The organism is Aeromonas sp. FDAARGOS 1408, assembly GCF_019048665.1.
Classification (GTDB): Bacteria; Pseudomonadota; Gammaproteobacteria; order Enterobacterales; family Aeromonadaceae; genus Aeromonas; species Aeromonas dhakensis.
Genome location: NZ_CP077394.1, coordinates 2049286 through 2164628, shown reverse-complemented (window position 1 = coordinate 2164628; position 115343 = coordinate 2049286). Strand labels below are relative to the sequence as shown.

Annotated in this window: 91 protein-coding genes, 4 tRNA genes and 2 pseudogenes (2 of these 97 only partly in view); 45 read left to right on the top strand and 52 right to left on the bottom strand. The window is 62.5% G+C overall.

What is annotated here, in order from left to right:
* The 4 genes and pseudogenes from I6L38_RS10000 to I6L38_RS09985 form a co-directional block, all read left to right on the top strand.
* On the top strand, positions 1–346 hold the final stretch of the coding sequence (locus tag I6L38_RS10000) for a LutB/LldF family L-lactate oxidation iron-sulfur protein (protein WP_216989512.1). The gene continues 1091 nt to the left of window position 1, outside the view; 346 of the gene's 1437 nt are visible here — the last part of the coding sequence; its start codon lies off the left edge, out of view; it ends in the stop codon at positions 344–346.
* A gap of 1 nt (position 347) precedes the next feature.
* Positions 348–992: an LUD domain-containing protein gene (locus I6L38_RS09995; protein ID WP_216989511.1), complete on the top strand. Its 645-nt coding sequence runs from the start codon at positions 348–350 to the stop codon at positions 990–992.
* Positions 992–3799 (top strand): FAD-binding and (Fe-S)-binding domain-containing protein, encoded by a 2808-nt coding sequence (locus I6L38_RS09990; RefSeq protein WP_216989510.1) that lies wholly within the window; start codon positions 992–994, stop codon positions 3797–3799. The genes I6L38_RS09995 and I6L38_RS09990 overlap by 1 nt, the downstream gene beginning before the upstream one ends.
* Before the next feature lie 171 nt (positions 3800–3970).
* Positions 3971–4298: pseudogene (locus I6L38_RS09985) on the top strand (alpha/beta hydrolase); the annotation flags it as partial.
* Between the two features lie 362 nt (positions 4299–4660).
* Here I6L38_RS09985 and I6L38_RS09980 read toward each other — a convergent pair.
* The 4 genes from I6L38_RS09980 to I6L38_RS09965 all read right to left on the bottom strand — a co-directional run bounded on the left by I6L38_RS09980 (position 4661) and on the right by I6L38_RS09965 (position 10715).
* Complete coding sequence (locus tag I6L38_RS09980) at positions 4661–6049, bottom strand: hypothetical protein (RefSeq protein WP_216989509.1); 1389 nt, start codon at positions 6047–6049, stop codon at positions 4661–4663.
* Positions 6050–6339: 290 nt separating this feature from the next.
* Positions 6340–7380 (bottom strand): lipocalin-like domain-containing protein, encoded by a 1041-nt coding sequence (locus I6L38_RS09975; protein WP_010633692.1) that lies wholly within the window; start codon positions 7378–7380, stop codon positions 6340–6342.
* A gap of 185 nt (positions 7381–7565) precedes the next feature.
* Positions 7566–10013, bottom strand: a complete 2448-nt coding sequence (locus I6L38_RS09970; RefSeq protein ID WP_010633693.1) for an FtsX-like permease family protein — start codon at positions 10011–10013, stop codon at positions 7566–7568.
* A 21-nt stretch (positions 10014–10034) separates the two neighbouring features.
* The gene (locus I6L38_RS09965; RefSeq protein ID WP_216989508.1) at positions 10035–10715 is read right to left on the bottom strand and encodes an ABC transporter ATP-binding protein; all 681 of its coding nucleotides are present in this window, start codon (positions 10713–10715) and stop codon (positions 10035–10037) included.
* A 175-nt stretch (positions 10716–10890) separates the two neighbouring features.
* Here I6L38_RS09965 and I6L38_RS09960 point away from each other — a divergent pair, with 175 nt between their 5' ends.
* From I6L38_RS09960 to I6L38_RS09950, 3 genes are all read left to right on the top strand, one after another.
* Positions 10891–11358: a DUF4357 domain-containing protein gene (locus I6L38_RS09960; RefSeq protein ID WP_005302024.1), complete on the top strand. Its 468-nt coding sequence runs from the start codon at positions 10891–10893 to the stop codon at positions 11356–11358.
* A 154-nt stretch (positions 11359–11512) separates the two neighbouring features.
* The gene (nhaD, locus tag I6L38_RS09955; RefSeq protein ID WP_216989507.1) at positions 11513–12940 is read left to right on the top strand and encodes a sodium:proton antiporter NhaD; all 1428 of its coding nucleotides are present in this window, start codon (positions 11513–11515) and stop codon (positions 12938–12940) included.
* 27 nt (positions 12941–12967) lie between these two features.
* Positions 12968–13534 carry a pyridoxamine 5'-phosphate oxidase family protein gene (locus I6L38_RS09950; RefSeq protein ID WP_216989506.1) on the top strand — a complete coding sequence of 189 codons (567 nt, stop codon included), beginning with the start codon at positions 12968–12970 and terminating at the stop codon, positions 13532–13534.
* A gap of 73 nt (positions 13535–13607) precedes the next feature.
* Here I6L38_RS09950 and I6L38_RS09945 read toward each other — a convergent pair whose 3' ends face one another.
* The 12 genes from I6L38_RS09945 to I6L38_RS09890 form a co-directional block, all read right to left on the bottom strand.
* Positions 13608–14798 (bottom strand): Bcr/CflA family multidrug efflux MFS transporter, encoded by a 1191-nt coding sequence (locus tag I6L38_RS09945; protein ID WP_005302014.1) that lies wholly within the window; start codon positions 14796–14798, stop codon positions 13608–13610.
* A 51-nt stretch (positions 14799–14849) separates the two neighbouring features.
* Positions 14850–16133, bottom strand: coding sequence for a hypothetical protein (locus I6L38_RS09940; protein WP_216989505.1), 1284 nt, complete (start codon positions 16131–16133; stop codon positions 14850–14852).
* A gap of 187 nt (positions 16134–16320) precedes the next feature.
* A complete protein-coding gene (locus I6L38_RS09935) occupies positions 16321–16881 on the bottom strand; it encodes a hypothetical protein (RefSeq protein ID WP_043169463.1) in 561 nt (186 codons plus the stop codon).
* Between the two features lie 147 nt (positions 16882–17028).
* Entirely contained in the window at positions 17029–18453 is a 1425-nt protein-coding gene (locus tag I6L38_RS09930) for an FAD-dependent oxidoreductase (protein WP_216989504.1), read from the bottom strand.
* A gap of 95 nt (positions 18454–18548) precedes the next feature.
* Positions 18549–19367, bottom strand: coding sequence for an FTR1 family protein (locus I6L38_RS09925; protein WP_005302005.1), 819 nt, complete (start codon positions 19365–19367; stop codon positions 18549–18551).
* Positions 19367–22336 carry a YncE family protein gene (locus I6L38_RS09920; protein WP_216989503.1) on the bottom strand — a complete coding sequence of 990 codons (2970 nt, stop codon included), beginning with the start codon at positions 22334–22336 and terminating at the stop codon, positions 19367–19369. Before I6L38_RS09920 ends, I6L38_RS09925 begins: the two co-directional genes overlap by 1 nt.
* Positions 22337–22340: 4 nt before the next feature.
* The gene (locus I6L38_RS09915; RefSeq protein ID WP_216989502.1) at positions 22341–22790 is read right to left on the bottom strand and encodes a hypothetical protein; all 450 of its coding nucleotides are present in this window, start codon (positions 22788–22790) and stop codon (positions 22341–22343) included.
* A 117-nt stretch (positions 22791–22907) separates the two neighbouring features.
* Positions 22908–23393: a YqhA family protein gene (locus I6L38_RS09910; RefSeq protein ID WP_005301997.1), complete on the bottom strand. Its 486-nt coding sequence runs from the start codon at positions 23391–23393 to the stop codon at positions 22908–22910.
* Between the two features lie 87 nt (positions 23394–23480).
* Complete coding sequence (locus I6L38_RS09905; RefSeq protein ID WP_025201551.1) at positions 23481–24473, bottom strand: DUF2955 domain-containing protein; 993 nt, start codon at positions 24471–24473, stop codon at positions 23481–23483.
* Positions 24473–25579 (bottom strand): HlyD family secretion protein, encoded by a 1107-nt coding sequence (locus I6L38_RS09900; RefSeq protein WP_025201552.1) that lies wholly within the window; start codon positions 25577–25579, stop codon positions 24473–24475. Before I6L38_RS09900 ends, I6L38_RS09905 begins: the two co-directional genes overlap by 1 nt.
* Before the next feature lie 225 nt (positions 25580–25804).
* Positions 25805–25880 (bottom strand) — tRNA-Asn (locus I6L38_RS09895).
* A gap of 2 nt (positions 25881–25882) precedes the next feature.
* Positions 25883–25958: transfer RNA gene (locus I6L38_RS09890), tRNA-Asn, on the bottom strand.
* 494 nt (positions 25959–26452) lie between these two features.
* On the opposite strand from I6L38_RS09890, the gene dauA reads away from it, so the two are divergent.
* Both dauA and I6L38_RS09880 read left to right on the top strand, forming a co-directional pair.
* Entirely contained in the window at positions 26453–28249 is a 1797-nt protein-coding gene (dauA, locus tag I6L38_RS09885) for a C4-dicarboxylic acid transporter DauA (protein ID WP_193556027.1), read from the top strand.
* A gap of 272 nt (positions 28250–28521) precedes the next feature.
* Positions 28522–28609 (top strand) — tRNA-Ser (locus I6L38_RS09880).
* Positions 28610–28774: 165 nt separating this feature from the next.
* Here the strand turns inward: I6L38_RS09880 and I6L38_RS09875 are convergent.
* Together I6L38_RS09875 and I6L38_RS22720 are read right to left on the bottom strand one after the other, a co-directional pair.
* Positions 28775–29188 carry a TetR family transcriptional regulator C-terminal domain-containing protein gene (locus I6L38_RS09875; RefSeq protein ID WP_230599211.1) on the bottom strand — a complete coding sequence of 138 codons (414 nt, stop codon included), beginning with the start codon at positions 29186–29188 and terminating at the stop codon, positions 28775–28777.
* A gap of 3 nt (positions 29189–29191) precedes the next feature.
* Positions 29192–29383 (bottom strand): annotated as a pseudogene (locus I6L38_RS22720) (TetR family transcriptional regulator); the annotation flags it as partial.
* Between the two features lie 52 nt (positions 29384–29435).
* On the opposite strand from I6L38_RS22720, the gene I6L38_RS09870 reads away from it, so the two are divergent.
* Positions 29436–30287 (top strand): alpha/beta fold hydrolase, encoded by an 852-nt coding sequence (locus tag I6L38_RS09870; RefSeq protein ID WP_010633704.1) that lies wholly within the window; start codon positions 29436–29438, stop codon positions 30285–30287.
* A gap of 132 nt (positions 30288–30419) precedes the next feature.
* Here I6L38_RS09870 and alr read toward each other — a convergent pair whose 3' ends face one another.
* Positions 30420–31532: an alanine racemase gene (gene alr / locus I6L38_RS09865; RefSeq protein ID WP_216989501.1), complete on the bottom strand. Its 1113-nt coding sequence runs from the start codon at positions 31530–31532 to the stop codon at positions 30420–30422.
* A gap of 1050 nt (positions 31533–32582) precedes the next feature.
* Between alr and hybO the strand changes: the two genes are divergently transcribed.
* The 11 genes from hybO to I6L38_RS09810 all read left to right on the top strand — a co-directional run bounded on the left by hybO (position 32583) and on the right by I6L38_RS09810 (position 43649).
* On the top strand, positions 32583–33716 hold the full coding sequence (gene hybO / locus I6L38_RS09860; RefSeq protein WP_216989500.1) for a hydrogenase 2 small subunit: 1134 nt from the start codon (positions 32583–32585) through the stop codon (positions 33714–33716).
* 2 nt (positions 33717–33718) lie between these two features.
* The gene (hybA, locus tag I6L38_RS09855) at positions 33719–34744 is read left to right on the top strand and encodes a hydrogenase 2 operon protein HybA (protein WP_216989499.1); all 1026 of its coding nucleotides are present in this window, start codon (positions 33719–33721) and stop codon (positions 34742–34744) included.
* Positions 34737–35924, top strand: coding sequence for a Ni/Fe-hydrogenase cytochrome b subunit (hybB, locus tag I6L38_RS09850; protein WP_216989498.1), 1188 nt, complete (start codon positions 34737–34739; stop codon positions 35922–35924). Before hybA ends, hybB begins: the two co-directional genes overlap by 8 nt.
* Positions 35921–37624 carry a hydrogenase 2 large subunit gene (gene hybC / locus I6L38_RS09845; RefSeq protein WP_216989497.1) on the top strand — a complete coding sequence of 568 codons (1704 nt, stop codon included), beginning with the start codon at positions 35921–35923 and terminating at the stop codon, positions 37622–37624. The genes hybB and hybC overlap by 4 nt, the downstream gene beginning before the upstream one ends.
* Positions 37624–38154, top strand: a complete 531-nt coding sequence (locus tag I6L38_RS09840) for a HyaD/HybD family hydrogenase maturation endopeptidase (RefSeq protein WP_126881654.1) — start codon at positions 37624–37626, stop codon at positions 38152–38154. Before hybC ends, I6L38_RS09840 begins: the two co-directional genes overlap by 1 nt.
* Complete coding sequence (gene hybE / locus I6L38_RS09835; RefSeq protein WP_126881655.1) at positions 38136–38696, top strand: hydrogenase-2 assembly chaperone; 561 nt, start codon at positions 38136–38138, stop codon at positions 38694–38696. Before I6L38_RS09840 ends, hybE begins: the two co-directional genes overlap by 19 nt.
* A gap of 107 nt (positions 38697–38803) precedes the next feature.
* Positions 38804–40435, top strand: coding sequence for an ABC transporter substrate-binding protein (locus I6L38_RS09830; RefSeq protein WP_216989496.1), 1632 nt, complete (start codon positions 38804–38806; stop codon positions 40433–40435).
* Positions 40436–40446: 11 nt separating this feature from the next.
* A complete protein-coding gene (locus tag I6L38_RS09825; RefSeq protein WP_185450588.1) occupies positions 40447–41424 on the top strand; it encodes an ABC transporter permease in 978 nt (325 codons plus the stop codon).
* Complete coding sequence (locus I6L38_RS09820; protein WP_124249902.1) at positions 41414–42226, top strand: ABC transporter permease; 813 nt, start codon at positions 41414–41416, stop codon at positions 42224–42226. The genes I6L38_RS09825 and I6L38_RS09820 overlap by 11 nt, the downstream gene beginning before the upstream one ends.
* Complete coding sequence (locus I6L38_RS09815) at positions 42220–43008, top strand: ATP-binding cassette domain-containing protein (RefSeq protein ID WP_201882767.1); 789 nt, start codon at positions 42220–42222, stop codon at positions 43006–43008. The genes I6L38_RS09820 and I6L38_RS09815 overlap by 7 nt, the downstream gene beginning before the upstream one ends.
* A complete protein-coding gene (locus I6L38_RS09810; RefSeq protein WP_201882764.1) occupies positions 43008–43649 on the top strand; it encodes an ATP-binding cassette domain-containing protein in 642 nt (213 codons plus the stop codon). Before I6L38_RS09815 ends, I6L38_RS09810 begins: the two co-directional genes overlap by 1 nt.
* 371 nt (positions 43650–44020) lie before the next feature.
* Here I6L38_RS09810 and hypB read toward each other — a convergent pair whose 3' ends face one another.
* Entirely contained in the window at positions 44021–44896 is an 876-nt protein-coding gene (gene hypB / locus I6L38_RS09805; RefSeq protein WP_254204201.1) for a hydrogenase nickel incorporation protein HypB, read from the bottom strand.
* Here hypB and I6L38_RS22625 point away from each other — a divergent pair.
* Positions 44780–45151 carry a hypothetical protein gene (locus tag I6L38_RS22625; protein ID WP_226013896.1) on the top strand — a complete coding sequence of 124 codons (372 nt, stop codon included), beginning with the start codon at positions 44780–44782 and terminating at the stop codon, positions 45149–45151. The two genes, hypB and I6L38_RS22625, sit on opposite strands and share 117 nt — an antisense overlap.
* On the opposite strand, the gene hypA is transcribed toward I6L38_RS22625, so the two are convergent.
* The 19 genes from hypA to I6L38_RS09710 all read right to left on the bottom strand — a co-directional run bounded on the left by hypA (position 45129) and on the right by I6L38_RS09710 (position 66667).
* Positions 45129–45470 carry a hydrogenase maturation nickel metallochaperone HypA gene (gene hypA / locus I6L38_RS09800; protein WP_201882755.1) on the bottom strand — a complete coding sequence of 114 codons (342 nt, stop codon included), beginning with the start codon at positions 45468–45470 and terminating at the stop codon, positions 45129–45131. The two genes, I6L38_RS22625 and hypA, sit on opposite strands and share 23 nt — an antisense overlap.
* Before the next feature lie 69 nt (positions 45471–45539).
* Complete coding sequence (gene hypE / locus I6L38_RS09795; RefSeq protein ID WP_201882749.1) at positions 45540–46544, bottom strand: hydrogenase expression/formation protein HypE; 1005 nt, start codon at positions 46542–46544, stop codon at positions 45540–45542.
* Positions 46541–47659: a hydrogenase formation protein HypD gene (gene hypD / locus I6L38_RS09790; protein ID WP_201882748.1), complete on the bottom strand. Its 1119-nt coding sequence runs from the start codon at positions 47657–47659 to the stop codon at positions 46541–46543. The genes hypE and hypD overlap by 4 nt, the downstream gene beginning before the upstream one ends.
* Entirely contained in the window at positions 47653–47904 is a 252-nt protein-coding gene (locus tag I6L38_RS09785; protein ID WP_025201567.1) for a HypC/HybG/HupF family hydrogenase formation chaperone, read from the bottom strand. Before I6L38_RS09785 ends, hypD begins: the two co-directional genes overlap by 7 nt.
* 5 nt (positions 47905–47909) lie before the next feature.
* The gene (hypF, locus tag I6L38_RS09780; RefSeq protein ID WP_201882746.1) at positions 47910–50348 is read right to left on the bottom strand and encodes a carbamoyltransferase HypF; all 2439 of its coding nucleotides are present in this window, start codon (positions 50346–50348) and stop codon (positions 47910–47912) included.
* A complete protein-coding gene (gene selB, locus I6L38_RS09775) occupies positions 50345–52228 on the bottom strand; it encodes a selenocysteine-specific translation elongation factor (protein WP_216989494.1) in 1884 nt (627 codons plus the stop codon). Before selB ends, hypF begins: the two co-directional genes overlap by 4 nt.
* Before the next feature lie 4 nt (positions 52229–52232).
* Positions 52233–53669 (bottom strand): L-seryl-tRNA(Sec) selenium transferase, encoded by a 1437-nt coding sequence (gene selA, locus I6L38_RS09770; protein WP_216989493.1) that lies wholly within the window; start codon positions 53667–53669, stop codon positions 52233–52235.
* Between the two features lie 268 nt (positions 53670–53937).
* Positions 53938–54029: transfer RNA gene (locus tag I6L38_RS09765), tRNA-Sec, on the bottom strand.
* Between the two features lie 193 nt (positions 54030–54222).
* Positions 54223–54732, bottom strand: a complete 510-nt coding sequence (hycI, locus tag I6L38_RS09760; RefSeq protein ID WP_216989492.1) for a hydrogenase maturation peptidase HycI — start codon at positions 54730–54732, stop codon at positions 54223–54225.
* Positions 54732–55145, bottom strand: coding sequence for a formate hydrogenlyase maturation HycH family protein (locus tag I6L38_RS09755; RefSeq protein WP_151286377.1), 414 nt, complete (start codon positions 55143–55145; stop codon positions 54732–54734). Before I6L38_RS09755 ends, hycI begins: the two co-directional genes overlap by 1 nt.
* Positions 55138–55953, bottom strand: a complete 816-nt coding sequence (locus tag I6L38_RS09750) for an NADH-quinone oxidoreductase subunit B family protein (RefSeq protein ID WP_005301886.1) — start codon at positions 55951–55953, stop codon at positions 55138–55140. Before I6L38_RS09750 ends, I6L38_RS09755 begins: the two co-directional genes overlap by 8 nt.
* Positions 55953–56519 carry a formate hydrogenlyase complex iron-sulfur subunit gene (locus I6L38_RS09745; protein ID WP_201882738.1) on the bottom strand — a complete coding sequence of 189 codons (567 nt, stop codon included), beginning with the start codon at positions 56517–56519 and terminating at the stop codon, positions 55953–55955. The genes I6L38_RS09750 and I6L38_RS09745 overlap by 1 nt, the downstream gene beginning before the upstream one ends.
* Before the next feature lie 9 nt (positions 56520–56528).
* Positions 56529–58247 carry an NADH-quinone oxidoreductase subunit C gene (locus I6L38_RS09740; protein WP_049047265.1) on the bottom strand — a complete coding sequence of 573 codons (1719 nt, stop codon included), beginning with the start codon at positions 58245–58247 and terminating at the stop codon, positions 56529–56531.
* An 80-nt stretch (positions 58248–58327) separates the two neighbouring features.
* Positions 58328–59281: a respiratory chain complex I subunit 1 family protein gene (locus I6L38_RS09735; RefSeq protein ID WP_216989491.1), complete on the bottom strand. Its 954-nt coding sequence runs from the start codon at positions 59279–59281 to the stop codon at positions 58328–58330.
* A gap of 1 nt (position 59282) precedes the next feature.
* Positions 59283–61154: a hydrogenase 4 subunit B gene (gene hyfB, locus I6L38_RS09730; protein WP_216989490.1), complete on the bottom strand. Its 1872-nt coding sequence runs from the start codon at positions 61152–61154 to the stop codon at positions 59283–59285.
* Positions 61154–61819 (bottom strand): 4Fe-4S dicluster domain-containing protein, encoded by a 666-nt coding sequence (locus I6L38_RS09725; RefSeq protein WP_216989489.1) that lies wholly within the window; start codon positions 61817–61819, stop codon positions 61154–61156. Before I6L38_RS09725 ends, hyfB begins: the two co-directional genes overlap by 1 nt.
* A 608-nt stretch (positions 61820–62427) precedes the next feature.
* The gene (gene kup / locus I6L38_RS09720) at positions 62428–64296 is read right to left on the bottom strand and encodes a low affinity potassium transporter Kup (protein WP_216989488.1); all 1869 of its coding nucleotides are present in this window, start codon (positions 64294–64296) and stop codon (positions 62428–62430) included.
* A 608-nt stretch (positions 64297–64904) separates the two neighbouring features.
* Positions 64905–65957, bottom strand: coding sequence for a DGQHR domain-containing protein (locus tag I6L38_RS09715; protein WP_216989487.1), 1053 nt, complete (start codon positions 65955–65957; stop codon positions 64905–64907).
* Entirely contained in the window at positions 65957–66667 is a 711-nt protein-coding gene (locus I6L38_RS09710; protein WP_216989486.1) for a hypothetical protein, read from the bottom strand. The genes I6L38_RS09715 and I6L38_RS09710 overlap by 1 nt, the downstream gene beginning before the upstream one ends.
* Positions 66668–67289: 622 nt before the next feature.
* Between I6L38_RS09710 and I6L38_RS09705 the strand changes: the two genes are divergently transcribed.
* The 13 genes from I6L38_RS09705 to I6L38_RS09645 all read left to right on the top strand — a co-directional run bounded on the left by I6L38_RS09705 (position 67290) and on the right by I6L38_RS09645 (position 81951).
* Positions 67290–67889 carry a 4Fe-4S binding protein gene (locus tag I6L38_RS09705; protein WP_005301859.1) on the top strand — a complete coding sequence of 200 codons (600 nt, stop codon included), beginning with the start codon at positions 67290–67292 and terminating at the stop codon, positions 67887–67889.
* Between the two features lie 46 nt (positions 67890–67935).
* Positions 67936–70080: a formate dehydrogenase subunit alpha gene (fdhF, locus tag I6L38_RS09700; protein ID WP_216989485.1), complete on the top strand. Its 2145-nt coding sequence runs from the start codon at positions 67936–67938 to the stop codon at positions 70078–70080.
* Between the two features lie 180 nt (positions 70081–70260).
* Positions 70261–70560, top strand: coding sequence for a hypothetical protein (locus I6L38_RS09695; RefSeq protein WP_010633738.1), 300 nt, complete (start codon positions 70261–70263; stop codon positions 70558–70560).
* Positions 70561–70914: 354 nt separating this feature from the next.
* Positions 70915–73044 (top strand): sigma 54-interacting transcriptional regulator, encoded by a 2130-nt coding sequence (locus I6L38_RS09690; RefSeq protein ID WP_216989484.1) that lies wholly within the window; start codon positions 70915–70917, stop codon positions 73042–73044.
* An 11-nt stretch (positions 73045–73055) separates the two neighbouring features.
* A complete protein-coding gene (gene fdhD, locus I6L38_RS09685) occupies positions 73056–73913 on the top strand; it encodes a formate dehydrogenase accessory sulfurtransferase FdhD (RefSeq protein WP_216989483.1) in 858 nt (285 codons plus the stop codon).
* Positions 73914–74038: 125 nt separating this feature from the next.
* Positions 74039–74641: a recombination mediator RecR gene (gene recR / locus I6L38_RS09680; RefSeq protein WP_010633741.1), complete on the top strand. Its 603-nt coding sequence runs from the start codon at positions 74039–74041 to the stop codon at positions 74639–74641.
* A gap of 245 nt (positions 74642–74886) precedes the next feature.
* Positions 74887–76800 (top strand): molecular chaperone HtpG, encoded by a 1914-nt coding sequence (gene htpG / locus I6L38_RS09675; protein WP_010633742.1) that lies wholly within the window; start codon positions 74887–74889, stop codon positions 76798–76800.
* A 254-nt stretch (positions 76801–77054) separates the two neighbouring features.
* Positions 77055–77699 (top strand): adenylate kinase, encoded by a 645-nt coding sequence (adk, locus tag I6L38_RS09670; RefSeq protein ID WP_005301834.1) that lies wholly within the window; start codon positions 77055–77057, stop codon positions 77697–77699.
* Positions 77700–77813: 114 nt separating this feature from the next.
* Positions 77814–78788 carry a ferrochelatase gene (gene hemH / locus I6L38_RS09665; protein WP_010633743.1) on the top strand — a complete coding sequence of 325 codons (975 nt, stop codon included), beginning with the start codon at positions 77814–77816 and terminating at the stop codon, positions 78786–78788.
* Positions 78789–78861: 73 nt separating this feature from the next.
* Positions 78862–79254 carry an MAPEG family protein gene (locus tag I6L38_RS09660; RefSeq protein ID WP_010633744.1) on the top strand — a complete coding sequence of 131 codons (393 nt, stop codon included), beginning with the start codon at positions 78862–78864 and terminating at the stop codon, positions 79252–79254.
* A 178-nt stretch (positions 79255–79432) separates the two neighbouring features.
* Positions 79433–80737: an inosine/guanosine kinase gene (locus I6L38_RS09655; protein ID WP_010633745.1), complete on the top strand. Its 1305-nt coding sequence runs from the start codon at positions 79433–79435 to the stop codon at positions 80735–80737.
* 188 nt (positions 80738–80925) lie between these two features.
* Positions 80926–81288, top strand: coding sequence for a DUF2750 domain-containing protein (locus tag I6L38_RS09650; RefSeq protein ID WP_005301823.1), 363 nt, complete (start codon positions 80926–80928; stop codon positions 81286–81288).
* Between the two features lie 168 nt (positions 81289–81456).
* Positions 81457–81951 carry a hypothetical protein gene (locus tag I6L38_RS09645; protein ID WP_010633746.1) on the top strand — a complete coding sequence of 165 codons (495 nt, stop codon included), beginning with the start codon at positions 81457–81459 and terminating at the stop codon, positions 81949–81951.
* Here the strand turns inward: I6L38_RS09645 and I6L38_RS09640 are convergent.
* Positions 81914–83554, bottom strand: a complete 1641-nt coding sequence (locus I6L38_RS09640; RefSeq protein ID WP_201970897.1) for an EAL domain-containing protein — start codon at positions 83552–83554, stop codon at positions 81914–81916. The two genes, I6L38_RS09645 and I6L38_RS09640, sit on opposite strands and share 38 nt — an antisense overlap.
* Before the next feature lie 188 nt (positions 83555–83742).
* On the opposite strand from I6L38_RS09640, the gene glgC reads away from it, so the two are divergent.
* The gene (glgC, locus tag I6L38_RS09635; RefSeq protein ID WP_005301813.1) at positions 83743–85017 is read left to right on the top strand and encodes a glucose-1-phosphate adenylyltransferase; all 1275 of its coding nucleotides are present in this window, start codon (positions 83743–83745) and stop codon (positions 85015–85017) included.
* Positions 85018–85094: 77 nt separating this feature from the next.
* Here the strand turns inward: glgC and I6L38_RS09630 are convergent, their stop codons facing one another.
* From I6L38_RS09630 to I6L38_RS09620, 3 genes are all read right to left on the bottom strand, one after another.
* Entirely contained in the window at positions 85095–87095 is a 2001-nt protein-coding gene (locus I6L38_RS09630) for a hypothetical protein (protein WP_043172064.1), read from the bottom strand.
* Positions 87096–87242: 147 nt separating this feature from the next.
* A complete protein-coding gene (locus I6L38_RS09625) occupies positions 87243–87794 on the bottom strand; it encodes a lipoprotein (protein ID WP_017778915.1) in 552 nt (183 codons plus the stop codon).
* Between the two features lie 46 nt (positions 87795–87840).
* Positions 87841–88083, bottom strand: coding sequence for a hypothetical protein (locus I6L38_RS09620; protein WP_216989482.1), 243 nt, complete (start codon positions 88081–88083; stop codon positions 87841–87843).
* 25 nt (positions 88084–88108) lie between these two features.
* Here I6L38_RS09620 and I6L38_RS09615 point away from each other — a divergent pair, with 25 nt between their 5' ends.
* The 7 genes from I6L38_RS09615 to amoH all read left to right on the top strand — a co-directional run bounded on the left by I6L38_RS09615 (position 88109) and on the right by amoH (position 103868).
* Positions 88109–89302 (top strand): isochorismate synthase MenF, encoded by a 1194-nt coding sequence (locus I6L38_RS09615; RefSeq protein ID WP_017778916.1) that lies wholly within the window; start codon positions 88109–88111, stop codon positions 89300–89302.
* Positions 89303–89378: 76 nt separating this feature from the next.
* The gene (locus I6L38_RS09610; RefSeq protein WP_216989481.1) at positions 89379–91046 is read left to right on the top strand and encodes a (2,3-dihydroxybenzoyl)adenylate synthase; all 1668 of its coding nucleotides are present in this window, start codon (positions 89379–89381) and stop codon (positions 91044–91046) included.
* 24 nt (positions 91047–91070) lie between these two features.
* Positions 91071–91997 (top strand): amonabactin biosynthesis bifunctional protein AmoB, encoded by a 927-nt coding sequence (gene amoB / locus I6L38_RS09605; protein ID WP_216989480.1) that lies wholly within the window; start codon positions 91071–91073, stop codon positions 91995–91997.
* Positions 91994–95119 (top strand): amonabactin biosynthesis non-ribosomal peptide synthetase AmoF, encoded by a 3126-nt coding sequence (amoF, locus tag I6L38_RS09600; protein WP_216989479.1) that lies wholly within the window; start codon positions 91994–91996, stop codon positions 95117–95119. Before amoB ends, amoF begins: the two co-directional genes overlap by 4 nt.
* Before the next feature lie 20 nt (positions 95120–95139).
* Positions 95140–95889, top strand: coding sequence for an amonabactin biosynthesis protein AmoA (amoA, locus tag I6L38_RS09595; protein ID WP_216989478.1), 750 nt, complete (start codon positions 95140–95142; stop codon positions 95887–95889).
* A 135-nt stretch (positions 95890–96024) separates the two neighbouring features.
* Entirely contained in the window at positions 96025–102327 is a 6303-nt protein-coding gene (gene amoG / locus I6L38_RS09590) for an amonabactin biosynthesis non-ribosomal peptide synthetase AmoG (protein ID WP_216989477.1), read from the top strand.
* Entirely contained in the window at positions 102324–103868 is a 1545-nt protein-coding gene (amoH, locus tag I6L38_RS09585; RefSeq protein ID WP_216989476.1) for an amonabactin biosynthesis glycine adenylation protein AmoH, read from the top strand. Before amoG ends, amoH begins: the two co-directional genes overlap by 4 nt.
* 75 nt (positions 103869–103943) lie before the next feature.
* Here the strand turns inward: amoH and I6L38_RS09580 are convergent, their stop codons facing one another.
* The gene (locus I6L38_RS09580; protein ID WP_216989475.1) at positions 103944–104888 is read right to left on the bottom strand and encodes an amonabactin ABC transporter substrate-binding protein; all 945 of its coding nucleotides are present in this window, start codon (positions 104886–104888) and stop codon (positions 103944–103946) included.
* Between the two features lie 156 nt (positions 104889–105044).
* On the opposite strand from I6L38_RS09580, the gene amoD reads away from it, so the two are divergent.
* Complete coding sequence (gene amoD, locus I6L38_RS09575; protein WP_216989474.1) at positions 105045–105830, top strand: amonabactin biosynthesis phosphopantetheinyl transferase AmoD; 786 nt, start codon at positions 105045–105047, stop codon at positions 105828–105830.
* Between the two features lie 61 nt (positions 105831–105891).
* Here amoD and I6L38_RS09570 read toward each other — a convergent pair whose 3' ends face one another.
* From I6L38_RS09570 to I6L38_RS09550, 5 genes are all read right to left on the bottom strand, one after another.
* The gene (locus tag I6L38_RS09570; RefSeq protein ID WP_029300593.1) at positions 105892–106695 is read right to left on the bottom strand and encodes an amonabactin ABC transporter ATP-binding protein; all 804 of its coding nucleotides are present in this window, start codon (positions 106693–106695) and stop codon (positions 105892–105894) included.
* 43 nt (positions 106696–106738) lie between these two features.
* A complete protein-coding gene (locus tag I6L38_RS09565) occupies positions 106739–107806 on the bottom strand; it encodes an amonabactin ABC transporter permease subunit 1 (protein ID WP_216989473.1) in 1068 nt (355 codons plus the stop codon).
* Positions 107807–107819: 13 nt separating this feature from the next.
* The gene (locus tag I6L38_RS09560) at positions 107820–108836 is read right to left on the bottom strand and encodes an amonabactin ABC transporter permease subunit 2 (RefSeq protein ID WP_216989472.1); all 1017 of its coding nucleotides are present in this window, start codon (positions 108834–108836) and stop codon (positions 107820–107822) included.
* A gap of 70 nt (positions 108837–108906) precedes the next feature.
* Complete coding sequence (locus tag I6L38_RS09555; protein ID WP_010633764.1) at positions 108907–110880, bottom strand: siderophore amonabactin TonB-dependent receptor; 1974 nt, start codon at positions 110878–110880, stop codon at positions 108907–108909.
* 57 nt (positions 110881–110937) lie between these two features.
* Positions 110938–112167: a siderophore amonabactin export MFS transporter gene (locus I6L38_RS09550; protein WP_216989471.1), complete on the bottom strand. Its 1230-nt coding sequence runs from the start codon at positions 112165–112167 to the stop codon at positions 110938–110940.
* A 251-nt stretch (positions 112168–112418) separates the two neighbouring features.
* Here I6L38_RS09550 and I6L38_RS09545 point away from each other — a divergent pair, with 251 nt between their 5' ends.
* A complete protein-coding gene (locus I6L38_RS09545; RefSeq protein WP_216989470.1) occupies positions 112419–113171 on the top strand; it encodes a hypothetical protein in 753 nt (250 codons plus the stop codon).
* 13 nt (positions 113172–113184) lie between these two features.
* Here the strand turns inward: I6L38_RS09545 and I6L38_RS09540 are convergent, their stop codons facing one another.
* The 3 genes from I6L38_RS09540 to I6L38_RS09530 form a co-directional block, all read right to left on the bottom strand.
* A complete protein-coding gene (locus I6L38_RS09540; protein ID WP_054544766.1) occupies positions 113185–113646 on the bottom strand; it encodes a DUF2919 domain-containing protein in 462 nt (153 codons plus the stop codon).
* Between the two features lie 143 nt (positions 113647–113789).
* Positions 113790–114737: a magnesium/cobalt transporter CorA gene (corA, locus tag I6L38_RS09535; protein ID WP_005301617.1), complete on the bottom strand. Its 948-nt coding sequence runs from the start codon at positions 114735–114737 to the stop codon at positions 113790–113792.
* Between the two features lie 509 nt (positions 114738–115246).
* Positions 115247–115343: the final stretch of an electron transfer flavoprotein-ubiquinone oxidoreductase gene (locus tag I6L38_RS09530; protein ID WP_216989469.1), read on the bottom strand. Its footprint extends 1547 nt past the window's final position; 97 of the gene's 1644 nt are visible here — the last part of the coding sequence; its start codon lies beyond the right edge, outside the window; the stop codon is at positions 115247–115249.

The following is a 115343-nucleotide window of genomic DNA, read 5'->3' as shown; positions in this document are numbered from 1 at the left end:
TGCGTCGAGCCTGTGCGGCGCCTGTGGCGAGGTGTGCCCGGTGCGCATCCCCATTCCCGACCTGTTGCAGCGCTTGCGCCGGGAGGCCAAGCACGACGCAGAGCCCGGCCACGAACCGCTGGCGGGGCAGGGGGCGGCCAGGAGCCGGCTAGAGACGCTTGCCATGCAGGGCTTTGCTTTTGCCGCCACCCACCCGCGCCTCTATCACGCCGCAACCGGGGTGGCCGGTCGCCTGCGGGGCTTGATGCCTAAACATCTGGGCCCCTGGACCCAGTGCCGCGAAGCCCCCAAACCCGCCCCCCAGAGCCTGCACGCCCTGCTGCGCCAGAAGAAGAAGGAGTCCTGAGATGTCGAGCAAAGAGGCCATATTAAGCCGCCTGCGCGGCGCCGCCACCCCCATTGCCCACGCCCCCCATGGCTGGCAGCCCTGGCGCGGGGAGGATGAACAGGCGCGGCGCGAGCGTTTCCTTGGCATGATCACCGCCAGCCACGCCGAGATCCTCACCGTCAAGGAGGCACATCTTGCCCGGGATCTGACTGCCTGGCTGGATGGGGAAGCAATTACGCATCTGGCCTGTGGCCAGTGCGGCCGCTGGCAGGCGGCGGTCACGGCCGCCTGCGCCGGGCGCTCTGTGTTGACCCCGGCGGGGGAGTTCGCCGGCTGGAAAGACGAGCTGTTTGACGTTTGTCAGGCGGGGATCACCCACTGCGCGGGGGCCATCGCCGATACCGGGACGCTGGTGTTGCTACCCGATGGCGGCGAGCCGCGCACCTTATCCCTGGTCCCCCCCTGCCATATCGCCCTGCTGGCGGCCTCCACCATCGCCGACAACCTGGCAGGGCTGGTGGCGGCCGGGCGCTGGCAGCAGGCCATGCCCACCAACCTGCTGCTGGTCTCCGGCCCCTCCAAGACCGCCGACATCCAGCAGACCCTGGCCTACGGCGCCCACGGCCCGAGCCGCCTCTTGGTGGTGCTGGTGGAGGATTGCTGATGTGTTGGAACCAATTTGACGCCGCCGTGCTTGAGCACATCCCGCCGGAGCGGCTGGTGAGCGACCCGGATCTGCGCCTCGCCCACGGCACGGACGCCAGCTTCTACCGGTTGGTGCCAGAGCGCATCGTGCGCCTCGACTCCCTCGATGAAGTGCGCTTTGTGCTCGGGGTGTGCCGCGAGCTGAACCTGCCGTGCACTTTTCGCGCCGCCGGTACCAGCCTCTCGGGTCAGGCCCTGAGCGATTCGGTGCTCATCACCCTGACCGACAGCTGGCGCGGCCACCGCATTCTGGACGAGGGCGCCCGCATTGCCCTGCAACCCGGGGTGATCGGCGCCGATGCCAACCGCTATCTGGCGCCTCTGGGGCGCAAGATTGGGCCGGATCCCGCCTCCATCAACGCCTGCAAGCTTGGCGGCATCGCCGCCAACAACGCGAGCGGGATGTGCTGCGGCACCGCCCACAACAGCTATCACACCTTGCACGCCATGACCCTGCTGTTGGCCGATGGCACCGTGCTGGACAGCGGCGATCCCCACAGCCGCGCCGCCTTTGCGGCCAAGCGCCCGGAGCTGCTCACGGGGCTCGCTGCCCTGCGCGCCAAGGTGCTGGCGAACGCCGAGCTTGCCGCGAAAATTCGCCACAAGTACCGGCTCAAGAACACCACCGGCTACGCCATCAATGCCCTGCTCGACCATGAGGACCCTATCGATATCCTCACCCACCTGATGATCGGCTCGGAGGGGTCCCTCGGCTTTATCGCCGAGGTGGTGCTCGACACCGTGCCCGAATACCCCCACAAGGCCTCGGCCCTGCTGGTGTTTCGGGACGCCGAGCAGGCGTGTCTGGCCACCTCGCGCCTTAAAAGCGCCCCGGTGGCGGCGGTGGAGCTGATGGATGGGCGATCCCTTCGTTCGGTCGCGGGCAAGCCCGGCCTGCCGGACTTTATCAAGGATCTGGACCTGGCCGCCTGCGCCCTGCTTGTCGAGGTGCATGGGGAATCGAAAGAAGAGCTGGTGGCTCGCTGCGAGCAGGTGACGGCCATGGCCGCCGAGTTCGCCCAGGTCGCCTCTGTGCCTTTTACTACCGATAGCGCCGGGCTCTGGGCCATTCGCAAGGGGCTCTTCCCGGCGGTGGGGGCGGTGCGCACCACTGGCACCACCGTCATCATCGAGGATGTCGCCTTTCCCATCGAGCGTCTGGCTGAAGGGGTGGCAGGGCTGCAAGCCCTGTTCGATCGCTTCGAATACGGTGAAGCCATCATCTTCGGCCACGCGCTGGAGGGGAACCTGCACTTCGTCTTTACCCAGGGCTTTGACGATCCGGCCCAGGTGGCCCGCTACGGCGCCTTTATGGATGCGGTGGCGGAACTCGTCGCCGTGCGCTTTGGCGGGTCGCTCAAGGCCGAGCACGGCACCGGCCGCAACATGGCCCCCTATGTGGAGCTGGAATGGGGGCCGGAGGGGATGGCGCTGATGCGCCGCATCAAGGCGCTGCTCGACCCGGGTGGCCTGCTCAATCCCGGTGTCATCATCAACGACGACCCCAAGGCCCACCTGACCTACCTCAAGCCCATGCCGGCGAGCGATGCCATCGTCGATCCGTGCATCGAATGCGGCTTTTGCGAGGCGGTCTGCCCCTCGCGCACCCTGTCGCTCTCGCCGCGCCAGCGCATCGTGCTCTATCGCGAACTGGCCCGCCGCAATCGTGCCGATGAGCCCTCCAACCAGCTGGCCCGGCTGTTTGACTATCAGGGCATCGACACCTGCGCCGCCACCGGGCTCTGCGCCGATCGCTGCCCGGTGGGCATCAACACCGGCAGCCTTATCAAGAAGTTGCGCGCTGACAAGTACCGGCGATTCGTGCCCATCGCCCGCTGGAGCGCCGATCACTTCGCCGGCGTCACCCGCACGGCGCGCAGTGCCCTCGGGCTCAAGGGCATTGCCGGCAAGCTATTGGGAGAGAAAGCGTTGGCAGGGCTGGTGAACGGGGTTCGCCATCTGAGCGGCCAGCGTACCCCCGCATGGCTGCCCACACTGCCGGGGCCGAGCCGCTACCAGTGGCCGCAAGGGGAGGGGAGCCATGGCGGATCCAGCGAGGACATTGGAGGGGATCGCGCCGTGGTTTATCTGCCGTCCTGCGCGAGCCGGGTATTTGGCCAGCAGGAGGATGCCCCGTCACTGCCGGACGTGGTGTTATCCCTGCTCCGTAAGGCGGGTTGCCGGGTCATAGTGCCGGCGAGAGTTGAGGGGCTCTGCTGCGGCATGCCCTATGACAGCAAGGGGATGAGTGAGGTAGCGGAAGCCAAGCGTACTGAGCTGGCCGAGGCCCTGTGGCAGGCAAGCGAGCAGGGGCGCTGGCCCGTGCTGCTCGACACCAGCCCCTGCGTGCAGCGACTGCTCTCGGGGGCGCTCGGCAAGGGCCTTCGGGTGTTCGAGCCCTCCGCCTTTGTGCTGGAACACCTGCGGCCCCACCTTGAGCTGACCCCCATTGATGAGACCGTCATGCTCCATATCACCTGCAGCAGCCGGCGCATGGGGCTGGGGGAGGCGATGCTCAGCGTCGCCCGCGCCTGTGCCCGCGAGGTGATCGTGCCTGAGCATATCCAGTGCTGCGGCTTTGCCGGCGACAAGGGGCTGATGACCCCGGAGCTCAACGCCGCCGCCCTCGCCAGCCTGCCAGCTCAAGTGCCCAGCGATTGCCGTCAGGGTTTCAGCAACAGCCGCACCTGCGAAATGGGGCTCAGCCAGCACGCCGGCATTCACTATCACAGCATCCTCTATCTGGTGGATCAGGCGGCGAGATAGGAAAACAACAACGGCAGGATAAATATCCTGCCGTTGTTGGATACGCCAAACGCCTGGGGCGTTGTCCCCAGAAGTGGCTGCGCGCCATTGTCAGAGCCTGCATAGATAAAACGGATTATCCCATCCCTGCCGAATTGTGTACGTCAAACCACTGCCGGTGAACAGTTACCGCGGGTGTTGGTGCTGCTGGGCCAACTAGGCCAGCATTTCCTGCCCTATATGTAGCTCTATTGGCTGTTTGCCTTCATCATCATGCCGAGCCTGCACCATCAGGAGTCGCGCAACCTTTTTGTGCGCGAGGCCCGCAAACTCTGCCAGAAGGAGTTCAAACGCTGGTTCCGCCTCGCCACCGAGGTCAACCCTCTGATGCGCTACTTCAAGGAGCGGATGCTGCCGATCCCGACCCTCTATGTGATGGGGCAGGAGGATCATATGTTTCTGGCACCGGTGCGGCCATGTCTGTAGTGTTGAGCAGCTAGATCACTTTAACCGGCAGTCGTGGCGTTTATCTCAACGCAGGCATGTGTCCGCGCTTAATGCTTGGCTCGGTTCTTCTTTCAAGCCACTCCATCGTGCCCATTTTGGGGCCTGTTCGGCGTGTCTGTCTTGCCTGCGAGATGCCGGATTAACGCTGAGACACTCTCTAGTCTGCCCAGGTGCTTGCTGATTGCCGCTAGGGGTTCAGCAATAGCCGTGCCTGCGAGATGGGATTAACTGCGATTCCCTATCACAATATCTTGTATCTGGTAAAACATGTGGGGAAATAAATACCCCCCTCGGCCAGAGCGAGTTCTCGCCGAAGGGGGTATATAGAAGGGTATATCTATCTGAAGGTGAGTGGAGTAGTGCAGTTTGCTGGTTTCAAAATTCAAACTCTTGCTGGCTTGATGAATCGTCCGCACTATGTTCAATGTAGTCATCATCTTCATAATAGTCTTTAACCGAACTATTCACCTCTTCAATTGTTGAGTCTCCCAGAGCGTTCTTTCCTAATATAACCTCGCTTCTACTTATAAAGGAAATGTTTATTTTGTCACCACAGAAAGGCTTGTCTTCATGAGTGGTTCCAGTTAAAACACATTCAAACTCTACGTCAAAATAATTCTCTTCTAGAGAAGAAGTAATAACTTGTAAATCTTCTACGGAATCAAAAAAAGCATTGGTTTCAGCCATGCTGGAACTTACCTCATCATAATTTGTTAAATCATACAATTCATTCCCTGTCTCCAGTGTTTCTTGTATTTTTTCACCTGTTTCTTCTTCTGTGAGAATTTTTATTTCGAATTTAGAGCTAAAAATAACTTCTAAACTTTCAAATACAGTATAACTATCGACACTGCCACTAAGCTCTTCATTTTCCAATATAGATGTTATCTGAGAAATTAAAGATTCATCATAAATTATGTACTTAACAGAATCTAACGACTCGGAATCGAAATTTTCGTCTTCAAGTAGTTTCGAAAATGATGCATATCCAAACAAACTAGCAATTATAGAGCCTAATCCAGAGAAAGATATTTTAATTGAGTGTGCAATCAAAGATAGGTGAAGTTCATTGATTAAGTAAAAGGATAATGTCAGTTGTGATATTTTCCTTTTCTCTTCAACTTGGAGTTTTAATCTTTCATATGAGAGCCTCTCACGCTCTTTGATAAAATTTTCCCTAGATAGCTTTTGGGCGTAAGTTTCTTTCTCTAACAGAGCTCTATCAAGTTCGGCTCTTATTACTTGAGATTTTTCATACATGGATTGAATTATGCTCTTAGCTGATTTATAGCTGTCGCTCAATCTTTCAGTTAGTATTTTTTGTTGCTCGATTTTTTCGTTGCTTAAAGCTATTTCTTCGAGAATTTCCTGTGCTGCAATCTCATTTTGATGTTCTGCCTTGTATCTGGAATTAATTAACCGGCCTCTTTCATTTTTTACCTCTTGTGAGATATTCGAAGTGTATCGTTTATGTTCTATTAGGCCTTGGACGAATCCAATTGCATGATTAATTAATGGTAGTATTAATAGATATGAGAGGGTGAGAAATGCAATGCATGAAATTTGATTAAGACTTATGTTTTCTATGAAAGACTTGAATTGTGCCACTCTTGATTCAATTTTATCTGATCCAAATATAAGGATGGTGAATTGATGCCAATTAATAATAAAGAATATAGCACTAAAGGTGCCTAATACTGGGTTGTTTATTCTCGTGTCAACATGACTGTATAAGCTGGCGATTAAATCTTTCAAAAAAGACATGAATTAACCTCGATGATATTTCAGTTATTACCTTTCCTTTATTGCTCGACTGCTTGTCTTATGCATTATCGAATGAGTTAATTCCGCTCGGTAGGTCCGACTGGCGGAATGTAATCGAGCTTACGCGAATTCTTCCGAAATTCTGCAAGCCGATGGCCGAAATCATATGTGATAAAGCAGAAAAGGTTTCGGTTGGAGATGGTATCAAGCACTCGTCACTCTGTTGAGTAAAAAGTTACTCAGTACATGAAATTCGAATGAATTTTTGAAGCCGCTCTGATATCAAGGTCTCAATACCCCGTCATCTCCAGATAGCCGACGCCCTTGGCATCTCCCGAGACGGACACCGCACCCTCCCAGTAGTCAAAGCGTCCCGTCATGGCCTGATTGGGCTGGCGCGCCTCAATGGTGAGCCTCATATCGCCGGCTTCCAGCTGCCACTCGATGGGGTAGGGCTGCCCCTTGGGGCCGCGCCAGGTCTTGCCGGGGGTGAGGCGGATCTGCTCAGGGCTCAGCACCCGGCTGCTGCCGTCCCGTTCGATCAAGATGCCGTAGCGGTTCTCCGGCTCGGCGCGGCCCGCCTTGGTGCGCAGGCGAAACAGCATCAGCTCGCGGCCATCGTCAAATTGCAGCGAAAACCAGTCCCAGCCCGATTGCCACTCGGCCAATACCGAGCTGCTCCATTCGTGATCAAACCAGCCCTCACCGCTGACGTTGCGGGTCTCGCCATCCAGGGTCAAGGTGCCGCTGATGGTCAGACGCGGGTAGGAGTAGTAGAAGGAGGCGTTGCCCGGGCTCTTCTCGCTGTAACCCTGTTTGCCCTGCAGCACCGCCGGCTTGGCGGCGCTCACCTGCAAATCAAGATCCCCCGCCTTGCTCTGCACCTTGAGAGTGGCGGGAAAGAGGGATTTTCCTTGGGAGGTAAGCCGCCACTCCTTGAGCCAATACTCGCCGCCGCCGGCACCGGCGAGCCCAGGCCCCTGGCGGCTGGTGCGCTCGTCCTGCTGGTGGCTGCCTTTGCTCAAGTCCGTGATGGCGAACTGGGCCAGCCAGAGCTGGGGAGTGAGCCAGGGGTTGTCGGATGTTATCTCCTGCTCGAGGCCTTGGCGAAACAGGGTCCACTGCATGCCGTAGCCGCGTCCCTGCTCGTCTTTCAGGTTGCCGGTGAGATACCACCACTCGGAGCGGTAGTCGGGGTGGGCACCGTGATCCGCGGGCAGGCGGATGGACTGACCCGGCAGGGCCTTTTTGAAGTGATCGTTGCCGCCGCCAAGGATGCTCCCCAGATCGCTGGCCTGCGCGTTGCCGCTTATGGCAACAAGCGGGATCAAGAGGGCTGCGAGCCACTGGGTCCGTAAAGAGGACAAGATTTCCCTCACCCTCACCCTCTCCCGAAGGGAGAGGGGATGGTTGGCGGCAGCTCTCTGTGCTTCTCTGCGCTGAATCAAGGGCGGTGACAGGGATCTGGTCAATGGGAACGTCAAGCCATGGCTGAGCCAGTGCGCCAACCGATATTTCATACCACTCTCCTTGCGGCGTACCAGGAGGCGAGCGCGCCACAGACGGGGGCGAGCAGGAGCGCCGTGACGGCGTGCAAGGGGGCGGCCTCGAAGGCCAGCCGCCAGCCGAAGGCGCGGGGGTTGACCACCTCAATCAGCACCCAGGCAAGACCATAGCCCACCGGCAGGGCCAACAGCGCGGTGAGGAGCCCCAATCCCGCCCCCTGCCACACCAGTAGCCGGCGGCAGTGGCGGGGGCTCAAGCCAAGGCTCTGCAGGGTCTGCAACTCGCCGCGCCGGGCCAGCCCCAGCACCATAAAGGCCGAGCCGATGCCGACGAAGGCGATCCCCAGGATCAGCAACTTCAATAGCTCGGTCACCACAAAGGTCTGATCGAACACCTTGAGGGCGGCGGCGTGGATGGCGGGGGCGGGCAACAGGTTCACCTGCTCGCCAAACTGGCTCCTGAGCCTGTCGCCAAGGTGCTCGGGATCCGGGCTGAAGAGGGCAAGGGATTGCACCTTGCCCCCTTCGAAGGCGTGCAGTATCTGCCCCTTGTCGCTGCCGTAATCCTGATAGACGCCGGTGACGGTGAAGGTGCGTGGCCCCTGCTCGCCGCTCACTTCGAGGCGCTGGCCCACCCTGACCCCGAGGCGCACCGTCAGCGGTTCGCTCGCCAGCACCTCGTCGGGGGTGGCGGGCCAGCGCCCGGCCAGCAGCGGATAGGCGGCTTTAAGCTCGGGGATAAAGTCCATCTGCGCCCACTCGATGGGCTGCCCCTGCCAGCGGGCCGGGTGTACCGAGCGGCGCGAGGCGGCGCGCACGTCCGGCGCGGCGAGGATGGTGTCGAGGGTCTGCTCGCTCAATGAGCCCTTGTTGCCGGCCACCCCCTTGGGGGCGGTGACGTAGAGATCGGCGGCCAGGCGCTGGCCGAGCCAGATCTCCACGCTCGAGCGAAAGCTCGACACCATGACGCCGATGCCGATGGCCGCGGCGATGGCCAGTTGCAGCGCCATCACCGCGATGGCGGTGCGATCCAGGTGATAGAGGGTTTCGGCCACCCCGAGCCGGGCGCTGAGGGGGCCGCGCTCGCGTCGGCGCAGCCGGCCCAGCACGGCGCGCAGCACATCGGGCAGGGCGAGCGCCATGGCCAGCAGCCAGCCGCCGGCCACGAAGAGGGCGCCGCCCAGCCCGGTTTCTGGCCGCCATAGACACAGGGCGCAGAGCAGCAAGATGGCGATGGCGAGCCCCCGACGTTGCCAGGGATGAGCCGGCGGGCGGCTGTTGCCTTCTCGCAGCTCAAGGGGGGATTGGCGCAGCAGTTGCCACCAGCCGGGCAGGTTGGCGGCGAGCGTGCCCAGAAGGCCAATGACCAGTGCCTTGCCAAGGCTGGCGGGGGAGAGGCGCAGCAGATCGATGGGGTTGGGGCCATAGAGATCGGCCAGTGCCTGGGTGAGCTGCCCCATCAGGGCGAGGGCCAACAGGCTCCCCAGCAGCAGCCCGAGCAGGGTGCCGATGCTGGCGAGGATCAGGATCTCCAGGGTCAGCCAGCGCAGCAGCCGGCGTGGCGGCATGCCGAGGATGATGAGCTGGGCCAGCTGGGGGCGGCGCACGCTCTGCACGAAGCGCTGGGCGTTGAACACCAAAAACAATCCCACCGCCATGGCGAGCAGGGAGAGCGCAGTGAGGTTGAGGGCCAGCGCATCGCCGAGCTGGCTGGCATCGAGGGCCGGGCTGATGGGCTCAAGCCAGAGGGGCTGATGGGGGGCATAGGATTGCAGGGCCGCCTGCAAGGCTCTTTGCAAGGTATTGGCCTCGCCCTCGCTGAGCTTGAAGACGATGCGATCGAGCCGCCCCTCCTTGCCCAGCAGCGGCTGGGCAAGGCCGATGTCGGTCACCAGCAGCCGCTCCATGGGCACGGCGCCGGGCTCGAAGGTGCCGGCCAGGGTGAGGGTCAGCGGGCGGGGCGGCGCTCCTTCAGCGCCCCCCAGCACGAAGCGCCGGCTCTGGCCCGGTTGCCAGCCAAGGCGCTTGGCCTCGGGGGCGGCCAGCCAGATGCTGTCGGCGCGGGTGAGGGAGAAGGTGGGCTTATTGTCCGGCGCGGCGCCAAACAGCCGGCGCAAGGGGCCGGGGTTGAACAGATCCATCCCCAGCAGCTGAAAACTGCGCCCCTGCTCATCCTTGAGCCAGCCGTGAAGCTCTGGCATGGCGTCAAGGTCCGGCTGGCTTCGCACCAGCGTCACATAGAGCTGCTCGTCCAGCCCGCCGTCCGGCGCCAGCCGGTAGTTCGCTTCCCCCGCCAGCTGGCTGCGGGCGGCGACGAAGTTGGTGCGGGCGCTGTGGTTCAAGAGCTCGATGGCCACCACCAAAGAGACCCCCAGGGTGAGCCCGACCAGGCTCATCAAGAGCAGCCAGGGGTGGGCGCGATAGAGGCGCAGCAGCGCCTTGAGCGGCAGCGGCAACATCACAGCCCTCCGTGGCGGGCGTCAGTCATGGCGGCGCCCCTTGAGCTCGACCAGCTGGCCCCCTTCGAGGCGCAGCACCCGATCCGCAAGGGCGCTGTAGGCTGGGTTGTGGCTCACCAGCAAGAGGCCGGCGCCGGTGCCCCGCACCGCCGTCATCATCAGTGCCATCACCTGCTCGGCGTTGTGTTCATCGAGACTGCCGGTGGGCTCGTCGGCGAGCAGCCACTGGGGCTGGTGAATGAGGGCGCGGGCCAGCGCCACCCGCTGGCGCTGGCCGCCGGAGAGCTGCTCCGGCCAGGCGTGGCGCTTGTGGGCCAGATCGAGGCGCTCCAGCAGGCCGTCAATGCGCGTCTCATCGCGGGCAAGCTGGTTGATGGCAAGGGGCAGGGCGAGGTTCTCGGCCACGGTCAGGGTCGGCAGCAGGTTGAAGTCCTGATAGACGATGCCGAAATGGCGGCCGCGCAGGCGGGCCCGCTTGTCCGGTGACTGGTTGTCAAGGCGGGTCTCCCCCAGCCAGATCTCCCCCTCATCCGGGGGGAGGAGGCCGGCGATGAGGTTCAGCAGGGTCGACTTGCCGCAGCCGCTCTGCCCAAGCAGCAGGGTGATCTCGCCGGCCGCCAGGGTCAGATCAAGGTGGTGAAACAGCGGCAGCCGTTCGCTGCCGTTATCGAAGCTCTTGCCGAGATTGCGCAGATTCAGCATGGGATAACCGGTTGATGGCCAATGGCTTTCATTACGTGCCCTCGGCTCGCCTCAGGGTGAGTGCCACTATGCCAGTTAGTGATCAAGGCTGCAAAAGAGGTGAGGATCCTGGCTGGATCCCGCTCGCCTGTGGTGGTTAGAATAGGGGCCTCCATGGGTCACAGGATGCGCAAGGATGTTACACAAGCAAGTCAGTTTTATCGTCGACAGCAAGGGCGCCAAGCAGGCTGCCGTGGTCCCCATCGAGATTTACAACGAGCTGATGACCCTGCAAAAGGCGCTCTCCGACAACAAGCCGGGCGAGCGCGAGCTTTACCACTTCAACGGCAAGGGGGCCGAAGCCCACGGTTATCCGGTGGGCAAGCGGCAGAATCCCGGCTTCATGGTGCTGGCGGGCTCCACCGCCAACGGTGAGGATGCGGCTTCCCTGCGCGAGGCGGTGATCGAACTGCGCCAGGAGCTGCTGGGCAAGGGGATCCTGGCCCCGCGCAGCGAAGGGGGCTTCGTCTTTACCGCCGATCAGTTGTTCAACAGCCCGAGCCTGGCCGCGAGCCTGGTGGCGGGCAACAACCGAAGCGGGCTGGATGCCTGGCAGAACAGTGCCGGCTACACCCTCAAACGCTCGGGGTTTGGCAAGAAATAACCCTGATGGCAGGGGCAAGGAGCGCCGCCTGATCTCGCGCCCCTGATGCAAGCGTTCGCCCACCCGGGCCTGGCGCGAGCAGGGAGAGGGCAGGGGGTGACCTCCCTGTCCACTGCCAGCCTCAAAACCAGACGGTTTCCAAGAGAGGGGCCCCATGTCTGGATCTGCACGTCTGTTTTCTTCGGTCATCCTCGGCCTCTTCTGCGCCCCCGCGCTCGCCGACGGCGGCCCTCTGCCCATGACGCACACCGGCGCCGGCCTCTTTGCTCTGGCCATCTTCGCCCTGGCCTATGCCCTGGTGATGGCGGAGGAGTACCTGAAGCTGCGCAAGTCCAAGCCCGTGCTGGTGGCGGCCGGCATCATCTGGATCGTCATCGGTATCGTCTATGCCGGACAGGGGCAGAGCCCGCTGGCGGTGGCGGGATTTCGCCAAACGCTGCTGGCGTACGCCGAGCTGATGCTCTTCTTGCTGGTGGCCATGACCTATGTCAACGCCATGGAGGACCGGCTGCTGTTCGACGCCCTGCGCGCCCGCCTGGTACGCACCAGGCTCAGCCTGCGCTCGCTGTTCTGGCTGACGGGGATCCTCGCCTTCTTCATCTCCCCGGTGGTGGACAACCTCACCACGGCGCTCTTGATGTGCACCGTAGTGCTCCATGTGGCCAACGGGGAGCGCCGCTTCATCAACCTGGCCTGCATCAATATCGTGGTGGCGGCCAATGCCGGCGGCGCCTTCAGCCCCTTTGGCGACATCACCACCCTGATGGTGTGGCAGGCAGGCCAGGTGCCCTTCGAGCAGTTTCTGCTGCTGTTCGTGCCGGCCCTGCTCAACTTCCTGGTGCCGGCCACCCTGATGAGCCTGATGGTGCCACGCCATGTCCCTACCATGAGCCACGAGCGGGTGGTGCTCAGACGCGGGGCCTTTACCATAGTGCTGCTCTTCCTGCTCACCATAGTGACCGCGGTCGCCTGTCATCACTTCCTGGCGCTGCCCCCCGTGCTCGGCATGATGATGGGGCTCGGCTATTTGCAGTTCTTCGGCTTCTACCTGCGCAAGACGCAGCCGGTCACCCTGGCCCGCGAGCGGGCGCTGTACGCGCGCACCGGCGACGAGGCCCGGCTGCTGCGCCTGGGCTCCATGGTGCCGTTCGATGTGTTCAACAAGATAGCCAAGGCGGAGTGGGACACCCTGCTCTTCTTCTACGGGGTGGTGATGTGTGTCGGCGGGCTCGGCTTCATGGGCTATCTGGCGCTCGCCTCCCAGCTGCTCTACCAGGGGGATCCGACCCTGGCCAACGTGGCCATCGGCCTGCTCTCCGCCCTTATCGACAACATCCCTGTGATGTACGGGGTCCTCTCCATGGAGCCGCAGATGAGCTCGGGGCAATGGTTGCTGGTGACCCTGACCACCGGCGTGGGGGGCAGTTTGCTCTCCATCGGCTCGGCGGCCGGGGTGGCCCTGATGGGGCAGGCGAGGGGCATGTACACCTTCGTCGGTCACCTCAAGTGGTTGCCCGCCATTCTGCTTGGCTATATGGTCGGCATAGGGGCGCACCTGTGGCTCAACAGCGCCCTGTTCTGAGCGGGTGATCATGGAGAGACAGACAAGATGGGACAACTGTTCGAGGCGCTCTCGCCGCGCCATGTGGCCTTCATCGAGGCACAGAAGATCTTCTTCGTCGGCACGGCGGCCGCAGAGGGGACGGTCAATCTCTCCCCCAAGGGCGGGGACTCGCTGAGAGTCATTGACCCCCACACCCTAGCTTGGCTCAACCTGACCGGCAGCGGCAACGAGTCGGCGGCCCATGTGCTGCAACACCCGCGCATGACGGTGATGTTCTGCGCATTCGAGGGGGCGCCGCTGATCCTGCGGGCCTATGGCCGGGCGCGGGTGCTGCACCGGAGTGATCCTGAGTGGTCGTCGTCCTTGGCACGCTTCCCCCAAAGCGTCGCGGCCCGCCAGATCTTCCTGCTGGACATAGCGCGCGTCCAGGCCTCCTGCGGCATGTCGGTGCCTCTGTATGAGTACCATGGGGACAGGGAAGACCTCGCCAACTGGTCTGAGCGCCAGGGCCGGGAGGGGATTGAGGCCTACTGGCGCAAGAAGAATCAGCTGAGCCTGGATGGGCTGGAGAGCGATATCCTGGTGCGAAGCGGACTCTCGCCGGACCCTTGAGGGGCGCCACGCACACGCAAGCGAACACAAAAAAGCCCTGTCCATGGACAGGGCTTGGTCATTCTTGGGGCCCTCAGGCGCGCTTGCCGGTCAGCAGCCAGTAGCAGAGCGCCGAGCCGAATCCGCAGCCGGCGATGGCGATGGCCATCGGCAGCGGCGATTCGGGGGGATTGAGGTTGACCAGCACCCCCACCAGGGCGCCGATGCCAAAGCGCAAGGTGCCCGCCAGCGCCGAGGCGGTGCCTGCGGACTGCGGGAAGTGGCCCATCAGGCCGGTCATGGCATTGGCCCCCACCAGGCTGATGTGGCCGACGAACAGCACCACCGGAATGACGATGCCCCACAGGCCGCCGGTCTGGCTCCAGGCGTTGTAGATGAGCAGGGCGCCGGCCAGCGGTAGCACCAGCAGGCCATATTGCAGCATGCGCTCGGCGCCCACCCCCTTCACCAGCCGGCTGTTGACGAAGGTGACCACCATCATCAGCAGGATGTTGAGGCCAAACAGCCAGCCGTAGTGCTCGGTCGGCACCTTGAAGTACTCGATGTAGACATAGGGGGAGGCGCTGATAAAGGCGAACATGCCGGAGCTCGACAGGGCGCCGCACAGCACGTAACCCATGGCGCCGCGATGGGAGAGCACACCCCAGTAGTTGCGCAGCACCTGGCCGAGGTTGAGGGGCTGCTTGTGCTCAGGCTTCAGGGTCTCCTGAATTTTCCACTGCATCACCAGGCAGATGAGCAGGCTGATGCCCATCAGCAGCCAGAAGATCACTCGCCAGTCGCTGTGAGCACTGATGTAGCCGCCCACCACTGGTGCGACCAGGGGCGCGAGCGTCATCACCAGGATCACGAACGACATGGCGCGGGAGAAGGCCTCCTTCTCGAACAGGTCGCGCAGCAGCGCATTGACCACCACAGATCCGGCCGCCCCGCCGGCCGCCTGCAACATCCGATAGGCCAAGAGCTCCGGCAGGGAGTCTGCCATGGCGCAGCCCACCGAGGCGATGGCAAACATCACCAGCCCCGCCAGGATCACCGGTTTGCGGCCATAGCTGTCGGCGAGCGGGCCATAGAACAGCTGGCCGATGGCAAAGCCACCGAGGAAGGCGCTGATGGTGAGCTGGGCACCGTCGATGCTGGTGGCCAGATCCCGGGCAATGGCCGGAATGGCGGGCAGGTACATGTCGACCGCGAGCGGCGTGAGGCCCGCCAGGGCGCCGAGCAGGATGAACAGGAAACGGGGGGAGAGGGGGGCGTGGGGCATAGGCTATCCAGTCTTGATGAGTGCGAAGTCAGGGAGTGACAAACATCCAGTCTACCAGTTTTGGTGACGGGGGGGATCCTGTATGCCGAGCCACAGGCCGGGCTCGGCGTGAAAGCGGGGGGCAAACCAGACCCGTTGGCTGCCGGCGGGCAGATCCTCCGGACCGAGGGGACGCCGGCTGAGCCGGCAGGCCCCTTGCGCCAATGCGAGGTGGGCATCCCCCTGATACCAGCCGTCGGTGACGGGCAGGGTCGTGGTTTCGCGCAGCAGCCTCACCCCCCACTGGGTCACCAGCGCCGGGCAGGTCTGTTCTGCCAACCTAGCGGCCCGGGTCATGGCTGGCGCCGCCGGCGGGGTGATGATGCAGAGCAGCAACAACAGGGCTATCAGCATGGCTGGCAGCTCGCCCTGGCGCGGCAGCCAACCTGCCAGCAGCACCAGGCCGAGCAGGGTGATGGGGGCCAGATGGCGGGGATTGTCCGGGTTCTGGCCAAACAGGGTCCACAGCAGCAGGACGAGCCAGTAGAGGGTCCAGAGCACGGAGGGGGCGGCATTGCGATCCTTTGACCGTTGCCAGAGCGGCAGTACCAGCAAGGCTCCCATCAATAGGGGCCAGAGCGGGGTTAGCTGCTCGTTGAAGGTTCGGGCCCAGCTCAGCAGCCGATCGCCGTGGGCCGCTGCCGTATTGCCCCACAGGGTAAAGTGACCGTCGGTAAAGCGGCGCCCCTCGCTGAAATAGGCCCAGCCATCGGCCTGCCAGACAAACAGCAGGCTGATAAGCCCCACCAGCGCGATGGGGAGCACAAACCTGACGCGCGTTCCCTGCTGCGCCATCCCCAGCCAAAGGGGCAACAGGGCCAGCACGAAGTAGGAGGGACGCAGTGCCAGCATAAGGCCCAGCAGCAGACCCGCCAGCGCTATCTTGCGCTGTTGCAAGGCCAGGAGAGACCCGAGCCAGGCGGCCAGCGCAGGCCCGTCAGAGAGGCCGGAGAGGGCGAGCGTCGGGGTGAGCGGCAGGGCCAGCACCAGCAGCCAGACCGGCGCCAGCAGGCTGGGCCGTTGCCACAATCTGACCGCCAGCGAGGCGGCGAGCGGCGCCAGCAAACTGCTACCCAACAGGCTTGCCCACTGCACCGCGCGGGCTGGTTCGTCCACCGCCAGGTTGATCAGCCGTGCCAGCCAGATAAAGGCCGGGTAGCCCGGAAAGTGAGGGGAGAACTCCAGCACGCTGAAACGCACCACCCCGTGGGCGAAGTTGAGGGCATCGTCGGAATCGAGGGCCACCGGGAAGGCCAGCAGCCAACCAAGCCAGACCAGTTGTAGAAGGATCAGCAAGTAGGGTCGATTAGCGAAGCGTAATCGGCCGTGGTGACGCCCCCCTTCTCCCCTTGCGGGAGAAGGGTCGGGGATGAGGGGGGCCGTGGTCATCGATGAGAGGTCATCAAAGTGCGTAGGGTGGGTAGCGCGCAGCGAAACCCACCGCTTGTCACAGCGAGGTGGCGTAGTGATGGGCAGGTAGCCATCAGAGCGGTGCCAGCACGGCCATCAGCGCTTTTTCTGCATCGCTAAAAGCAGCCGCATCGGCGGGCTTGGCGCCCACCCCGAATACCCCTGGGTTACCGATGGCATCGAGTACCTTGGCCAGCGCCTGTTCGGCGGCCTTGCGATCCCCTTCGCTGAGGGAGGGGAGGATGAGATCCAGGAAGCGCTTGCTCTTGACCACCAGCACCTTGGCGGTCTGGTAGTCGCCAAGGTTCTGGCTGGCCCCCTCGAGGCGGCGCTCGATCTCCGCCTTGTATGCCCGGTTGAGCAGGGCCGCGGTAGCCGCGGCGTCTTTGACCTTGATGGCGGCCGCGAGTGGCGCTTGCAGCTCGACCTTGTGGTGCTCCTCCAGATAGGTCAGCTCCTCGGCGATCTCGCTCAAGGTGGCGCTGGCATCCTGGCCGTCAGTGGCGGCGCCCAGCAGCGCCTCGCGGGCATCGATCAGCGGCTCCTTGCCGGCGGCGGCGTAGGAGTAAGCCTGCGCCTGACCGCTCAGGGCCAGCAGCAGGGTGAGGGCAAGTAAACCCGGGCGGATGGTCATCCTGTTCTCCTTACTTATGGCAAGAGGTTATGCCCATGGTGCGGCACTCAGGCCACGCTCTGGGTCTCAATCACGGTGTTTTCGTTGCGATGGTTGAAGGTGTTGCGGCGTTTGCCCACCTCCTTCGTTCACCACATTCAGGGACCATCAGGCCACGCTCTGGGTTTCGATCACGGTGTTTTCGTTGCGATGATTGAAGATGGCGTGACGTCTGTCTACCCCGTCGATCACCATGTCAGCGGCCATCATCCCCATCTCCATGGCGGTGTCGGTGAAGATGTAGCGGAATGTCCCCTGACGGCCGGTCATGATGAGGTTGCCTATCGGCATCAGCGCCTTGATGGCCTCGTTGCGGCGGGCCTGGTAGCCCAGATCCATCAGTGGATAGGCGTATTCGCTGCGAGCCTCAAATGTTTCATCGCCAAGTTTGGTGGTATCGACGCCGAGGCTCGCCAGATCATCGGTGACCCGGCCGCGCAGATCAGAGAGCGGTGCCTGCCAGGTGGCATCTCCGGGGTTGCAGGGGATCTCCAGCATCACTGAGGTCTGGCCCTGGGGCGCCATAAAGGGGCTGCGGCGGCGCGGCTCCTGCAAGCGGGTGGCCAGGATATGGGGGTCGGAGAGGTACTGCCAGGTGTTGTCCGACAGGTTCTCCTGTTTGAGCGGCATATTGACGAAGCGCAGCGACCGGTATTGGAGATCGCACGGCAAGCCCAGGTGCTGGCAGGTGAGCGGCAGCGGCAGGGTGGAGATCACCTGATCAAAGCGCTCGCTCTGCTCCACGTTATCTTGTGACCAATAAACCCGTTCAATGCGGCCATCGCTCTGCTCGAGGCGGGTGATGGCGGCGCCGGTTTTCAGCTCAACCCCTTCGGCAACCAGCTGCTCCCCCAGGGTGGTGAAGATCTGGCCGAAACCGTACTTGGGGTAGCGGTACTTGCGGGCATAGGTGCGCACCGAAATGCTGCCGTTGCGTCTTGGCAACAGGCGGCGCGCCACGTCTTTGAGGTCGATCAGGCTGATGCGCTGACCGGCCCAGTCGGCGGAGAGCTTATCCGGGTTGATGCCCCACAGCTTGCCGGTGTAGCCCTCGAAGAACTGGCGATAGAGGGTGCGGCCGAAGTGGCTCTGGATCCACTCGGCAAAGCTCGCCTTGGCGAAATCGGTGGGCTTCCTGGCAAAGGGCAGCAGCAGGAGATCCTTCACCGCCCCGGCCATCAGGGCGAGCGGCGCCGTTTTGAGCAGATTGGGCAGGTTCAGGGGGTAGTCATAGGTGCGCCCGCCAAAGCGGATCACGCTCTTGCGCTCCGCGTGGAGCAGATCGTCCCCCATCAATTCGTCGATAAAGGCGAGCAGCTCGGGGTTCTTGGTGATGAAACGGTGGCCGCCGTAGTCGAAGCGATACTCACCGTCGCGCCCCTTGAAGGTCTGGGTGGCGCACATGCCGCCCACCACGCTCTCCTGCTCGAACAGGGTGACCGCAAAACCGGCCTGGCGCAGGCGCCAGGCGGCCATCAGACCGGCAGGGCCGGCACCCAGTACCGCAATGTGTTGTGTGTTGTTGTCGCTCATGACTCTTTATCCGAAATGCTGACCAAAAGAGAAGAAGTGGAAAAGGCGGCCCCGTTGAGCCGCCTTGTCATCCGCTGCCGCGCCGCGCTGGGCGATCAGCGCTGGGGACGATAGTTGCGATGCCAGACGGTGACGAAGATCACCAGGTAGCTGGCCCAGGTCAGCAACTGCAGGCCGGCTGGTGAGGCATTGTAGCCAAACAGGGCGCGCAGGAAGGTACCAAATACCCCCTGATCGTCGAGAATGTGACTGATGTTGAAGACAGGCTCGGTCCAGAAGGTGATGAGCCCGGCTGCCTGCAGCATGTTGACGGCGGACGACAGCAGACCGGCGGCGATGATGATGATGAGCAGACCGGTCCAGCGGAAGAAGGGGGCCAGCGCCACCTTGCGGGTGGAGCGCAGCAGCCCCCACACCAGCACCACCGACAGCAGCAGGCCGCCCAGCGCCCCCATCAGCCCCTCGTGCAGATCCACCCCTTGCCCGGAGTAGACCAGGGCCGAGAAGAAGAGCACGGTTTCAAACCCTTCGCGCATCACCGCCAGGAAGGCGAGCAGCACCAGACCGAACAGGTTGCCGCCGTCGATGGCGGCATCGATGCGCGCCGTCATGGCCCCCACCTGGGATTTGGCCTGCTTCTGCATCCAGACCGCCATGTAGGTGAGCACCAGGGTGGCAAAAATCAGGATCCCCGCCATCAGCAAATGGTTGTAGCGCTCGCTCTCGAACTGGCTCACCACCACCTGGAACAGGAAGGCGACCACGAGAGAGGCAAGCAGGCCCAGCCCCACCCCCAGATAGACGAATTTGTTGTAGCGGCTCGCCCCCAGCTTGGCGAGGTAGGAGAGGCAGATGCCGACCAGCAGGAAGGCTTCCAGCCCCTCGCGCAGGGTAATGAGAAAACTTGCAAACATCAGGTTTGAGGCTCCGTAGCGGGCGTGACGGGGAGAGGCTGCAGGGTGAGTTGCAGCCGATTGAGTAGCACTATGGGTGGCTCCGGCAAGCTCGGCTCGGCGGCGCGCACCGCATCATTGACCCACTTGGGGTAGGTGCGGAAATTGAGTTTGATATCGGCCTTGAAGGGGCCCTGGGCATCCGCCGGCAGCGGCCAGGCTTCATCGCGCCAGCCATCGGCCGGAATGCGGGTATCTTCAAGGAGCTTGGCGTAGCGCCAGAACTTGAGCCCCACCGGCTTGCCCTCGGCATCGCCGAACACTTTTCTAAATAGCCGCGCACTGTCGGGCACGGCGCCATCCACCGGCTGGCCGCTGGCAAGCAGCAGCTTGCCGCTGGCGTCGGTGACGGTCAGCTCCAGCCAGAGTTCGCGGAAATCGGCGACCCCGGTGGGCAGGGCGTGGCCGGCGCCGGTATTGGCGACCCGCACCACCAGCGCGGACTGGCCGCTCTGGTTTTCAATGCGGGCAGAGAGGGTGGCGCTTGAGCGCAGCAGCGCCAGGCTCTCCTGCTCGAGCGTTGCACTCCTCAGCCCCACCAGCTGGTGCTGGGCGCCGGTAAAGTTGTGGCGATAGAGCCGTTCTTTCACTGTGCCGTTTTCGGTGGACTGGCCCGCCACCGGCGCGCCGCCGTTGCCAGGTGTAGGGTTCATATGGCAGTCGATGCAGGTGCGCCGCTTGGCGGGATCCTCCGCCTTGGCAAAGCTGGAGCTTTCCCACTCGTCCCAGGTGTTGACGATATTGGCGCCGGTGCCGGGGGCAAACTCGTTGTGGCAGGACTTGCACAGGGCCGCGTCGCGGTAGAAATCCTTCTGGTAGGAGGCCTTGTGCATGGCGGGGCGGGCGTTGATCTGCCGCTCCGCCAGCCAGTGCTTGAGGCTGCCACCGGCGGCATCCTCGAACACATAGCTCTCGCGGTCTTTCAGATTCACGGTAAAGGCGCTGTTGCCGCCGGCATCTTCCACTTTGGTGATGCGATGGCAGAGCACGCAGCCGGTCCCTTCTTCCACCACGGGTTCGCCTTTCTGGTGGGCGGCAATGAGCGAGGCGCCGCCTTGCTCGAACATGTGGGAGCCCTTGGGCAGATCCTGCTGGCCGTTCAACACCTGCTGGGGCATGTGGCAGCCCTGGCACCACTGACCGAAGGCTTCCCCTTCGGTTTCGCGGGCCAGCGCCTGCACCACCTTGTAGTAGGGGTGGGAGTTGCCCATCAGCCGGTGGTTGCTCTCGCTCCAGTCCTGGAATGCCTGTTGGTGGCAGTTCTGGCAGGAGGCGGAGTTGAGCCACTCCTTGGGATGAGTGGTCGGCGCCTTGGCGGGATCCGTGCGCGGGGCATCGAGCCTGAGCCAGTTGGCAAGATAGGGGAGGTTGCCATCGGCGGTGACGAAGGCGTGCAGATCCTCCATCATCGCCTTCACCTCGGGCTGGGGCCTGGCGGGGTCTACCGGCTCGGCGCCATCGCGGGTGTCGTGCCCCATGCCGCCCTGAGTCTGCTGGGTCATGCGCAGGTACTCGCCGATAAAGTCCCCCGCCACCATGTTGGCGAGGTTGGCGTGGCCGTTGATGGCGTTGTCGCGGCTTTTCTGGCGATGGGCCGCCATCAGATAGCGGTTGGTGAAGTTGAACCCATCCAGATGGCAGGAGTTGCAGCTCATCCAGTTGTCCCCCGCCATGGGGAAGCGGCTGTTGGCCGCGGTGTTGCCGAGGTTGAACAGCCGCTCGCCGCGCTGAAGCGCATCGGGGCGCGGATCCGTCTCTACCAGTTTGGCGAAGTGGGGCACATCGACCGTGACCCGGGCGAAGGGGCCGCTGCCGCCGGTGTTGAGGCGGGTGAGATCCTGCCCCATGACGTTGTGCACCAGGATATGGTCACCGTCGATCAAAAGATCGCGCGGATTCTGGCCCGGCAGGTGGCGAAGGAGCTGGGTCGCCTTGGCGCCCCCCTGGAACTTCTTGCGGCGGTGGCGGTTGCTGTTTTGCTTGCCGCTGCGCGACAGGTCGAACACCAGCAGATCCTCCGAGCCCGCCAGGGTCAGGTAGACCCGCTTGCCGTCGGCGGCGAAGCGCGCCGCGAACGGGTTGGAGACGATCTGGCTGCGGTTGCCGACGCTGGGCAGGTTGATCTGCAAGAAGAGCTGCTTTCTTTCATCGACCCGCTCTTTCTCTTCATCCAGATCGATGATGGAGACCGCCGGGAAGACGGTGCTCTGAAACTGGAAGGGGTGATCGAAGCTCCAGAGCACGTGGGGCAGCCAGGCTTCGCTGCCATCGGGGGAGAGGGCGATGCCATCGAGCAGGCGCGGCAAGCCCTGCGAGTCGCTTGGGGTGTCGCTGTGGGTCTCGGCCAGGGTAATGAGCTTGGGCTTGGGCAGGGTAGCGCCTTTGGCGCCGCTGCCGAGTTTGGCGAGATCATAGATGGCGAGCTGGCTGGTCATGGCGTGGGTGAGCAGCAGGCGATCGTCGTTGGTCAGGGCCAGCCCGCGGGGTGTCTCGGCGGTTTCTGCATCCAGCAGCAGCTTGCCCGTGGTGTCATAGGCCTGGAGGCGGCCTGCTTCGAACAGTGTGACCCAGAACCACTGCCGCTTGGGATCGAAGATGACGCCGTAGGGTCTATGGCCGGTGGGGATCGCCTTTGCCAGGTCGAGATCATCATCCAGCAGCAGCAACCGATCGTCACTGTAATCGGTCACCAGCAGGGTGCCGTCGTCGGCGCGGGCCAGCTGGCGCAGATCGCCCCCCAGTTGTGCCTCTTTGAGTCGCTTGCCGCTATCGCGTTCAAGCAGGGTGACCGAGCCTGCGCTCTGGTTGGCGGTGACGAGGCGCGGGGCGCTCCCCTCGTCATAGGCAATCATGGCGGTGCCCATCTCCTGGGCCGAGGCGGTCCCCAGCAGCAGGGCGGCCAACATCAGGGATAACAACAACTTCAACATAAGATCAGGTGCGCCATTTCAAGATGGTCCAGCGCCAGGCGTGGCGCAGCACCAGGGGAGTCAACGCGAGGGCGCTCAGCCAGTGAGCCCAGCTGGCAAGGTTGCCGAGGCTATCGCCCGGGGTGCCGTGCAGTACCAGCAGCAGTCCGCTGGCCAGACAGACCAGCAGCAAGGCTTCGATGATGCGCCCCGTGGTGCGCAAGAATGGCTTGCGGCTTTTGCGCAGCAGGCTGCGATGGGAGAGCCAGAACGCGCCAAACAGCAGGGGAAACAGGGTGAGCGAGAGGGCGACGTGCAGGAACAGGTTCCAGCGTGCCAGCGACCAGAGCGGGGTCAGCGGTTCCCACAGCAGCAGGCCGGAGAAGAACATCAGATAGAGGGAGCCCTCGGCGGCCTGATGGTGATAGGCCAGCCACTGCCAGCCGTGTCGTGGTGAGAGGGAAAGGCTTGTCATAGGTGCTCCAACGCCCGGGCAGTAAAGCCCGGGGGAGCAAGTTTACAATGCAGTAAAGGTAATGAAAAGAGTTATCAATTCGGCTCTTGATGAATAAAGGCTGAATGAAAACCGGCGCTACTTGTGGTCCGCCAGCCGCTCGGTGACCGCGTAGATGAGCGCTGCGGTGGAGAAGGCGAGGAAGACGATGACCGACCACTTCATCTCGATCTCGTTGCCGGTACCGTCGGTCAGGAAGGCCTTGAGCACCTCGATCCCGGCGATGGTGACCAGGGAGTTGATGACGATGAGCTTGAGGGAGGCGAAGTTGATCTTGCTGAGCCAGTTGTCGCCAAGGGCTGCCCGCTGCTCCGGGGTCTTGATGAACTGCACGTAGCCGCAGATGGCCACCAGGATCAGCATCTGGGCCACCAGCACGAAGTCCACCAGGGTCAGCACCCCTGTGATGAGATCCAGATAGGGGATGTCGATGATGTCGCGACACAGCTCATAGAGCTGCATGGCGAACTTCACCATCAAGAGGGCGACACAGACAAGGATGCAGACATAGAAGGGAAACATCATCAACCGGCTGCCATTGAGCATTAAGTTGAAACGGCGCATAGAAACTCCTGAATCGAGTGGGGGTCGCAAAGGGCAAAGCATGTCTCTACCCTCTGACAATAAACGGTCTGGACAAGATGATGTCGTTCAAGCAGGACATGACTTATCGGTTGATGTGGTCAAGAGATGCACAACCAGGGTGCAATAGAGGACGACCAGCAACAGCGTCGCGAGTCGATCCCATACCAGGTGCAGCCCTTGCTGATATTGGGGCAAGGCGGTTCCCAGCAAAGTGATGTAAACCGTCATTGCAGTTTGCACCACCACTTTGGGCCAGGCTGCCGCCAACCGTCCCGCCAGCCAGATGCTGCCGGCGAGCGCCAGCAGTGACAGGATCAGGGGAGACCGACTGATGTAGGCCAGCAGGATCACCGGGGTGGCCAAGGCCGCCGCCAGCAAGTTGGCCTGCAGCAGTGGTTTGCTGTTCATTCGTGTCAGATGGGGGTCGCTGGCGCGCAGCAGGTTGGCAATCGTGGCCCCGATCAAGATGGCACTGCTGTCTTGCAGCCAGATGGCGATACCGATGGCCAGCAACAGAGCGGCGCTCTTTCCCAGGATCAGCATCACCCTTTCATCACCGCGCATGGCGGTCAGGGGAATTAGCGGAGGGGAAGGCCGGGGCCAGATGGCAAAAGCCAGCAGACACCATAAATAGGCGATCAGAAAGGCTTTTCCCATCAACACGGGGAGTGCCAGGACCAGCGATGGCTGGCTTTGTACCAGCACCATCGTCATCGACGACACGATCAGCACCAGCAATCCGGGCAGATCGTCAGGGTTCTTGCCAAGGCGGGCAAAGGCCAGAACCACAACCGCAGCCATGGCCAGCCAGAAAGCGACGGGATTGGTGCCGACCACATGTGCAAGAAAACAGATGAGCGCGGTACAACCGACGATCAGTGCCAGCATTCTCACTACCATCATCAGCGGAAGGCGCGTCGGACTCAGCATCAGCATGATGACGATGAACATGGGGATCAGAAAGGGCAAGGCCTGACCCGTGGCCAGGGTAACCGCCAGTGCCGCCATGGGAATGACGCCAAGACGCAGGCTGCATTGCCACCACGCTTTGTTCATCATCAGGCAATATAGGTCAGCAGGCTGACAACACGGATCCAGCCGGCGGCAATCGTATCCATTATGCCCACCTTGTTGGGATAGAAAATGACGGTGGCCTGGGAGCCATAGCGCAACCCGCGAGGGAGTGCCTCATCCAGTACCAGGCTCACTGGAAACTGGCGCGCACTGGGGCTGTTTTGTGGTGCCGTGAGCAGGCCGGTGGTCTGGTCTGTGGTGGTATTGCCAGCACTGCCCCACCCCAGGGTATCGAGGTGAGCTTTGAAGACGCGGCCAGGGAGCACATCGAAGACCACTTCGGCCTTGATGCCCGGTCGCAGGTACTCCAACGAGTTCTCGGGCAGCATACAGCTGATCCAGACCGCCGAGGTATCGATGAAGGTCATTGCCGGACTTCCCACGGCGGCATACTGGCCTGGCGCCAGCTGTATGTTGGTAATGGCCCCCTTGTTGGGCGCTTTGACCGTGGTGCGAATGAGATCGAGTCTGGCTTTGGCCAGGGCGGCCATCGCTTCTTTCAGCTTGGGATTTTCATTGCCGGCGGGCCCGAGGCTCTGTTCTGCACGGCGCAACTCTGCCTGTGCGGCCGCCAGGGAGGCTATGGCTTGCTGCAAGGTTGCCGTCGCCTGATCCCGCTGCGCGATCGACATGACCCCTCGTTTGGCCAGCTCGACCACCCTGGCGGCATTGTCGGCAGCGTTATCCTTGGCCGATTTGGCCTGTACCACCTTGGCCTGGGCGGTTTGCACCGCGGCAGTGTCAGCCCCGATCGATTGCCCGACAGCTGCCACATGGGCTTCAGCTTGGGTGACGGCAATCAGATAGGGCTCCTGGTTGATTTGAAACAGAGGCATGCCGGCGGAAACCTGCTGATTGTCACTGACTTCCACCGCAGTCACCCGTCCGGCCACCTCGGGGGCCAGGCGAATCAAAAAGGCCTGTACCGTACCCTGGCTGCTCATCGGGGTCAGGCGTTGAGCAAACAGCACATAGACCAAGACGATCAAGGCAAGCATGACCAATTGCAGCGTAAGACGCCGGACGGGATCTTTTGGTTGCTTGGTGGCTTGAGCAGGCACTGCTTCTTTTTGCATCGCATCCTCAGACATGCCAAGGGGTCCTTTTGACGGTGTGTACAGGGGCGGTAATTGTGATAACGAATATCCGGCAGAGGCAAGCAAAAAAGCAAGTGTGGTGTCGTGAAAGGGCACGGAAGAAGGGGATGCCGACACCCGGGCTGAGGCCGTTCGGTGGAAGTATAAGCCACGGCTACCTGATGGCAGCTTCGAACGTTGGATACGAAAAAGCCCAGCCAAAGGCTGGGCTTTCGAATGTGGCTCCCTCGACAGGACTTGAACCTGTGACATACGGATTAACAGTCCGCCGTTCTACCGACTGAACTACGAGGGAATTGGCTCCTCCTACTGGACTTGAACCAGTGACATACGGATTAACAGTCCGCCGTTCTACCGACTGAACTAAGGAGGAATTGCCTGTCTCGTCGAGACGGTGCGGATATTAATGGCCCGTCCGCCGAGTGTCAACCCGCGATCCGCTGCAAAAAGGGGATTTCGGACCGTTTGCCCAAAACTTGGTCGCTGCGGACTATTTTCAGCACAATCAGCAGCTTGGAGTGAGCCTCGCAGGCTCGCCAAGGGGGAAGCCGCCGAGCAAGGAGGGAGGTAGACGAAATGCATTGGCTGCCGGGACAAGATGAGGGAGGGGCGAGCGCCGGCACCGTATCCGACGGGCAGATATAAAGAGGGGGAGGGAGCACGACAAGAATAAGGAAGGGAAAAATTGGTTAGCAGGCGAAGTGAGTGTGCAGCGTAATGGTGAGAAAAGTGGTCGATATGCTGACTATCACCGGCAATATTGCGTGGTAACGGTCATTCATTGATCCCGCCCATCGAAATATTTCATCGGCTGGGGTATGGTTGGCCAGGATACCATCGCCGTGTCGACAGCTCTGCCGGCCCTTGATGATGATCGGGCGCCGGTTCAATCCGGCCTTTATCTCCCTCTTCTGGTATTACGAATACATGCACAACCAAGCACCTTTGCAAAGCGTGAAGCTGGCCATTGCTTTACGCCAATCCTGTATTGACGAACCCTACAGCGTTCCCCGCTTCGGCCGCGACCTGATCGCCGGCATCACGGTCGGTATCATCGCCATTCCGCTGGCCATGGCGCTGGCCATTGCCAGTGGTGTGCCGCCCCAGCACGGTCTCTATACCGCCATCATCGCCGGCATCGTCATCGCCGTGACCGGTGGCTCCCGCTTCTCCATCTCGGGGCCGACCGCCGCCTTCGTGGTGATCCTCTATCCGGTGGCCCAGCAGTTCGGTGTGGGTGGCCTGTTGATGGCGACCCTGATCTCGGGCTTTTTCCTGGTGGCCATGGGGGTGGCCCGGCTCGGACGCCTCATCGAGTACATTCCGCCTTCGGTGACCCTGGGCTTTACCGGTGGTATCGCCATCGTGATCGCCACCTTGCAGATCAAAGACTTCTTCGGCCTGCAGGTGCCCGAGATGCCGGAAACCTATATTGGCAAAGTCGAGGCGCTGGCCCATGCCCTGCCCAGCTGGCAGTGGGGGGATACGCTGGTGGGGGTTGCGACCCTGGCGGTGCTGCTGCTCTGGCCGCGCCTGCGTCTGCCGGTGCCAGGTCACCTGCCCGCCGTGCTGGTAGGGGTGGGCCTTGGCTTTGGCCTGCATCAGTTCGGGGTGGACGTCGCCACCATCGGCAGCAAGTTCAGCTATACCCTGGCCGACGGCAGCCAGGGCATGGGGATCCCGCCCATCGCGCCGACCTTGGTGATGCCCTGGGCCCTGCCGGGGCCGGATGGTTCGCCGGTGGAGTGGAACCTGGCCGCCATCGAGCGCCTGCTGCCCGCGGCTTTCTCCATGGCGATGCTGGGGGCCATCGAATCCCTGCTCTGCGCCGTGGTGCTGGACGGCATGACAGGTCGCAAGCACAGCTCCAACGCCGAGCTGGTGGGGCAGGGGCTTGGCAACATAGTCGCCCCCTTCTTTGGCGGCATCACCGCCACCGCTGCCATTGCCCGTTCCGCCGCCAACGTGCGGGCCGGGGCAACCTCTCCTATCTCCGGCATCGTGCATGCACTGGTGGTGTTGGCGGCCATCCTGGTGCTGGCGCCCTGGCTCTCCTGGCTGCCGCTCTCGGCCATGGCGGCCCTGCTGCTCATCGTCGCCTGGAACATGAGCGAGGCACACAAGGTGGTGGAGCTCATTCGCCGCGCCCCCAGATCCGACGTGCTGGTGCTGCTGGTCTGCCTGTCGCTGACCGTGATCTTCGACATGGTCATCGCCATCACTTTCGGGGTGATCCTCGCCTCCCTGCTCTTTATGCGCGAGATTGCCAAGATGACCAAGCTGCACAATCTGGCGGATCACAAACGCTACGCCCAGGAAGTGCCTGAGCAGGCGCTGCTCTACAAGGTCAACGGCCCGCTGTTCTTCGCAGCCGCCGAGCGGGTGTTCGGCGAGCTGGTGGCCCAGGTCAAGGGACACAAGCTGCTGGTGCTGCAGATGGAGGCGGTCTCCATTCTGGACGCAGGTGGCCTCTCCGCCTTCCTGCAGTTTGAAAAGCAGATGGCCAAGGCAGGGGTGCAGTTGCGGGTGGCCGAGCTGCAGTTCCAGCCGCTCAAGACCCTGGCGCGCGCCAAGGTGCGTCCGGTGCCCGGTCAGCTGGAATTCTACGGCTCGCTGGAAGAGGCACTCAAAGGCGAGCATTTGCACGAAGCGGCTGGAAATTGATTGAAAGGGATACGAAACGGCATGTTTTTAGTCACTTGGTTCGGATAATGAGCAAACGAACGCAAAAAGTGAAAAATTGCATTGACCGCATGCCGTCGTATCCCGTACATTACGCCCCGTTCCAGCGCAACGGCGCAACGAACGAGGTGCTGGCTGAGCACATTAAACAACAGACCAAAATTTGGTGAGGTGACCGAGAGGCTGCTCACCGACGAAGTCGGCAAGATGCACGCGCAGCGTGCTCCGAAAGCCACTTCAAGAAGTAAAAATTTGGTGAGGTGTCCGAGTGGCTGAAGGAGCACGCCTGGAAAGTGTGTATACGGCAACGTATCGAGGGTTCGAATCCCTCCCTCACCGCCAAATAAAACAAAAGGCCCCGTCGCAAGACGGGGCCTTTTGTTTTATTTAGTCATGAATCTCTCGGCATCATCCCCCTGGGAACGAGGGGCAGTGATTTCCCCGCCGGACATGTATCCGGGCTGCTCCGTGCTCTATAGCCCCGTTATTGTGTGCCAAGGCGTGCCATCACTCGGCGGTGCCCATCAATCTGGGTAAGCATGCCAATACCGCATCCAGGGGCTCGCTGCTTTGATGGGCACGGCACAACACGATGGCGCCCTCTATGCTGGCGATGATCCCCAGCGCACAGGCTCTGGCAGAGGCGTCGGCCTGCCCCTGTGCCATCAGGTGATCGGCAATCAGCTGTTGCCAGTGGCCAAAGACCTGGGCCACCGCCTCCTTGATTGGCTCCCCATCCTCTTCATGCTGCGCTTCGATGGCCGCTGCCACGATCGGGCACCCCGCGCGAAAGTGAGATTGCGTCAACCGCTCACGCCAGTGGGATACAAACAGACCGAGACCCTGCCAGGCATCGGCCTGCAGGCAGCGCTGCAGTTGCTCGGATGCCTGGGCGCCGGCCCAGTGTATTGCCTCCGTCACTATCTGATTCTTGCCGCTGGGAAAATGATGATACGTGGAACCCAGGGGTGCATCGGCGAACTTGCTCACTTCACGGATGCTGATCCCTCTCAAACCATGCCGTGCCAGCATGGCGGCAGCGGCCTCAATCACCCGTTGACGCCCGGTCGATGTGCACTCTTTCACGCTGCACCCTCTTGCTATGACGAGTGTCATAGTATAGCGTTCGGAGCATGACTATGACAATCGTCATACTTCAGGGAGGAATATGGCTGCTATCTCGTTTCACACCGACGATGACTATCTGATCCAGGGGCAACTGTACCCGGCAACAGGGCAGGTGCAGGGCAAGATCATCGTCGCGGGGGCTACTGGCGTGCCGCAGGGCTTCTATCGTCGCTTTGCCGAGTTCGCCAGTGAGCAAGGGTTTACCACCCTGACTTTTGACTACCGGGGCATAGGCGCGTCAAAACCCGCGTCACTCAAAGGCTTCGAGATGGATTTGCTCGATTGGGGAAGGCGCGATCTGGCCGCCGCAGTGGAAACCATGAGCGGGGACGATCTCCCCCTGTTCGTCATCGGCCATTCCTATGGTGGGCACGCCTTCGGCCTGCTCCCCAATCATCGGAAAGTCTCCGGGCTCTATGTCTTCGGCACCGGGGCCGGGTGGCACGGCTATATGCCCTTCAGCGAGCAGCTCAAGGTGCTCACCATGTGGAACACAGTGCTGCCGCTGCTGACCTGGTGGAAAGGCTATTGCGCGTGGAGCCTGCTGGGCATGGGAGAAGATTTGCCAAAAGGCGCCTTTGTACAATGGCGGTACTGGTGCCGTTTTCGTCACTATTTCTTTGACGACCCGGCGATGCGTGGCATCGAGCGTGCTTACCAAAGCGTCCAGACTCCCATTGTGGCGGCCAATGCGCTGGACGATCGCTGGGCGATGCCCGCATCACGCGACGCCTTCATGAAGCACTACAGTAATGCTCCCGTGACGCGTGTTGATCTCTTTCCTCATACTTTGGATGGAGCAATCGGCCATATGGGCTATTTTCGCAAGTCTGCCACGCCCCTGTGGCAGGCCAGCCTCGCCTGGTTCAAGTCATTGGAGGGGATTCGCTGAGTCCATGCGGATAAGGTCGTGGCACCTTGCTCCTGAATTCCCCATCAGGCAAAGGCCCCGTCGCAAGACGGGGCCTTTTGTTTATCAGGGGCCGGTTTGTCACCTCGCGGTGGCCGCCCTCAGCCTGATTGCTCAGGCCAGCTTCAACATCGGCATCTGTTCGCGGCTGTCGCAATGCGCGAGATGCACCCGGCTGGTCAGGCGGGTGAGCAGCTCGTAGGGGATGGTGCCTATCTTCTCGGCCACCTGCTCCACTGGCAGTCCTTCCCCCCACAGTGTCACCTCGTCCCCCACTTTGTCGCTGGCCGCCGGGCCCAGATCGACGGTGATCATGTCCATGGAGACCCGACCCACGATGGGCACCCGACGGCCATTGATCAGCATGGGGGTCCCTTCGGGAGCCATGCGCGGGTAGCCATCGCCATATCCCGCCGCCACCACGCCGAGGGTGGTGTCCCGATTCGCCACCCAGTGACCCCCATAGCCGACTGCCTCGCCCTGCAGGCAGGCGCGGGTGGCGATGAGCTGGCTCTTGAGGGTCATGACCGGACGCAGGTCGTGGTCGGCGGCGAGCTGGCCGGTAAAGGGGGAGGCGCCGTAGAGCATGAGGCCAGGGCGGATCCAGTCACTGCGCGAGGCCGGCCAGGCGAGGATGCCGGCGGAGTTGGCCATGGCCCGCTCGCCCGACAGATGGGCAGAGAGGCGGTTGAACTCCTCGATCTGCAGCAGAGTGGCCTGGGTATCCTGCTCATCGGACTGGCTGAAGTGGGTCATCAGCTGGAACGGTTGCACTACGTTGTGGCAATGACTCAGCCGCTCGATAAAGGCGGGCAGCTCCTCGGCGCGCAGGCCGAGCCGGTTCATCCCGGTATCGAGCTTGAGCCACACCTTGATGGGGGCGGGCAGAGTGGTCTGTTCGAGCAGCGCCAACTGCTCCCAGGTATGCAGGGTGGTCTGCAGATCGTGTTTGGCCAGCAGCGGCAGCGCCTCGGCACTGAAGAAGCCCCCCAGCACCAGAATGGGCTTGGTGATGGCGTTGGCACGCAGCACCAGCGCCTCCTCGACCCTGGCCACGGCATAGGCATCGGCCTGGGCGAGGGCATGGGCCACCGGCAGCAGCCCGTGACCATAGGCATTGGCCTTGAGTACCGCGATGATCTTGCTATGGGGGGCGTGGTGGCGTGCCACGGCGAAATTGTGCTGGAGTGCATCGAGATCGATGCTGGCCGTAACTGTGTTCATCATGGGGTCGGGTGTCTGCTCGATGAGAAGTTGGCTGCTGGTCTCAATCCTGATCCGGTGATCCCGGCGGCTGCGACGGGCAAACGGGGGGTCACCGAACCATGTTGTTTTATATGCTTTAAATTGTGAAAAGATGTTATCAGTTGTTTTTTGGTTGGTAAATTATGTGGCGAATGGGAATGTGAAAATGGGCAAAATACGGGATATTACTCTGTATAAATTCGCCTGCCGACGCTTTCTCTGGCTCCCTATCGGGCAATATTTATCACTGGTTTTGCCCCTTCAAACGGGAGGGAGATCGCGCCTTTTTCGCACATTGCTGGCGGTTTTTTGCACCGGCTGCGCGCAGGGGAGGTTGCCGACCCTTGGCCAAGGTGCGGGTAGGCGCATGGTAGAGGAGAAAAGCAGGCTGCCAGATCCATGGAGGATGAAGGTGGGACTGCCGGATGCTTATTGAGCCGGTGAGTGGTGTACGCCACCAAGAAGGCTGGTGGCCGGTTTGGTGGCGCACGCGGCCGGGGGAGGCAGATCATCCGTGGCCAGGGGTGGTGAAGCATGGATGTGGGCCGGTTAATTAATCAAGCGGCGAAGATCAGCCTTGAACAGCAGGGCGAGTTATTTCTTAAAAGCTGATAATAAATATCGTTCGCGCGTCCATTTCACTTGTTTACATATACTCATACAAATATAAAGTTATATATTATCAACCACTTTTGGCGAGGTAAAATAGCCTATGGCTGGTAACATAAAGACCCTATCAAATAGTGTGACAACGCTTTCATTCTGATTATTTAACATCACGAATTAACGGGTAATTTAAATGAAGTTAATTCAGTCAAGCATAAAAATACCCCCTAGTGGGTATTTTTATCTCTTCGCAAGGGTTTTGTAAGTCTATGCTGTATATGAAGTTTTTAAATTAATTGTGATGAGTTTTCTATTTGAGTAATGCCCCGCCACTTGATGGAGATCAACACAATGCCGGGGGGGAGTACTTAGCATTTCCGCTATTAAGCATTTATCAAACAAGTGCTCACTACGGGAATAAAAAGAATGGTCGAGGATACTTTTTTATCGGCTCATGGAATTAATCGCCGTGACTTTATGAAATTGTGCGCCGGGATGGCCGCAACCCTTGGATTAAGCCAACACGCCGTGGCCAAGATGGCTACCGCGCTCACCAGCCCCGAGCGGCCACCGGTGATCTGGATAGGGGCGCAGGAGTGTACTGGTTGCACCGAGTCGCTGCTACGCGCCACCCACCCCACCATCGAAAACCTGATCCTCAACACCATTTCGCTGGAGTACCACGAGGTGCTCTCGGCGGCCTTTGGTCATCAGGCTGAAGAGAACAAGCACAACGCCATGGAACGTTACAAGGGCAAGTATGTGCTGGTGGTGGACGGCTCCATCCCGCTCAAAGATGGTGGCATCTACTGCATGGTGGCCGGTGAGCCCATCGTCGACCATATTCGCCGCGCGGCTGCCGATGCGGCTGCCGTCATCGCCATCGGCTCCTGCGCCGCCTGGGGCGGAGTGCCCGCCAGCGGCGGTAACCCGACTGGCGCCGTCAGCCTGGAAGAGGCCCTCGGCAACCTCGGCACGCCTATTATCAATATCCCGGGCTGCCCGCCCAACCCCCACAACTTCCTCACCACGGTCGCCTACTACATCACCTACGGCAAGCTGCCGGTGCTCGATGCCAAAAAGCGGCCGCTGTTTGCCTATGAGCGGCTCATCCACGAAAACTGCGAGCGTCGCCCGCACTTCGACGCCGGTCGCTTCGCCAAGGAGTTTGGCGACGAGGGCCACCGTCAGGGCTGGTGCCTCTATCACCTGGGCTGCAAGGGGCCGGAGACCTACGGCAACTGCTCGACCCTGGAGTTCTGCGACGTGGGGGGCGGCATCTGGCCGGTGGGCATAGGCCATCCCTGCTACGGCTGCAACGAGCAGGGCGTGGGGTTCAGCAAGGGGCTCTTCCAGCTCGCCAAGGTGGAGAATCCCACCCCGCGGGTGAACAAGCCCGACGTGGCCATCCAGGAGGGAGGACACATGTCGCCCACCGCCACCGGCCTTATCGGTGGGGCGCTCGGGGTGCTGGTCGGGGTGAGTCTGATGACGGTGCGCGAGCTCGGTCGCCAGCAGAAGCGCCATGAAGCCGGACAGCACACCTCACGGGAGGAGTGACCGTGAACAGACGCAACTTCCTCAAATTCGCCTCCGTCGGTGCGCTGGCGGCGGGCACCACCGTCTCCGGCACTGCCCTAGCAGCGGCACAGAACAAGCCGCCCATTCCCGGCGCGCTCGGTATGCTCTACGACTCCACCCTCTGCATCGGCTGTCAGGCCTGTGTGGCGGAGTGTCAGCGCCTCAACGGCAACCCGGTCAATCCGGCCGGGGAAGCGACCTGGTCCAACAACGACAAGCTGAGCCCCTACACCAACAACATCATTCAGGTGTGGAAGAGCGGCACGGGTGAGCACAAGGATCAGCTGGTGGATGGCTATGCCTACATCAAGAAGCAGTGCATGCACTGTGTCGATCCCAACTGCGTCTCCGTCTGCCCGGTGCAGGCGCTGACCAAGGATCCCAAGACCGGCATCGTCCATTACGACCCGGACGTCTGCACCGGCTGCCGCTACTGCATGGTGGGCTGCCCGTTCGACGTGCCCAAATATGACTACGACAACCCGTTCGGGGCGATCCACAAGTGCGAGCTCTGCAACCAGAAGGGGCTTGAGCGCATCGATCAGGGCAAGCTGCCCGGCTGCGTCGAGGTGTGCCCCACCGGCGCCGTCATCTTCGGCACCCGTGAGGCGCTGATGGCCGAGGCCAAGCGCCGGCTGCTGGCCACCCCGGGCAGCGAATATGCCTACCCGCGCCAGACCTTCAGCGCCAACGACCCCTACCTGCATGAAGTGCCCAACTACCAGCCTTACGTCTATGGCGAGAAGGAGGGGGGCGGTACCCAGGTGCTGGTGCTGGCCGGGGTGCCCTACAGCAAGCTCGACATGCCTGACTTGCCGGAGCTCTCCTCCGGGGCACGCTCCGAGCACATCCAGCACACCCTCTACAAGGGGATGGTGCTGCCGCTGGTGGTGCTGACCGGGCTCTCGGTGCTCATTCGCCGCAACACCAAGGACCATCAGGATGGCGACGATCATGACTCGCACGCGGGCCATGACAAGCAATCGGGAGGCAAAACCCATGAGTAATCACAAGGCACACCCGCTGGGAGGCAGGCTGGTCAGTTGGCCGGTCATGGTGCTGGCGCCGTTCGTCATCCTGTGCGGCATGCTGATCCTCAAGCGCCTCATCTTCGGGCTGGGCTCGGTCACCGATCTGAACGGCGGCTACCCCTGGGGGCTCTGGATCTCCTTTGACCTTTTGATCGGCACAGGTTTCGCCTGCGGTGGCTGGGCGCTGGCCTGGGCGGTCTACGTCTTCAACCGGGGCGAGTATCACCCCCTGGTGCGACCGGCCCTGCTGGCGAGCCTGTTCGGCTATTCGCTGGGCGGCCTCTCCATCACCATTGACGTCGGCCGTTACTGGAACCTGCCCTACTTCTACATTCCGGGTTTCTTCAACACCTCCTCGGTGCTGTTCGAGACGGCGGTCTGCATGACCATCTACATCGGGGTGATGGCGCTGGAGTTTGCCCCCGTGCTCTTGGAGAAGTTCGGCTGGAAGGCCTCCATGGCGCGGCTCAACAAGATCATGTTCTTCATCCTGGCACTGGGGGCCCTGCTGCCCACCATGCACCAATCCTCCATGGGGTCCCTGATGATAGTGGCGGGGCAGAAGATCCATCCGCTCTGGCAAAGCTACGAGCTGCTGCCGGTCTTTTCGCTTCTGACCGCCTTCATCATGGGCTTCTCCATCGTGGTGTTTGAAGGCTCCCTGGTGCAGGCGGGACTGGCGGGGCGCGGCCCCAACGAGAAGTCGCTGTTCTACAAACTGACCCAGGTGATCGACATCTTCCTGATCCTGTTCGTGGCGCTGCGCTTTGCCGAGATCGTCATCAACGACAAGTCGGAGTACCTCTCCGAGTGGAATCGCTACGCCTTGATGTTCTGGAGCGAGATCGCGCTGATGATCTTCCCGCTGCTGGTGTTCCACTGGGACAAGAGCCGCCGCGATTCGCGCATGTTGTTCCTGGGGGCCCTCAGCATGCTGCTGGGCGCCGCCCTCTGGCGACTGGACTACTCCCTGCTCGCCTTCAACCCCGGCAATGGCTACCACTACTTCCCCTCCGCGGCGGAAGTGCTGATCTCCCTGGGCTTCGTCGCCATCGAGGTGTGTGCCTATTTGCTGCTGATCCGGCTCTTGCCGGTACTGCCATCACTTGAACGTGTTCACCAAGATTATCAGGCCCGAGGGAAAGCCAACGTATGAGCCAACGTATCACCATAGACCCCATCACCCGCATCGAGGGTCACCTGCGTATCGACTGTGAAATCGAAGGCGGCGTCGTCACCAAGGCCTGGTCGTCCGGCACCATGTGGCGCGGGATGGAGGAGATCGTCAAGGGCAACGACCCGCGCGATGCCTGGATGATAGTGCAGCGCATCTGCGGGGTCTGCACCTCCATTCACGCCATCGCTTCGGTGCGGGCGGTGGAGAACGCCATCGGCGCCAAGGTGCCGGTCAACGCCCAGTACATCCGCAACCTGATCATTGCGGCCCACAACATCCACGATCACATCGTCCACTTCTACCAGCTCTCCGCGCTGGACTGGGTGGACATCACCGCCGCACTGCAGGCCAATCCGCAAAAAGCGGCCGACCTGCTCAAGGGGGTATCGACCTGGTCCCTCAACAGTGCCGATGAGCTGACCAAGGTGCAGGAGAAGATCCGCGCCCTGGTGGCGAGCGGCCAGCTCGGCATCTTCGCCAACGGCTACTGGGGCCACAAGGCGATGAAACTGAGCCCGGAGGTAAACCTCATCGCCGTGGCCCACTATCTGCAGGCACTGGAGTGCCAGCGCGATGCCAACCGCATCGTCGCCATCCTCGGCGGCAAGACTCCCCACATCCAGAACCTGGCGGTGGGCGGGGTGGCCAACCCCATCAATCTGGATGCACCGAGCGTGCTCAACCTGGAGCGGCTGCTCTACGTGAAGAGCTTTATCGACCGGCTCGGCGAGTTTATCGAGCAGGTCTACAAGGTGGATGCCGCCATCATAGCCGCTCACTACCCCGAGTGGCTGAACCTGGGGCAGGGGGCCAAGCACTACCTGAGCGTGCCTGAGCTGCCCACCGACGGTGACGGCGGCAGCTTCCTGATGCCGGGTGGCTATATAGAGAATGGCGATCTGGCCGGCTATCGCCCCATCGAGAGTCACCAGGATGCCTGGCTGATGGACGGCATCGCCGAGAGCAACAAGCACGCCTGGTACAAGGATGACGAACCTCTCAAGCCCTGGGAGGGCAAGACCGAGCCGAACTACACCGGCTGGCAGGATGACGGCAAGTACTCCTGGGTCAAATCCCCCACCTTCTACGGCAAGGTGGTGGAGGTGGGGCCGCTCGCAGACCTCCTGGTCAAGCTCGCCGCCAAGCACCCGGAGACGGTGGCGCACTTCGATCAGCTGAACGGCCTCTACAAGGCGCTGACCGGTTCGGCCATCAGGACCGAACAACTGCACTCCACCCTGGGCCGCATCATAGGCCGGGCGGTGCGCTGCTGTGTGCTCAAAGACACCTTGTCTCATCAGTGGAAGGCGCTGGTGGACAACATCGGCAAGGGGGATGTCAGCGCATACATCAAGACCGAGATCCCGGCGGACAAGGAGTTTCGCGGGGTGGGCTTTGAGGAGGCGCCGCGCGGCATGCTCTCCCACTGGGTAGTCATCAAGGGCGGCAAGATCGAGAACTATCAGGCGGTGGTGCCGTCGACCTGGAACTCGGGCCCGCGCAACTTCAACGATGAACCCGGCCCCTACGAGCAATCCCTGGTGGGCACCCCGGTGGCCGACCCCGCCAAACCGCTGGAGGTGGTGCGTACCATTCACTCGTTCGACCCCTGCATGTCCTGCGCGGTGCACGTGGTGGATACCCAAAGCGGCGATGTGACTCAGGTGAAGGTGCTGTGATGAACACCCTGATCCTGGGCGTGGGCAACCTGCTGTTGAGCGATGAGGCCGTCGGCGTGCGCATCGTCGAGGGACTGGAGCACGACTACCGCTTCGCCCCCGGCATCGAGCTGCTCGATGGCGGCACCGCCGGCATGGAGCTGCTCGAAGCGATGGCCAGTCGCGACCACATCATACTGGCGGACGCAGTGCGCAGCGGCAACCCGCCAGGTACCGTGGTGACCCTGAAGGATGAGGAGATCCCGACCCTGTTTGGTCGCAAGATCTCCCCCCATCAGCTGGGGCTGGCGGACGTGCTCTCGGCGCTGCACATGACGGGGGAATCCCCCAGGCGGCTCACTCTGATCGGGGTCGAGCCCGAATCCCTCGAGCCCCGAATCGGCCTCACCCCCGTGGTGGCGGCGGCGCTGGGGGAGGCGACGGATCGGATTTTGACTCTGCTGGCCAGTCTGGGTGCTCCGGCCATCCCGCTCTCCGAGCAGGAGAAGGCCGAGCGAGCGCGGGAGGGCGTATGGCGCAATCCATTGTGAATGAGGTAGTGAACAAGACAGTGAACGAAGCCGCGACAGAGTCGGCGCAGGAGTTTGCCGGTTTTGCCGCGAATCCCGCGCCTCTGCTGGTGGCTCAGTATGAGCGGATCGCTCGCGAAGAGATGCAGGCGCTGCCGTTCTACCACCCGGCCATGCCCATAGTCGCCGAGTGCACCCTGTTTGAAGGGCAGTGGCTCGGCTGCGTGCTCACCCCCTGGATGCTGAGCCTGGTGGTGCTGCCGGGACCGGATCAGCTCTGGCCGGTGCGCGGCAGCAGCCATCGGCTCGCCCTGCAGCTCCCCTGCGGCAACCTGACCTTTATGGTGGGGGCATTGCCCGAGACGGGACAGTTGCTGGCCTGCTCGCTCATGTCCCCCCTCGACCCGCACCTGGGGGCCGACGAGGGGCGCGCGTTGGTGAGCAGCACCCTCAAGATGTTGCTTTCGCTTCCGGTGCAGCAGGGGGAGGGCGGCGTGAACTTGAGCCGGCGCCGCCTGTTCAGCGGCCGGCGCGGTGACGCTCTGGGCGACACCCAGCGCTAGGTCTCATCTGCAATCAGGTTTAGAATAGGGGCCGTTTTGGCCCCTCACTCGCTTCTGTCGTGCCCCTGTTTTTTGGGTAGTGAGTGGTAAAACGAACAAGGGATCTTATGACCATTCAATGCTTTGGCTGCCACTCAGGCAGCAACGCCGGCCGCCGCAAAGGCCTCTCTGTCACGGCAGCCGCCTTGCTGGCCCTGCTCTCGGGCGGTTTCTCTTCCATGGCGCTGGCTGCCCAGCCCGTCCCCGCCGAACTCAAGCTCGCCATCGGCAGTGAGCCCACCGAAGGGTTCGACCCGCTGCTCGGCTGGAGCCACGGCAGCTACCTGCTGCTGCACAGCCCGCTGCTCAAACAAAACGCCGACCTCAGCTGGCAAAACGTGCTCACCCAAGCGGTGACCCCGAACCAGGATGGCAAGGGGTGGCTTATCCGCCTCAAGCCGGATCTGAAGTTCTCCAACGGCGCGCCGCTCACCGCCGAAGACGTCGCCTTTACCTACAACAGCGCAGCCCAGGGCGGCGGCAAGATCGACATGGGCAACTTTGTCTCGGCCAAGGTGGTGTCGCCCACCCAGGTGGAGATTGCTTTAAGCGCCCCACAGAGCACCTTCGTCAACGTGCTGGGATCGCTCGGCATCGTGTCGAAACGGGATTACGACGCAAAAGCTTACGCTCGCCATCCCGTCGGTGCCGGCCCCTACCGGCTGGTGAGCTTCCTGCCCGGTCAACAGCTGGTGGTAGAGGCGAACCCCTATTACGCCGGCGGCAACAATGACTTCAAACGGCTGGTCTTTGTCTTTATCGATGAAGAGAGCGCCTACGCCGCCGCCCAGAGCAGCCAGCTTGACCTGGTGCGCATTGCCCCGTCGCTGGCGCCCACAGTCCCTGCCTCCCTCAAGCTGTGGGTGCGGCCGAGTGTCGAGAACCGCGGCATCGTCTTCCCCATTCCGCCAGCGGGTGGCAAGGATGCCAAGGGTTATCCCATCGGCAACGACGTGACCTCGGACGTGGCGGTGCGCCGCGCCATCAATTACGCCATCGACCGCCAGCTGCTGGCCGACCAGCTGCTGGAGGGGCACGCCATTCCCGCCTACAGCGCGGTAGAGGGCTTGCCCTGGCTGAATAAAGCCACCGCTTTCAAGGACGGGGATGCGGCCCACGCCAACGCCCTGCTCGACGAGGCGGGTTGGAAGATGGGCAGTGACGGCATTCGCCACAAAGGCGACCTGCGCGCCGCCTTTACCCTCTGGTACACCAGCGGTGACAGCACCCGCCGGGATCTGGCGGAAGCGGTGCGGGCCATGCTCAAACCCATCGGCCTTGAGGTGAGCCTCAAGTCCGGCAGCTGGGAGCAGGTGGAGCGGGAGATGCACGCCAATCCGGTGCTGATGGGGTGGGGGAGTCTGGATCCCATGGAGCTCTATCACCACTACCAGAGCGGTTCCGCCGGTGTGGAGTTCTACAACCCAGGCTATTACCAGAATCCGGTGGTGGATGCGCACCTCAAGCAGGCGCTGGATGCCCCGAACTGGCAGGCGGCCGTACCGTTCTGGCAGCTGGTGGAGTGGGATGGCAAGCGTGGCGCCGGGGTGCAGGGAGATGCCGCCTGGGCCTGGCTGCTCAATGTGCAGCACACCTATCTCGCCAACCGTTGCATCGATCTTGGCAAGGGGGCGCCGGAGATCCACGGTAGCTGGTCTTTGCTCAACAACCTGCAGGATTGGCGGTGGACGTGCCGTTAAGTTCGTCCACCATGATGACTGCCACTCTGAAAGCCCTGCTGCGTCTGGCAGGGCTGCTCTGTCTGGTCTCGGTCGCCACCTTTGTGCTGCTGAGTTACTCCCCCATCGACCCCATCAAGGCCTATATCGGCAATGATCTGCTCCATGTGCCGCCCGAGCAATACGCCCGGATCGCCGCCCGCTGGGGGCTGGATCAGCCGCTCTGGCTGCGCTACTGGCACTGGTTCAGCCAGGTGCTGCGGGGGGATCTCGGTTACTCCATGCTCTACAACGCGCCTGTGGGTGAGGTAATAGGCCAGCGCTTTGCTGCCTCCTTCCTGCTGCTGGCGGGTGCTTGGCTGCTCTCTGGCTTTTTCGGCATTGTGCTGGGCCTCTGCGCCGGTCGTTATCTCAATCGCTGGCCCGATCGCCTGATTTGCCGCTTTGCCTACCTGCTCGCCTCCTTGCCCACCTTCTGGGTTGGCCTGTTGCTGCTCGCCCTGTTTGCGGTGCACTGGCCTTGGCTTCCGGTCTGCTGCGCCTGGACACCGGGCCTCTCTGCCGATGAGGCAGATTGGGCTATGCGAGCGCGTCATCTGTTGCTGCCGGTGACCACCCTGGCGCTGCTGGGGCTTGGCAATATCGCCCTGCATACCCGGGGGCGGGTGGCCGAGGTGCTGGCGAGCGATTTTATTCGCTACGCCCGCGCCCAGGGGGATGGCGGCTGGCCCATGCTGCGCTTTCACGTGCTGCGCCACGCCCTGACCCCGGCCATCTGTCTGCAGTTTGCCTCCCTCGGTGAGCTGATTGGCGGATCGCTGTTAGCCGAGAAGGTCTTCTCCTACCCGGGGCTCGGTCAGGCCACCGTGGATGCGGGACTGCGCGGAGACATCCCCTTGCTGATGGGAATCGTGCTCTTCTGCACCCTGCTGGTCTTTATTGGCAACACGGTGGCCAGTTTGCTGCTGGCGCGCATCAACCGCGGTTGGGAGGGTGTGCATGCTGTTTAATCCGCTTCCCTCCATACTGCGGCTGGGCTTTGCGCTGATCTGCCTGCTGCTGCTGGCCAGCTACGGCTGGAGCCTCTCTCATCAGGATGTGCCGATGGATCTGCTGGCGCGCCAGCAGCCCCCCTCGCTGACCCACTGGTTCGGTACCGACCAGATGGGGAGGGATCTCTGGCAACGCGCCTTTCAGGGTACCCTCACCAGTCTGGAGCTGGGGATCAGCACGGCCCTGTGCAGCGGTCTGCTGGCCATGGTGGCGGCGAGCGTGTCGCTTATCCATCCCAGGTGTGATGCGGCGGTGCGGCTGGTGATCGACGCCATGCTGGCGCTGCCCCATATGCTGCTGTTGATCCTGATCTGCTTTACCGTGGGGGGTGGCATGCGCGGGGTGATCCTGGCGGTGGCGCTCACCCACTGGCCCAAGCTGGCGCTCATTCTCTGCGCCGAGGCGCGGCGGATCGCCAGCAGTGACTATGTGGTGCTGGCCCGCTGTCAGGGGATGGGGGCGCTGCGCCGCTGGCGCACCCACCTGCTGCCGGGGCTGTTGCCCCAGTGGTTTATCGGCACCCTGCTGATGTTTCCCCATGCGGTGTTGCACAGCGCCGCCTTGAGCTTTCTCGGCTTTGGCCTGGCGGCCCACGAGGCCTCGCTGGGCCTGCTGCTGGCCGATGCCTTGCGTTATCTGGCCGGTGGTGGCTGGTGGCTGGCCCTCTTCCCGGGGCTGATGTTGCTGACCTTGGTTTTACTGTTTGATCAGGCTACCCGGGCTCTGCAACAACTCTGGTTTGGGGGTGAATCATGCTGAGCTTCGACCAGGTGACCATAGAGGCGGCCCACTACTCCTGGCTGGGGCGGCGCAGCTGGCAGCCTTTGTTGACCGATATCAGCTTGCAACTGGCGCCCGGCGAAATCGTCGCGCTGGTGGGGGGGAGCGGCGAGGGCAAGAGCCTGCTGCTGCAAAGCGCCCTGACCCTGCTGCCAGACAACCTGCGCATGCGCGGTACCATCTCCCTCGATGGCGTGCCCCTGTGCGACGCCAGCCGTGCCGGGCTGCGCGGCCACACCCTCTGTTATGTGCCACAGGGGGTGAGCGCCCTCAATCCGTTGCTGACGGTGGAGCGTCAGCTGGGCCGGGCGGCGCGCCTCTGCGGTCAGAGCGGTTCCCGCGAACGGCTCGGCGAGCAACTGCTGCGCTACCAGTTGCCCGCCACCACGCTGGACAGATACCCGCGCCAGCTCTCCGGTGGCATGGCCAAGCGCATTCTGGCCTGCACCGCGGCGCTCGGCGGTGCCCGCTACATTTTGGCGGACGAGATCACCGCCTGGCTCGACGAGGGGCTGGCCTGCCAGCTGCTCAGCCAGTTGCGTGAATTGGCCAATCAGGGCAGCGGCATCCTCTGGGTGACCCACGATTTGGCGCTGGCGGCCCGCTTTGCCGATCGCATCGTCGCGCTGCATCAGGGGCAGGTGAGCGATACCCTGAGCTGCCACCATTTGCGCCAGGGGCAGGGGAGCGAGATGCTCAGAGCCCACTGGCAGGCGTTGCCCGAGTTCAATTCGCTTTTCTCTGCGCCGGAGGTTTCCTGATGTTGGAACTACGAAATCTCACCATCGATCAGGGGGAACGCCCTCTTTGGCAGGAGTTATCGCTGACGGTGAAAGCGGGCGAGCGGCTCGGCATCTCTGCGCCGAGCGGTTATGGCAAGACCACGCTGGGGCGGATATTGGCGAGTTGGCAACCGGTTCGGGCGGGTGGGCAGATCCTGCTGGATGGGCAGCCGTTGGCCAAACCGGTGAAGGGCTACAACCCCATCCAGCTGGTGCCCCAGCACCCGGAGCTCACCTTCAATCCCTATCGCACCACCGGGCAGGCACTGTGGGATGTATGGCGCCCCGATGACGCCATGCTGGCCCGCTTTATGGTCAAACCTGCGTGGCTCGGTCGCAAGCCCGGTCAGCTCTCCGGCGGCGAGCTGGCCCGCATCGCGCTGCTGCGCGCCCTCGATCCCCGCACCCGTCTGCTGATTGCTGACGAGGTGACCGCCCAGCTGGATCCGCAAATTCAGCGCCAGCTCTGGCGGGAGTTGATGATGGAGTGCGAGCAGCGTGGTCTTGGGATACTTGTCTTCAGTCACCAGCAGGCATTATTGCGCCAGATCTGCCATCGGGTGCTGCGCTTTGGCGAGATGCAGCCCGAATCTGGGGAGCTGACCGAAAGTGCAGCTTGAGGGTTAGGTCCCCCTCATCCCCAGCCCTTCTCCCGCAAGGGGAGAAGGGAGCGGAAGGTGCCTCTCCCCAAGCTTGGCGGGGCACAATGCTGGTTGTTATGCTCGCAGACTCTCCGGGGGCTGCGCGTACTTCGAGCATATTGCCTGCATCCATGAACAGGCTCCCCTTTTCCTGTTGAGACAGGGGAGGAGTGCAGCATCCACAAATGGGTTCCCTCTCCCTGGGGAGAGGGCTAGGGTGAGGGGACGCGAGTGTGGGACGCTGGCCATTCGAGACAGATAGCACGGCCGGCAAGGTCTACAGATAAAAGAGAGGGAGGCATCAGCCTCCCTCTCTTGTTTTCTACCGTTATCAGCGGCGTTTAACCGATTCAGGCACTGGCCAGCCAGTTGAGCCAGGCATCCATCCCTTCGCCCGTGGTGGCGCTGACCTGGATCACCTGAATATAGGGGTTGACCCGTTTGGCGTTCTCGATGCAGCGGGCCACGTCAAAGCTGACGTAGGGCAGCAGATCGATCTTGTTGATCACCATCAGCTGGGCGGCGGCAAACATGTCCGGGTATTTCAGCGGCTTCTCTTCCCCTTCGGTGACGGAGAGGATCGCCACCTTGTACTTCTCGCCGAGATCGAAGCTGGCGGGGCAGACCAGGTTGCCCACGTTCTCGATAAAGAGGATGCCCCCTTGATTGGCGGGCAACTGGTGGCAGGCATCGTGAACCATCTTGGCATCCAGATGGCAGCCCTTGCCGGTGTTGATCTGCACGGCAGGCACGCCGGTGGCACGGATGCGATCCGCATCAGCGCTGGTCTGCTGATCCCCTTCGATCACCGCGCAGGGGCGCTTGTTAGCCAGCTGGCGCAAGGTTTCGCACAGCAAGGTGGTCTTGCCTGAACCCGGGCTCGACACCAGATTGAGCACCAGCTGGGCCGCTTCGTCGAAGTGCTCGCGGTTGTGGGCGGCCAAGGCGTTGTTTTTGGCCAGCACGTCCATCTCGATGGCGATCAGCTGGCGCTGCCCCATGCCGGGCACCGACAATCCCGCTTCCCCTTTGCCGTAGTGCAGATCACCCTGCTGATGGTCATGGTCATGGTCATGGTCATGGTCATGGTCATGGTCATGGTCATGGTCATGGTCATGGCTGTGATCATGGGGATGCGCGTGGGAATGGCCGTGGTCATGAGAGTGGGCATGATCATGATGATGGTCGTGGGGGTGATCATGACCCTCATGACCCTCATGACCCATGGGAGCCCGTACCCCGTGGTAGTGGTGATGGACATCCCCCTGATGGTGGTAGTGGTGGTGAATGATCAGGGTGCGCGGTGTGCTCTGCTCGTGGTCATGATGGTGATGGGCGTCATGAGCATGATGATGGCCGTGCTCATGATGATGGTGGTGTTCATGAGCATGTTCATGGTCGTGATCATCTTCATGGCCGGCGATCCGCGCCTGGCCGCATCCGCATACGCTACACATATCAACTTACCTCGATGTCGGTGATGCGCAGGCTGTTCCCTTGCGCGACTCGTAATTTGTATCCGCCACACCCGAGGCAGGCCTGCCCGCGCTCGGTGAGGGTGACCGTCTGATTGCAGTCGTAACACCAGGCTTCTGCGGCCTGGTGCTGAAAGTGCAGCTGGGCCCCTTCGACGGCGGTGCCCTTGGCGGCGGCCTCAAAACAGAAGGCAATGGTGTCCGGGTCGACGCAGGAGAAGCTGCCGACCTCGAGCCAGAGGGCGGTCACCCTGGTAAAGCCCCGCTGGGTGGCCTGCTCGGCCGCCAGATCGATGGCGGCCATGGCCAGAGACATTTCGTGCATGGTGGCTCCTTAACCGATATGGGGAGAAGCAGTGACTCCTCCCTGAAATTGACGGAACGGCATGGTTGCTCAACAGATCCGCGGCAGCAGCTCCCCCTGCGGCAGCTCCAGATAACGGCGGCTGCCCCAGGGGTTGTTGAGGATCACCTTGTGGCGATCGCTCGCCTGCACCACGCCGATCTGGCTGGCGGCGGGGTTGAATTGCCGCAAGATGCCCAGTGCGTCCTGCGCCTGTTCGGCAGGCAGGGCCAGCACCATGGTCCCCTCGTTGGCGAGATCATGGGGCTCGAAACCGTAGAGCTCACACAGGCCGCGCACCGGATCGCACACCGGAATGGCGGACTCCTCCAGCTCGATGGCAACACCAGAGGCGCTGCTCCACTCGTTGAGCACGGCGGCAAGGCCACCGCGGGTGGCGTCGCGCAGGGCGTGAGGGGTAATACCCGCTTTTAGCAGCGCCTCTACTTGCGGCCAGAGGGTGGTGCAATCGCTTTGCAAATCCGAGCCCAGCTGCAGGGCGTCGCGGGCCATCAGGATGCAGGCGCCGTGGCTGCCGATATCCCGCGACACCAGGATGGCGTCACCGGCCTTGATATTGCGCACCGAAATGCCCCGGCTCTGTTCTGGCAGCGGGAAGCTGCCGACCCCGCTGGTGTTGATGAAGATCTTGTCCGCCGCCCCCTTGGGCACCACCTTGGTGTCGCCGCAGACGATGCGGGCACCGCTCTTGGCAAGCTCCCGGGCCATGGATTCCACGATGCGGGCGAGGTCGGCGTAGGGGAGGCCCTCCTCGATGATAAAGCTGCAGCTCAGATACTCGGGTTTGGCCCCCATCATGGCGAGATCGTTGACCGTGCCGGCGATGGCCAGCTTGCCGATATCGCCCCCTTCAAAGAAGATCGGCGAGACGGTGAAGCTGTCGGTGGTGAAGGCAACGGGGCCCTCCACCGGCAGCAGGGCGGCATCTTCGCCGCGCAGCAGGATCTCGTTACCAAAGTGGCGAAAGAAGAGCTGATTGATCAGCTGGTTCATCTCGACGCCGCCACCACCGTGGCTTAACTGGATTTCTCTCATCGTTCCTGGATCCCCATATATCGGTAGTAGGCATTGCAGGCCCCCTCGGAGCTGACCATGCAACTGCCCATGGGCTGGGTCGGGGTGCAGCCCCGGCCAAAGACCTTGCACTGGTTCGGTTTGGCCAGGCCGCGCAGGATATCGGCGCACTGGCACGCCTTGTGGTCATCGATGGGAGTCTGATTGAGCGCAAAGTGGCGCTCCGCATCGCGCCTGGCAAACGCATCGCGCAGGCGCAGGGCGGAGGCATTGATATCCCCAAGGCCCCGCCAGCGAAAGTGCTCGCGGGTCTCGAAAAAGCGCTCAACCAGCTGCTGGGCCGCTTTATTGCCGCTGGCGGTGACGGCGCGGCTGTACTGCACCTCCAGCGCGTAGCGACCCTCCACCTTCTGGCGCACCATCATCAGCAGCGCCTCCATCACGTCCACCGGCTCGAAACCGCTCACCACCACGGGCACCTGATAGCGATCGACGATGGGCAGGTAGATATCGGCACCTGTGATGACGCTGACGTGAGAGGGGCCGATAAAGGCGTTCACCTTGGCCACCCCGTCGGCCATCACGGCGTGAATGGCGGGCGGCACCAGCACATGGTTGATATGAAACAAGAGGTTCTCAATCCCCTCAGCTTCGGCTGCTGCCAAGAGCGCCGCCGTCATCGGGGTGGAGGTTTCGAAACCGATGGCGAAGAAGACCACGGTGCTGTCCGGATTTTCACGGGCGATACGCAGGGCATCGAGGGGGTCATAGACCGGGCGGATATCGCTCCCCTTGGCGCGCTGCTGGGCCAGCGTGCCTTTGGAGCCCGGCACCCGGATCATGTCCCCCAGGGTGACCAGAATGACGTTCGGTTGGCAAGCCAGCTCGATGGCCTGATCGATGCGCTCTTTGGGCATGATGCAGACCGGGCAGCCGGGGCCGTGGACAAACTCTATGCTGGCCGGCAACAGCTGGTGCAGGCCGTACTTCATGATGGTGTGGGTATGGCCGCCGCACACCTCCATCACCCGCAGCGGCTCGGGCAGATCGTTGGCGAGTTCAGTGATCTGGGCGGCGAGGGCACGGATCACCTCGGGCTGGCGAAAGCCCTGAAACAGGTCATTCAAGGTCAGCATGGCAAGATATCCTGGTTGGGCATCAGGGCCACCATCTGGCGGAAGCTCTCGAGGCTGGCCTGCGCCTCCGCTTCGTCAATCTTGCTCATCACAAAGCCGATATGGAGCAGCACATAGTCGCCTACCTGGAGAGGCTCTTCGAGCAGCATGCAGCTGACGCGCCGCTGCACCCCCAGGGTGTCGACGGTGACGCAGTTATCTTCGGGGTGCAGTTGCACCACCTGAGAGGGAATAGATAGACACATGAATTTCAGGACTCCGACAAGGTGGCACAACCGGTTGTGACAGGCTGGTGCGTGGCAAGATGGTGGATGGCAAACCAGAGCTGACCGGCGGCGATGCCACCGTCATTGAGCGGCAGGGTTTCGCTGGTCAATACCTCCCGGCCGGCCGCTTCGAGAGCGGGCACCAGCTGGTCCATCAGCACCCGGTTTTGAAAAACGCCGCCCCCGAGTACCACCGGATAGCCGGGGACGCGCCCGGCCAGGGCAACCACCAGATTGCTGATGGCGCGGATAAAACCGGCAGCCAGGCTGGCGGTGGGGGTACCTTGGCACCACTCGTTGACAAGGGTATGGATGAGCTCTGCCCACTGGATCTGCAGTGGCCCCTCAGCTGATTGGCTGAGATCAAAGGCGAGGGGGAAGGGCTGTTCATCGGGGGCCAGCTGCAAGGCAGTCGCCTCCAGCAGGAGTCCAGCCTCGCCCTCGTAATCCGGGGTATCGATCACCCCCAAGAGCGCCGCCACCGCATCGAACAGCCGACCGATGGCGCTGGTATGGGGGGCGTTTCGACCCAGCTGCCAGAGCTGGTGCAGATTGTTGATCTGCCCAGCGGGCAGTTGCTTGATCGCCGGAATATCGAGGGCACTGATCTCCTCCATGCTATACGACTCAAACAGCAGCCCCAGCAGCTGACGTACCGGTTCGCGGATGGCCGCCTCGCCGCCGATCAGCTTGAAGGGTTTGAGGTGGGCAACCCGCTCGAAGCCCTTAATGTCTGCGATCAGCAGCTCGCCGCCCCAGAGGGTGCCGTCATCGCCAAGGCCGGTGCCATCGAAGGCAACACCCAGCACCGGGCCCGTGATGTCGCGCTCGGCCATCACCCCCAGCAGGTGGGCGTGATGGTGCTGCACCTCGAGATGGGTTGCACCCTGATCCTGGCAATAGCCCTTGGCCCACTGATGGCTGAGGTAGCCGGGGTGGCGATCCGAGACCAGCAGTTCTGGCTTGAGGTCGTAGAGTTCGCGAAAGGTCGCCAGGGTCTGCTCGAAGTGCTCTTGCATCGGCAGGCTGTGCAGATCGCCGATATAGGGGCTGTAGATGCGCTGGCGGCCGAAGGCGAGCGCCAGCTGGTTCTTCTGCTGCGCCCCGACTGCCAAGAGCGGCACCTGGACCGCCTCTTGCAGGCTGGGAGTGCAGGGGGCATAGCCCCGGGCGAGGCGCAACGTCTGGCGCCGCCCGCCTGCCCACTGCACCAGACTGTCGTCGCACGGGTGCAGGATGGGGCGGTTGTGATCCAGGATGCCGTCAATCTCGCCCCCGAGTTCCCTGACCACTGCCTCGCACTCGACAAGGATGGGACTGCCGCGCCCATTGGCGCTGGTGGCCACCAGCGGCATGGCGCAGGCGTCCAGCAGCAGCTGATGGAGCGGGGTATAGGGGAGCATGACGCCGAGGTAGGGGATGCCGGGGGCAATCTCCTCGGCCAGCGGCGCGGCTGACTGTCGGGATTCTGAGAGCCGATCATCGTTAATGCGCTTGCGCAGCAAGGTGATGGGTCTGGCCTGAGAGGCGAGCAGCGTCCACTCTGCCTCGCAGCCGGTGACATGCAGTTTGGCCTCGGCAAGGGAGCCCATCATCACCGCCAGCGGCTTGCGCGCGCGCCGCTTGAGCGTTCGCAATCTGGCCACACTCCGTTCATTGCGGGCATCACATATCAGGTGATAACCCCCCATCCCCTTGACCGCAATCAGCGCTCCCGCTTGCAGGGCGCGGGCGGCGGTGTGCAGCGCATCCTCGCGCTCGGCCAGCGCATCGCCGTGGCCGCTGCGCCAGGTCAGATGGGGCCCGCACTCGGGGCAGCTTACCGGCTGGGCGTGGTAGCGTCTGTCCAGCGGGTCTTCATAGGCCGCCGCACAGCGCGGGCACATGGCAAAGCCCGCCATGGCGGTATGGGGGCGGTCGTAGGGGAGGCGGCGGATGATGGTGTAGCGCGGGCCGCAGTGGGTGCAGTTGGTAAAGGGGTAGTGGTGGTGGCGATCGTTGGGATTGGCCACGTCCGTGGCGCACGCCTCGCACATCCCCTGATCCGGCGAGATGGCGACCGTGGCCGCGCTCTGCTGCTGGCTGGCTTTAATTCGAAACTGGCCATGAAATTGGCCATCGAAGTCGGGATCATGAGCAAGGGGCAGCTCCCGCTCGCTGAAGTGATCGATTCGGCTTAAGGGCGGCGCCAGTTCCCGCAGTTCGCGGGTAAAGGCTGTGAGCTGCTCGGGTGATCCTTCGGCACCTATGGTGACGCCGCTCGCGTCGTTCAACACATAACCGGCAAGGCCGTGGCGCAGCGCCAGCCCATAGACGAAGGGGCGAAAGCCGACCCCCTGCACTATACCGTCGATATGAAATTCGCGGCGCAGCCGGTTGGCCACAGGATTGGAAGAGCCAGAGGGGGCGATGGTGGCGCTCATGCCAGCTCCATCTCATCTTGAGTGGCTGGCAGACGCAGCACCCGGCGCTCGTTCTCCTCGCGCCGTACCCAGCCATCCATCTCCATGCGCAGGCAGAACGGAATGGCGTATTTGCGCGACAAGCCGGTGATCTCCTTGAGGGATGCCATGTCGATCAGATCTCCCACCTGCTGGCCCGCCAGCACGGCGGCGACCATCTGGTTGTAAAGCTCGGCGTCGTAGTAGATGGGGCCATCGAGCTGCACCAGATACTTGAGTCGCGCCAGATTGCGCAGCTGCTTTTGCAACGCGCCTTTTTGCTGCAAGCCCTGCTGCAGGGCGGTGGGCAGCTTGCGGGTGATAAAGGGATCCAGCGCCACGCCGCCGGGGCCCAGTTTACCGGGCTCATAACCCTCCTTGCCTTGATCTCGCACCACCTTGAGCACCAGCTGCGCCTCTTCCCCCAGATCATCTTCCGACTCGCCGCTGCCCGGTTGCCACTTGTCATGGTGAAGGCGGATCAGCTGCTCGCTTTTGAGCTGCTGGAGCAGGGCTTGCGTGACCGGCAGAGCGATGCCAAAGCGGGTTGCCAGCTCGGCAGCGCTGAGCGGTTCGCTGGCCAGGGTAGCGAGCAGCTGGTCGCGACTCTGGGCCAGCCAGCAGCTATCCAGCAGCCACTCACCGAGGGGAGTGACCAGCTCGGGTCGCTGGTCAAAGCGGCTGGCCAGCACATAGCCGTTGAGCCCCAGTTGCAGGGTGGCGGGGTTGTAGCACTCCAGCTCATCAGGCAGCTCGCCCAGCAGGGCGTGCAGCGCCTTGCGTTTGGCGGGGTGGATGTCACCGCACCAGACGATGCGGGCGCCGTGCAGCAGTTCGCTGCTGCCGTGGCGAATGATGGCGAGCGGCTGGCCAAAGAAACAGGGGATGGGGCTGGCAAAGATCAGCCGTGCCAGCCGGGTATCCTTGATGGGCACGAAACGGGCCCGGCTATGCCAGCTGCCGAGGGCGATTTCAACCTCGCGGTTGCGCTGTTCCCGGATGCTGCCGCCGACCTCATTTAGCCGCACGATAAGGTGGGTCGCCGCCTCGCACTGGCCGGCAGGGCTGGTGAGGCAGTGACCGCGGGCCACCTCCTTGTGGGGCACTTTTTTCAGGCCCACCGCCACCCGGCAGACGGCGCCAATCTCGTCGGCGCTCTGGTGATAGGCCTGCAGGGAACGGATTTGCACCTCCCGATCGGCGGGGTAGAGGCGCAGCTTGTCTCCCACCTTGAGGCTGCCCTGCTGCAATGTGCCGGTGAGCACGGTGCCGGTGCCGTTGGCGGTAAAGACCCTGTCCACATACAGTCGCGGGGCGGCCTGTTCGCGGGGGGCATGATGCTCGGCCATATCCCCCAGCTGGCGCACGATTGCGGTGTGCAGGGCAGCCATATTGGCGCCGGTCTTGGCGCTGACGCTGACGATATCGGGCACCATGCCGCTCTCGTCCATCACCCGCTCCAGCAGGCTCTCTTCCAACAGCAAAAGCTCGTCGGGGGAGACCAGATCGCACTTGTTGATGCAGACCAAGAGGCGCGGCACCCCCATCGCCTTGAGCAGGCGCAGGTGATCGCCGGTCATCGGCATCCACCCCTCGTCGGCGGCAATCACCAGCAGCACCAGATCCAGACTCCAGAGCCCAGCCACCATGTTGCGGATATAACGCTCGTGGCCGGGCACGTCGATGACGCCTATGGTGTTGCCCTGACCGTCGTCAAAGTGGGCAAAGCCGAGATCCTGGGTCATGCCAATGGCCTGCTCGTGGGCGCGGGCGGTGGTGATACCGGTGAGCGCCTTGATCAGCAAGGTCTTGCCGTGATCCACATGGCCGGCAAGGCCGATAACGGCGCGATAGGGGGTCATGGGATCAGGGCTCCTCGGTCGCATTTGTTGCATTGAACGGGGCGGGCAACAGCAGCGCTTTGAGCTGGGCGATCAGCAGCCCCATGTCCTCGTCGAGCAGGGTGGCCATATTGAGCAGCACCTTCTGCTGGCGCACGGTGGCGATGACCGGTACTGGCAGTTCGCGCAAATCATCGAGCAACTGTTGGGCCGGACGCGGGTCGGTGCACTCCAGCGCAGGCGCCGGGTAGAACTCGTCCGGCAAGGTGCCGCCGCCCACCACCAGCTGGGCGGGAACCGGCACAAAGCAGCCGGGTAGGGCTTCCATCAGCTGGGAGGCTCTCGCCTGCATGGCGGCCGGGTTGCTTAAAGTCCGTTGGGCAATGCCCTCGCCGACGGGGGATTTGTTGAGCTTGTGGATGAGCAGGCGTTCCAGCAGGGAGTGGATGATGCGGCTCGAGCGGAAGGTGCGCATCATGGGGTGTTTTTCCAACCGCTTGATAAGGTCCGCACGGCCGCTGATGATGCCCGATTGCGGGCCGCCCAAGAGCTTGTCGCCGGAGTAGCAGACCAGATCCACCCCCGCCTTGATGTACTGGCGCACCGAGGTTTCGTCCGGCGCAAACTCCTCGGTGGTCAAGCCCGAGCCCTGATCCACCGCCAGCACTACCTGCTCGGGCAGGGCGCGGGCCAGCTCGCCGATGTCGGCAGATTCGGTAAAGCCGCGAATGGCGAAATTGGATCTGTGTACCATCAGCACCAGCGCGGTCTGATCGGTGATGGCATCGAGGTAATCTTTGGCGGTAGTGATATTGGTTGTACCCACCTCCACCAGTTTGGCGCCGGAGAGGGCCAGAATGTCGGGGATGCGAAAGCCGCCGCCAATCTGGATCTGCTCGCCGCGCGAGACGATCACCTCGCGCCCCTTGGCCACCTCCTGCAGCAACAGAAAGAGCGAAGCGGCATTGTTGTTGACCACCAGTGAATCCTCGGCTTGGGTGAGGCAACGGAGCAGGGGGGCGATCAGCCCCTTGCGCCCGCCGCGCTTGCCGGTGGCGAGATCCAGCTCCAGATTGTTGTAGCCGGTGTTGAGGTCGCGCACCTCGTCCCACAGATCGCTACTTAATGGCGAGCGCCCCAGATTGGTATGCACCAGGGTGCCGGTGGCGTTGATCACCCGGGTCTGACGCTGGCGCAGCTGCTGCTGGCAGCGCTTGGCAATCAGCGCCTCGATCTGCTCGGGGGCGACGCCGTGCTGGCGAAACGCCTCGCTCTGGCGCAGCTCGCTCAGGGTGTCGCGCACCGCCTGGGTCACCAGCGGGCGGCTCAGCGCCTCGATAAACCCGGCGAGAAAAGGTTGCTGCAGCAGCTGTTCCACTTGTGGCAAGCGACGCTGGTTTGCTGGAGTCGCGGCATAAGAGGCGCTGGAGGCGAGGGAGGATACGTCAGACGGAGTTGGCATGGGATGACCCGGGCTGTGCGTGGGAGTGACATGCACGCCGCCTTGCCGGGGAAGGCCGCTTCGACGCTGCTTGTTTGCTGCTGTCCACCATTCATGAATTAATAAAAAAGGCGAATGGATAAATTAATTGTTGAGCAGAGTAATAAGCGTGTTGGAGCGCATTCAGATTATATTGGCAATGCGGCAGGCGCCTTGTTAGAACAATAAGTGAAACAGTCGTCAACCAGCCTGAAACATGATTGACGGTTTCTCTCCAATATATGAAATTTGGCGGAAGAGGCAGGAATCGAACCTGCCAAAGCCTTCTCGGCTCTCATCGGTTTTGAAGACCGAGGAGGCCACCAGACCCCATCAGCTTCCGCAATGGCCACCATTTTGTGGCAATTTTCCGTGACTGGCAACGCTTTTTTATGTTTAAAAATAGCAAGTTGGCCGATTTTATGAAAAATGTCCACGCGTTGATTTATATCAATTTCATGGCAATTAGCCCGATGTTTTTAATTTAACATCGGGCGTTTCCATATACCTTTATCTGGATAATTCAACGCTGCTGTTAACAAGCTGGCAAATAATCTGACTCCGCGTTGGTGATATTCCACTGGTCCAGCCTCTTTATTAACAAGCTGGCATCCCTGGCGGCATCAAGATGCTGATAAAGATAATCCATCGCCTCGCTCACCATCTCGGTCATCGGGAAGGAGAACGCCACGATGGCCGGTTGTACCCCGACAAAGATCACCTCGGGGATAAAGGTCTTGAGCTCGTCGATCAGGAAATTGAGCGGCATATTGTGGGTCGAGAAGATAAACATCTCGGCGATGGTCTCGGGGGGGATCACCTGCAGGGTTCCCGCCTTCTCGCCGATCTCGGCGGCATCCACCAGCACCACCCGCTCCGGTTGCAGCTCCCGCACCTTGTAGACCACATTTTCCGGCGCGATGCCGCCGTCGATATGGATCCAGCCGGGCAGGGGGGCGGCCTGCAGCTTGTCGGCGAGATAGGGGCCGGCACCGTCGTCCCCCATCATGGCATTGCCCACGGTCAACACGAGATTGCAGCCCATCAGCGGCTCCTTACCATCAGGTACATATGGGGGTCGTTAAAGAGGGCGGTGAGCTGATCCATAAAGGTGTTGGTCCAGCCCAGCTCCTGCTCATCGAGTAGATTGTCGGTTTTGCGCAGCCGGTCGAAGGCGCAAGCCAGCATATGGCAGTGCTCGCGATAGATGGTGATCTCGCCAAAGGTGAGAAACCCCTCCATCTTGCGGCGCGCTTCACTCCCCTCTGGCAGCTTGGCTACCCAGTCGCGATAACCGGTCAGCGAGCAGACCAGGTCTGCTCGCAGGCAATCGACGATGCCGAGGTGGTGGCCGATGGCGAGGCTGTAGTACATCACCTCCTTGGCCTCTTCCGGCACGTCGAACTGCTCGTCGACGAACTTGCGCGAGAGGCGATAGAAAAAAACCTCGTCAGCCATGCACCGCCTCTCCCTTGCCGGCTGCCCGGTTGAGGCAGGCGTTTGCGAGGTTGTTGACGATCTCCGCCAGACGCGGATCGTCGTGCTGATCGAGGTAGCTCTGGATACGCAGATCCACATCTTGCTGGGTCGCCCCTTCAAGCAGGGCCATAAACTCGTCGGCGATGATCCGCCCCTGCCGATAACCGGCCATGCGGCGCGCTTCGCGTTCGATCATCACCCGAATTTCGTTGGGGATGCCGGTGTGGCGCAGTTCGACCCGCTCACCCGGTTGCACCTCGTGGCTGGTGGCTTTGAGTTTTTGCTCAAGCAGACCGAGCGCCACGGCAAAGCCGTAGATGGTAGCCGCCGGTGTCGGAGGGCAGCCCGGGATATAGACATCCACCGGCACGATTTTGTCGGTGCCGCCCCAGACGCAGTAGAGGTCGTGGAAGATGCCGCCATCACAGCCGCAGGCGCCGTAGGCGATGCAGATCTTGGGATCGGGCGCCGCCTCGTAGGCGCGCAGGGCCGGCACCCGCATCGCCCGGGTCACCGCGCCGGTAAAGAGCAGGATGTCGGCGTGGCGGGGGGAGGCGACCACCTTGATGCCGAAGCGCTCGGCATCGAACAGCGGGGTGATGGTGGCGAAGATCTCGATTTCGCAGGCGTTGCAGCCGCCGCAATCGACCCGGTAGACATAGGCCGAGCGGCGAATGTCCTTGAGCAGGGTCTTCTTGAGTTTGGTGATCTCGGGATCCTGTGCCAACGGCACGGCGCGGGTATGGGCATGGCCGACAACCGGTTCTATGCCTTTGATCTTGCTCATCACATCCACTCCTGTTGTGTGGCTATCGGTGTGATCAGGGCCGAGTCAGGCTGGCTCAGCATGCTCTGCTTTCGTTTGCAGTCGGGGCAGTGGTGCAGCCGCTCTGGCGGCGCCAGCGGCTTGGCATCGCGAGCCAGCGGCGTGCCCGCCTGCTTGAGGGTGTCCTCCACCAGCGCCACCAGCTTGCTCGGGGCAAAGTAGGTGCCGCACAGGGTGCAGGGGGCCAGCGCGAAGCGGGCCTCCTCATAGAGATCCGCCTTGTTGGTCACCGCCAGCTCAAACTCGGGTGAGAGCGCGATGGCGCGGGTCGGGCAGACCTCCTCGCAGCGGCCGCAGAAGATGCAGCGCGCCATGGAGATCTCCCAGCGCCGTTCGCCGGTCTCCATGTCCACTTCCATCACCAGCGCATTGGCCGGGCAGGCCTTGGTACAGGCGGCGCAGGCGATGCACTGATCCGCCTGATATTTGGGTTTGCCGCGAAAATCCCGGTTCACATCAATAGGGGCGAAGGGGTACTTGGCGGTCGGGGTGCCAGCCTTGAGGATGGTCTTGAACAGCTTGATCATGATGACCCCTTATTTCAGCGGAGAGTTTTTGCGATCGATGCCGTAGCGCTCGATCTCCTTGTAGGAGACCACGGTGGATTTGCCCTTCTTAGGGTCGACCAGGGTGACCCGGTCGGTACAGGAGTAGCAGGGATCCAGACTGCCGATGATGAGCGGTGCATCCGCCACGGTATTGCCGCGCAGCATGTAGCGCAGGGCGGGCCAGTTGGCGTAAGTTGCGGCGCGGCAGCGCCAGCGGAACAGCTTCTGGTTATCCCCGGTCATGCTCCAGTGGACGTTCTCGCCGCGGGGCGCTTCGGTAAAGCCCAGCGCAAACTTGCCCGGCTGGTAGGTGAAGCCTTCGGTGAGCAGTGGCCCTTCCGGCAGGTGCTCAAGACCAAACTCAATCATGTCGAGGGAGTCGTAGAGCTCGTGGATGCGTACCAGTACCCGGGATTGCACATCGCAACCCGCCTTGGTCTGGATCTCCATCGGCAGCTCGCGGTAACCGGCAAAGTCGTGAACCCGGCGCACGTCACGCTTGAAGCCGCTCGCCCGCACCATGGGGCCGACGCAGCTGAAATCACGGGCAATCTGTGGCTCGAGCTTGCCGATACCGATGAGGCGGGAGGAGATGTTGGCGGTATCCAGCAGCATGGCCACCAGGGGTTTGAGCTCATCACGGAGCTCCCGCACCAGCTGGGCGCCCTTGATGCGATCTTCCTTGAAGATGTCGCGGCGTACCCCGCCAATCAGGTTGAGACCGTAGGTCTTGCGGGCGCCGGTCAGCAGCTCGGCCAGGGTCATGGATTTCTCCCGCACCCGGAAGAACTGCATAAAGCCGGTGTCGAAACCGGTGAAGTGGCTCGACAGGCCGATGTTGAGGATATGGCTGTGCAGGCGCTCCACCTCCAGCAGCACGGCGCGGATCATCTTGGCCCGCTCGGGTACCACAATACCCATGGCGTTCTCTACCGAGGTGGTGTAGGCGACGCTGTGGGTAAAACCGCAGATGCCGCAGACCCGGTCGGTCAGGAAGGCCACTTCGTTATAGCCCATGCGGGTTTCCGCCAGCTTCTCCATGCCGCGATGGACATAGAAGAGGCGGTAGTCGGCATCGATGATGTCTTCGCCATCGACGAACAGACGAAAGTGGCCCGGTTCATCCGAGGTGATGTGCAGCGGGCCGACCGGCACGATGCGGTTGGCATCACTGCCCAGCTCGTTGACGAAGGGGTAGGTCTCGGTGTCGGTGGTGGGCATAGGGCGCTGGCGATAATCCATGGCGTCCTTGCGTAGCGGGTGGATATCCTCCGGCCAGTCGTCCGGCAGTACCAGACGACGTTCGTCCGGCAGGCCGATGGCGCGCAGGCCGTACATGTCGCGGATCTCCCGCTCACCCCATACCGCCGCCGGAATGGTCGGGGTGATGGAGGGGTACTCTTGGGTATCGGCATCCACCAGCACCTTGACGGTGATCCAGCACTTGGTGTCGCCCTCCATGGAGAAGACGTGGTAGACGGCGAAGTGGCCGTTGAGGCTGCGCTCGTCATTGGCAAAGGAGAGCGGAAGCCAGCCCCCCAGCTGGTGGAAGATCAGGCTGGCCGTCTCGACCAGACTGGTGGGCTTGACGGTAATGGTGGCCTGATCGGCGGTTTGCCACTCCTCGTCGACGATGGCGTGGGGCAGTTGTGCTCGCACCTGCTGGATGTAGTCGCAGCCGATGCGATCCGAAATGGCGATGGTCATGCAGTTCTCACTTTAATGTTCGGGAATGAGCATTCACAAATGATGAAATCGGAAAAAGTTGCTGTGCTGGCGGGCATGGTTCAGACCCCGACCAGATAGGCGAGCAGCGCCAGCAGAGCCAGCCCCAAGCCGTAGCGGGTGAGCTTGTGGGTGCGCACGAACTGGGTACGGGCCATGGCGTTTTCGATGATGCCGGCCAGCAAAAAGGCCACCAGCAGCTTGCAGGCGAGGATCAGCGCCGCGCCGATGAGCGCAGGCAGACTCCAGTTGGCCGCCTTGCCGAAGGGGAGGAAAATGACCAGAAAGAGCTGCACCACCACCAGTTGCTTGAGGCCGATGGAGAGCTTGAGCAGGGCCAGGCCCGCACCGGAATACTCGGTGAGCGGCCCCTCTTGCAGCTCCTGCTCGGCTTCGGCGCAGTCAAAGGGCAGCTTGCCCATCTCGACAAACACCGCGAAGGCGCAGGCGGCACCGGCCAGCAGGGTGGCGATGGGCGCGGCCAGTGGCTTGGTCGCCACATAGCTGCTGATGTTGCCCAGATCCGAGCTGCCCACCATCATCGCCATGATGAAGCAGGCGAGCACCAGAATGGGCTCCACCAGAATGCCGAGGGTCAGTTCGCGGCGGGCACCGATCCCTGCAAACATGCTGCCGCTGTCGAGCCCCGCCAGCGAAAAGAAGAAGCGGAAGATGGCGAACAGATAGATGTCGGTGATGAGATCCCCGGCGATGGGGAAGGGGGACTCATGAGTCAGGGTCGGCAGCGCCATCCCTACCAGCAAGAGGGCGGCGATGAGCAGCGCAGGCATCAGGTTGAAGATGATGCCGGCAGGCTCCGGGGTCACCTCCTGACGGCGCAGGAGCTTGGCGATATCCCGGTAATCCTGCAGCAGGCCCGGCCCCTGACGGGAGTGCATCTTGGCCCGCAGCACCCGGTTGAAACCGGTGGCGAGCGGCGCCAGCGCCAGCATGGCGATGGCCTGGGTCAGGGCGAGGGCAACCATGCCCCAGCTCGGCATTTCAAGAACAGGCATATCAGACTCCTACTGCCATCAGGATAAAGAGCGCCAGCACAATGGCGTGCAGCAGCCAGCCGGTTGTCCCGCTGGTATCGCTCACCCCGTGCAGGGCGCTGGCCAGATCGAGCTGCGGCTGCTTGCGATAGAGCGGCGCGCAGAGTTGGCGCAAGGTGTGGGTGACACCGCCGGAGGTGAGGCTCATGCGCTCCTCGTAGGCGTAACCACAAGCCCACGGGGTGCCAGCGTGACGACGACCGAGTTTGGGCCCCTTGAAGATGGCCAGTACCAGCAGCGGGATCAGGAACAGCCCCAGCAGGGTGATGGCGATAACGGGCGGGGAGAGGATCGCCTGGCTGCTATCGAGTGGCAGCAGGGTGGCGCCGGTGGCGACACTCATCTGGCTGGCAACGAGTGCCTGACCATAGCTGGCGATATGGGGGGCAATCCAGGGGGCGCCCAGACCCAGCACCAGACAGACCGCAGCCAGCAGCAGGGTGCCTGCCACCATGGCGCCCGGCACTTCGCGGGCGTGGCTCGCTTTCTCGCTACGCGGTGCGCCGCAGAAGCAGATACCGTACACCTTGACGAAACACATCACCGCCATGGCACCGGTCACAGCCAGCATCACTACCGCGAGCGGAGCGACGACGGAGGTGCCGAGCTTGGTCATGGAAAGGAGCGACTGATAGATAAACCACTCGCTGACAAAGCCGTTGAGCGGCGGCAGCGCCGAGATGGCCATGGCACCGATGAGGAACGCCAGCGCAGTCCAGGGCATCAGCTTGGCAAGACCACCCATCTTGTCCATATCCCGGGTGTGCAGGCGGAACATCACCGAGCCGGTGCCCATAAAGAGCAGGCTCTTGAAGATGGCGTGGTTGAGCAGGTGATAGAGGGCGCCGAGCAGCCCCAGCACCACCAGTGCCGGCTGCTGGTTGGCGATGCCGATCATGCCGATCCCCATCCCCATCAGGATGATGCCGATGTTCTCCACCGTGTGGTAGGCGAGCAGCCGCTTGAGATCGTGCTCGGCCAGCGCAAACAGCACCCCGAGCACTGCCGAACAGGCACCGAAGATCAGCACTACATAGCCCCACCAGAGCTGGCTGGCGCCGAGAAAATCGATGCTGACCCGCAAGATGCCAAAGAGACCCAGCTTCACCATCACGCCGGACATCAGCGCCGAGATATGGGAAGGGGCGACGGGCTCGGCCACCGGCAGCCAGCCGTGCAGCGGCACGAAACCGGCACGCAGGCCAAAACCGCAGAAGCTGAGCAGGAACACCAGAGAGGCCAAGGCGCCCGCCAGATGGTGCTCGCGCAGCGCAGCGAACTCCAGCGAGCCGCTTTCGCGGCAGAGCAGCCAGAAGGCGATCAGCACCAGCGCCATGCCGATATGGTTCATCACCAAGTAGAGACGGCTCTGTTTGGCGGCATCCGGGTTGGTCTTGACCAGCCAGTAGGTGGTGAGGGTTACCAGCTCGTAGCAGAGCAAGAAACCGAGCGCGTTGTCGGCCAGCACCATGCCCACCATGGCAAAGAGGAAGAGGTTCATCAGCGCGCCGATGGCCACATCGCCCTTGCCCTGATATTCGCGGATATAGGCAAAGGAGTAGAGGGCGACGGCGACGCCGACGGTGCTAATCACCAGCAGCATCAGTGCGGCCAGCATGTCGAGGTGCACTGAGCCCAGCAGCCAAAGCTGGCCGTCGACGGGGGTGCCTTGGGCAAAGATCTGGATGGCGGCGACCAGACCCGCGAGTGAGCCCAACAGGGCAAAGCCACTGTTGAGACGGTTGGCCAGTGCGGGCAGCTTTTGCAGGAGCAAACCGGCGGCAGCGCCCAGCAAAAAGAGCAGGAGCGTAGCCATTACAAGGGGGGACAACATCAGCGAACCCCCTCTGTGGTGGATAAATCGGAGGCAGGGAGCGCCGTGGCAGGCGCCGAGAAGGCAGAGGCCCCTTGCGGATTGGTGTCGGCCGCTTGCTGGCGACGGATACGGGCGGCGCGTTCGGTGTCGCTGTCATTGACCAGCTTCAGTGCCTGGGAGGGGCAGGCTCCGACACAGGCCGGGCCATCGGCGCGAAACTCGCACAGGTCGCACTTGACCGCGATGCTGCGCACGCCCGGCTCCCAGCTCAGCAGATCCTCGCCAAAGCAGCGCAGGCCGGCAGAGGTGGAGGGGTTGCTGGAGCGGATGGAGCAGGGGATATAGGTGTCGTAACTGGTGGCCACGGCCACCGGACGGCTGCCGCCGCTCTGGATGGCGCCAAAGGGGCAGGCCACGGCGCAGAGATTGCAGCCGATGCATAGCGACTCGTTGAGTTGCACGCAATCGCCGGTTTGGCGAATTGCCTCGACCGGGCACACCTTGCTGCAGGGGGCATCGTCACAGTGACGGCACTGAACCGGCATGGTCGCCTGCTCGTGTCGCATAACGGTTAAACGGGGGGCTTGTTGCAAACCTTGCGCCTTGTGTACCTCGCTGCAGGCCGCCATACAGGTGCCACAGCCGATACAAAGCTTGGGGTCAGCGATAACGAAGCGGTTCATAGCCTACCTTGTCGTGTCGCGAACGGAGAGAGTAGGGGCAGGTTGGCAAGATACGGGCCAGCTTGGTTTTGCTTGGCTGTATGAGTGTAAGTGTTTGTTTTTAAATGAAGTTTAAAATAGCATCGACGGGTGTCGAGGCCTTGTCCCACTGTCGAAGCGTGACGTTCGTCACTTGTGACGAAGGTAGGAGAGGGTTCGTCACCCCCGCAAAACGGTGTCGGCATGGCTGAATGCGGGGTCGTGACAAGGGGCGAAAAGGCTATGGGTCTGCGCCACGGCATCGGGGGGAGCAGGGTGCAAAGAACCAAGTGAATTGCACCGCTCTGCAAATACGTTCGCGGTGGTGTGCTCCCTTCTCCCCTCGCAGGAGAAAGGTTGGGGATGAGGGGGAAAGTCAGCAATATGGTCGCGGTGCACGGCGCTGCGCTTGTTGCACCCTACGGTGTGATGTCTGTGGGGGTCGACGTGGTGTGCCCCCTTCTCCCCTTGCGGGAGAAGGGCCGGGGATGAGGGGCGGTAATTGGGGTTAACGGAAAAGAAGAGGGAGGCCAATGCCTCCCTCTCTACTTGTTGATGTTCGATGCCATCAAGAGGCCATCAACTCGACATCAGATATCCACCTGGGATCCCAGCTCGATGACCCGGTTGGGCGGGATCTCGAACTGATCCGGCGCGCGCAGGGCGTTGCGCTGCAGCAGCATAAAGAGCTTGCCGCGCAGGTAGAGATACCAGGGGCGCTCCTTCATGATCAGCGACTCGTGGGCCATGAAGAAGGAGGTCTCCATCATCCGGCAGCTCAGCCCCTCGGCGTTGCAGCGGTGGAAGATCTCCTCCACGTTCGGGGTCTCGCGCCAGCCGTAGCTTGCCACCACCCGCCAGAAGGTGGGGGAGAGCTGCTCGATGCAGACCCGGCGCACGTTGTGGACGTAGGGCACCTCTTCCACCCGCAGGGTGAGCAGGATGATCCGCTCGTGCAGCACCTTGTTGTGCTTGAGGTTGTGCAAGAGCGCGTGGGGGATCACGTTGACCACCCGCGACATATAGACCGCCGTGCCGGCCACCCGGGTCGGCGGGGATTTTTCCAGAGAGGCGATCATCGGCTCCAGCGAGTTGCCGTGCTCGTTCAGGCGGCGAATAAGCTGAAAGCGCTCGCTTTTCCAGCTGGTCATCACGGTGAACATCACCGCGCCCAGGGTGAGCGGCAGCCAGCCGCCGGAGAAGATCTTGGCGAGGTTGGCGGCAAACAGCGGCACGTCGATGGCCAGCAGCGCGACAAACAGGGCGGCCACCAGGTACTTGTTCCAGTGCCAGCTGTGGCGGGCCACCGAGCAGGAGAGGATGGAGGTGAGCACCATGGTGCCGGTGACGGCGATGCCGTAGGCCGCCGCCAGATTGCTGGAGTGCTCGAAGCTCATGATGACGATCACCACCGAGATATAGAGCATCCAGTTGATGACCGGAATATAGATCTGGCCGGACTCCTGTTCGGAGGTGTGCACGATGCGGATGGGTGAGAGATAACCGAGCCGCACCGCCTGCCGGGTGAGCGAGAAGACCCCGGAGATCACGGCCTGGGAGGCGATCACCGTGGCCAGGGTCGCCAAGAGCAGCAATGGCAGCAGCGCCCATTTCGGGGCGAGCAGGAAGAAGGGGTTGGTGATGGCCTCGGGATGGGCCAGCAGCAGCGCCCCCTGGCCGAAGTAGTTGAGCACCAAGGAGGGTAACACCACCATAAACCAGGCGCGCCGGATCGGGCTCTTGCCAAAATGGCCCATGTCGGCGTAGAGCGCCTCCACCCCGGTGATGGCCAGCACCACGGCGCCGAGAGCAAAGAAGGAGGCGGTCTGGTACTTGGCAAAAAAGCGCAGCGCCCAGACGGGGTTGAGCGCCCCCAGCACCTCAGAGTGCTGGAAGATGCTGTTCAGACCCAGCACCGCCAGGGTGATGAACCAGGTGAGCATGATGGGGGCGAACAGCTTGCCCACGGTGGCGGTGCCGTGTTTCTGGATGGCGAACAGCAGGGTCAGCACCAGCACCGAGAGCGGCACTATGTAAGGGTCGAGAGAGGGGGCGGCGATGTTCAAGCCCTCGATGGCTGACATCACCGACATGGCCGGGGTGATCACCACCTCGCCATAGAAGAAGCTGCCGCCAATCAGCCCCAGGATGATCAGCAAGGGGGTCCACTTGGCCGGGGTGTTGCGGGTGGCCAGTGACATCAGGGTGAGGATGCCCCCTTCGCCGGCGTTGTCGGCCCGCATCACGAAGGAGAGGTACTTGACCGAGACCACCAGGATCAGCAGCCAGAAGATCAGTGAAAGAAAGCCCAGGATGGAGGCGGGCTCTACCCCGAAACCGAACTGGCCGGAGAGGCACTCGCGCAGGGTATAGAGCGGGCTGGTGCCGATGTCGCCATAGACCACGCCGATCGCCGCCAGCGTAACGCCGGACAGGGCTTGTTTGTGATTACCGTTCATGAAGTTGTCTGTCAGTTTGATGGTGACGATTGGCCAGCACGGGCCGCCCCCGTCTATCGGGCGTGCGGCAGGTGCCGCAGGAACGCATTAATGGATTGCGATGGGAAAGGGAGCTAACTGGATATAAAGAGGCTCATCATGGGACACAGTCTGTTCATCTGCCGTTAAGGGTATAATGACACACACTCTGCGGGTTCATACTCAGGTATAAATAATCAAAAAGGGGTGGCTAACGAAATTATTAATTGGCCACTGATTGAAATACCCCGTCCAGACCTTGGCAAGTGATTGTTTTAACTGGCTATCCATTTTTTCCAGCGTTTTGCATCAAGCTGGCTAAGAAATAAACGATAAAATGCTGACAAATAAATTACTATGCTATGTTACAAAGGGGTTTTGGTTGGGTCCCGAGAGAGTCCTTAATATATATTCTGGTGGAGAAATAACAAAGAGGGGAGGTGACCGTCTCAAGGACGGTCACCATGCCACTATAGTGCAGAAATAAATATGGGGGAATTGTAGTGAATTAAATAACTAACCAATAATTTTAAATAAATGTATAGATTTCATACTACGCTAATGATTTCATTGACTATATCTATAATTATTCATGCTTCGTACGCATTTAAGAGATCTGCAGCAAGCTGTGCCCGAGCTTGTTCATTAGAACCGTAATTTTCAGAAGTTATTTCTGTTCCATTTTGGTCTAAATTGTTTTTTATTTTTTTGAATGCATCAGCAAAAAATTCTCGGCTTAAATCATTTTGTTGGGCTCCAACCATATATAATTGTGGGAATATTTTTATAATTGCACCAAACCCAATTGATTTGGATAAAATATATCCGTTGGGATCTTCCCACTCTTTTCTAAAGACGTCTCTTAAGCCTGAGAATAGGTTTAATATAATTTTATGTATCACAGCATCTGCCTCTGAGATAAAATATCTTCTCAGGGGTAAACTGGGATCATCATTTAAACTAATCTCTCGTTTGATATCACGACTGTCCTTGTCAGGATTTTTTGAAATTAACTCAAGGAAATATTTAATGAAGGTACCTTGAGATAAGGTAGCTGCATCTTGTCCTTTCTCTTTCTTTCCAAGCATTTTTAACCTACGGTAAAAAGGAGATTCAGGATCTTTGTTTAAGGCTCGAGCTATTTCGTGACAAGTTTTGTACGGACTTCTTGTTTTACTTAAAGCAAATAGATCGTAAATTAAAGACATATTCACTCTAGTTTGTTTACTATTGATGATAGAGAAAACATATGCTTTTTGATAAGGCTCTAGATCAAACATGAATACTACAGGAAGCTGGAAGTCATTAATATATTTAGATTTCATTAACCCTTTTAATCGATGTTGCCCATCAATCACATCTCCAATATTACTATTTTCATCGAAATAAATGTAATCTTCATCAATGTTAACATCGGCAGACAGATTGACAGCAATAATAATAGGGGTCGGAAAAGTTGCATCAGTGTCTGAACAATATTCAGAAATTTCTTTTATTCTTGTGGCTGATTGTTCGCGTTGAACAGCATCGGGACTTTCTCCACGCTCTGTGGCATCTGCAAATTTCGCAAGTATGGATGCATCTATAGATGTGAGGTAGAAGTTACCAATCGGCTGTTTTACTGAAAGATACTTTACTTTCATTATAATTTCACCCCTGCTCCATCATCTGTCAATTTGTTACTATCTAAAACAACTTCGTCAACTGCAGCATCGTCTTGGACATTAAAAGTGTCGTCTAAATGTTTGTACTTAGGGGATTTTATATTTAAAAGGCAATAAGTATACAGGCCTATAAAAATTGATAAAATATAAACTATGAGCTGTGGCCAGTCAATTGTTAGTTTAAAGTTAATTAGTGTTGATGATAATGATTTCATTTGCACTGCTGCGTAAATGATACCAGAGAGTACAAGAAAAAACATCACAAATATAATTGATACAATCTTAATTGATGTAAATTCTGGTTTTTTGTTTTTTATGAAGTTGGCGAATAGAGGACCTAATGCAGAGGCGGCTATAGCTATTGCGTAGGTATAGAAACTACCAGAAATTGAATCCAAATAAATGGATTGAGATATCGGTAAAGAATACGAAAAATATCGAATTATTATGTTTGCCAAAATCCCTAATTGACCGGCAAAAATAGTAAAAACAAACCATATAAAGAATTCCAGCTTGTTCTCTTTAATTATTTTAAAGGGATCGATAACATACCTTAGTGGTTTAATTATAGATGTAAATCTGCATAAACAGTATGTAGCAAACCTAGCCATTGGTTTGCGGCATTTAATTCCCCATCTTTTAATTTCATCTTTTAAAGAGGGATTATCTTGTGGAGGAGGTGTACTCACATCGTATTCCTATATACCTGTAAGACAGACTGCTGACCTTAGAGTCCAATTTGCTGCTATTAACCCGTGCTGCCTGCCGTCCCATGGAATCGACTCACAACAGAATTGGTTGCCATCTGGAACATTATATCCGCTTGGATAAAAAACAGAAGTGGGAGGTGTTAGAAACCGGATCCAGTTCAATAAATGGGTCAATAGAGGGGGCTTTATTGTTCTGTCTTTCTTTGATTTCAAATGGAAAAACTAAACGATTTTGCTGCCGAGTCGCCTTCTCCATGGCCTGTCGGAGCTGTTTTAAGCCCTGTTGCCGCCACTCCATCATTGAGTTGTCGTCATGTCGCCGAGATGTCGCCCTGTCCAATGGGGCAGGGGAGTGGTCAACGGGTGTCGATCTCGTCACTTTTGTCGTGTCGAGGGCGCTAGCGAACTGCCGTCGTCATCGTCACCGATTCAAACTCACCGACAGATAAATCTTGTTAATCCTTAATTTTCAGTGCCTTGTGACTTTTATCACGAGCGTGGGCCGATTTGGTCTGATTCATGCCTAGTGGGAGGGTCGGCCGGGTCGTCGCTTGTTTGGTGTGACCGGTCGGGTGTAACGAACCATTTAGGATCCCTCTCTATGAACAGCTTCGTGATTGCAGATCCCAGTCTCTGTATTGGGTGTCGTACCTGTGAGGTGGCCTGCGCCGTTTCACACCAGTCAGGGTCCTGCAGCGGGACCCTTGAGCGGGAGGGCGGCCTGCATCTTGCCATCGAGGATGGACATCTGGTCTCCAAGGACAGCCATTTTCAGCCGCGCCTGAAGGTTATCGTGGGCAGCAAGGTGACTACACCGGTGCTCTGCCGCCAGTGTGAAGACAAGCCGTGCGCCATGGCCTGCCCCAACAACGCCATCGTCACCGAGGATGGCTGCGTCAAGGTGCTGCAGGCGCGCTGCATCGGCTGCAAGTCTTGCGTGGTGGCCTGCCCTTACGGCGCCATGGCGGTGGTGGTGAAAGAGGTGGCCCCCACGGCCGATTCGCTCTTCAAGCGGCCGCAGACCAAGGCGCAGGCGCTCAAGTGCGATCTCTGCCAGCACCGCGAGGCGGGCCCGGCCTGTGTCGAGGTGTGTCCGACCCAGGCGCTGCGGCTGGTCACGCCGGCGCACCTTGACACCCTGAACCGGCAGAAGCAGCTGGCCAGTGCCGAGGCCCTGCTGGCGATGCCGGCGCGGGTGTGAGCGGGCTTGCCGAGCCGTTTTTCGTTAACAAACAAGAGTGTGAGTCATGAAAAAAGTCATTACCGTGTGCCCCTATTGCGGCACCGGTTGCAAGATCAACCTGCTGGTTGAAAACGACAAGGTGGTGGGGGCCGAAGGCGCCAACGGCCGGACCAACGAGGGGCAGCTCTGCCTCAAGGGCTATTACGGTTGGGATTTCTTGAACGACACCAACCTGCTGACCCCCCGCCTCAAGAGCCCGATGATCCGCCGCGAGCGCGGTGGCAAGCTCGAAGCCGTCTCCTGGGACGAAGCCATCGAGTTCGCCAGCAGTCGCCTCTCTGCCATCAAGGCGAAATATGGCCCGGACGCCATCATGACCACCGGCTCTGCCCGTGGCCCCGGCAATGAAGCCAACTATGTGATGCAGAAGTTTGCCCGCGCAGTGCTTGGGACGAACAACGTCGATCACTGCGCGAGGGTGTGACACGCACCCTCAGTCTCCGGTCTGGAGACAACGGTAGGCAACGGCGCCATGAGCAACGCCATTCCCGAAATTCAAGAGACCAAGTGCCTGCTGGTGTTTGGTTACAATGCTGCTGACTCTCACCCCATCGTCGCCCGCCATATCCTCAAGGCGAAGGCCAACGGGGCCAAGGTGATTGTGTGTGATCCCCGCATGGTGGAGACCGCCCGCATCGCCGATCAGTGGCTGCCGCTCAAAAACGGTTCCAATATGGCGCTGGTCAACGCCTTCGCCAACGTCTTGATCAATGAAGGGCTCTACAACAAGGAATTTGTCGCCAACTACACCGAAGGGTTCGACACCTTCAAGGCCACGGTGGCCAAGTACACCCCGGAATACGTGGAGGGGATCACCGGCCTCAAAGCCGCCGATATCCGCGCCGCCATTCGCACCTATGCCGCATCGCCTGCTTCCATGATCCTGTGGGGCATGGGGGTGACCCAGTACGGTCAGGCGGTGGATGTGGTCAAGGGGCTGGCGGGGATTGCGCTGCTGACCGGCAACTTCGGTCGCCGTGGCACCGGCTGCGGGCCGGTACGCGGCCAGAACAACGTGCAGGGCACCTGCGACATGGGGATGCTGCCCCACCAGTTCCCGGGTTATCAGTCGGTGAGCGACCCTGCCATCAGCGCCAAGTTTGCCAAGGCATGGGGCGTGGAGTCACTTTCCCAGAAACCCGGCTATCGCCTGACCGAGCTTGGTCACAAGGTGGAGGAGGGCAAGTGCAAGGCCTTCTACATCTTCGGGGAAGATCCGGCCCAGACCGAGGCCGATCTCGGTCAGTTCCGCCGTACCCTGGCGGGGATGGAGCTGGTGATCGTGCAGGATATCTTCATGACCCAGACCGCCGAGATGGCCGACGTCATTCTGCCCGCCACCAGTTGGGGCGAGCACGAGGGGGTCTACAGCTCGGCGGATCGCGGCTTCCAGCGCTTCTACAAGGCGGTGACGCCGCCGGACAACGTGAAGCCGGACTGGGCCATCTTCTCGCTGATGGCGACCGCCATGGGGTATCCCATGGAGTATCGCGACACCGAGCAGATCTGGGACGAGCTGCGCGGACTCTGCCCGCTCTACGCCGGGGTCAGCTATGACAAGATGGCCGATCTGAAAAGCGTGCAGTGGCCTTGCCCCACCGAGGATCACCCGGGCACCAGCACCCTGTTCGAGGGGAACGTGTTCACCACCCCGAGCGGCAAGGGCCAGCTGATTGCCTCCGAGTGGCGGCCGCCGCTGGAGCAGCCCTGTGCCGAGTACCCGCTGGTGCTCTCCACCGTGCGTGAAGTCGGCCACTACTCCTGCCGCTCCATGACCGGCAACTGCTCGGCGTTGCAGACCCTGGCCGATGAACCTGGCTATGTGCAGATCCACCCGAGCGATGCCAAGAAGCTCGGGGTGAAGGATCAGTCGCTGGTCTGGATCTCGTCGCGCCGTGGCAAGGTGATCACCCGGGCCAACTACAACGAGCGGGTCAACGCCGGGGTGGTCTACATGACCTACCAGTGGTGGATCGGGGCCTGCAACGAGCTCACCATCGAGCACGTGGACCCCGTCTCCTACACGCCGGAGTACAAGTACTGCGCAGTGAAAATTGAGCGTATCGAGGATCAGCCAGGGGCGGAAGTGTACGTCCAGACTGAATACAGCGCGCTCAAGGCGAAATTGCGCAGCGCCGCCAAAGGGTAATCGTCGTTAATAAAGTGGATCCAGGCTCTGTATACAGGGCCCGGATCCGCTCATCCTTTTTTCAGCTGGCAGGTGTCCATCATGAAAAATGAATTAAATCTTTCGTTCGGGATCTTTTATGTCTCCGCTTATTTGCTGGTGATGTTGTTCGGGATTGGGTGTTTTCTATGGCACGACGAATTGATATTTCTGCTGGGGTTTGCCTTCTTCGGCTGTTTTATCGCCGCGCGCATCGCCATGAGCGCCGTGCTGGCGGCATTGAGCGTGCAGGCGGCCTGGCTCATCGCCTTTCTCTCCACCACCCTGGTCAACTGCCTGCTGGCGGGCGTGCTGGGGCTCGGGGTCTATCTCACCCATCGGGTGGTGTCGGTGGAAATAGCTGACAATATCAGTGGGTTATTGCTGGGGCTTCAGCTCTTTTCGGCCGCCTTCATCTTCGGCGGGCTGAAGCTGCACAACTACCGGCTGCTCTCCTCATGAGCCTGCGACAGCGGCAACAGGGGCAGAGGATGGGCCAGTTGGCGGCGATATGCGGCGAATGACGGCGATAGTGACGCCATATTTGGGCGCGGCGGGAAATATCCGCTGACGGAGCTGTAATATGTGCCAGGGCCGGCTTGGTTGTAATGGGGATGGGGCTAACTTATTATGCCAGCCATCCTGCGATAATCTGCGCGATGCTATTTCAGTGCATGTTAGTTTTTATAATTAAGCGTTAAGTTTTTAAAAATTAATTATAACATCTGACTGCGATGGCTGATGCATTGTTTACCGTTGTTGCCGTGCTGCAATTGGCCGGCAAGGGTACCCATCTAGATGTAATGCGAGGCCTGAATGCTGAATGTGAGTGCCATTCCGTTGACCGACATCTCACCCATCTGGGATGACGGCTTTCTCTCCCTCTCCAAGAACCTGCTCTCTGCCGTCACCCTGGACGACTTCATCCACAAGCTGAACCGGATCCAGCCCTGCTTTCGCCAGGTGGATCGGGTCAACCTCATCCTCAACCTGGGGACGGGGGAGGAAGCGGTCTTCTACTACCTGGGGGAGCAGGGGCCGGCTCACCTCATCTGCCGCAAGGCCGATCTCCATTTTTCCCGCGAGCAGGCCATCGTGCTGCCGGCGAGCCGCTTTCGCCACCGCTGCGAACAGCTGGCGAGCACGCCTGTCTACGACGGTTTGCACTCCTATTGCCAGCTGCCCATCACCACCGCCCGCAGCCACCTGGGCGGGGTGGAGTTCATCAGCCGTGAGGCCAATGCCTTCCCGATGGAGACCCTGGCCAAGCTGACCCAGCTGGCGGCCATCGTCGCCATTGCGCTGGAGAACGTGCTGGACAAGGAGCGCACCCTGGAGCAGGCCAACTCCCTGCGCCTTGAGCGCGACAGCTGCAAGATCCTGGTGGACGTTACCAACGCGGTGATCAAACTGGTGCGCATCGCCGAGCTGCCAAAGAGCCTGTTCACCATACTTCACCACCACTTTGGCATCAGCAGCCTGTGCCTGGCCGAGTACAACGCCACCTCCGACAGCTTCAAGAGCTACCTGGTCAATCAGCAGCAGCGCGAACAGCCCGGCATCATCAACCACTCGTGTTTTGAGAAGAACTGCCTGCAGGGGGCACTCGGCCACAGCGAGCCCTTCTTCATTTATCGCGAGCAGGGCCACGGCTGCCAGTCGAGCTGCCGTTTCACCTCCCAGATCCTGCCCCCCGACGCCGACAGCTCCTGCATCCTGCCGCTGCGCTATCGGGGCAACCTGCTGGGGGTGTTGATCCTCTCCCACCCACAGGCGGATTTCTTCGCCGACCTCGACATCTCGCTGCTCGAACAAGTGGCGGCGCGCACGGCGATTGCCATGAACAACGTGCAGGCGCAGCAGGAGATCTCCAACACCACCGGCGCCAGGGAGAAGACCCTTCGGGTCGACGGACCCGCTCCGCAGGGGGACTTTGCCAACATCATCTACCAGAGCGCCGTGATGGAGAAGGTGCTGGAGAAGGTGAAACTGGTGGCCCAGAGCGACTGCACCGTGCTCATTCTGGGGGAGACCGGCACCGGCAAGGAGCTGATCGCCCAGGCCATTCACGCCCTGAGTACCCGCCACGATCACGAGATGGTCAAGGTGAACTGCGCCGCCATTCCCACCGGCCTTATCGAGAGCGATCTGTTTGGCCATGAGAAGGGGGCCTTCACCGGGGCGCTGACCCAGCGCATCGGCCGCTTTGAGCGGGCCCACAAGGGCACCCTGTTCCTCGACGAGGTGGGGGACATGCCGCTCGATCTGCAACCCAAACTGTTGCGGGTCTTGCAGGAACACGAGCTGGAGCGGGTGGGCAACAGCAACCCCATCGCCATCGATGTGCGGCTGGTGGCGGCCACCAACTGCGATCTGCTCTCCATGGTCAAGAACAAGCGCTTTCGCAGCGACCTCTATTACCGGCTCAACGTCTTTCCCATCGAGCTGCCGCCCCTGCGCGAGCGGCGCGAGGATATTCCGCTCTTGGTCAACTTCTTCATCAAGAAGATCGCCAAGCGGATGCGCCGCACCATCACCTCCATCCCGGCCGATGCCATGAAGATGCTGGTGTCGCTCCCCTGGTACGGCAACATCCGTGAGCTGGAGAACATCATCGAGCGGGCGGTGGTGATGACCCGCGGCCACGTGCTCAACCTCTCGCCGGACGAGCTGCTGCCCCTCAAGGGCTTTCACAAGATAGAGACCCTGGTCTATGACGAGCCGGCCCGTGAGCTGTTTCGCGAGCCGCTGCCCGCCTTGCCGCAAGGTGACGAGGCTCAAGGGGAAGATGAGCGGGCCAGCATCATCCGGGCGCTGAAGGCGTGTAACGGTATCGTTGCCGGCGAGCGGGGCGCGGCCCAGCGTCTCGGCATGAAGCGCACCACCTTGCTGTCGAAAATGAAACGGCTCGGGATCTCGGCCAAAGATCCCCGCACCCTCAACTAAGGGGCCCCCAGATGTTGCTTGAACTCGACCCCGATACCCCGCAGGCGCTCAGCGCCCATCGCGAGGTGGTCCATTACCATCAGCGCGGCGTCACTACCGACAGCGCCATGCAGTTGCCTTGCGAAACCCCGGTGGCGCTGGTCTACAACGGCATCGCCCACAGCGTGATGATGTGCTCGGCCGCCGATCTGGAGGATTTCGCCATCGGCTTCTCGCTCTCCGAGGGGATCATCGACAGCCTGCTCGATATCCACGACATCGAGCAGCAGAGCGCCTGTCGCGGCATCGAGCTGCACATCACCCTGGCCAATCGCTGCGTCCATCGCCTGAAAGAGAAGCGGCGCACCCTGGCCGGGCGCACCGGGTGCGGCATCTGCGGCAGCGAGAGCCTGGAGCAGGTGGTGCGCACCCAGCCAAGGCTGCCCGACAGCCAGCGCTTTGCGGTGGGTCATATCGACAAGGTGCTGAGCGCGCTGCGCCCGCTCCAGCTGCTGGGGCAGAGCACGGGGGCGACCCATGCCGCCGTGCACGTGGACGGCGAGGGCAACATCCTCGCCATTCGCGAGGATGTGGGGCGCCATATTGCACTGGACAAGCTGGTGGGGCACTTGTGCCGCGCTGGCCGCCGTGACGGTGCCATTCTGGTGACCAGCCGCGCCAGTTTCGAGATGGTGCAAAAGTGCGCCAGCGCCGGGGTTGAGATCCTGCTCGCCATCTCGGCTGCCACCGAGCTTGCGGTCGAGCGGGCCGAGCAGACGGGGCTGACACTGGTGGGCTTTTGCCGCCCGGGGCGGGCCGAGATCTACAGCGGCCGCCAGCGCATCCTGCTGGCAAGCGCGGCATCATCCTCCGTTTCGGCAGAGGGCTGAGGGCACAAGGCCATTGGCGCTCGGGATTGGCTCGGGTATAGTCCTGCGCCAACAAGATAGGTTCGGTCGCGCTCCTTGCCCGTCAGGGCGCCGTGGCCGACACAGCGTCAAAGGATACCAAGCCCATGAAATTCAGCCCGCTGCTGGATGAGATGATGAAAGCCCTGCAGGTGCTGCCGGGTGTCGGCCCCAAGTCGGCCCAGCGCATGGCGTTTACCCTGCTCGAGCGTGAGCGCAGCGGCGGCCTGCGACTGGCCCAGCTGCTCTCTCGCGCCCTGACCGAGATTGGCCACTGCAGCCACTGTCGCACTTTCACCGAGAACGAGCGCTGCGAGATCTGCGCCAATCCCAAGCGCGAAGAGAACGGCCTGCTCTGTGTGGTGGAGAGTCCGGCGGACGTGGCCGCCATCGAGCAGACCGGCCAGTTCTCCGGCCGCTACTTCGTGCTGATGGGCCACCTCTCGCCGCTGGACGGCATTGGTCCGGAAGAGCTGGGGCTGGAGATCCTGGAGCGACGGTTGAAAGACGAGGCGATCAGCGAGCTTATTCTGGCCACCAACCCCACCATCGAAGGGGACGCCACCGCCTGGTACATCGCCGACATGGCCCGCGCCGCCGGCGTCAAGGTGAGCCGGATTGCCCATGGGGTGCCGGTGGGCGGCGAGCTGGAGCTGGTGGACGGCACCACGCTCTCCCACTCCCTGATGGGGCGTCAGCCTCTCAATTGAGTCAGCGTCAGCCCCTCAACTGAGTCAGCATCTGTTCTTCAACAGGCCCTGCGTCGCGACTCAGCCTGCGATACCAGAACCCGCCTCGGCGGGTTTTTTATTTGCGCAGGATGGGGTCACAGCCTCGATTGGCGCAAAAATCGCCATTCGCACCGTTCGTTGCATCTGTCCCCTTGAAATGGCGATCACCGGCCCCATCTTGGATCGGGAATATGTTCAACCCGAATCGCCTGAGGATAGTGTCGATGACCCAAAGCGTTCATGCCGAAACCCACGGGTTTCAGACTGAAGTCAAACAACTGCTGAGCCTGATGGCCCACAGCCTCTACTCCAACAAAGAAGTGTTCCTGCGCGAGCTGATCTCCAACGCCTCCGATGCGGCGGACAAGCTGCGCTTCAAGGCGCTTTCCGATGCCTCTTTGTTCGAAAACGACGGCCAGTTGCGCGTTCGCCTGGTGGTTGATAAAGAAAAACGGACCCTGACCATCTCCGATAACGGGATCGGTATGACCCGGGATCAGGTGATCGAGCACCTGGGCACCATCGCCAAATCCGGTACCGCCGAGTTCTTCAAGAACCTCTCCGGTGATCAGGGCCGCGACTCCCAGCTGATCGGTCAGTTTGGGGTGGGTTTCTACTCTGCCTTCATCGTCGCCGACAAGGTGACCGTGGTCTCCCGCGCCGCCGGTACCGAACCGGGCCAGGGCGTGCAGTGGGAATCGGAAGGGGAAGGCTCCTTCACCGTGGCTGACGTGACCAAAGAGGGTCGCGGTACCGACGTCATCCTGCACCTGCGTGCCGAAGAGGACGAGTTCCTCGACGACTGGCGTCTGCGCTCCGTGGTCAGCAAATATTCCGATCACATCAGTGTGCCGGTGGAGATGTTCAAAGAGGGGACCCCGGATCGGGAAGAAGACGGTGAAACCATCGTCGGCACCCCGGGCGAGTGGGAGCAGGTCAACCGCGCCACTGCGCTGTGGACCCGCAACCCGAAGGACATCAAAGACGAGGAGTATCAGGAGTTCTACAAGCACGTCGCCCACGACTTCGAAGATCCGCTCCTGTGGGGTCACAACCGGGTGGAAGGGGCGCAGGAGTACACCAGCCTGCTCTACGTGCCGGCCCGCGCTCCGTTTGACCTCTACAACCGGGAGCAGAAGCACGGCCTCAAGCTCTACGTGCAGCGCGTCTTCATCATGGATGACGCCGAGCAGTTCATGCCGACCTACCTGCGCTTCGTCAAAGGGGTGCTGGACTCCAACGATCTGCCGCTCAACGTCAGCCGCGAGATCCTGCAAGACAACAAGGTGACCGTCTCCCTGCGCAAGGCCTGCTCCAAGCGCGTGCTGACCATGCTGGCCAAGCTGGCCAAGGACGATGCCGAGAAGTACGCCAAGTTCTGGAGCGAGTTCGGCAATGTGCTGAAAGAAGGCCCGGCCGAGGATTACGCCAACCGCGAAGAGATCGCCAAGCTGCTGCGCTTTGCCAGCACCGCCGGCGAGGGCGAAGCCCAGACCGTGTCCCTTGAGGATTATGTTGGCCGGATGAAGGAAGGCCAGCAGAAGATTTACTACATCACCGCCGACTCTTATGCCGCCGCCAAGAACAGCCCGCACCTCGAGATCTTCCGCAAGAAGGGCGTCGAAGTGCTGCTGATGTGGGAGCGGGTCGACGAGTGGCTGATGAGCCACCTGACCGAGTTCGACGGCAAGCAGCTGGTCTCAGTCACCCGTGGCGAGCTGGATCTCGGCGATCTGGAAGACGAAGCCTCCAAACAGGCACAGGAAGAGGCCGAGAAGGCCAACGCCGGTCTGGTGGAGCGGGTCAAGCAGAGCCTGGGCGAGGCGGTGAAAGAGGTGCGCGTCACCCACCGTCTGACCGACTCGCCGTCCTGCATCGTCACCGATGCCCACGGCATGAGCACCCAGATGATCAAGCTGATGCGCGCCGCCGGTCAGCCGGTGCCGGAGCAGAAGTACATTCTGGAACTGAACCCCGACCACGCCCTGGTGAAGAAACTCGACACCATCCAGGACGAGGCACTGTTCGGCGAGTGGGTCACTCTGCTGCATGAACAGGCCCAGCTGGCCGAGCAGGGCGGGCTCAATGATCCGGCGAGCTTCGTCTCCCGTATCAACCGTCTGTTACTCCAGGCATGATGTTTGGGCCCACTGCGTGCAGTGGGCTCTTTCTTTTCTGGCGCCTGCCCCGTTTGGGGCGGGCGCCAGTTGCGTGCAGCGTTGCTGCATTTTCACTCATTTTTCGTAAACGGATCTGCGCCAATGGTCGTATTGCCGTGACGGGAAAATGGTGAAAAATAAGTCACTCACACGGGGCAAGCTTGTGGAAATGAGCGAAACCGTGTAGTTTTTTGCCTTCTCAAGAATTGAATAACCAATCAATAGGAGCGTGTATGCGCATTGTTCTGTTGGGGGCTCCGGGTGCCGGCAAGGGTACTCAGGCTCAGTTCATCATGGAAAAACACGGTATTCCGCAGATCTCCACCGGCGACATGCTGCGTGCCGCGATCAAGGCGGGCACCGAGCTGGGCCTCAAGGCCAAAGCCGTGATGGACGCAGGTCAGCTCGTCTCTGACGACATCATCATCGGCCTGGTCAAAGAGCGTATTGCCCAACCGGATTGCGCCAACGGCTTCCTGCTGGACGGTTTCCCGCGCACCATTCCCCAGGCGCAAGCCATGAAGGACGCCGGTGTTGCCGTGGATTTCGTACTGGAATTCGACGTGCCGGACGAAGAGATCGTCAAGCGCATGAGCGGTCGTCGCGTTCACTCCGGCTCCGGCCGTACCTACCACGTGGTGTTCAACCCGCCGAAAGTGGAAGGCAAGGACGACGTGACCGGTGAAGATCTGGTGATCCGTGCCGACGACGAAGAGACCACAGTGCGCAAGCGTCTGGATGTGTACCATCAGCAGACCGCACCGCTCATCGGCTTCTACGGCAAGGAAGCGGAAGCGGGCAACACCCGTTACGTCAAGATTGATGGCACCCAGCCGGTGGAACTGGTCAGCAAGCAGCTGGCGACCATCCTGGGCTAAGCCCGCCATTGCCATCGTCCCCCAGGGGCCAGCGGCAATGTGCCATTGAGACAAGGGCCCGACAGGGCCCTTTCTTGCATATAAGACATAACAACAGAAAGACAGGAAGCAAACGTGACCACGAAAACCGGGATCTTGCTGGTCAATCTGGGTACCCCAGCCGCGCCCACCACGGCCGCCGTCAAGGCGTTTCTCAGCCAGTTTCTGCACGATCAGCGGGTTGTCGACCTGCCGCGCTACCTCTGGTGCCCGCTGCTCCACTTCATCATCCTGCCGACCCGCTCTCCCAAGGTGGCCAAGCTCTATCAGCAGGTGTGGACCGAGCAGGGCTCGCCGCTGATGGTGATAAGTCAGCAGCAGCGCGCGGCGCTGGAGCAGGAGCTCAGACGCGAAGGGGTCGAGGTGCCGGTGGAGCTGGCCATGACCTACGGCTCCCCTTCGCTGGATGAGGGCTGGCAGGCGCTCAAGGCCAAGGGGGTCAACCGGGTGATCCTGTTGCCGCTCTATCCCCAGTATTCGGTCAGCACCACCGCCTCGGTGTTCGATGGCTGGAGCCGGGCGATGAAAAAAGAGCGCAACCTGCCGGTGGTGCGGCTCATTCGTGATTACCATGCTCACCCCGAATATATCCAGGCGCTGGCCATGAGCGTGCGCCGCCATTGGGAGCAGCACGGCCAGGGCGAGCACCTGCTGATGTCGTTTCACGGCATTCCCGAGCGCTACGAGCGGGAAGGGGATCCCTATGGTCAGCAGTGCCGACGCACCGCCGCCCTGCTGGCCGAGGCGCTCGGGCTGGAGGCCAGCCAGTGGACCGCCAGCTTCCAGTCCCGTTTTGGCAAGGAGGAGTGGCTCAAGCCCTACACCGACGTGACCATCGGCGGCCTGCCGGCCACCGGGATCAAGCGGCTTGATGTGATCTGCCCCGCCTTTGCCGCCGACTGCCTCGAGACCCTGGAGGAGATCCAGGTGCAGAACCGGGAGATCTTCATGGCCGCCGGGGGCGAGCAGTTTGAATACATTCCGGCCCTCAACAGCGATCAGGCCCACATTCGCATGATGGTGTCGCTGATCTGCCGCGAGCTGGCCTGATCGACACGCCGCCCGTGCCGTACCCCGGAGCGGGCCGTGTTTTGTTCGTTATCCAAGGAGAAGGAGCGTCATCATGATGCATATCACCCTGATTTACGCCGGCCTCTTGGGGCTGCTGTTTCTGCTGCTCTCCTTCTGGGTGGTCAAGCGCCGCGCCCAGTTCAAGGTGATGATAGGGGAAGGGGAGGCGCCGGAGATGCGCGCCGCCATCCGGGCCCATGGCAACTTCGCCGAGTACGTGCCGCTCACCCTGCTGCTGATGGCGCTGTGCGAGCTGGCGGGAGTCGGTGCCTTCTGGCTGCACCTTGGCGGCGTGCTGTTGCTGGTGGGGCGCATCCTGCACGCCATCGGCATCCAGATCCCCAAGGCGCCGAACATGCCGCGCCTCTTCGGCACCCTCTTCTTCTGGCTCTCGCTCGGGCTCTTCTCGGTGCTGGCGCTGGCCAGCGGGCTCGCCACCGGCTGAGTCTTCTCCGCCCCCAAAACCACCTCCTCGCGAGGTGGTTTTTTGATGGGTTTTGGTAAACGTTTTCCTCTGTAACCCTTGTCTATACTGACTTCATATTTTAATCAGGCGACTTTTCGGCGCGGCGGATTGTGTTAAAATCCCGCCCCTCTTTCCCCCAGAGCACAAGAACATTGCCATGAAATTTCCCGGTCAGCGCAAGTCCAAACACTACTTTCCAGTGGATCGTCGTGATCCCCTCATCTCCCAGAGTGCGGAGCTCTCGGAGCGGGGCAAGGCCTATGTGGTCGGGATTGACCAGACGCTGGTCGACATCGAAGCGCACGTTGACCTGGCGTTTCTCGAGCGTTACGGCCTGAGCCGCGGCCACTCCATGCTCATCTCCGACGAGGTGGCGGAGCAGATCTATGACGAGCTCAAGAGCAACAACATGGTGGTGAGCGAGTTTGCCGGTGGCACCATTGGCAACACTATGCACAACTATTCGGTACTGGCGGACTCCCACTCCATCCTGCTCGGCGTCATGAGCCAGGACATCCGCATCGGCAGCTACGCCTACCGCTATCTGTGCAACACCTCGTCGCGGGTCAACCTGGACTACCTGCAACCGGTAGACGGCCCGGTCGGCCGCTGCTTCACCTTCATCACCGAAGGGGGCGAACGCAGCTTTGGCATCAACGCCGGCAAGATGGACCATCTGGATGTGGCCCACATCCCCGAGGAGATCATCAAGGAGTCCTCCGCCCTGGTCATCACCGCCTACCTGGTGCGCGGTGAAGATGGCACTCCGATGAAGGAAGCGGCCATGGCCGCGGTGCGCTATGCCCGCGAGGCCGGCGTGCCAGTGGTGCTGACCCTGGGTACCCGCTTCGTCATCGAGTCCGACCCCCAGTGGTGGCGCGATTTCATCAGCGAGAACGTCACCGTGCTCGCCATGAACGAGGAAGAGGGCGAGGCCCTGACCGGTTTCTCCGATCCGCTGGCCGCCGCCGACAAGGCGCTGGACTGGGCCGACATGGTGCTCTGCACCGCAGGTCCGGTGGGGCTCTACATGGCTGCCTACACCGAAGATGACTTCAAGCGCGAAACAACCCTGCCGCTGCTGCCCGGCGTCATCCCCGAGTTCAACATGTACGAGTTCAGCCGCCCCATGACCCGCAGCGGCTGCCGCGTGCCCAAGCGCATCTACTCCCACATCTCCCCCTACATGGGCGGGCCGGAGAAGATCAAGAACACCAACGGGGCAGGGGATGGGGCGCTCTCCGCCGTGCTGCACGACATGGTGGCCAACGCCTATCACCGCAGTGCCGTGCCCAACTCCGCCAAGCACGTGGCCGAGTTCCTCACCTACTCCTCCCTCTCCCAGGTGTGCAAGTACGCCAACCGGGTCAGCTACGAGGTGCTGGCCCAGAGCAGCCCGCGCCTGTCGCGCGGTCTGCCGGAGAAGGAAGATAGCCTGGAAGAGGTGTACTGGGAGCGTTGATCCCGCCCTCTGCGCTGAAAACGCCTCCTTCGGGAGGCGTTTTGTCAGGTAAAGCCCGCCATCGGGCAGTTTTTTGTGTGATAACCCCCAAGATGCTTGAGTCCATGTCGCTTTTGCGACACCATTTGGCCACCGCATTGCCACTCGGCACTGCCGTGGCCGCAGCACCCGATTAAAGAGAGAGCCCCATGAGTAAGTTAACTGACAATCTTGACGCCAATTTCCAACTGTTCATCGAAGAAGTCCGCGAGTCGGGTCAGGTGTGGGGTCTGCGCTACGGTGAAGACTGGGTGGTCTGCCGCTCAGCCGAGTTCGAAGATGCGGACGTGATGCCGCTCTGGTCCGCCGAAGAGGACGCCCGTCTGCACTGCGTGGACGAGTGGGCCGACTACGAGCCGGAAGTGATCGAGTTGGAAGAGTTCCTCGACATCTGGATCAACGATCTGGACGAAGACGACGTGCTGGTCGGCCCGAACTGGAACGCCGATCTGGAAGGGCAGGAGCTCGAACCCATCGAGCTGGCCAAGGCGCTGGTGGAACTGGACGCCTGAACCAGGCTGCATTGAACCGGGCCTTGGCCCGCGTGACGAGAACCGATATCGTAATGGATGTCGGTTTTTTTATGGCCGGCTTGCAGAATACTGAATGAAAAGGCGATTTGCCTTTGCACCCGCCAAAGGGATGGTCCATCATCAACCTTTTGCCGAGCGGGAGGAGCCATGTTTGTATTCGACGTCACCGGCGCTGCGGGGGAGCGGGCCGAGATCCGGGTCCAGGCGCTGGACTGGGGACAGAGCGGCCCCGTCACCTTTCACTGTGATGACGATCGACTGGCGGTGCTGCTGCTGACCGACTGCCGCTGCGATGCGGTGGGCTTCTTCAATCTGCTGGCGGGCTGCAAGCCGCTCTATCTGGAGCAGTGGCTCAGCTATCTGCAGGAGACCGGCCGCATCGCCAAGCAGAGCTGCCAGCTGGAGAGCCCGGCCCAGGAGGATTACCTCGCCAAGGCCGGTCTTGAACATGAGGAGCTCAATGCTCTGCTGGGGCAGGTCTATCAGGTGGCGGGTTTCAACCGGCTGCAGATCAACCGTTACCTCAAGAATCGCCACAATCCCACCGCCCTGGCGACCCGCTACGATCAGAAGGAGCTGGAGCGCTATCGCCAGCTCAACGACATCATTCTGACTCTGTTGAAGTTGAAGCATCCTCAGTAAAGAGCCCGAGCTGGCTGATGTCCGGCCGAAGCGGCTGGGGCCTGGCGATGAGATAGCCCTGCAACCCGTCTACATACATGCCCTGCAGCAACTGCTTCTGGCCCAGTTGCTCGACCCCTTCCGCAATCACCTGGCACCCCATCCGGTGTGACACGTCGACGATCATCCGCACGAACTGCTGATTGGTTAGATCCTGCTCCAGCCCGGTGATGAGGGCGGGATCCAGCTTGATGTAGTCGGGCTTGAGCTCACGAAACAGATTGAACGAGCCGATCCCCTTGCCGAAGTTGCAGATGGCGGAGCGGCTGCCGTTGCGTCTGAGCAGCTCGAACACCCGCTTGGCCCCGGTCAGGTTGCGCTCCAGATGCTCCTCATCCAGCTCGAACACCAGGTTGGCGCTGGTGTTGGGGTCGTTGAGCAGCTGTCGGTCCAGCCAGATCAGGAAGGCGCTGTTTTGCAGCAGATTGCTGGAGAGGTTGATGCCCCAGCGACTCTGGTTGGAGCCAAAGGCCCGGTACTGGCGCATGACGTGGATCACCAGCATCTGCTCCAGCCGCATCACCATGTCCAGCCGCTGGGCCATGGCAAACAGGGTGTCGGTGGGCAGCACGGTACCGTCGGCACCGCTGAAACGGGTGTAGATCTCGTTGTAGGCCAGCATGCTGCGGTGCATGGGCTGGATTGGCTGATAGGTAAAGTCGATCCGCTCCTGCTCCAGCAGCTCGGTCAGCACCAGCTTCCAGTGATGCTGCCCCTGCAGCTCCACCACATTGTCATCCTGCTGGATTGCCCAGCCATTGACCGTCTCGGTCTGGGCGCGGGCCAGCGCCAGATCCGCCCGGGCCAGAATGGCCTCTATCTTCTGGCCGCTGCTGAGCCGGGTCAGCCCGGAGTAGGCGGCGCTCTCCAGCTCGTGCTGCTGCTGATAGTGGTCGAAGGCGATCTTCAGATCCCGCCCGAGCAGGGGGGGCGGTATGTTGGCCTCCGGCCGTACCAGCACCGCGAAGTCGGCCCCCGAGATGCGGTAGACCTGATGGCCGGGAAAGCGGCTCACCACTTTGTTGATGAGATTGGCAATATCCTTGATGTAGGCATCCCCCGACTGAAAGCCGCGCTGGGCGTTGAGCTTGCCAAGCTCGGTGGCGCGGACCAGCACCAGAGTCGCGGTCTGGGTATCCTGATCCCGCTGCAGCAGCTCGGTCATGTCGCGCCGAAAGGCGTGGCGGTTTTGCAGCTGGGTCAGCTCGTCCTGGGTCGCCTGATTGTGCAGTTCGCTGATCTGACGGTGGGCATCGAGCTCGGCTTCGTTGAAGTGGGCGAGCAGCTGCTGCAGGGCGGCCTGGGCTGTCGGGGTTTCCAGGCAGGTGGGGTCGCGCAGTTGCAGCGCCCGGCACCACACCTGCTCCTGTCTCTCCCGATCCGCCTGTTGCAGCCCCATCACCAGCCGGATCAGCAGGCCAAAGCCGAGCAGGCTGGTGGCGAGGATGAGCAGCAGGGTGAGCGGCGTGCTCACGAAGGCGAGCCAGAGCCCCTGCAGCATCAGCAGGGGAGCACAGATGAGAGCCATCACCATCAGCTGGTTACTCCCGAGCTTGTTCAACATGGTGTCATCCTTGATGATGTCGTTGATGCTGAAATTCTAACCAAGCTCGCATCGCAAAGCATGCGATCCCGCTCAACTCCTGGAAAAGGGCCAATTGAAATCAGTTAAATGTGAGTGAAACCACTTTCATGACGCCGGAAACAGGCGAAGATGAATCGAGAATGGATCAAAACAAGGCAGAGGTAATTATGTTGTTAGAACCCGTAAATACTGCCAAAGCACGGCAACTATTGAACCAGAGTATGGCCTTGGTGCTCGCGGGGGGACGGGGCAGTCGCCTGAAGCAGTTGACCGACAACCGCGCCAAGCCTGCCGTCCATTTTGGCGGCAAGTTCCGCATCATCGATTTCGTGCTCTCCAACTGCATCAACTCAGGCATTCGCCGGGTGGGGGTGGTGACCCAGTACAAGTCCCACAGCCTGCTGCGTCACCTGCAATCGGGCTGGTCTTTCCTGCGCTACCAGATGAACGAGTTCATCGACCTGCTGCCTGCCCAGCAGCGGGTGGACGAGGTGCACTGGTATCGCGGCACCGCCGATGCCATCTACCAGAACGTAGACATCATCCGTGACTACGGCCCCAAATACATAGTGGTGCTGGCGGGGGATCACATCTACAAGATGGACTATGCCGCCATGCTGCTCGATCACGTGCGCCTCGGCGCCAAGGTGACGGTGGCCTGCATCGAGGTGCCGCGGGCGGAGGCTTCCGCCTTCGGGGTGATGGACATCGACGAGCAGCGCAAGATCCGCGCCTTCGTTGAGAAGCCGGCCAATCCGCCCGCCATGCCGGGTAACGAGCACGTCTCCCTGGCCTCCATGGGCATCTACATCTTCGAGGCGGAGTACCTCTATCAGCTGCTGGAGGAGGATATCCACAACCAGGAGTCCAAGCATGACTTCGGCATGGACGTGATCCCGCGCATCGTGGGGGAGGGCAAAGCGTTTGCCCACCCGTTCACCATGTCCTGCGTGGGGGCCAAGGAGGGGCTGAAACCCTACTGGCGGGACGTGGGTACCCTGGATTCATTCTGGGAGGCCAACATGGATCTCGCCTCCGTGGTGCCCGAGCTGGACATCTATGACGAAAACTGGCCCATCTGGACCAGCCAGACCATGACGCCGCCAGCCAAGTTCGTGCAGGACCGCAACGGCCAGCACGGCATGACCATCAACTCCATGTTTGCGGGGGGGTCGATTGTCAGCGGTTCCTTCGTGCTCAACTCCGTGCTGTTCACCCATGTGCGGGTGCACTCCTTCTGCACCCTGGATCAGGCGGTGATCTTCCCCGGGGTAGAGATAGGCTCCGGCTGCCGCTTGCGGCGGGTGGTGGTGGACAAGGGCTGCAAGCTGCCCGATGGCCTGGTGGTGGGGGAGAACGCGGACGAGGATAGCCGCCGCTTCTATCGCTCCGAGCAGGGCATAGTGCTGGTGACCAAGGAGATGCTGGCCAAGCTGGGGTGATGTCGCTGCCAACGCCAGACGCCACAACTAAAAAGGGAGCCGATAAGGCTCCCTTTTGCTGTTCAGCCGGTGGCTGATTATTTCTCGGTGATCAGCGCCTTGGCGGCCATCACCATGGCGGTGCCGTGCTTGCCACCGGCGGCGGTGACTTGCGGGACGCCATCTTCGTCGGTGTCACCACCGGCCCCTTCGATGACGTTCTCGCCGGAGTCACCGATCCATTCGGCCATCTGCATGCCGCCGTTGACGGTGCCGCGGAACCAGCTCACGTAGCGCTGGGTCAGCTGGGCCAGTTCCAGCGCCGGGGCCTTTTCGCTACCTTCGTTGCGCAGGTTCAGCATGGCGGAGCGCAGGGCGCCGGAGATGGCGGCCTGGGTCCAGGGGGTGTATTCACCCTGTTTGCCAGCGAGCCAGGTACCGGCCTTCTGGTTGAAGTAGGCCTTGTCGGCGGCGATGAACAGCTCGCGCGCCGCGGTGCGGTACTTGGCATCCGAGGTGGCCAGGAAGGCGGCGGTCAGGCCGCGGATGGCGGCAAACTGCGCGTCGATGGACTGGCCGGCATCGAGCTTGCCACCCAGGGTGATCCCATCGTGCACCAGCCCATTTTTGCCCTTGAGATTGGCCAGGATGAAGTCGGCCTGCTGGCGAATGAGCACCAGAGCCTGCTGGCCCTGAGCGGTTTTCAGATTCAGCTCGCCATTGTCACCAGCGGCGTAGCCTACCGGCAGCGCATCCTGGGCGCGCTGGAAGATCTGCAGAGCGACCAGGCTGTAGGCGGCGTCAAAGGTGGTGACGTGCTTGGCCTGTTTGCCGGCCTGCCAGCTGTCCACCAGGGTGCCGGCCTTGGGTTCGAAGTGGAGGGCATTGAGGTTCTTGAACACCATGCCGGAGAGGTTCAGCGCCAGGGAGAAGGCATCGTCACCCGCCACCAGCTTGGCGGCATCGCTGCCCTTGTTGGCGGCCGGTGCGGCAGCGAACGGGGCACCGTCAAACACGGCGTGGAAGGCCGGGTTCTGGTTGGTGTTGGCGCTGCGCTGATCGCTGAAGGCGTAGAACTCGGAGAGCGGCCACAGCATCATCCAGGCGTCGCGCAGCTGGGCGGAGCCATCAACCACCTCGAGCTTGCCGATGGCGCCGACCTCGTTCTTGGCCGTCTCGGTCACTTTCACCTGATGGGGGAAGTAGACGATGCCCTTGGCCGGATCGTATTGCGGAGTGATCCTGGCGCCCAGCTGCTTGCCGTCAAAGCCGAGCTGACCCTGCAGGATGGCCAGCTTGTCGATGGACTGCTCGGTCAGCATCATGCCGTTGAAGCCGTCGGCGGCAGAGACGCCCAGCTTGTGCTTGCCGTCCTGATCCATGGTGGCGGACGCGGCTTCCACCTCTTCATCGGTCTCGGCCACGTGCATGCCGCCGAGGAAGTCCTGGGACCACATCACTTCCTTGAGCAGGATGCCGCCCACGGCCGCCGGTACCAGCAGGTTGTCACTGCCGCTCCAGCGCAGGGTGGCGTAGTCGCGGAAGTAGGCCGGCACCTGGGTCTTGACGCTCTTCTCGTTGCCCTTGGCGGTCTTGATGGTGATCTGGTCACCGTTGACCGGGGTGGCGTTGACGGCCTGGGCGAACTCCGGATTGGCAGAGGCGTAGGGCAGGGAGAGGGGATACATGCCTTGCGGCACTTCATCGGCCGGGAAGCCGACCGCATCGGCCATGGCCAGTACCCGCTGGCCGAGGGTGGCCATGGTGCCGCCACGGGCCAGGTTTTGCGGCCCGTTCACCAGGTGCGGGCCCATGCCGGATTGATAGTTGAGGGCGTACATCGCCTCTTCGGAGTATTCATAGGATTCGATGCCGGCGGCGAAGTCGAACGGAGTAGGCTCGTCGGCGCGGTTGGCGTCCAGCACATCCAGATCCAGACCGAGGGCTTCGGCCAGCGGCTCGCCGGAGAGCTCGAATTCGGTGTAGGCCAGCATGTTGGCAGCGGTGTTGAATGTCTTGTCTTCTACCTTGACGGCGGCGTGTGCGGCGCCGCTCAGGAGGGCGCAGGCGATCGCCTGGACCAGTACGGTTTTTCTCATGTCCCTTCTCACCATATGTTTGATTTTATTATGACGCTTCTCATGAATCTAAATGAGAATGGTGTGCATTATGAGGCAAAGGGAGGGGCTTGAGAAGAAAAAACCGCGCCCCTGGGGTTGAAGAGAAGAGGGGCGCGGCGGCAGGCATCACATCAGTTTGAAGGGGATCACCAGTCGACCCGGCTCTACCTTGAGCGCTTCAACCTTCTCCTTGATCCGCGCCTCGTTCTGGCGGCTGCCATCGAGCCGGTAGACGGGGGTCTGGGAGAGGAACAGCGAGAGCGACTGGTTGAAGGTGGGCAGCAGCGGGGTGAGGGCGGTGCCCACGTCGGCCGGCTCTGTCTTGACCGAGAGCAGCTCGAGATCGCGCAGATAGATGGCCCCCTGCTCGGCCACGTAGTCGGGACGGGCGCTCAGGGAGAAGCGGATCTTCATCTGCTGGCTGCCGAGCGGGCTCATCACCTGCAGGTCGCCGGCGGCATCCAGCTCGACCCGGTCAGCTTGGCGGCGACCGATGCGGCTTTGCATCTCATCGAGGCGGATCTTGCTCGACATGATGCCGGGGATCCCCAGCTGTTTTTCGAAGGCGACCCTCTCTTTGAGGTACTGGTTGATCTCCCCTTCGCTGACGTTGTACTGGGTGAGTGAACAGGCCGCCAGCAGCAGGCTGAGGGGGAGCAGAAGCAGGTGCTTTAACATCGAGGATCCCGTGGGTTGAGACAATGGTAATGAAGATGGCGCCATCTTAGGGGTAAATGGCGCTCGCTGCCAGCGCGGGCGGTGAGTCCGCGGTTTTTGTCGCAGCCTCATATGGGGTGTTGGCAGCGGTGCTCATACGGGCAAGAGGGGTCGGCCCTGCACGGCGGGCCACGACGGGCAATATCCACAGATAAGTTCCAGTTTTATCGACATAAAAATCCCATTGACCGGGGGATTTCAAAGCGAGTATTTTACCGCCGCACAAATACAAATTGATAATCATTATCATTTTGAATCATATTTGAGGGTGTAACGTGGATACTCTTGTGATGGAAAATAGCGCGCCTGCCCAGGCTGCGTCACCGCCCGATTTCTTGTTTACCTCGGGGCAGGGCACGATCAGTGCCACTGACCTGGGCCTGCCTATCACCACCCCCGCCTGTGAATGGCCCTTGCTGGAACAACAGATTGCCGACGCGCTGGCGGCGGCCAGCGCCGCCGGCCAGAGCAACCCGCTGCTGATCGGTGCCTTTGCGTTCGACCCGGCGGAGGCCTCCTGCCTCTATGTGCCCGGCCGTTATAAGCGGGGCGAGCGCCCTGTCTCGGCGCAGCAGGCGCCTACGACAGCAGCAGCGGACGAGCAGGCCGCCGAGGCCAACCGGGTCATCTCGGTACAGAGCACCCCGCCGGCCAGCGAATTCCAGGCCTCGGTCAGCGCGGCGCTGGATGCGTTTGCACAAGGCCGGCTATCCAAGGTGGTGTTGTCGCGCAAGCTGACACTCACCCTGCACCAGCCCGCCGATCCGAAGCGGGTGATGACCCGTCTGATGGCCCAGAACCCTCACGCCTTCCACTTCTCCCTGCCGCTTGGCCAGGGCCGCCGTCTGCTCGGTGCCAGCCCGGAGCTGCTGCTGCGGGTCAGCGGGGGAGAGGTGTTCACCCATCCGCTGGCGGGCTCCGCCAGACGGGCGAGCGAGCCGGCGCAAGACGAAATGGTGGCCCGGGATCTGCTGGCCTCTCGCAAGGATCAGCATGAACACAAGTTGGTGATCGACGAGATCCGCCGGGTGCTGACCCCCCACTGCCGCGAGCTGGCGATACCGTCCAGCCCCTCGCTGATGAGCACGGATACCCTCTGGCATCTGGGCACCCCCATCGCCGGCCGGCTGCTCGGCGGCGAGGCATCGGTGCTCTCCCTGGCCTGCCAGCTGCATCCCACCCCGGCCCTGTGCGGCTATCCCACCGAACTCGCCCGCCAGTTTATCCGCGAGCAGGAGCCCTTCCGGCGCGCCCTGTTCAGCGGCATCGTCGGCTGGTGCGACAGCCAGGGCAATGGCGAGTGGGCCGTGGTGATCCGCTGCGGCGTGCTCGATGGCCATCAGGTGGAGCTGTTTGCCGGCGCCGGCATCGTCGCGGGCTCGGATCCTGCGATGGAGTGGGCCGAGACCGGCACCAAGCTGGGGACCATGCTCAAGGCCCTGGGCCTGGATTTGGAGGTGGCGCAATGACGCAGCTTCAATATCTGGGCTGGCCGAGTGGGCAGCCAAATCTGAAAGCCCTGGACCTGAGTCCGGAGGTAGCGCAATGACCCAGTCCAACCGCTTCCTGCCCTACACCCGCTGGCCCGACGAATTGGCCCAGCGTTACCGCGCCAAGGGCTATTGGCGCGGCGAGTCGCTGACCGCCATGCTGGCGCGCCAGTGCGAGCTGGCCCCCGACGCCGAGGCCATCCTCTGCGGTGAGCGGCGCTTGAGCTATGGCGAGCTGGACGCCGCCTCGAGCCGGCTGGCCGCAAATCTGGCCCGCCACGGCCTGGGGGTGGGGGATACCGCACTGGTGCAGCTCCCCAACGTGGCCGAGTTCTATCTGGTGTTCTTTGCCCTGCTCAAGGCCGGCATTGCGCCGGTCAACGCGCTCTTTAGCCACAACCGGCTGGAACTCCTCTCTTATGCCGAGCAGATCACACCGCGCCTCTTTATCGGCTCGCTGGCCCATCCGTTGTTTGCGAGCAAGGGGCGCCAGAGTGAGCTGCTGGCAAGCATCGGCGCCGAGTTGGTGCTGCTGGATGGCGACGCAGGGGAACTGGGGCTGACCCATTGGCTTGGCGAGGGGGATGAGGGTGGATCCTCGTCCGTCTCCTTTGCCCCGACCCCGGCGAACGAGGTGGCCTTCTTCCAGCTCTCCGGTGGCAGCACCGGCACTCCCAAGCTCATTCCCCGTACCCATGACGACTATTACTACAGCGTGCGCCGCAGCAATGAGATCTGTGGCCTCGGCCCCCATACCCGCTATCTGTGCGCCCTGCCGGCGCCCCACAACTTCCCCCTGAGCTCCCCTGGCGCCCTGGGGGTGTTCGAGGCGGGCGGCACAGTGGTGCTCGCGCCCGACCCCAGCCCCATCAGCTGTTTCCCGCTGATCGCCCGCCACAGGATCAATCTCACCTCGCTGGTGCCGCCGGCGGTCTCCCTCTGGCTGCAGGCCGCGGAAGCGGATCCCGCTGCGCGCACTCAGCTCGAGAGCCTCGACTTGTTGCAAGTGGGCGGCGCCAAGCTGGGGGAGGCAGTGGCCAGCAAGATAGGGCCGCTGCTCGGCTGCCGGCTGCAGCAGGTGTTTGGCATGGCGGAGGGGCTGGTCAACTACACCCGGCTGGACGACCCCGACGAGAAGGTCATTCACACCCAGGGCCGCCCCATGAGCCCGGACGACGAGGTGCGCATCCTCGATGAGGCGGGCAATCCGGTCGCCCCCGGCGAGCCTGGCGCCCTGCACACCCGCGGCCCCTATACCTTCCGCGGTTACTACCGGAGCCCGGCCCACAACGCCCGGGTGTTCGATGCCGAGGGTTTCTACTGCTCCGGCGACCTGGTGGTACAGGATGCCGATGGCTACCTCACCGTGGTGGGGCGGCAGAAGGATCAGATCAACCGGGGCGGCGAGAAGATCGCGGCGGAAGAGGTGGAAAACCAGCTGCTGCACCACCCGGCCATCACCCATGCGGCCCTGGTCTCCATGCCCGACAGCGCCATGGGGGAGAAGAGCTGCGCCTTTATCGTCAGCACAGATCCCGCCTTGAAGCCGCTGGCCTTGCGCAAGTTTCTGCGCGAGCGCGGGGTGGCGGACTTCAAGCTGCCCGACCGCTTCGAAACCCTGGACGCCCTGCCCATGACGGCGGTGGGCAAGATTGACAAGCAGGGGCTGCGGGCGCGCATTGCGCACCTCATCGCCGTCAGCCAGTCCCTGACAACCGCATAAAACTAAAAAAGGAATCATGACGTTATGGCTATCCCAACCCTGAACAATTACGCCATGCCCAGCCAGTGGAAGGCCAACAAGGTCAACTGGTCTCTGGATCCCAAACGCGCCGCCCTGCTGATCCACGACATGCAGGAGTACTTCACCGCCTTCTATGGCGAAAACAGCCCGCTGATCGCGGCGCTCACCGAGCGCCTGGCCGCCGTGCGCAAGCAGTGCAAGGCCCTCGGCATCCCGGTCTTCTACACCGCCCAGCCCAAGGATCAATCCCCTGAGGATCGCGCCCTGCTCAACGACATGTGGGGCCCGGGCCTCAACAAACGGCCCGAGCAGCAGCAGGTGGTGGCAGCGCTGCGCCCGGAGCGTGACGACACCGTGCTGGTCAAGTGGCGCTACAGCGCCTTCCAGCGCTCCGAGCTCGAGCAGATGCTCAAAGAGTTGGGACGGGATCAGCTGATCATCGGCGGCATCTACGGCCATATCGGCTGCATGATGACCGCCTGCGACGCCTTCATGCGCGACATCCAGCCCTTCTTCCTGGCGGACGGGGTGGCGGACTTCTCCCTGGCCGATCACCAGATGGCGCTCGACTACGTGGCGACCCGCTGCGGCAAGGTGATCCGCTGCGAGGAGGTGCTGGCCCTTGCCCCGGCCTCCGCTTCTGTAGCCCAGCCCACTAATCCCTTGCTGACCAATCCGCTCCTGACTTACGAGGGGCTCAAGGCACGGCTGCTGAGCCATATCGACGAGGACGAAGGGGAGTTTGACCCCGACGAGAACCTCATCGACTACGGTCTGGATTCGGTGCGGATCATGGCCCTGCTCACCGAGTGGCGCGCCGCCGGGGTGGAGCTCGGCTTCGTGGATCTCGCCAAGCTGCCGACCCTCAACGGCTGGTGGCGCCTCATCGAGGCCAGGCTGGCAGCCCAGGCGCTGGAGGTGACCCCATGAACCGCTTCCCCTTGACCATCCCCCAGCAGGGGCTCTGGTCCGGACATCTGCTCAATGACGACAAGGCGATGTTCAACACCGCCGAGTGCATCGCCTTCGATGGCAAGGTGGAGGCGGCCGTGCTGGTCGCAGCCCTTGCCAAGGCGGTGGGGGAGTGCGAGGCGCTCAAGGGCCACTTCGAAGATGATAAGGAGGCGGTCTGCTTCGTCCCGGCCGAGCTGCCCCTGGCCTATGAAGAGGTCTCCCTTGAGCGCGATGACGAGACGCTGGCCCGCGCCTGGGCCTGGGCCGATCTGCGCCGCCCGTTCGAGTTGACCCAAGAGGCGCCCTGCCGCTTCGCCCTGCTGCGCGGCCCTGGCCGTGATTACCTCTACAGCTGTGTGCACCACATCGCCCTCGATGGCTTTGGCACCACCCTGCTGTTCCAGCGCATCGCCGAGCTGTATGCAGAGGGGCTGGCCGGTGAGATGCACTCCCCATCCCCCTTCGGCTCTCTGGCGGAGGTGCTGGCGGAAGAGGCGAGCCGTGAGCAGAGCGGCAAGAACGCCGCCGCCCGCGCCTTCTGGCAGGAGCAGCTGCAAGCCTGGCCCGAGGTGAAGTCCTTTGGCGAAACCCGCGCGCCGATTGCTGCCAACTTTATCCGCGAGAGCCGCCCGCTGCCGGCGGCGCTGTGGCAATCCCTGACCGGCTTTGCCGATGGGCACAAGCTGGGCTGGCCCGATCTGCTGCTGGCCGGCCTCTCGGCCCAGCTGTCGCTTTCGAGCGGTCAGGATAAGACCCTGCTCGGCCTGATGATGATGAACCGCATCGGCTCGGCGTCGCTGACCGTGCCCTGCATGCAGATGAATATCACCCCCTTGGCTCTTGCGCTTGATGAGACGCTGGATCTGGCAGGGGCCGCCGGCGCCGTGGCCAAGGCCAAGCGCGGGGTACGCAAACACCAGCACTACCGCTATGAGCTGCTGCGCCGCGACCTTGGCCTGGTGGGGGGTGACAAGCGCCTGTTCGGCCCGCTGGTCAACATCATGCCGTTCGATCACGCTCGCCGCTTCGGGCAGCTATCTGCCCATATTCTCAACATCAGCGCCGGCCCGGTGGAAGATCTCACCATCGAGGTGCAGGTCGGCGTCGATGGCCAGCCCAGACTGGATCTGGACGCCAACTCCGGCTGCTACCAGCAGGGAGATCTGGCGGCCATCGCCGACACCCTGCTTGCCCTGCTGGGCCGCTGGCTGACCGAGCCCGCCCAGACCCTGGGGACCCTCAAGGCCGACTGGCTGGCCGAGCAGCGGGCCAGCGCCCTGATCACCGGCCCCGCCCATGAAGTGATCAAGGCACGGCCGGTGCTGGAGGCGCTCTGCCACTTCGCCGCCCAGACCCCGCACAAGATTGCCTTGATTCAGAGCACGGCGCAGGGAGAGGCCCGCTTCAGCTATGAGGCGCTGCTGGCCAGATCCGAACAGATGGCGGCCGCCCTGCAGGCAGCAGGCGTCGCCCCCGGCGACAAGGTGGGGGTCATGCTGGCCCGCACCCCCCAGGCCATCTTCGCCCAGCTGGCGGTGCTGCTGGCGGGCGCCGTCTATGTGCCGCTCGACCCTGAGCAACCGCTGGAGCGCCAGGGCCATATTCTGCGGCTGGGGGAGGTCAAGACCCTGATCACCCAGGCCGAGTATCGCCACAAGCTGGCCAGCCTGTTTGAGGGGCGCACGCTGCTGGCGGGGGATCTGGTGAGCGATAACCGCTTGAACCAGCCGGCCGCCGGCCGCGCCGTCGCCTACCTGATGTTCACCTCGGGCTCGACCGGCCTGCCCAAAGGGGTGGCAGTGAGCCACGGCGCGCTGGATCACTTCGCCGCCGCCGCCCGCTGCCGTTATCACCTGGATGAAGACGCGCGGATGCTGCAATTTGCCCCCTTCAACTTCGACGCCAGCATCGAGGAGGTGTTCGCCACCCTGAGCGCCGGCGCCACCCTGGTGCTGCGCACCGACGCCCTGCTCGAATCCATGCCCGCCTTTGCGGCCGGGGTGGAGCAGATGGGGATCACCCACCTCGACCTGCCCACCGCGTTCTGGAACGAATGGGTGGTGGCGCTGACGGCGGGTCAGGCCCACATTCCTGCCGGACTTACCACCGTCATCATCGGCGGCGAGGCGGTCTATCCCGAGCAGCTGGCCCAGTGGCAGCGTCAGGGCCGCTCCGATGTGCGCCTGTTCAACACCTACGGCCCCACCGAAACGACCGTGGTGGTGACCACCCAGGAGCTGCAGCAGGAAGATCCGAGCCAGACCCAGCTGCCCATCGGCCTGCCGCTGCCCGGCATGCAGGCGCTTATTCTGGGGGCGGGGGAGCAACCTGCCAGCGAGGGTGAGCTGGTGCTGCTCGGCCCGCAACTGGCCAACGGCTATGTGGGCAGCGCGCAGAGCGCGAATGTGCAGAGTGCGCAGGGCGGTTTCGGCACCCTGCGGATCGGTGAGGAGGCTGTGCCCGTCTATCGCACCGGCGATCGGGTGCGCCTGGTGGCTGGCCGGCTGGTCTACCTCGGTCGGCGCGACAACGAGTTCAAGATAAGCGGCTATCGCATCCAGCCCGGCGAAGTGGAGGCCCAACTGCTGGCCCTGCCCGGGGTGGACGAGGCCTGCGTACAGGGGGTGAGCATCGGCAGCGTGCGCCGGCTGGTGGCCTTCGTGGCGGGGGCGGAGCGCGACAGCCGGGTCATCAAGGCGCAGCTGGCCAGGGTGTTGCCTGCCGCCATGATCCCCACCGACTATCGCCACTATGACCAGCTGCCCCGCACCGGCTCCAACAAGCTGGATCGCAAGGCCCTGCTGGCCGCCTACCAGGCGGGTGGTGAGGCGTTGACCCTTGGCAGCGAAACCGAGAACCGGGTCGGCACCATCTGGCAGCAGATCCTGGGGCTCGCCACCATGGCGCCCACGGACAACTTCTTCGAGCTGGGGGGCCAGTCCCTGCAGACCATCCAGATAGTCAATCGGCTCGGCGCCGAGTTCGGGGTGCAGGTCAAGGTCTCCGACGTGTTCGATCACCCGCGACTCGATGACTTCTGCCGCTTCCTCGACGGCCTGCTTGCCGAGGACGAAGAGAGCGTGGAGATGGTGTGGTGATGGATAAGGAGCAACAAGCAATGGCCTTTGATTTCACTGGCAAGCGGGTCTGGGTGACCGGGGCCGGGCGTGGTATCGGCCGCGAGGTGGCAACGCAGTTCGTGGCGGCCGGCGCATCCGTGGTGGGGCTGGATCTGGCGTTTCCCGAAGCCGATTACCCCTATGCCACCCGGCTGCTCGATATCGGCGACTCGAAGGCGGTCAACGCCTGCTGCGCAGCGCTGTTGGTGGACGGCGGGCTCGATGTGCTGGTCAACGGGGCCGGGGTCTTGCGCCTCGGCTCCACCGAAACCTTAAGCGATGACGACTGGCACGACTGCATGACGGTCAACACCAGCGGCGTCTTCTATCTGCTGCGGGCCCTGGTGCCCCACTTCAAGGGGCAGCGGCGCGGTGCCATCGTCACCATCGGCTCCAACGCCGCCCATGTGCCGCGCATGCAGATGGCGGCCTATTGCGCCTCCAAGGCGGCGGTCACCAGCCTGACCCAGACGGTGGGGCTGGAGCTGGCCCCCTTCGGCGTGCGCGCCAACCTGGTGTCGCCGGGCTCGACGGATACCCCCATGCTGCGCGGCATGCTGCCAAGCGAGGAGGCCATGGCCCGCACCATCGCCGGGTTGCCGGAGCAGTTCAAGCTCGGCATCCCCCTGCGCAAGGTCGCCACCCCGGCGGAGATCGCCCATACCGTCCTCTTCCTGGCCTCGGATCTGGCCAGCCACATCACGCTGCAGGATCTGGTCGTCGACGGCGGCGCCACCCTGAGTGCCTGAGGCTTGAGAAACAGATGAACAATATGATTTTGCTGTTGAAACGGCTGGGCGGTCAGAGCGTGAAGCTAGCCCTGAATGAGAAGGGGCAGGACGGTTTTTCTTCCCATCGAGCCACGCCGGCTGTCTGAGGTACAGATGAACAATATGATTTTGCTGTTGAAACAGCTGGAACGGCAGGGGGTCAAGCTGGCGCTGAACGACAAGGGCCAGCTTATCTCCCAGTCGAGCAAGGAGGCGGTGACGCCGGCCATCGGCGCCACCATCAAGGCCCACAAGGATGAGCTGGTGCGCTGCCTGGCGGCCCGTGCCGCCTTCGAGGCGCCCATTCTTGCGCAACGTGAGGCCGAGGGCGCCCGGCAGGGGCCGCTCTCCTCCTCCCAGAGCGGGCTCTGGTTTATCGAGCAGTACGAGGAGGCCTCCCACCTCTACAACATGCCGGTCTATTTTCGCGTCAAGGGAGAGCTGGACACTGCGGCGCTGGAGTTTGCCTTCGACCACCTGTTTGCCCGCCACCCCAGCATGCGCACCCGCTTCATCAAGGACGAGGCGGGCAGGGGGGCGCAGGAGATCCTGCCCCACACGCCCTTCACGTTGCAGATTGAGGACGTGAGCGCAGAGCCCGCAGCCGAGCGCGAGGCTTATGTGGCCAGGCGGGTGCGCGAGGAGATAGGGCGCCCCTTCTCCCTGACCCGGGGGGATCTCAGCCGGGTGCACCTTATTCGGCTGGGCAGCCGCGAGCACGTGCTGCTGATCACCCAGCACCACATCATCTCCGACGGCTGGTCGGTCAAGAATATGTTCGCGGATCTCAAACGCGCCTTTCTTGCCCATCAGAACCGCGAGCCCCTGCAGGTGAGCGAGCTGCCGCTCACCTACATCGACTATGCCCGCTGGTTCAACTCACCGCGTTTTCTCGATTATCACGCCGAGTTCAAGCCGTTCTGGGTCGACCGGCTCGGTGGCAGCCCCGAAGTGCACGGCCTGCCGCTCGACAAGCCGCGCCCGGCCCATCAGGACAGCGGCGGCGAGCTGGTCTTCTCCACAATCGACAACGATCTGTGGGAGAGCTTCAAGCGCCTGTGTCAGCGCCACAGCACCTCCAACTTCATCGGCCTGCACGCCCTGTTTGCATTGCTGATGGTGCGCCAGAGCGGCGAGAAGGAGGTGGTGATCGGCACCCCGCTCGCCTATCGCGAGCGCCACGAGATCGAGTCGCTGGTGGGCTTTTTCGTCAATACCCTGGTGCTGCGCACTCAGCTCCGCGGCAAGCCCAGCTTTGTCGACTATCTGCAGCAGTGCCGGGAGGAAGATCTGGCGGCCTTCGATCACCAGCTCTACCGCTTCGAGGCACTGGCCGAGGCCATCGGCGCCGATCGCACCACCGCCATCAACCCCATCTTCCAGATCATGCTGGTCTATCAGGCCAAGGTGGACTTCAACGATCTCATCCCCGGCTGCCAGCTGGTGGAGGAGACCTCGCCTGTGTTGCCGGCCAAGACCGACATCTCGGTCAAGGTGACCGAGCTGATGGACTCCGTCCGGGTGGACTGGCTGTTTGCCACCGCCCTGTTCGAGCGAGAGACCATCCAGGCTCTTGCCGATCGCCTGCTGCACCTGATGCGCGCCGTGGTGGCGGCCCCCGGGACCGACATCTGGCAGCTGCCGCTGGAGGCGGGCACCGACCATGCAGCGCTGGCCGCACAGCTTGCCGACCTGCCGCGGGACTACCCGAGCCGCGACACCCTGCTCTGTCATATCGAGCGGCGCGCTGGGCAGTGCCCGGACGCGCTGGCGGTCAGCGACGGTGCGCAATCGTTGACCTATGGCGAGCTGGAGGTGCGCGCCAACCGGCTGGCCCACTGGCTGCAGGCTCAGGGCGTCACCCCGGGCGCCGCCATCGGCATCCAGGCCAGGCGCGATATCGCCTTCGTGGTTGCCCTGCTCGCCTGCTGGAAGGCGGGGGCGGCCTACGTGCCCCTCGACCCTGCCTATCCCGCCGAGCGGCTGGCCCATATCCTGAGCGACGCCAATATTGCGCTGGTGCTCGGGGGAGAGCCGGATGCCCGGCTTGCCGAGGCCATCAAGGGCACGACTGCCGCGTATCACGATCTGCACCAGCTTGCGCTGGACAAGATGCCCAGCAGCGCCCCTGCCGTGCCCCGCGATGCCGCCATGCTGGCCCAGATCATCTACACCTCCGGCAGCACCGGCCTGCCCAAGGGGGTCATGGTGGAGCAGGGCAGCCTGGTCAACCTGATGGCGGATCACGGCGAGCGCATCGCCCTTGGGAAGGGTGGCGCCATGTTCAACTGCATGTCCCTCTCGTTTGATGCTGGCAACATGACCAGCTTGCTGCCCCTCTACTGCGGCGCGGCCTTGCACTTCGGCGAGCCGGGGGAAGGGGTGATCGCTGCCGCCATCAGCAAGGGTGCCAGCCATATGATTTTGCCAACCGCCCTGCTCGCGAACCTGCTGCCAGCGGCGGAGCTCGGTTCCCTCAAGGCCATCGGCTTTGGCGGCGAGGCGTGCCCGAGCAGCCTGGTGGAGCGTTGGGGGGAGCGGGTGGCCCTCTTCAACATGTACGGCCCGACCGAGTGCACCGTCACCGCGCTCTGCGCGCGGCTCACCCCGGGGGCGCCCATCACCATAGGTCGACCGGTCAACAACCTGAAGGCGCTGATCCTGGACGAGGCGGGCAACCTCTGCCCGGTGGGGGTCCCCGGCGAGCTCTGCCTGGCGGGGCTGGGGCTGGCTCGCGGCTACCTCAATCTGCCGGAGCGCACCCAGGAGGCCTTTATCGAGCTGGCCTTTGATGCAACGAATGAGGAACGCACATATCGCCTCTATCGCACCGGCGATCGGGCCCTGCTGCGCCGCGACGGCAACATCCAGTATCTGGGCCGGATAGACGAGCAGATCAAGCTGCGCGGCTATCGCATCGAGCCGGGTGAGATAGAGACACGGCTTACCGAATTGTGCCCGGCCATTCGCCAGATCAAGGTGGTGGTGCAGGAGGGGCGCCTGCTCGCTTACGCCTGTTTGCAGGCCGGGGCAAGGGAGCCCGACGGCGATGCCCTGCTGCAGCGGGCCGGCGAGTGTCTGCCCGAATACATGGTGCCGGCGCGCCTCTGCTGGCTGCCCGAGATGCCGCTCACCCCCAACGGCAAGCTGGACTTGCGCCGCCTGCCCGCCATCGTCTGGCAGCAGAGCAAGGGCGAGCCGCAAAACGAACTGGAGCAGACCGTGCTGGCCATCTGGCAAGGGGTGCTCAAGCAACCGCTCGGGGTGGAGGATGACTTCTTCCGCTTAGGGGGTGACTCCATCCTCAGCATCCAGCTCACCACCCGGTTGCGGGATGCGGGGCTGCACTGCAGCGTGAAGGACGTGTTCGAAGCCAAGACGGTGCGCCGCCTCTGCCGCCAGCTCGGTCAGCAGCAGGCGGTCAGCCACCGGAGCGAGCAGGGCAGCCTGACCGGCGAGTTCCCGCTCCACCCCATTCAGCACTGGTTCTTCGAACAGGGCTTTGCCAAGCCCGGTCACTGGAACCAGGGGGTGATCCTGCGCCTGCCGGCCGGGGTGGACGATGAGGCCCTGCGCGGCTGGCTGGATACCCTGCGCCAGCACCACGATGCCCTGCGCCTGGCGGTGACCCCGACCGGTCAGCGCTACCTGGCCGAACTGCCATTGCCGCCGCTGCCGGCCCTGGATGCCGCCAATCTCGATGAGGCCGAACTGCAGGCCCGCCTGACCAAGTTGCAGGGAGATCTCGACCCAGCCAGCGGCCACACCCTGGCCTGGGCCCGCCTGCGCAATATCTCCTTGGAGGGCGATCGCGAGTGCGAGACGGTGGAGGGACTCTTCCTTGCCTTCCATCACCTGGTCATCGATGCGGTCTCCTGGCGCATCCTGGCCGAGGATCTGGCACGGGTGAGCAGGGGCGAGCCACTGCCCGCCAAGGGCAGCAGCTATCGCCAGTGGGGCGAGGGGCTGGCGGCCTACGCCAAACGGGAAGAGGATCAGCTTGGCTTCTGGCTGGCTCAGGGGGAAGGCAGCCAGGGTCACCTGCTGGAGGCGGCGCGCGCCACCGATGGCCGCGCCGCCGCCAGCCTGCTGCAGCTGAGTCAGGAGACCACGGCCCGTCTTATCGACACCGCCAACCAGGCCTACTTCACCCGGGTGCCCGACCTGCTGCTGGCGGCACTGACCCGTACCCTGAGCGAGCTGGGTTACGGCAACCGTCACTGCGTGATGCTGGAAGGACACGGCCGTGAGGCCATCGATGCTGAACTGGACGTGAGCCGAACCCTGGGCTGGTTTACCAGCACCTACCCACTGGCGCTGGCGGATGCCGGGGCGTGGGATGCGCTGGTGTGCGCCACCAAGGAGCAGCTGCGCGCCGTGCCGGACAAGGGGGTGGGCTTCAACGCCCTGCGGCTGCACCACCCACGTGGCTGGGCACTGCCCGAAGCCCTGGTGGTCTTCAACTATCTGGGGGTCAGCCATCAGGGCGAGGCCGCTCAGCCCTGGCAGCCTTTGCCGATGGCACCGGGGGCACCCACGTCCCCTGACAACCTGCCGCGCGAGCTGGTCAGCCTGCACGGGGGCGTGTTTGATGGCCGCCTCACCCTGCGCCAGGTGGGCGCCCTCAACCAGCAGGCGAGCGACGCCCTGATGGCGCGGCTGGCGGAGAACCTGACGGCGCTGGTGGAGCACTGCTGCAACCTGCAGGCTCCGCGTCACACCCCGAGCGACTTCCCGGGGCTTGGCCTCTCGCAAGCCGCGCTCGATCGGGTGCTGAGCGGGCGCGAGGTGGAGACCCTGCTGCCCATGACCTCGCTGCAGCAGAGCATGTTCCATCACAGGGCGTTGCTGCCCAGGGATCACGCCTATCACCTGCAGACCGAGATGGACTATCACCAGCCGCTGGACGTGGCGGTCTACCGTCAGGCCTGGCAGGGGCAGATCGCCCGCTGGCCGGCCCTTCGCAGCGAACTGGTGCTGGCGGACGGGGTGGCGCTGCAGCGCATCTTGAAGCACGCCGAGTTGCCATTCCACTATGAGGACTTGTCTGAAGTGGAAAATGCAGAGGCTCGGGTCCAGGCCTATCGCCAGCAGGATCTGGCCCGCCCGATCCCGCTGGAGCAGGCGCCCCTGCTGCGCCTTGCCTGCTTCAAATTGGCCCCCGATCACCACAAGGTGATCTTCAGCGCCCATCACGGCGTGCTGGATGGCTGGAGCGGCCCCGTGTTGCTGGGTTCCTTGCATCGCGCCTATCAGTCTCTCATGAACGGCCTGCTGCCGCAGCGCGATCCGGATACCGCCTGGCTCGAATTTGGCCGCCATATCGCCAGCCAAACCCGCAGCGCCGACGCCTACTGGCAGGGGCGGGGCGAGCTCTTGGCCAAGCCCAACGATCTCGCCTGCCTGTTCGGGGTGACGCTGGACGCGGGCGCAAGCGGGCGCCATACCCAGCAGCGATCGGCGCTGTGCGCCACGGCGCTGCCGGCCGAGGTGGCGACCTTGCTCGCACGCCGTGCCCGTGATCTTGGGGTGACCGCGGGCCTGTTGGCCCAATATGCCTGGCACCGTCTGCTGGCATGCCGCTCTGGCGATGCCGTTACCCTGGTGGGCAACGTGACCCCAGGCCGGGATTACCCCATCGAGGGGATCACCGCAAGCGTCGGGCTCTACATCAACAGCCTGCCGTTGGCCCTGGAGTGGCACACCGAGTTGAGCTTGGCCGAGCATATCGCCCGATTGCAGGCCGATCTGATGGCGCTCAATGAGCACGGCACCCAGTCGCTGGCGGCACTGACCAAAGGGCGGGCGCGTCTGTTCCAGAGCCTGTTCGTGTTCGAGAACTACCCCATGCCGGCGACCCCTGCCGCCCCCGAACCCCACCAACTGGTGCCGCGCTTTGGCGCCGTGGTGGAGAAGGTGGAGCTGCCGCTCTCCTTGGTGGTCAGCAGCCGGGGCGAGACGCTCCAGCTGCGCCTCGAGTTCGATGGCGAGCAGATCCCCGAGGCCCGGGCCGAGGCGGTGCTGGCTGACTGGCTGGCCGAGCTTGGCTGGCTGGCGCAGGCGGATCTGGGCCAGCCGGCCAGAGTGGCGACGGCACCGTCCCCGGCGAAGGCGCAAGTGGCCGCCACACCATCGACTGTCACACAAGTGGCTGCCCCCGGCCTAGCTCAGCCGCCGGCCGAGGCCCGCGCGCTGGTGGCCCTGTGGGAGCGCCTGTGCGGCGTGCCCGGCATCTGGCAGCAGACCCTGTGTGAACTCGGGGTGGATTCGGTGCAGCAGCTCGCCCTGCTGGCGGCCCTCAACGAGGCGTTTGCACAGGATCGAGCGCCGCTCACCCTGCAAACCCTCAAGGCCCACCCATCCCCCAGCCGGCTCTATCGGCACTGGCTGGTGCGCCAAACGGAGGCCGCGCTATGACAGTGACCATCAAGCATAAGACCCCGGCCGTGTCACCCCTGAGAGGCGCCTCCAAGGGGGCGGCCAACCTGGGCGCGCGGCTGGCGGCTTGCCTCGCTGCTACCCCGCTGGCCCCCGCCATCCGTATGGGCGGGGAGGGCATCAGTGAGGGCGGATCGGATGAGCAGTGGCTCAGCTACGGCGTGCTCAATGATCGGGTGGCCCAGATTGCCGCCCGCTTGCAGGGGCTGGCGGTGGGGGAGCGGGTCGGCCTCTATCTCTCCCGCAGCCCCGATCTGGTGGCCAGCCTGCTGGCCTGCCTGCGCCTTGGCCTCACCTTCGTGCCCCTTGAGCCGGACTTTCCGGTGGAGCGGCTGCAGGGGATCGCCCGTCAGGCGCGCCTGTCGGCGGTGATCTGCGACGGCGACAGGCCGGCTCCCGCCTTCGGCTGTCCGCTGCGCACCCTCAATGGGCCCGCAGCGGCAGGGACCGTCTCCTGGCCCCAGGTGGATGATGCCCTGGCTGCCTACATGATGTTCACCTCGGGCTCCACCGGTGAGCCCAAGGGGGTGGTCATCAGCCGGCGGGCCCTGCTCTGCTTCCTCGACGGGATCCGCGATCGGCTCGGGCTCTCACCGAGCTGCCACTGGCTCTTCATCACCACTCCGGCCTTCGATATCTCCCTGCTGGAGATGCTGGGGCCGCTCTGGGGTGGTGGCCGGCTGACGGTGGCCGGCGGCGAGCACAACAAGGATCCGCTGGGAATGATGGCGCTGCTCGAGGCGGATCCTTCCATCAACTGGCAGCAGGCCACTCCGGCCTGCTGGCGCATGCTGCTCAAGGCTGGCTGGCAGGGGCGCAATACCCTCACCGCCCTGTGCGGCGGCGAAGCGCTGGACCCAGGTCTGGCCGAGCAGCTCTGTGCCCGCACCCGGCGGCTGTGGAACTGCTACGGGCCGACCGAGGCCACCGTCTGGTCGTTGGTGAGCGAGGTGCGCTGGCCACGGCCTGATGGCCAGATCACCATCAGCCACAGCCTGCCCGGCTATCGGCACTGGGTGCTGGACGAGGCGGGGCAACCGGTGGCAGAGGGGGAGTGCGGCGAGCTCTGCATCGAGAGCCCGGCCCTGTGCGAGGGGTACTGGCGCAAGCCGGCCTTGACCCGCGCCGCCTTCCTGCGCCTGGCCACCCATCGCCTCTATCGCACCGGCGATCGGGTGCGGCGGCTGGGGGCGGACCGCTTCCTCTATCTGGGTCGGCGCGACGATCAGGTCAAGCTGCGCGGTTTTCGCATCGAGCTCGGCGAGGTGGAGGCGGGGCTGCGCCGCCAGGCCGGGGTGCAGGAGGTGGCGGTGCGTCTGGTGGGCGAGGGGGACGAGGCCATGCTGGTGGGCTACGTGGAGGCGAAAAGCGGGGTGACCCTCAATCGCCTCGCCCTGCGCAAGGGGCTGCAGGCGACGCTGCCGCACTATATGGTGCCGGCGCGGCTCATCCTGCTGGATGCCCTGCCCAAGACCGGTAGCGGCAAGCTGGACAGAAAGGCGCTGCCCTTGCCGGAATAAGTTGGGCGTTAAAAGCCATGGATAAAAAAGAAGCCCGCATATGCGGGCTTCTTTGTGGACGCTGATCACGCGGGCTTATTGGGTGATGGGGGCCGCATCGGGTTTGGCCAGCAGCTGCTCGACGTCGTCGATCACCTTGAGGGCCGCCTGGGGGCCGCCGGTGGAGGTCCAGAGCGACCCGTCCACGGCACCGAAGCGCTTGCTCTTGATGGCGCCGAGCTGCTGGAAGGCCGGGGTCTGTTCGGCCTGCTTCATGGCATCCACCGCATCGCCGCTGGCGCTCAGGGTGCCGATCACCAGCCAGTCGCCGTCCAGCAGGTTGAGGGATTCCAGGCTCAGGGCCGGGGAGTGGGGGGTCTTGTCACCGATCTGGTGGGTCGGTCGGGTCAGCCCCATCTCTTCCACCACGCTGCTGGCGAAGGTACCGCTGTGCATGTAGCTCGGGCCCTTGGGGTTCCAGCGCACTATGCTCAGGCGCTCGCCCTGATGCTTGGCAAGCTTGCTGCGGGCTTGCTGCAGGCGGGCGTCATACTGGGCGAGGAAGGTCTTGGCTTCGGCGTCCCGGTTCAGCACGTGGGCGCTGCGATTGAAGATCTCTTTCCAGGAGTCACCCCAGTTGCCGGTGACCACGGTGGGGGCGATCTCCTTGAGCAGGGCCAGCAGTTCGGGCTTGGTCTGGCCGGTGAGGATGAGATCCGGTTCCAGATCGATCAGCTTCTCCAGGTTGGGGTTGTCCAGATCGCCGACCACGGCGATCTCCTTGCCCGCCTGTTGCAGCAGGTAGCGGGGCAGGGTGGACTGGCCACGGCCATTGACGGTGCCGACCGGTTGCAGCCCCAGGGTCAGTGCGCTGTCCAGATCGATTTCGCTCAGTACCACCACCCGCTTGGGCTGGGCCGGTACGATCTGGGTCTTGCCGTTGGCATCGGTCACCTGACGGGTCTCGCTGCCGGCCTGTGCCTGGAAGCCGACCAGGCTGGCCAGCATCAGCACGGCAGCCAGGGGAGAGGAGATCTTCATCGTTACATCCTTCTTGGTGAAATCAGTGGAACACTGGGTCCCAAACGGGCGAACTCATGCTACCACAAATTCAAATGATAAGAATTGTCATTTGTGTTTGTGGTGTGTGGAGGGAGCAATTTGCTACCATGTTGGCTCATCCACCAAGGGCTCTTCGTGATGTTCATTGCCACTGCGCCAGCCTGTTCACTGGACCGCTTTATCGTGCAGGCTGACAGCCTGCCGCTGCCCGGCGCGGCGCACATGGCGCTGCAACGGGTCTGCTTTGACCCCGCCGCCTTCACCCTGGCCTGTTACGATGCGGCCGGCATGGTGCTGCCCGCCAGCTTGCAGCGCGCGGCCCCCAAGCGGCTGGGGGAGTTTCTGGCGGGGCGTCTTGCGGCCCGCGAAGCCCTGCGCCCCTTCAACCTCGCGGAGCACCCCGTGGCCATCGGCAACGCCCGCGAACCCTGCTGGCCTGCGGGGTTTGAAGGCAGCATCAGCCACAGCCTGTTGCAGGGGCGCGGCATGGCCCTGTGCGCGGTGCGCCCCGGTCGGGCGGGGATGGGGCTGGATCTGGAGGGCTGGCTGGCAGAGGGGCAGGCGAGCGAGCTCTGGCCCGGTATTGCCAGTGGGGAGGAGTGGGCCCGGCTGGCGGCCGCTGCCCGCGCCGTCGGCCTGAGCAGGGCTGAGGCGCTCACCTTGATCTTTTCGGCCAAGGAGAGCCTGTTCAAGGCGCTCTACCCCAGGGTGGGGCGCTATTTTGATTTTCTCGATGCCCGCTGGCTGGCCATGACGGAGCAGACCCTCACCCTTGAACTCGTGGACTCGCTGACCCCAGATCTGCCCGCCGGTTGGCGCTGCACGCTCTACTGGCAGCCAATGTACTGGCAGGCACTGCATTGGCAAACACGGCACTTGCAAACACGGTCGGGCGGGGTGCTCACCAGCCTGCTGCTGTGAATGGCGGAGCGCCGAGCTGCAAACATAAAAAAACCGCCTCTCGGCGGTTTTTTTATGGGGCTCAGGCCGGTTGGCGCATGGCAAAGGCCTGCGGTCTGCGGCGCGGCACTATGATGGGGGCGCCGTCGCCGGGGGCGTGCAGTATGTCCACGTCGGTCTGGTAGAGGCGGTCGATGAGGGACTTGGTCACCACCTCGCGGGCCGGCCCCATGGCCTGGATGCCGCCATCCCCCAGTGCGATCAGCTCGTCGCAGTAGCGGGCGGCGGTGGCGAGATCGTGGATGACGATGAGCACCGTCTTGCCCTCGGCGGTGATCTGGTGGATGGCCTCCATCACCTCGGTCTGGTGGCCGATGTCGAGGGCGCTGGTGGGTTCATCCAGCAGGATGATGTCTGCATCCTGGGCCAGCACCATGGCGAGCCACACCCGCTGGGCCTGGCCGCCGGAGAGGGAGCTGGCGCTCTGCTGCAGAATGTCGCCCAGCTGCATCCGCTCGCAGGCCCAGCGCACCATGCGGGCATCCTCCTCGCTCCACTGATTGAACCAGCCCTGATGGGGATGGCGGCCGTACTGCACCAGCTGCTCGACCTGGATGCCGGCGGGTACCAGCGGGCGCTGGGGCAGGTAGGCGAGCTCGCGGGCCAGCGCCTTCTTGCCGTAGCTTGCCAGCGGCTTGCCCTTGAGCAGGATCTCGCCGGCCTGCTGCTGCTCCTGGCCTGCCAGCAGTTTGAGCAGGGTGGACTTGCCGCCGCCGTTGGGGCCGACGATCCCCACCAGCTTGCCCTGGGGAATGGTGAAGGAGATGTCGTTGAAGACGGGCTTGTGCTGATAGCCAAATTGCAGGTGATTGATGGTGAGCGTCATCAGGCGGCCCTCGGTCTGTCTTGAAAATGGATGAATGGCATCGTCAGTCGGCCTTCTGGCGGTCTTTGAGCAGGATGAACAGCAGCAGCAGGCCGCCGAGAATACGGGTCATGATGCCGGTGGCCACCTCGTGGGGGCTGGCCAGCACCCGCACCAGGGTGTCGCTGGCCAGCAGCAGCAGGGCGCCGCACAGGGCGGCAATCCACAGCGGCACGATGCGATCCCGGCTGAGCCAGGAGGCGAGCACCGGGGCCGCCATGGCGATGAACACCACCGGGCCGCCGATGGCGGTGCCGAGCGCCGCAACGACGATGGCCTGGGCCAGCACGCCGAGCTGCACCCGGTTGACGTTCACCCCCAGACTCTGGGCGGTGACGGGGCCCAGACGCAGTACGCCGAGGGCCCGGGAGAGATAAATGATCCAGGGGCAGACCAGCAGGATCAGGATCCCCACCGGCAGCACAGTGCTGTAACCCTGGCCGACGAAGTTTCCCATGTTCCACAGGTAGAGACTGGTGAGGTGCACCAGCGACTGGGTGGACATCACGAACTGGCCGATGGCGTTCATCAGCTCGGAGACCCCGATGCCGATCACCACGAACAGGTAGCCCTGCTCCCCCGGCTTGTTGCACAGGGCATAGAGCACGGCGGCGGCAAACAGGGCACCCAGCGGCGCGGCCCACCAGGGCCAGCTGCCCAGAGTCAGGTAGAGGGAGAAGGCGATGATGGCCAAGGAGGCCCCCTCGTTGACCCCGATCATGTCCGGGGTGGCGAGGCGGTTGCGAATGAGGGTCTGCACCAGGCAGCCGGAGAGGCCCATGGCCGCTCCCGCCACCAGCACGGCGACGATGCGCGGCAGCCGGATCTTGAAGACGGTCACCTCGCTCAGCCGGTTACCCTCGCCAAGCAGGGTCTGGATCACCCCCAGCATGGTGAGCTTGCCGGAGCCCAGGGTCAGCGCCAGCAGGGAGAGCAGCACCAGGGCGACCAGCAGCCCCAGCGTGATGAGCCAGGCGCGGCGGTGCAGCAACAGGGTGCGGCTGCCAATGCGCAGGCCGATGGTGCCGGTGGGAAGCGCCGTGTTGGGGGAGGGATGGATGGGATTGTTCATGAGGCAGGCAACCTTATTTGACGGCCAACAGGGAGCGGAAGCCGCCGCTGCGCACCACCAGGATGAGCACGGGGGCACCGATCAGCGCCAGGATCACCCCGTTGGGCAGCTCGAACGGCTGGATCAGCCAGCGTGCCAGGATGTCGGCACCGAGCAGGAACAGCACCCCGAACAGGGCGGAGAAGCGCACCTGGATGGCGAGGCGCACCGGCTCCACCAGGCGGGCGCAGTAGGCGGCGAGAAAACCGACGAAGCCGATGGGGCCGGCGATGGCGATGGCGCAGGCGGTAAACAGGGTGGCGGCCAAGAGCACGCCGATGCGCACCCGGGTCGGCCGGATGCCGAGCGCCAGCGCCTGGCTGTCACCCATCTGCATCAGGGTGAGCTGACGGCAGAGCGCCAGGGTCAGCAGCAGGCCGAGCAGGGCAAAGGGCATCACGGTGAGCACCGCATCGAGATCCGAGGCGGCCAGCGACCCCAGATTCCAGAAGCGGAACTGCTCCAGCACCACCTGGTTGGAGAGCAGCAGGAAGTTGGAGAGGCCGCCGAAGGTGGCGGAGAGGGCGACCCCCACCAGGATGAGCTTGAGGGGGTTGGAGCGCCCCACCATCAGGCCGAGGCCGAGCACGATGAGGTTGCCGAGCAGGGCCCCCATGCCGGACCAGAGCAGGTAACCGTAGGCGGATTCGACGCCAAAATAGGTGAGGCCGATCACCAGGGCGAACACGGCCCCGGCGTTGACCCCGAGCAGGCCGGGTTCGGCCAGCGGATTGCGGGTGGCGCTTTGCAGCATGGAGGCCGCCAGCGCAAGAGAGACGCCCACCACCAGGGCACACAGGGTGCGGGGCAGACGCAGGGTGTGAACTATCATGGCGAGTTTTTCATCGGTCACGAGGGCGGGATCGCCCAGCAGAAAACCGGCGACCTCGCGGCCACCATAGACACCGGCGCCAGTGGCCAGTGACAGACAGATCAGCAGGAACAGGAGGATCACTCCCAGCCAGAACAGGTGTGTTTGGTGTCTCTGCACCCGGCTACTCCTTCATGTCGAGGCAATAACAGCAGAAAGAGGGGAGCCCTGACGGACTCCCCTGCGGGGCTTACAGCTTGTAATCCACGCCAGCGTAGACGGTACGACCTTCCAGAATGAAGTCGGCGTCGGTGGCGACCTGGTCACGCTTGGTGTTGGTGAGGTTGGTGATGCCCAGCTTGAAGTCGAGCGCCGGGGTGACCTTCCACTTGGTGTTGACGTCCAGGGTCTGGTAGCTGTCGGACTTGAGCGCCTGGGAGTTGTGCATCGGCACCTTGATGAACTGGCTGCCTACGTACTGCCAGGCCAGGTTGGTGCTGACGATCTCGGTGGCTTGCCAATCCAGGCTCAGGTTGCCGGTGTGATCCGGGGTCTTGGCCAGATCGTCGCCGGTGCTCTTGTCTTCGGAGTCCAGCATGGTCCAGTTGCCGGTCAGCTTGACGTCGTCCATCACATCGACCCAGCCGGTCAGCTCCAGCCCCTTGACCCGCGCCTTCTTGACGTTGAGGTAGGTCATCACGCTCGGACGATAGCCCGGGCCCCACTGATCGCTCTGGATCAGATCCTCGATGTCGTTGTGGAAACCGGTGAGGCCGGCGCCAAAGCGCTCTGCTTCATAGGCGGTGCCCAGCTCGTAGCTGACGGCGGTTTCCGGTTTCAGATCCGGGTTGCCGATGACCTTGCAGGCGCCGCGGCAGGCGGTGGTGGCGAAGCCTTCGCTGGACTGGGCCAGGGTCGGGGCCTTGAACGCCTTGCCGGCGCCGCCCTTGATCACCCACTCGTCGCTCAGCTTGTAGAGCGCATAGGCACGCGGGCTGAACTCGTTGCCATAGGTTTCGTGGTGATCCAGACGACCGGAGAGGGTCAGCGCCAGATCGCCAAAGCCGAACTCGTCTTGCAGGTAGAGGGCGCTCTGGCTCGCATCCACGCTGCCGTTGGTGATGCTGCGGCTGTGCTCCAGCTCGGTCTTGCGGAACTCTGCGCCGGAAGTCAGTAGGTGATCCCCGAGGTAACCGCTCAGCTGGCCGTCGACCGTGTGGTTGGTCTGGGTGACGTCGGCCGCGCCGCCGTTGAGCTGGGAGTCATCCATCAGATCGGTCTGCTCGAAGTAGTAGCGAGCCCGGCTGTCGAAGTGTTCCCAACGGCCGTTGTGGGTGACCCCCAGGCTCAGCCGATCGAGTTTTTGCACGTTGTGCGGAGTGGCCGGGGCGGTGGGGGCGCGCGGCACGTTGTTGAAGTAGCTGTCCATGTCGTTCTGGTTGTAGCCCAGATCGAACTCCACGTCCTGGTTATCGCTGACCAGCCACTTCAGGCTGGAGAGCATGTTGACCACTTCCCGTTTCTCCAGCGCATCGGCGTCCTTGTTGTTGGACTGATCGCTGTGCCAGCGGTCGCGCTGATAGCCTTCCACCACCAGGCTGCCGAGCAGCTTGTTGTCGATCAGGGCGCCGGAGACGAAGGCGTTGCCACGGTTGGCATCACCGCCATCACCCTTGGTGGGCATGGTGTGGGTGTAGCCGAAGGCCGCCTCGGTCTGCTCCTTGGCCTGGCGCAGGATCACGTTGACCACGCCGCCGAGGGCGTCTGCGCCATAGAGGGAGGAGACGGGACCGCGGATCACCTCGATGCGCTCGATGGCAGCCATGGGGATGGAGCTCAAGTCGAAGTCATTGCCAAACGAGCTGCCCAGGGTTTCGCGGGCGTTGACCCGCTTGCCGTTGATCAGCAGCAGGGTGTAGTCGCCGCCCATACCACGGATCTTGATCTCGTTGCGGCCGGTGGGGTTGGTGCCGATGACGTTGACGCCGGGCACGTGCTTGAGCGCTTCGCCAATGTTGTTGGCGTTCATCTTGTCCAGATCGGCGCGGGTCACCACGGAGACGCTGGCCGGTGCTGAAAGCTCGGTGTGCTTGGTCTGGGTGGCGGTGACCACTAGGGTCTCGTTGGCTTTGGGCGCTTCGGCCTGGGCCAGGCCCGGCAGGGCGATAAGGCCGAGGGAGAGCAGGATGGGGTTCAGGCGAAAGACGCCGGGCTGCAACTGCATAGTCAAAACTCCATGAATAAAACAGAGGTTATGGGGTCCGGCTCTGGGGCCGGTGGCTCACTGACTTCCTTGTCTGGCGGGGCCAGACTCGGGATTATTGTTGTTCCTTGTCTGTGCCAGCTCCTTGAGCAGGAGCCAGACACCGCCGCAGGCCAGCAGACCGCAGCCGATATTGATCCAGGCGAGCTGGGCGAAGCCGTGCAGGGCGCCGCTCTGATCCGACACCAGCAACCTGGCCGAGAGCAGGCTGCCAAGCCCGGCCGCTACATTGGTGACCGTGCCCTGAAAAGACATGAAGGCGGCGCGCTGATGGGGGGCCGGGATGGATGCGGTGATGGCGAGGGTCGAACTGGAGCGGGCCGAGCTCAGCGCCATGAACAGGGTGAACAGCAGGTAGACGGGCACGCCGACCGGCATGGCGAAACCGAGCAAAGTGATCAGCGCCAGCAGCAGGCTGGTGATCAGGATGGCGGCCTGGGCCCGGCCCTGATCAATCCAGCCACCGCACAGCCGCATGGTGGCCATGCTGGCGAGGCCGCCGCACAGGTAGAGGGCGGCGATCTGCTCGCGCGGGAAGGCGAGGTTGAACTGGAAGTAGTTGGCAAAGTGCGGGATCAGCAGGAAGTGGCCGAACATCTGCAGGCAGAGGATCAACAGGGCCCCCTGGCAGAGCGGCGATCCCAGCAGCTGGCGCAGGCCGCTGCCGTGAGGGGCGCGGTTGACCGGCAAGGAGGGCAGCAGGCGGCTGCTCAGCAGTGCCAGCAGCAGGCCGCAGACACCAAACAGCAGGAAGGGGCTCTGCCAGCCAAACCACTGGGCCAGCACCAGGGCGATGGGCACCACCAGAATGGCGGCCAGGGAGAACGCCATGCCCACGTAGGCGAGACGGCGGCCCCGCTCGGCGGGCGGTACCAGATCCAGCACGGCTGCCATCAGGATGGCGGCGAGCGGCCCGGCCACACAGCCCGACAGGACGAACAGCACCAGCAGTTGCTGGCTGTCTTGCACCAGGGCGCAGGCCATCAGCAGCAGAAAACGCAGGGTGAGCAGCACCAGCAGGGCGGGTTTGCGGTTGACCCGATCGAGCCAGGGGGCGGCGATGAGCCCCATCAGGGCGGCCCCCAGGGTGGCGCCGCCGCTGAAGTAGCCGGTCTGCTCCGGCTGCATGCCGAGGCTGATGACCAGATCCGGCCCAAGGGGCATCACCATCATCATGCTGCCCATGGAGAGCATGTTGACCAGCAGGGCAAGGTGGATGGCGGCGGGGGTGGTGGTGACTGGCTTCATCGACGGCAAGCTCGAAAAAATGAGACCGAATTGTATCCGAGCGATTTTTTCGTGACAACAAATGGTAATCATTTTTATTTGTGTTATTTGATCTATCTCCGCTCTTTTCATCGAAAAATGAAGGACCTGACCTGCACGGCGTTCACCGCTCACGGGCAAAATCATTGAAAAGCGGGTGGGATGGCCCATGATGACCAGGTGATGATCAGGCCGATGAGGCGGAGGGCTGCCGAGTGGGACGGGAGGAGAAGATGAGAAGATGGCACGGGTTTGGACTCTGGCTGCTGTGGGGGCTCTGGTGCCTGCCGCTGCGGGCCGAAGTGAAGGTGATCCCGGTATTCGAGACCCAGGCGGCTGTGCAGACCCTCAAGGATCTCTATCCGGCGCTGGGGGTGAGCGCCATGGGCAACCAGCTGGTGCTGAGCGGCAGCGCCGCCCAGCTGCAGGAGGCGGAAGCGGCGCTGGCCAAATTCAACCAGCCGCCCCAGAGCCTGCTCATCGAGTGGCGGGTGGATGGCGCCTCCAGCAGCCAGCAGGCCGGGGTGGGGCTGGGCCGGGATGCGGCCAAGCGGCAGTGGTTGCTGGAGGGCAATGCCCAGCAGTATCAGCGCAGCCAGAACGACAGCTGGCAGGTACGCGGCCTGTCGGGTCGGCCGGTGCTATTGCAGATGGGCACCTATCAGCCGGTCACCTTTTATCAGTGGCGTGGTGGCCAGGTGGTGGGGCTGATGCCGCTGGTGAACGGCCTCTATGCCACCGCCACCCTGATCGGCGACAGGGTACAGATAGCGCTCAGCAGCGAGCAGGCCAGGCTGGAGCAGGGCACCATCAACCGGGGGCAGAGTGCCACCGAGGTGAGCGGTGCCCCCGGTCAGTGGTTGACGGTGGGGGAGCTCTCCACCAGCGCGGCGCAGCAGGGCAGCAGCCTGGGTACCCAGTTGCAGGGGGGCAGTGGCAGTCAGAGCGATCGTCAGATCCTGCAGATCCGGGTCACCCGCCAGTGAGCCGACTCGCCCCTCAGTGGGGTTGATCCACCGCGTATTCACGCAACTGGCGGCTGCGCAGCAGATACCAGAGTGACCAGAGGGTAGCAACCAGCACCAGGGCGGTGGGCCAGCTGAACGACCACTTCTGCAGATTGAGGCTGTGCAGTTGCATCAGCAGGCCGCTGACGGCAGAGCAGAGCAGCAGCAAGGGGCTGTGGCGCCTGAGCCAGGCCCGGAAGCTGTGGGTCTGCTGATAGGTGCCGCCGCAGGCGAGCAGCGCCAGTATGGCGGGCACGTCGGTCAGCAGGCTGATGTAGAGGGTGAGCCGGTCCGGGTAGAAGAGGGTCAGGATGGCGCTGCCGCTCTCGCGGGTGACGCCGGCCATCAGAAACAGCCAGACCGAGCGGGTCAGCAAGAGGGCGATGGGCCAAAACCAGAGTGGGGGTCGCAATTGGCCGTGATCGTCATATCTGTGTTCGGGGTAGAGGGTCATGGTTGCCCGGATTCGTCTGTGCAAAGGATGAGGGGGATATGGGGCGAAGCAGAGCCCTTTGCAAGGCGGGGCAGGGGGCGGGAATTAATCGGGGGGCCATGCCCCCCAATCCGCTTATCTCTTTTCGTGCCGGGTTGCCGGCGTCACAGCCAGCCTTTTCGCTTGAAGAAGAGGCCGGTGCCGAGCGATGACATCACCATCAGTACCAGGGAGAGGGGATAGCCGTACTCCCAGGCGAGCTCCGGCATGCGACCGAAGTTCATGCCGTAGATGCTGGCGATAAGGGTCGGCGGCAGGAAGATGACAGCTGCCACCGAGAAGATCTTGATCACCTTGTTCTGCTCCAGGTTGGTGACCCCCATGGAGGCCTCCAGCTGGAAGTTGATCTTGTCGAACAGGAACTGGGTGTGGGGCAGCAGGGACTCCACGTCGTGCAGCATCTCGTCGATCCACTTGTTCTGCTCGCCCGTCATGCGCTGGCGCAGGCTGCGTTTGAGGAAACGCAGGGCGCGACGGGTATCGTGCAGGGAGAGACGGATCTGGCCGTTGGCCTCTTCCTGAGCCATCAACTCCTTGAGCATGGGATTGATCTGATCCGGCTCGAAGATCTGATCGGCGGTGTTTTCCAAGGTCTTGTAGCCATCTTCGATGAGATCGGAGAGGTACTCCACTTTCAGGTTCTGCACCTCCAGCAGGATGTCGAGGGCATCCTCCACCTCCAGCCGATCCTGGCGCATGTAGTGGCGTAGCAGGCGCACCAGGCCGATGTCATCCTCACGGATACTGATCAGCAGGTTGTTGCGCAGGGTAAAGGAGACATGGACACCCTTGGTGTCACGGCCGATCCGCTGGGGAAACAGGGAGTGAATGTGCAGACCGTCGGTATCCCAGTAGAAACGGGCGGATGCTTCGATGTCATCCAGCTCCTCCTTGTCGGGCACCTCTTCCAGAAACAGGCCCGTCAACCATTCTCGTTCCGCCGTGTCCGGCTTGTAGGCATCCAGCCAGACGGTGTTGTCAGGCACTATGTCGTCAGGCCCGAGCGTGACTATGTCCAGTACCTTGTTATTGAGAATGTAGGCGGTGATCATCTGTCCCCCCTTAAGAAGTCATGGGTAATCAGGGATGGTTGCACAGGTCATGCGGCCTTAGAGCGCGTAGAAAGCGATCCCGTGGACAAGCTGAACGGGCCGATGGAAAACCTGAATGCGGCGAACTATACAGGGGCGGGCCGCGCTTGTCAGGGCCTATTCATCAGAGGTTCAGCCTGTTCGCTCAAAAAAACAGCGAGGTCGGAGCAGCCGCGCCGACCTCGAAACGGGCGATCCCGGCGTCGCCTCCTTTATTCACCCTGATAGGCGGGAGGGCTTGGGTTCACCGGCCGGGATGGCGGGCTCCCGAGTGTCCTGCGACAACCCCCGGCCGTGTGCCGGAAACCGCTTCTATTTGATGTGTTGGGGCTGTGCATCCTTGTTATCTGCACGGGGCTGCATGGGCAAGCCTGTTACATGTTGGGATAGTTGGGGCCTGAGCCTCCCTGCGGCGGCGTTCGGGCGATGTTCTGGGCTGTGCATCCTTGCTGTCTGCGCAGGCAAGCCGGTTACATATTGGGATAGTTGGGGCCTGAGCCTCCCTGCGGCGGCGTCCAGACGATGTTCTGGCTCGGATCCTTGATGTCGCAGGTCTTGCAGTGGATG

Coding starts and splice junctions, on each gene's coding strand:
- hybB (WP_216989498.1), top strand. CDS start 34,737: ATGAGTAATCACAAGGCACACCCGCTGGGAGGCAGGCTGGTCAGTTGG.
- I6L38_RS09660 (WP_010633744.1), top strand. CDS start 78,862: ATGATGCATATCACCCTGATTTACGCCGGCCTCTTGGGGCTGCTGTTT.
- I6L38_RS09545 (WP_216989470.1), top strand. CDS start 112,419: ATGAGAAGATGGCACGGGTTTGGACTCTGGCTGCTGTGGGGGCTCTGG.
- hypD (WP_201882748.1), bottom strand. CDS start 47,659: ATGCTGACCTTGAATGACCTGTTTCAGGGCTTTCGCCAGCCCGAGGTG.
- I6L38_RS09785 (WP_025201567.1), bottom strand. CDS start 47,904: ATGTGTCTATCTATTCCCTCTCAGGTGGTGCAACTGCACCCCGAAGAT.
- hybC (WP_216989497.1), top strand. CDS start 35,921: ATGAGCCAACGTATCACCATAGACCCCATCACCCGCATCGAGGGTCAC.
- I6L38_RS09570 (WP_029300593.1), bottom strand. CDS start 106,695: ATGACGCTCACCATCAATCACCTGCAATTTGGCTATCAGCACAAGCCC.
- I6L38_RS09900 (WP_025201552.1), bottom strand. CDS start 25,579: ATGTCTGAGGATGCGATGCAAAAAGAAGCAGTGCCTGCTCAAGCCACC.
- I6L38_RS09565 (WP_216989473.1), bottom strand. CDS start 107,806: ATGAACAATCCCATCCATCCCTCCCCCAACACGGCGCTTCCCACCGGC.
- I6L38_RS09630 (WP_043172064.1), bottom strand. CDS start 87,095: ATGAGAAAAACCGTACTGGTCCAGGCGATCGCCTGCGCCCTCCTGAGC.
- hypA (WP_201882755.1), bottom strand. CDS start 45,470: ATGCACGAAATGTCTCTGGCCATGGCCGCCATCGATCTGGCGGCCGAG.
- glgC (WP_005301813.1), top strand. CDS start 83,743: ATGTTGTTAGAACCCGTAAATACTGCCAAAGCACGGCAACTATTGAAC.
- I6L38_RS09740 (WP_049047265.1), bottom strand. CDS start 58,247: ATGACCATCGCCATTTCGGATCGCATCGGCTGCGACTACATCCAGCAG.
- hybO (WP_216989500.1), top strand. CDS start 32,583: ATGGTCGAGGATACTTTTTTATCGGCTCATGGAATTAATCGCCGTGAC.
- I6L38_RS09625 (WP_017778915.1), bottom strand. CDS start 87,794: ATGTTAAAGCACCTGCTTCTGCTCCCCCTCAGCCTGCTGCTGGCGGCC.
- I6L38_RS09945 (WP_005302014.1), bottom strand. CDS start 14,798: ATGCCCCACGCCCCCCTCTCCCCCCGTTTCCTGTTCATCCTGCTCGGC.
- I6L38_RS09645 (WP_010633746.1), top strand. CDS start 81,457: ATGTTTGTATTCGACGTCACCGGCGCTGCGGGGGAGCGGGCCGAGATC.
- I6L38_RS09810 (WP_201882764.1), top strand. CDS start 43,008: ATGTTGGAACTACGAAATCTCACCATCGATCAGGGGGAACGCCCTCTT.
- htpG (WP_010633742.1), top strand. CDS start 74,887: ATGACCCAAAGCGTTCATGCCGAAACCCACGGGTTTCAGACTGAAGTC.
- I6L38_RS09745 (WP_201882738.1), bottom strand. CDS start 56,519: ATGATCAAGCTGTTCAAGACCATCCTCAAGGCTGGCACCCCGACCGCC.
- fdhD (WP_216989483.1), top strand. CDS start 73,056: ATGTTGCTTGAACTCGACCCCGATACCCCGCAGGCGCTCAGCGCCCAT.
- I6L38_RS09555 (WP_010633764.1), bottom strand. CDS start 110,880: ATGCAGTTGCAGCCCGGCGTCTTTCGCCTGAACCCCATCCTGCTCTCC.
- hypF (WP_201882746.1), bottom strand. CDS start 50,348: ATGAGCGCCACCATCGCCCCCTCTGGCTCTTCCAATCCTGTGGCCAAC.
- amoF (WP_216989479.1), top strand. CDS start 91,994: ATGAACCGCTTCCCCTTGACCATCCCCCAGCAGGGGCTCTGGTCCGGA.
- I6L38_RS09540 (WP_054544766.1), bottom strand. CDS start 113,646: ATGACCCTCTACCCCGAACACAGATATGACGATCACGGCCAATTGCGA.
- amoA (WP_216989478.1), top strand. CDS start 95,140: ATGGCCTTTGATTTCACTGGCAAGCGGGTCTGGGTGACCGGGGCCGGG.
- I6L38_RS09830 (WP_216989496.1), top strand. CDS start 38,804: ATGACCATTCAATGCTTTGGCTGCCACTCAGGCAGCAACGCCGGCCGC.
- hybE (WP_126881655.1), top strand. CDS start 38,136: ATGGCGCAATCCATTGTGAATGAGGTAGTGAACAAGACAGTGAACGAA.
- selB (WP_216989494.1), bottom strand. CDS start 52,228: ATGACCCCCTATCGCGCCGTTATCGGCCTTGCCGGCCATGTGGATCAC.
- kup (WP_216989488.1), bottom strand. CDS start 64,296: ATGAACGGTAATCACAAACAAGCCCTGTCCGGCGTTACGCTGGCGGCG.
- I6L38_RS09715 (WP_216989487.1), bottom strand. CDS start 65,957: ATGAAAGTAAAGTATCTTTCAGTAAAACAGCCGATTGGTAACTTCTAC.
- I6L38_RS09655 (WP_010633745.1), top strand. CDS start 79,433: ATGAAATTTCCCGGTCAGCGCAAGTCCAAACACTACTTTCCAGTGGAT.
- alr (WP_216989501.1), bottom strand. CDS start 31,532: ATGATGAACACAGTTACGGCCAGCATCGATCTCGATGCACTCCAGCAC.
- I6L38_RS09580 (WP_216989475.1), bottom strand. CDS start 104,888: ATGAAGATCTCCTCTCCCCTGGCTGCCGTGCTGATGCTGGCCAGCCTG.
- nhaD (WP_216989507.1), top strand. CDS start 11,513: ATGTCTGGATCTGCACGTCTGTTTTCTTCGGTCATCCTCGGCCTCTTC.
- I6L38_RS09610 (WP_216989481.1), top strand. CDS start 89,379: ATGACCCAGTCCAACCGCTTCCTGCCCTACACCCGCTGGCCCGACGAA.
- I6L38_RS09750 (WP_005301886.1), bottom strand. CDS start 55,953: ATGAGCAAGATCAAAGGCATAGAACCGGTTGTCGGCCATGCCCATACC.
- hyfB (WP_216989490.1), bottom strand. CDS start 61,154: ATGTTGTCCCCCCTTGTAATGGCTACGCTCCTGCTCTTTTTGCTGGGC.
- I6L38_RS09915 (WP_216989502.1), bottom strand. CDS start 22,790: ATGACAAGCCTTTCCCTCTCACCACGACACGGCTGGCAGTGGCTGGCC.
- amoH (WP_216989476.1), top strand. CDS start 102,324: ATGACAGTGACCATCAAGCATAAGACCCCGGCCGTGTCACCCCTGAGA.
- I6L38_RS09965 (WP_216989508.1), bottom strand. CDS start 10,715: ATGCTGAATCTGCGCAATCTCGGCAAGAGCTTCGATAACGGCAGCGAA.
- I6L38_RS09950 (WP_216989506.1), top strand. CDS start 12,968: ATGGGACAACTGTTCGAGGCGCTCTCGCCGCGCCATGTGGCCTTCATC.
- recR (WP_010633741.1), top strand. CDS start 74,039: ATGAAATTCAGCCCGCTGCTGGATGAGATGATGAAAGCCCTGCAGGTG.
- I6L38_RS09960 (WP_005302024.1), top strand. CDS start 10,891: ATGTTACACAAGCAAGTCAGTTTTATCGTCGACAGCAAGGGCGCCAAG.
- I6L38_RS09620 (WP_216989482.1), bottom strand. CDS start 88,083: ATGATAATGATTATCAATTTGTATTTGTGCGGCGGTAAAATACTCGCT.
- I6L38_RS09690 (WP_216989484.1), top strand. CDS start 70,915: ATGCTGAATGTGAGTGCCATTCCGTTGACCGACATCTCACCCATCTGG.
- I6L38_RS09705 (WP_005301859.1), top strand. CDS start 67,290: ATGAACAGCTTCGTGATTGCAGATCCCAGTCTCTGTATTGGGTGTCGT.
- I6L38_RS09725 (WP_216989489.1), bottom strand. CDS start 61,819: ATGAACCGCTTCGTTATCGCTGACCCCAAGCTTTGTATCGGCTGTGGC.
- I6L38_RS09935 (WP_043169463.1), bottom strand. CDS start 16,881: ATGACCATCCGCCCGGGTTTACTTGCCCTCACCCTGCTGCTGGCCCTG.
- hypB (WP_254204201.1), bottom strand. CDS start 44,896: ATGGGTCATGAGGGTCATGAGGGTCATGATCACCCCCACGACCATCAT.
- I6L38_RS09970 (WP_010633693.1), bottom strand. CDS start 10,013: ATGTTGCCGCTGCCGCTCAAGGCGCTGCTGCGCCTCTATCGCGCCCAC.
- I6L38_RS09930 (WP_216989504.1), bottom strand. CDS start 18,453: ATGAGCGACAACAACACACAACACATTGCGGTACTGGGTGCCGGCCCT.
- hycI (WP_216989492.1), bottom strand. CDS start 54,732: ATGGGCTGCAATCTCGTGTTGACCGTGGGCAATGCCATGATGGGGGAC.
- I6L38_RS09925 (WP_005302005.1), bottom strand. CDS start 19,367: ATGTTTGCAAGTTTTCTCATTACCCTGCGCGAGGGGCTGGAAGCCTTC.
- I6L38_RS09735 (WP_216989491.1), bottom strand. CDS start 59,281: ATGCCTGTTCTTGAAATGCCGAGCTGGGGCATGGTTGCCCTCGCCCTG.
- I6L38_RS22625 (WP_226013896.1), top strand. CDS start 44,780: ATGGTCATGGCTGTGATCATGGGGATGCGCGTGGGAATGGCCGTGGTC.
- I6L38_RS09990 (WP_216989510.1), top strand. CDS start 992: ATGTGTTGGAACCAATTTGACGCCGCCGTGCTTGAGCACATCCCGCCG.
- hypE (WP_201882749.1), bottom strand. CDS start 46,544: ATGAGAGAAATCCAGTTAAGCCACGGTGGTGGCGGCGTCGAGATGAAC.
- selA (WP_216989493.1), bottom strand. CDS start 53,669: ATGCCAACTCCGTCTGACGTATCCTCCCTCGCCTCCAGCGCCTCTTAT.
- amoB (WP_216989480.1), top strand. CDS start 91,071: ATGGCTATCCCAACCCTGAACAATTACGCCATGCCCAGCCAGTGGAAG.
- dauA (WP_193556027.1), top strand. CDS start 26,453: ATGATGATCGGGCGCCGGTTCAATCCGGCCTTTATCTCCCTCTTCTGG.
- I6L38_RS09980 (WP_216989509.1), bottom strand. CDS start 6,049: ATGTCTTTTTTGAAAGATTTAATCGCCAGCTTATACAGTCATGTTGAC.
- amoG (WP_216989477.1), top strand. CDS start 96,025: ATGAACAATATGATTTTGCTGTTGAAACAGCTGGAACGGCAGGGGGTC.
- I6L38_RS09910 (WP_005301997.1), bottom strand. CDS start 23,393: ATGCGCCGTTTCAACTTAATGCTCAATGGCAGCCGGTTGATGATGTTT.
- I6L38_RS09755 (WP_151286377.1), bottom strand. CDS start 55,145: ATGGCTGACGAGGTTTTTTTCTATCGCCTCTCGCGCAAGTTCGTCGAC.
- I6L38_RS09840 (WP_126881654.1), top strand. CDS start 37,624: ATGAACACCCTGATCCTGGGCGTGGGCAACCTGCTGTTGAGCGATGAG.
- I6L38_RS09870 (WP_010633704.1), top strand. CDS start 29,436: ATGGCTGCTATCTCGTTTCACACCGACGATGACTATCTGATCCAGGGG.
- I6L38_RS09825 (WP_185450588.1), top strand. CDS start 40,447: ATGATGACTGCCACTCTGAAAGCCCTGCTGCGTCTGGCAGGGCTGCTC.
- corA (WP_005301617.1), bottom strand. CDS start 114,737: ATGATCACCGCCTACATTCTCAATAACAAGGTACTGGACATAGTCACG.
- I6L38_RS09820 (WP_124249902.1), top strand. CDS start 41,414: ATGCTGTTTAATCCGCTTCCCTCCATACTGCGGCTGGGCTTTGCGCTG.
- I6L38_RS09920 (WP_216989503.1), bottom strand. CDS start 22,336: ATGTTGAAGTTGTTGTTATCCCTGATGTTGGCCGCCCTGCTGCTGGGG.
- I6L38_RS09905 (WP_025201551.1), bottom strand. CDS start 24,473: ATGATGAACAAAGCGTGGTGGCAATGCAGCCTGCGTCTTGGCGTCATT.
- I6L38_RS09640 (WP_201970897.1), bottom strand. CDS start 83,554: ATGTTGAACAAGCTCGGGAGTAACCAGCTGATGGTGATGGCTCTCATC.
- I6L38_RS09550 (WP_216989471.1), bottom strand. CDS start 112,167: ATGAAGCCAGTCACCACCACCCCCGCCGCCATCCACCTTGCCCTGCTG.
- I6L38_RS09815 (WP_201882767.1), top strand. CDS start 42,220: ATGCTGAGCTTCGACCAGGTGACCATAGAGGCGGCCCACTACTCCTGG.
- I6L38_RS09650 (WP_005301823.1), top strand. CDS start 80,926: ATGAGTAAGTTAACTGACAATCTTGACGCCAATTTCCAACTGTTCATC.
- I6L38_RS09995 (WP_216989511.1), top strand. CDS start 348: ATGTCGAGCAAAGAGGCCATATTAAGCCGCCTGCGCGGCGCCGCCACC.
- adk (WP_005301834.1), top strand. CDS start 77,055: ATGCGCATTGTTCTGTTGGGGGCTCCGGGTGCCGGCAAGGGTACTCAG.